Raw genomic sequence first — 115,343 nt, forward strand, 5'->3', positions numbered from 1 at the left:
GCAAAAGGAATCAACAAAAACAGAATTACAGGTAAAGGATATGGAGAATCTCAGCTAGTAAACGATTGTGGATGTGAACCAACAAATCAATCAAACTGCTCAGAAGAACAACACCAAGCCAACAGAAGATCAGAATTTATAATTACGAAATTGTAGATTATTTAATATACAATTGTTTAAACCCTGAGAACCGCTTAAGAAATTAAGCGGTTCTTTTTTTACAATTTGGTTGCCTTAATAGCATAAACCACCGGGATGTCGCTCTTAAAGTATCAGCTTATGAAAAGAATCTAATTGGAACGTAATTAATAACATTTACAAATATTATTATCATTTTTATCAATACCTAGTATTCTAAATTATTATCTGACGAGACAAGAGTTCGTCAAAAAGGAATAATCAATTTCATTTCTTTCCTCACACATAAATTACATAAATCCATTTTGGAGCTTTTAATATTCTAAAGAATTATGAATCTACTTAATAATAAATAAATATTTATGAACTATTAAATTAGTCATTAGTTCAACTACTCTATAATTAAAATGAGACCTTAAATGACAGTTAACTTATACAATATTAAGAAAGGATTTTCTTTCAGCATTCATCAACGAAAGTATGTTGCTCCTTGTTTTCACTTTAACAACTTTTTGAATATCAGTATTTCCAAATAAGACCATTTATTTCAATAAAAAAACCATCTGATAACAGATGGCTTTTTTTTCAAAATCAAACAAAACTATAAATCAATTATTTTTTCATAAACATATTAGTGTAATACTTTTTACCAGTAGCAGGATTAACTGTGATGGAAATTCCAAAATGAGTATAATCTCCTTCTAAATTTGCTTTGTGTCCAGGACTTTGCAACCATGCATACAAAGCAGAATTAGGTGTTGAAAAATTATAAGCAATATTTTCTCCTACTTTTACTGCTCCTAAAACTTGTATAATATTATTAGATCGCTCTTCAAAATAATCGTGATTCACAACATTTTTGTCAATCATATAGTTGTTATGCTCTAATGATTTGTGTGAAATATGATTAATAACTTCTAAGGCATTTAAACCTTGGCTAACTCTATAATTGTTAATTACTTCAACTAATTTTAACTCGTCTTGAGTATAATTGTAGTCAGTTATCAACTTCGCTTCAACTTGTTCTTCTTCTTTAGAATCTGGTGAACAAGAAATTAATGTGAATACCAATGCCATTGGCACAAACAATCTTAGTAGTTTTGCTTTCATAATAGTAGGTTAAGTTTTTTAAAGATAGATGTGGGGCAAAAATCTTTATGTTAATATTGTATGAACGTTTCTCTGATTTCGTTGTACAATATTACTACTATATCGGTTAAACTACAAATAAAATCGATGAACTACATCTTTTTTAATTTTTAATATATATTTTTCTTACAATTAAGATGAAAGTCTTTCCATTTTCCAATTAAAATCTTCTTGAAGTTGGTATCGAATTCGGTCGTGAAGTCGATTCGGACGACCTTGCCAAAATTCAACTTCTTGAGGTCGAATTAAATATCCACCCCAATTGGATGGTCTCGGAATTTCTTTCCCTTCAAAGAACTGTTCTAATTCGTATAACTTATCTTCTAGAACAGCTCTCGAAGCTATAACACTACTCTGTTCAGAAGCAATTGCACCAAGTTTACTACCATTTGGTCGTGAGTCAAAATAGTTATTAGAAGTTATATCAGAAGTTTTTTCGGCAATACCTTTAATAATAACCTGACGTTCTATACTTGGCCAAAAGAAGGAAAGACAAACGTTAGGATTATTAGCAATAGCTTTTCCTTTTTCGGAATCATAATTGGTGTAGAAAACGAAACCTTCTTCATTAAATTTTTTAAGAAGCACTACTCTACTCTTTGGAAATCCGTCTAATCCAATTGTGGAAATGGTCATTGCATTGACTTCATCAACGCCACCAAAATCTTCGGTTTCGTGAAACCATTGATTGAATAAGTTAATTGGATCTTCGGGAATGTTGGTTTCTAAAAGTTCGCTTTTATCGTAGGATTTTCTGTAATCGCCTAAATCTTTCATTGTTTTGTACTTTGTGGAGTTATAAGTACAAAGTTAAAGAGATTTAGCTTTTAAAAAGGAAACAAATGTTAAAATGAATCACTGAATAGCCCTGATTGCAATGGAAATACTTTTTCTTTTTTCTTTAAAAAGAAAAAGATTGGAATGTAAAGCGGGAATAGGGTTTATAGATAAAGACCAAGCCATTCGCTCCTTACTTTAACAAAAACATTAGTCCATTTCGATTTCTTTGCCATCATCGGCTAGAATTACGTTTTGGAAAATAGTTTGTGCTTCTTGTTTAAAGAGGTTTATATCGCCGTAGCGCGTTGAATAATGTCCGAGGATTAAATTACCAACATTAGCTTTAAGTGCAATTGTAGCAGCTTCTTTGGCAGTTGAGTGCATCGTTCTTTCAGAAAGGTGTGCTTCGCTTTCAAGAAAAGTACTTTCGTGGTAGAGATAATCTACGTTTTCTATGATTGGAATGATGTCTTCGTTGTATAAGGTATCACTACAAAAGGCATAAGACTTTGAAGTTTGTGGAGGAAAACTTAATTCGGAATTCGGAATTACAGTTCCATCTTCTAAAGTAATATCGCCACCATATTTTATTTTGTTGTAATAGACTTTATCGATTTCATAATTTTCTACGGCTTCGATGTTGAGTTTTCGTTCTATATTTTTTTCTTCAAATAAAAATCCGTTGGTGTAAACGCGGTGCTTTAATGGAATGGTTTTCACCACTACTCTATCGTCTTCAAAGATTATTTCGGATTCTTTAGATTCTAATTCGTGAAAATATAAATTATAACCAGTAAACGAACCCGAGGCACGAAGTTGAAGCAGAATAATTTCTTTAATTCCTTTTGGTCCATAAACCGTTAAATCACTTTCGCGATTAAGCAACATAAAGGTTGATATCAATCCTACTAATCCATAAAAATGATCGCCGTGAAGATGGGAAATAAAGATGTGATTGATTTTAGAAAACTTGACTTTGCTTTTGCGAAGTTGCACTTGAGTTCCTTCAGCACAATCGATTAAAAATAAACGGTTTTTTATTTCTAAAACTTGAGATGTCGGATTGGAAATAGTTCGTGGCGTTGCGGCATAACAGCCAAGTATGGTTAGCTTCATTTATTTTTAACTTATTCCTTATTTTTTTTCTGATAAATACTAACAAGCATTGCAAAAATCAACAACACGTTAGAAATAATACCAAAATAGTTATCCTCACTTTCCACCGATACTCTATAAATATTTAAACCTAAAAGTATCGTTGAGCAAACTAGGAGAAACCAAGCTAATTTTTTATTTCGCATCGGAATCTATTTTATTATTTTCGATTTTACCCAATTTCACGATTTTGATGATAATGTAAATCAATAGTCCAAGATTTACTGATAATCTTAAATAATCAAACTCTTGGGTTTTAAAACTTGTAATCAATCTACTTGCAAATAAATAGGTTAGTATAAATAATACGCCTACGTAAATATATAATATTGTTGTGTTATTCAATTTCATATCTATTTCTTAAAACTTTTAAACTGTTAAACTTTTAAACTCTTAAACTTATAAACTTTTAAACTTAAAAACTCTTAAACTTAAAAACTCTTAAACTCTTAAACTTATAAACTTTTAAACTTTTCCTAAAATCCCAAATCGCGCTCAATCTCTTCCATTTCAATAATATCGTGCGCTTCTTGTAACGAAGGTACAACGATTAGTTTTGCAGGAACAGCATTAAAATCAATGTCATCAGCAACGATTACCAAAGATTTTTTTCCTTTTTTGTGCGTTTTAGACAAATCAGAAAACAGTTTAATATCTTTTAAGGTTACATTTTTATCGTGACTTATATCGAGTATTAAATTTTGAGATTTAAAACTATGATGTTCTTTGGTTACTTTTTCAAGAAATGAATTTAAATCACCTTGAGTATCTTTTATTGTTGTTGTATGTCCTTTTTGATCTACTTTCATATATTCTGAACTTGTTTCAGAATCTCATCAATGAGAAACTGAAAAAATTTTTTATTGTTTGATTTTACTTGCCAACAAATAAATCACTGCCATTCTAATAGCAACGCCATTTTCAACTTGATCTAAAATTACTGATTGTTGTGAATCGGCAACATCTGATGTGATTTCTACGCCACGATTAATTGGTCCAGGATGCATGATTACGATTTCTTTGTTTAAGGAATCTAATAATGCCTTGTCAACACCATATTGTTGTGCATATTCTCGGGTTGATGGAAAGTAATTTACATCCATTCGTTCGTTTTGAACACGTAACATATTAGCTACATCACACCATTCAAGCGCTTTTCGCAAATTGGGTTCGACTGAAACGCCAAGACTTTCAATATATTTCGGAATTAAAGTTTTTGGTCCGCATACTTTTACTTCAGCACCTTGCATTTGAAGTGCATAAATATTAGAAAGTGCCACACGAGAATGCAAAATATCACCAACAATAACTACTTTTTTTCCAGCAACTTCTCCTAGTCTTTCTCTAATTGAAAAACTATCTAGCAAAGCTTGTGTTGGGTGTTCGTGAGCACCATCACCAGCATTTACAATACTTGCTTTCACATTTTGCGATAAAAAGTAAGCCGCACCAGGATGTGAGTGTCGCATCACAACCATATCGACTTTCATTGCCAAAATATTATTTACTGTGTCAATTAAAGTTTCACCTTTTTTAACAGATGATTGGGCTGCTGAAAAACTAATCACATCAGCTGAAAGACGCTTCTGAGCCAATTCAAATGATAATTTTGTTCTCGTACTGTTTTCGAAAAAAATATTTGCAATAGTAATATCTCGCAAAGAAGGTACTTTTTTTATCGGACGATTGATTACTTCCTTAAAATGATCGGCAGTTTCAAATATCAAATCAATATCTTCTTTAACAAGGTATTTAATTCCTAATAAATGGTTTACACTTAATTCTTTCATTTATTGTTGTGTTGTTGTATGTTGTATTAATGTAAATTGTATTGTTGTATATTGAATTGTTGTATATTGTAATAGTATAATGTATCTTATTTTACATCAGGAATTCTTCTTAAAGTCTTAATATTTAATACCCAAATCTTACTACTTAACTGTAAAACAAAATTAATTCGTAATTAAATAAACTGCATCTTCACCATCGTTTTCAATCCAACAAACTTTTACTTTTTCGTTGTTAATTGCATCTACTTGTCGTCCTCTGTAATCAGGTTGTATTGGTAAATGACGACTGAATCTTCTATCTATTAAAGTAAGAAGTTCTACTTCAGATGGTCGTCCAAAGGACTGAATTGCAGTCAATGCTGCATTGATACTTCTTCCTGTATATAAAACGTCATCAATAAAAACTACTTTCTTATTTTCTACTAAAAAATCAATTTGGGTTTTATTGGCTTCTAATGGTTTTTCGCCACGACGGAAATCATCTCTAAAAAAAGTAATGTCTAAGAAACCTAGCTGAATTGATTTTATAGCATATTCGGATTCCAAAATTTGTTTGATTCGTTCGGCTAGAAATTTTCCTCTTGGCTGTAAACCAATTAAAACAGTAGTAGAAAAATCAAGATGTTTTTCAATTAATTGACAGGCCAAACGATGCAGAATAATATTGACTTCTTTTGCAGTGAGTAATATTTTTTGACTCATAATGAAGTGGTTGTTTGGTGTGTAAAAGTAAATAAAATTATTTGAAGCTACTAATTGAATAGACATAAAAAAATCCCTTAACATAATGAAAAGGGATTTTAGTGTTCTAGTATTTTATTATTTCGAAATCCAATCAACAACTTCTGGATCGGTTGGAAGTACTTGTGGCGAAATAACTTTTTCTAATTCACCATTTTCATTAATTAAATATTTTTGAAAATTCCATTCTACTTCGCTGTCCTTTAATCCGTTTCTAGATTTTTTAGTCAAAAATTGATATAATTCGCACATATCATCACCTTTAACAGAAACCTTGCTCATCATTGGAAAGGACACACCATAATTTTTTTGACAAAAAGCACCTATTTCTTCGTTGGTTCCAGGTTCTTGTTTTCCAAAATTGTTAGCAGGAAAACCTACAATTACAAAGTTTTTATCTTTATATTTTTCATAAATCGCCTCTAAATCTTTGTATTGAGGTGTTAATCCGCACTTAGATGCCGTATTAACTATAAGTATTTTCTTTCCTTTTAAAGAAGAAAAATCAAATTCATCACCACTTAAATCTTTAACCTTAAATTGATAAATGTTTTCTTTTTTCATAATTTCTGTCGTTAGATCAGACTCTAAGTTAGCGCTAGTTTGTGCTTCGTTTTTACAACTCAATAATAGAAATAACGAGACCAATGCTGCAATTCTTATTTTCATAATTTTTAAAATTTTAATAAATATACGCAAATTTAAGAGGTTAAAGTAGTAATCAAGTTAAAAAAAAATGTTAAAAATTTTTTTATTAAAACCATATTCGTTCTCTTTACGTACGTAAAATTACTCTAAATAATTTTACTAACTTTGAACAACCACAAAAAAGAGCTTATGACACAGGAACAATTGATACCGTTAATTTTAAAAAAAGATGATCGAGCATTTACCATAATGTATGATATGTATTCGAAAAGTCTATTTTCAGTAATCTCAAATTTAGTTAAAGAAAGCGAAGAAGCCGAAGATGTGCTTCAAGAAGTATTTGTTAAAATTTGGAAAAACATCGAAAGCTACAATGATTCAAAAGGTCGTTTATATACTTGGATGCTAAACATAGCAAGAAATACCGCTATAGATAAACTACGTTCTAAAGGTTATAACAACAGTCAAAAAAACCTATCGTCTGATAATTTCGTACATCTGTTAGACGACAGCAACAAGTTAGTCAATAGGATCGATACTATTGGGATACAAGAATTTGTTAAGAAGTTAAAACCTAAGTGTATTCAATTAATTGAACTACTATTCTTTCAAGGATACACGCAGCAAGAAGCTTCTGACGAATTGGAAATTCCGCTTGGAACTGTCAAAACACAGAATAGAAATTGCATCAATGATTTAAGAACTTATTTACAAGTATAATGAACACAGAAGAATATATAGAATCGGGAAACTTAGAACTTTACGTTTACGGTTTGTTAAACGAAGAAGAAACTAAGGAAATTAGCGAAATGGCTAAGATCAATCCTGCCATTGGCAAAGAAATTATTTCAATTGAAAAGGCAATTCTTAATTTATCAAGTAGTTTTTCTCCAAATATTTCGGCAGATAACTTTGAAAAAATTAAAGCCCGATTAGAATTGAAGCACGGCAAAGTAATAGATATGAAACCTACATCTAACAGGTCGCAATATCTAGGTTGGGCAGCATCTGTTGCATTGTTGATTGGTGTAGCTTATCAATACAATCAATTAAATACAACATCTAGTCAATTAAATACAATTGAAACTGAAAAGTCAAATCTTCAAAAATCAGTTGTTGAATTAGAATTGAAAAACAAGGAAACAGCTACCGCTTTAAATGTTGTTCGTGATGAGAAAAACACAGTGGTTAGCTTAGCAGGACAAGCTGTTGCTCCTACTTCATCTGCAAAAATCTATTGGAATAAAGAAACTTCAACAGTATATGTAGACGCATCAGGATTACCAGAACCACCAGAAGGAAAAGTATACCAAATTTGGTCACTTAAGTTAAGTCCGACATTAACACCAACAAGTATTGGTTTATTAGAAGATTTCAAAGGAAATGATGAAAAACTATTTGCAGTTAGCGGAACGTCAAACGCCGAAGCATTTGGAATCACTCTTGAACCTGCCGGTGGAAGCAAATCACCTACAATGGAACAGTTATATACTTTAGGAAAAGTATAAAAATATTTAAACCCTAATTAAAAAAAAGGTTCAACATTAATTTGTTGAACCTTTTTTTATGACTACTACTTCTTAACTTTTATTTTTTGAAATAGCGTTTGTATTTGAAGAAAGCAAAAGTTGCTAAGATTGTTATCAGTATCAAAGAATAATAAAACTCTACCGGAGTAACTACTTTATCACCACTTGCATAAGAATGCAATCCTGTAAGATAGAAATTCACTCCAAAATAAGTCATCATTATCGAGTAAAAAGCCAAAACGCTCATCAAGTTATAAATCCAAGTACCACGTAAAGCAGGCACAAATCGAGCGTGAATTACAAAAGCATAAATCATAATACTAATTAAAGCCCAAGTCTCTTTTGGATCCCAACCCCAATATCTTCCCCAAGATTCATTGGCCCATTGTCCGCCAAGGAAATTTCCGATGGTCAACATTACCAAACCTATCGTTAGTGCCATTTCATTGATGTAGGTGATTTCTTTGATGTTTAAATCCATCTTAACTTTGTTCTTCTCATTGGTAAATAACATTAAAATCAAAGCTACTAATCCTAAAATCATTCCTAAAGTAAATGGTCCATAACTAGCTACAATAACGGCTACGTGAATCATTAACCAATAAGAATTCAAAACAGGTTGCAAGTTAGCAATTGCTGGATCCATCCAATTCCAGTGAGCAATCATCAAGATCATTGAAGCTACAAAAGTTCCTGAGGCAACAGTCAACTTCGATTTTCTATCAAATGCTAGCGTAAAAAACATTGTCGCCCAAGCTACATATATCATACTTTCATATGCATCACTCCACGGTGCGTGACCCGAAATGTACCATCGTGCAACCAAACCTAAAGTGTGCAAAGCAAAAAGAACGATAATAAAAATATGAAAACCTGAAACAACGTATCGTATAGATTTTTTCTCAAAAAAGATATTTACTATGGTAAAGACAAGCATCAAAACACCACAAAGCATGTACAAATAATACAAATTCTTGAAAATATCATATTTGTTATATAAGATTTCAGAATTAATTTTATCATCACTTGGTCGTACATCTTTTCCTTCTTTCTTTTGATAATTTTCCATACCAACTAAAAATGTATTGGCCATAGTATAATTATTATCTTGAGAAGCACGCATTAAGGCATCTAAATATATAGGCAATGCGTTTTTTATAGTATCAAGTGAGGTCTTGGTCTCTTGATTAATTTCTAAAAAAGAAGCCCATTTATTATTGACATCATTTGGAATAGGAAATATCTTTAAAATTTGACCACTTAAAGCAGTATTTAATAAATTTACTTTTTTATCCGTTTCAATAAAATCTTTATCAAAATTGTTTGGAATTTGCGATTTATAAGCGGCTTCTAAATAAGGTGATAATTTATAATTTCCTTTAGCATCAAAAAATGATTTTAAAGTGGCATACTTGTCTTCCTTTGCAATTCCGATGATTTTACGAATGCTATCATTTCCTACTTTAATATAAACTAAAGGAACTTCAAACCAAGCCTGCGGAAATTGCGTCATCGAAACAAATACCTGATCAGAATTCATATCTTTATAACTATCACTTTTGCTAACTTTTCGCAATAACTCCGATGAAAAACTATTGATTGGCTTCATTCTTCCACCTTCATCTTGTATGACCAATCTTCCAAACTGTGCTGCGTGCTTTTCTGAAACTTTATATTTCAAAATAGAGTCTACATAGTTGAATTGTACATTTTGTACTGGAACTTGTGCTTTCCCGTGATTATGACCATCGTGATTATCGTGCTTTTGAGAAAATCCAGTCACAGATAACATCAATGCTAGAATGGTAATCAATTTAGATTTTTTATCCTTAATGATTTGTAACTTTCGTTTTAAATCAGCAAAGCGAGAATATTTAGTAAACAAAATGGCCATCATTGCAAAGAATAAAATAAAGTATCCGATGTAAGTAATTAAAGTTCCCCAAAAATCGTGATTAACTGAAAGAACGGTTCCTTTCTCATCAGGATCAAAATTCGCTTGAAAAAATCTAAATCCTTTATAATCAAGAATATTATTCATAAATATTTTGGCATCAAATTGTTCTTTTCCATCTTGTAAAGTCACCATACTCTCAAAGGCAGAATAACGTTTTTCTGTTCCAGGATAGCGTTTAGCAACAAAATCATTCAACTTTAAATTAAACGGTAACGTATAAACCTTGCTTCCAAAGAAAAAAGTAAATTCTAATTTTCCAACTTTAAAACTTTGCGGTGTTCCTTGTTTTCCTTTCGATCCAACCAATGTAATTTCTTTTTCTTGTCCATCAGCTGTAACTTTGATTACGAGGGCATCATCACCACTTTTGGCTTTAAAATCACCGCTTGCTTTATATGACTTCTCACCTTTAATTGGTTGATCTGGAAAAACAAATTGCGCTCCACCTAAGTTATAAAGGGAACGAAACATCAATGGCTGCAATAAATCTTTCTTAATCGTTCCTTGAAATTGATCAGCCATTCGCATAAAATTTCCGTCAAATGGAGCTTCAATGGTAGTGTTTCCGTCTTTAATTGTTATATTAATGGCACCTTTGGTATACGAATTTAGAGCAAACAATACATTGTGAATATTTTGAACCTCACCTTCTTTTAGGTAATGTTCGTGTCGTTGTCCGCCACCAGACTCTACCATTTTAAGATGGTATTTACCATTAGGCGTTGATTTAATAGTTTCTTTAGCGTCTAATATAAAGTCTTTGTATTCTACTTCAAATTTGGTATCTGCAAATTTATCTTTATAATTAAAATGGTTATTGGTAACAGGCGAAAGCAATAACGGTTTTTCAAATGTTCTACGTTTCATTTCACCATTAAATTGCCCATCAACATAATAAATAAGATAGTTTTTATCAGAATAAATTTGATTTGATGCCTCACCTTCTCTAATCGGCATCATTCCTTCATAACTGATGTATCTTGTAATTCCAGCACCAATTAATATGAATATGAATGACAAATGCAAAAGCAAGGTTGCCCATTTTTCTTTTTTAAGCAATTGGTATCTTGAAATGTTTCCGAAGAAATTGATAAGAAAAAAGACGTGAATGGCTTCAAACCACCAAGAATTGTAAATGATAATTCGTGCAGTATCTGAATTGTAAGCATTTTCAATAAAAGTTCCTGCTGCCATTGCTGCTGCATAACCAATAAATAAAACTGCCATTAAACGCGTTGAAAAAAGTATAGATTTAATTTTTTCCATAAGGATTTTTGGAATGATTTTTAATGCCCTAATTAAAGGAGTACAAAAGTAAATTAAAATTGTGGATTTAGTAAAATTTACACCAACGTTTTAAGGGATTTTTAAGAGACGTTGATATTATCATTTTTTACTAGTACAATAAAATATATTTTCAATATTTTTACCGAATGATTTCAATTACAATAATTGGTTCGGGTAACGTTGCTCAGCATTTAATTAAAGCCATTTCTAAATCTACTGTTTTAGAACTGAAACAGGTGCTTGCTCGCACTACTGAATCAGTAGCACATCTTGTTGATTCTAATTTAATTACAACTGATGTTTCGCGGTTAACCGAGGCAGATTTATATATTATTTCTGTATCAGATGACGCTATTTATGAAGTATCGGACTCATTTAAATTTTCAGATAAATTAGTTGCACATACCTCAGGAAGTGTTGCTATTACTGAGTTAGCTGATTCCAATAGAAAAGCTGTTTTTTATCCGTTGCAAACGTTATCTAAAAATAAAGATATTAACTTCAAAGAAGTTCCTCTATGTTTAGAAGCACAAAACGACCAAGATTTAGCTCTTATAATGCAAATTGCTAGTGCTATTTCGGATAAAGCTTTTGAAATAAATTCGGAACAAAGAAAATCATTACACGTTTCAGCTGTTTTTGTGAGTAATTTTGTAAATCATCTCTACAAAATAGGTAGTGATATTTGTATCGAACATCAAGTTCCTTTTGAAATTTTGAAGCCTTTGATTTTAGAGACGGCAAACAAAGTACAAATTATGGAACCTAATGAAGCTCAAACTGGACCAGCAAAGCGAAATGACACCACTACAATAAACAAACATTTAAACCTTTTATCTGATGAAAATCAGAAAGATATATACAAAATTCTAACAAAATCTATTATTGATAATGGCAGAAAGTTATAAAGAAATAATGAACGACATTGACACTTTTATTTTTGATGTCGATGGCGTGCTTACAGACAGTTCGGTTCACGTATCACAAAACGGCGAAATGCTACGAATTATGAACATTCGCGATGGTTTTGCAATGAAAGCTGCGATTGAAAGTGGTTATAACGTATGCATTATTTCAGGAGGAAACAATGAAGGTGTCCGAATTAGACTCCGAAACTTAGGAATTACCGATATCCATTTAGCATCGCCTAACAAAGTAGAAACGTTTAAAGAATACACCGAATTATATAATATAAATCCAGAAAAAGTACTCTATATGGGTGATGATATTCCAGATTACCACGTAATGCAATTGGTAGGTTTGCCCACTTGTCCGCAAGATGCTGTAGCCGAAATCAAAGCTATTTCTAAATATATTTCTCACAAAAACGGTGGAAAAGGTGCCGTGCGCGAAGTCATCGAACAAGTAATGAAAGTACAAGGAAAATGGCATTTGTATTATAACGGAAAACACGACTAATTTAGTAATCAGTGTTCAGTAATCAGTTTGCAGTTTCTTTAGAAGTGTTAATTTAGAATTCAGTTTATTATTTAGTTATGACATTTCAAGATTTATTAACTTATCAAAAATCATTTGCATTGGCAATGAAAGTATTTAGACTTTCAAAATCCTTTCCAAAAGAAGAAACTTATTCTTTAACAGACCAAATACGAAGATCTTCAAGAAGTGTTTCTGCAAATATTGCTGAAGCTTATAGAAAACGGGATTATCCTAAACATTTTCATAGTAAATTAACTGATTCAGATGCTGAAAACTCTGAAACCCAAGTTTGGTTAGAATATTCTTTAGCTTGTGAATACATAACAAATGATATTTATTTAGAATTATTAAAAGAATCGAAAGAAGTAGGGAAATTGATAAATTATATGATTCTGAATCCAAAAAAATTTGGAGTAAAAGAAGATAAATAATAAATTAAGTACTATTACTAATTACTTAATACTTAACACGAAACACTGAACACTAAACACTGAGCACTGAAAACTGAACACTAAACACCGAACACTGAACACTGAACACTGAATACTGAACACTGAATACTAAAAAATGAACTTTCTAAAACTAATACGTTACCAAAACCTACTTTTACTAGCATTAATGCAACTAATCATTCGTTTTGGATACCTTGAACTTATAAACATACCTTTATCTTTGTGGTATTGGCAATACAGTTTACTTATTTTGGCAACCGTTTTAATTGCTGCTGGTGGTTATGTAATCAATGATATTTTTGACCAAGAAACCGATGCAGTAAACAAGCCAAATAGCCGAATTATTGGAACAAAAATCTCCGAAGCTACGGCTTACATTATTTATGCGTCGTTAACTATTTCAGGTGTGGCTTGCGGATTTATTTTAGCCAATACGGTAGAACATCCAAATTTTGCTGTCGTATTTGTTTTGATCGCTACACTACTCTATTTTTATGCTAGTACTTTAAAACAAATGACTCTAATTGGCAATATTGTTGTCGCTGCATTATTAGCTTTTTCCGTTATTATTATCGGAATGTTTGATATTTTTCCGAATACTTTTGACATCAATAGAACACAAATGACTTTGGCTTTTGCCATTTTATTAGATTATGCGAAATTTGCTTTCATAATTAATTTAGTAAGAGAAATAATCAAAGACATTCAAGATGTTACAGGTGATGCTACTCAAGATATGAAGACACTTCCTATTGTATTTGGTGTTGCTAAAACCAGAATTATTGCTTTTGTACTGCTGCTACTTCCGGCACTTTACTTATTGTTTTATACCAAATCTTATTTATTTGAAAATAATTTATTTTACAGTTTAGCCTATCTACTTTTCTTCGTAATTGCCCCAATAATGGTGTGCTTAGTGCACATTTGGAATGCCAAAGAAAACAAAGACTACAAATTCATCAGTCAATTGTTAAAATGGATCATATTCTTCGGAATTTTATCAATTGCGGTAACTACATTAAACATAAAATTCAATGCTTAACGACTATAAAATCATTCTGGCATCTGGTTCACCAAGAAGGCAACAATTTTTCAAAGATTTGGACTTGAAATTTGAAATTCGACTTAAAGAAATCGAAGAAATTTATCCTGATAATCTTAAAGCTGAAGAAATAACCAACTATTTAGCCGAATTAAAAGCCAAAGCATTTGAAGGTGATTTAGCTAATGATGAACTCTTAATAACAAGCGATACTTTGGTCTGGTTAAATGGTAAAGCCTTAGGTAAACCAAAAGATTATAATGATGCTTTTCAAATTTTAAAATCTTTATCCAACCAAACGCACGAAGTAATTACTTCAGTTTGTTTCACAACAACCTCTAAATCAGAGACTATATTTGATATAACAAAAGTGTCTTTTAAAAAACTATCAGACGATTCAATTCGCTTTTATTTAGATAATTACAAACCTTTTGACAAAGCTGGAGCTTATGGAATTCAAGAATGGATTGGACTAGTAGGTATACATAAAATTGAAGGTTCATATACTAATGTTGTGGGTTTACCTACCGAAAAAGTATATACTTATTTAACATCTATTTAAAGATAAAGTGTGTAACTTTACATTTCAAAAATTAGATTAAATAAGGAGCTGAATTATGGAAACTGAAGAAGAAATCAATGCTAAAATTCTTAAAATCACAATGGTCATTCAGGAAAATTATCCCGAATTATCAAAGTATTTAAACGAAATGCCAATCACAATTCCGATTGATAGCCGACCAGAGGTTAACGTAAAAAACCTTCAAAAATATTATGACAATTTGGTAGCTTTGTTTAGAAATTATGTAGCTGAACACCAGTTAAACTATATCAACCAACATAAAGATTTAGGGCATTTATAAAGATTTCAAATGGATGTTTTTAATAACTTTACAGTCGAAATAATTGCAACAGCAATTGTCTTGTTATTGGTATTTGTGCTGCGATTTATAATCGCAAAATTAGTTAGAAAATATGCCAAAACAAGTGAAATAATTGAACAACGAGCTAATCTTGTTACAAAATATATTGATCTTCTAATCAACATTATAGCCATCATTTCGCTTATTGTAATTTGGGGTGTAAAAAAAGATCAAATACTACTAACGGTTTCCTCAATAACAACTGTTGTTGGTGTTGCAATGTTTGCACAATGGTCGATTTTAAGTAACATAACAGCAGGCGTAATTTTGTTCTTTTTCTTTCCGTTCAAAATTGGAGATACAATCAAAATCCACGACAAAGATTTCCCTATTCAAGCTGAAATTGAAGACATTAGCGCATTCCACATCAACTTAAAAACCATTGATGGCGAACGCATTACCTATCCAAATAATTTGCTACTTCAAAAAGGGATTTCGATTATCTCCAACACAATACATAACGATGAGTTTACAGATTGATAAATTCTGTTAAAGAAATTCAAAAAAAACCTTCCTATTTATAATAATTACTACATTTGATGCTATTGCAAAAATTAAAATCAAATGCAGAAAAATTATACTTTTCTATTGCTTTTCTTAGGATTATCGTTGGTTGCACAACGTCCACAAAAACCAAATTCGGTTGAAATTTATCATCAAATTGAGAAACTTAACTTTTTGGGTTCTGTTTTATATGTTGCGGCACATCCAGACGATGAAAACACGCGATTAATTTCTTATTTATCTAACGAAAAAAATGCTCGAACAGGCTATCTTTCTTTAACTCGAGGCGATGGCGGACAAAACTTAATCGGACCTGAATTGCGAGAACTACTTGGTGTAATCAGAACGCAAGAACTTATCGAAGCTAGAAAAATTGATGGCGGTGAGCAACTGTTTTCACGCGCTAATGATTTTGGTTTTTCAAAAAATCCTGACGAAACTTTGCAAATATGGGATAAAGACCAAGTGCTAAGCGATGTTATTTGGGCTATCAGAAAATTCCAACCTGATGTTATTATCAATCGTTTTGACCATCGTTCACCAGGAACAACTCACGGACATCACACCGCTTCGGCAATGTTGAGCCTTGAAGCATTTGATAAAACCAATGACGCATCTGTATTTCCTAATCAACTACAATATGTAACAACTTGGCAACCCAAACGTATTTTCTTCAATACTTCCTGGTGGTTTTATGGTAGCAAAGAAAAATTTGATAAAGCCGATAAATCCAATTTGAGCCAACTTCAAACAGGTGTGTACTACGAACAATTCGGTAAGTCCAATCAAGAGATTGCCGCACTGAGCAGAAGTTGCCACCAATCACAAGGTTTCGGAAGTACCGGCGCTCGTGGTGAAGAAGAGGAATATTTAGAATTTTTAAAAGGCGAATCTTTAAAAGATAAAACCAATTTGTTTGAAGGTATTGACACTTCTTGGAATCGCATTCCAGGTGAAAATCTTATTGGAAGTATTCTAGAAAAAGTACAAAGTAATTTTGATTTCAAAAATCCAGAAGCTAGTATTCCTGAATTAGTAAAAGCCTACGAATTAATCCAAAAATTAGAAGATGACCATTGGAAAACCATTAAATCAGAGGAAATTAAAAAGATAATTGCTGCTTGTGCCGGACTTTACTTAGAATCGGTTGCCGACGTGCAAGAAATTGCTACTGGAAACAAAACTAAAGTCAAACAAGAAGCCATCAACCGTAGTAAAGTAAAAATGTATTGGCTTTCTGGTATAAACAACGCTCAAAAAACAGAACTTCTTTTCAACAAAGTAGTTACTAATTCAATTGAAGTTGAAATTGATGCTACTGATCCTTTCACAAGTCCGTACTATTTAAATGAAAAAGGAACTGTTGGTATGTATACCGTGAACGACCAGAGAAATATTGGTAAACCCGATGTTATTTCAAGAATTCCAGACACGTTTTTAATCGAAATCAACGGCGTTACCATTCCTTTTGAAAGAAATATAGTGTACAAATACAACGATGATGTAAAAGGAGAAGTCTATCAACCGCTTGATGTTGTGCCTGTTGTAACATCTTCTATTCAAGAAAAAGTCACCATTTTTCCTAATAACAAAGAAAAACCTGTTACTGTAAAAATTAAAGCTGGAACAGAAGCAATTGCAGGATCAATAAGTTTAGAAGTACCACAAAATTGGACAGTTTCACCTGCATCAATTCTGTTTTCACTTGCTAAAAAAGGTGAAGAACAACTTGCCATATTTAATGTAACGCCTCCAAAAGAAGCATCTGATGTTACTATTAAAAGTGTAGTAACTATTAATGGTCAAACCTTTGACAAAGAAAAAATCGACATCAATTATCCACACATTTACAAACAAATGGTTTTAAAATCAGCTGAGGCAAAGGCCATTAAATTGAATATCAAAACCAAATCCGAAAAAATTGCCTACATTATGGGTGCAGGTGATGAAGTTCCTAAAAGTCTGACGCAAATGGGTTATGAAGTAACCATCTTAAAACCTGAAGAAATCACAAATGAAAAACTTCAAAATTTTGATGTCGTAATGACCGGAATTCGTGCATATAATGTTGTAAATGCGCTCGGATTCAAACAAAACCTACTTTTTGATTTTGTTAAAAATGGCAAAACAATGATTGTACAATACAACACACTTGACGATTTAGTTACAAAAGAAATCGCTCCTTTTTCTGTAAAATTATCAAGAGATAGAGTCACAGAAGAAAATGCCGAAGTCCGATTTTTAAATCCAAATCATCCGGTTTTAAATTATCCTAACAAAATAACAGCTGATGATTTTAAAGGCTGGAAACAAGAACAAGGTTTGTATTATCCAAGCGAATGGGATGCTAATTTTACGCCAATTATTTCAGCAAATGATAAAGGTGAAAAACCCAAAGATGGCGCCATTTTAGTAGCAAAATACGGTAAAGGAAATTACATTTACACCGGAATAAGTTTCTTCAGAGAATTGCCAGAAGGTGTTCCTGGAGCATTTCGTTTATTAGCAAATATGATCGCAATTGGAAAATAATATGGAGCCAAAAAAACAAAATAAATGGAATAACAACTATACGTGGCTTTTAGTAATGAACGCCGTTTATATCATCATTTTTTTTATGCTAATGCAAATTTTCTACTAATATGCAACAAATAGATTGGATTATTCTCTCGGCAACACTCTTGTTTATTGTTGTATATGGCGTTTACAAAACCAAAGGAAGTAAAAACGTTGAAGATTACATACTTGGAAATAAAGAAACCAATTGGTGGACCGTTGGACTTTCTGTTATGGCTACTCAAGCAAGTGCCATTACATTCTTATCAACGCCAGGTCAAGCCTACCATGACGGAATGGGTTTTGTACAGTTTTATTTTGGATTGCCAATTGCAATGGTTGTCATTTGCTATACATTTATTCCAATCTACAATAAATTAAAAGTATACACTGCTTATGAATATCTAGAACAACGTTTTGACTTGAAAACGCGTTCGTTTGCAGCAATAATTTTTCTCATTCAGCGTGGTTTAGGAACTGGATTTACAATTTATGCACCAGCAATTATTCTTTCAACATTGTTGGGCTGGAATTTAACTTTGTTAAACATAATTATCGGAATATTAGTAATTATATATACTTACACTGGTGGAACAAAAGCGGTTAACGTAACCCAAAAACAGCAAATGTTTGTAATTATGAGCGGAATGTTTATTACATTTTACCTTATCTTACACATGTTACCCAACGAAATGACTTTCAGTAATGCTTTGCATATTGCTGGAGCAAACGACAAAATGAATATTGTTGACTTTTCATTCAATCCCGAAACACGATACACTTTTTGGAGCGGAATAGCTGGTGGTTTCTTTCTTAGCCTAGCTTATTTTGGTACAGATCAGTCGCAAGTAGGTCGCTATTTATCGGGCAAATCTGACAGAGAAAGCCAAAAAGGATTGATAATGAACGGATTTCTGAAAGTTCCGATGCAATTTTTTATCTTGCTGACAGGAGTTATGGTTTTTGTATTTTTCCAATTCAATGATGTTCCGCTGAATTTTAATCCGATAAATAAAGCAACCATTGAAAAATCAATTTATGCCGATCAGTACCATGCTCTTGAAAAACAATTAAATGATTTAACTGAAGAAAAAAAAGAATACAACTTGTTGTATATGGATCATTTAAATCAAAATTATGACAATCCAATACTAAGAAATAAATTGGTAGCCATTTCTGGAAAAGAAAAAGATCTGCGAGATCAAGCCAAAGAACTAATTACCAAAGCCGACCCAAAATCGGAAACCAATGATAAAGACTACGTATTTCTGTATTTTATTTTAAATTATTTACCCAAAGGATTGATTGGATTATTGCTTGCTGTAATACTTTCGGCTGCAATGTCATCTTCGGCATCCGGATTGACAGCATTGGCTTCGACCACAGCAATTGACATTTACAAACGTAATTTAAAATCAGAAAAATCAGAAAAACACTATGTTGATGCTACCAAATATTTCACTTTACTTTGGGGAATAATTGCTATTCTTTTTGCCTGCGTTGGATCATTATTTGAGAATCTTATTCAATTAGTAAATATTGTAGGCTCGATTTTTTATGGAACCGTATTGGGTATTTTCCTTGTTGGTTTTTATATCAAATTTGTGAAAGCAAGAGCTATTTTTTGGAGTGCCGTGGTAAGTCAATTAACTATCTTTTACATCTACTATTTGGATGTGGTAAGTTTCTTATGGTTAAATTTTATTGGTGCTTTACTCACAATTATTCTAGCGTTACTAGGCCAACTCTTCTTAAAAGAAAATAACTCGAAAGAAGTTACCGCATAAAAAAAACGTCCCAATTTCTTGGGACGTTTTTCATTAAAAACAGTGCAAATTATTTTTTGCTCCATTCTTTAATACTATCGTTATTCATTTTTACATAGTCCTGATTACCTTCTTTTTCAGCACCAGCTAATGATAATTTTGCAGTTTCTATTGCACCTTTTTTATCACCTAATTTTCCTTGAATTAAAGATTTTAAACGCAAGTGCCAAAACGGAACATCTTCACCAGCTTTAACCATTGAAACCGCTTTGTTTACATATTCTAAAGCTTTGTTTAAATCACCATTAGATTGATAGAAATACTGCGCTGATGAAAAATAATCACCTGCTGTTGGACCAGCTAATACTTTTGCAATACTCGCCATCGCAGCTTTTTGAGTTGGTACTTCAAATTTTACAGATACCATAGTTTTTTCCCAAGAAATATCTAAAGTTGCGCTATCATTAGTAACATTGTTAATTCCGATTGTAAACGTTTCTACATTATTATTCAAAACTACAGGATCAACATTTAAACTAACAGCCACTTTGTTTACATCATAATTTTCTGGTAAACCCCAATTGTCAGTACTTGTGTAAAGAATAACTTCCCACATATCGGCTTTAGGTAAAGTAAAAATAGCATATTTTCCTTTTTTTACCGTCGTTCCGTTAATAACTACATCATCGCTAAAAGAAATAGTTGAATTGGCATTTGCACCTGTTCTCCATAATTTTCCAAAAGGAACTAAATCACCAAAAACAACTCTTCCTTTAGAGCTTGGTCTTGAATAATCTACAGTAACATCAGTCAAACCAACTACTTGATTTAAAACCGATTTTGGACTTGGTTGAGGCGTTTTTACTTGCGCTTCTACAGCTAAATTAGCAATGGCAATAGCCAATAAAATAAATATTTTTCTCATAAGTATTGTTTTAGAATCCCAAAATTACAAATTGTATCGGCTTCAAATGTTAATATAAACTTAAATGATGTTATTTTTTGTTTAATGATTATTCAATTTTATTAAACATTTATTACTTTTACATCAAAATTAATAATTCATCAAAATGAAAATATACCGATTACATACCAAACAAAATTTACCAATTTCAATTGACGAAGCTTGGGATTTACTAAGTGATCCTAAAAATCTTCAAAAAATAACACCTGATTATATGGATTTTAAAATACTTTCAGGTGCTGATAGACCAATGTTTCCCGGACAAATTATTCAATATATCGTTACACCTGTTTTAGGAATTCCTGCTAAATGGGTAACCGAAATCACACACGTTGTAGACAAAAAATATTTTGTTGACGAGCAACGTTTTGGTCCATACGCTTTATGGCATCACAAACATTTTATCAAAGAAATTCCGGGTGGCGTTGAAATGGAAGATATTGTAGATTATAAAGTGCCTATGGGAATTTTAGGTCAATTGGTACATCCGTTTATAGTGAAACCAAAGTTGAATGAAATTTTTGAATACCGCAGAAAAAAATTAATCGAAATGTTCGGAGAATTTGAAAAATAGCATTCGATACAAATAGATAAAAACAATAAATACCAGACTAAACACCTATCATAAATGAAAAATATATTACTTATTGGCGGTTCTTATGGAATTGGATTAGCCATTGCGAAAGAATTACAATACGACAACAAAATTTACATTGCATCTAGAACAAAGGAAGAAATTGGCGATATGCACGTAACACACATTCCATTTGATGCTACAACTGATACCTTGGATACCTCTTTATTGCCTGCAGTTTTGGACGGATTAGTTTATTGTCCAGGAAGCATTAATCTACGTCCGTTCAAAGGATTGAAAATCGATGCTTTTGAAAATGATTTACAAATCAATTTCTTAAATTTAGTAAAAGTTTTACAGACCGTTTTGCCTAATTTAACAGCGTCTAACCAGTCAAGTGTTGTATTGTTTAGCACGGTTGCAGCAACAATGGGAATGCCATTTCACACCAGCGTATCAGCTTCTAAAGGTGCAATCGAAGGCTTTGCAAAAGCTCTTGCAGCGGAATATGCCCCTAAAATTAGGGTTAACGTAATTGCTCCTTCTTTAACCGATACACCATTAGCAAACAAATTCTTAAACTCAGAGGAGAAAAAAGAAAAATCAGCTGCGAGAAATCCGCTAAAAAAAGTAGGAACTTCAGAAGATGTTGCACAAATGGCTAGCTTTTTATTAAGTGAAAAAAGTAACTGGATTTCAGGTCAAATTTTTCACGTTGACGGAGGAATGTCAACCTTATTAGTTAACGGATAAAAAATAAATTAACTACAAAACGCTATAAATCTTCTGATAAAAGTTGAAATAGATTTTTAAATTTGATTTTTGAAGTTGATTTTTGAAGTTGATTTTTGATTTTGATTTTTGAAAAAAATAATTATGAATATATTCTGGTTCCGCCGCGATTTGCGCCTTGATGATAATGTTGGTTTGTTTCACGCACTAAACGATGCTGAAGAAGTGCTTCCTATTTTTATATTTGATGAATCGATTCTGTCACAACTTTCTAAAGACGATGCACGCGTTACTTTCATTCATCAACAATTAGAACAAATTCAAAACCAACTTCAAAAAATTGGTAAATCATTAGCCGTTTTTTATGGAAAACCTTTAGAAGTTTATCAAAAAATACTATCTGAAAATTCAATTAAATCCGTTTATACTAATAATGATTATGAACCTTATGCGCGCAAACGTGATTTGGATTTATATCATTTATTTAAAGAGCATAATGTCGAATTTAAAACCAGTAAAGACCAAGTTATTTTTGAAAAAAGCGAAGTAGTTAAAGACGACGGAACACCTTATGTTGTTTATACACCGTATTCTAACAAATGGAAAGAAAACTTCAAGAAGATTCAACTTTTAAACTATAACTCAGAAGATTTTTTATCTAAAATAGCACTTCACTCCTACCCATTTTTAAGTTTATCAGATATTGGTTTTGAAGCTTCGTCAATAAAGGTAACTCCATTTGATATCTCAAATAGTTTAATCGATAATTATGAAGCTACTCGTAATTTCCCAGCGTTAAACAAGACTTCTTATCTTGGAATTTACCTCCGATTTGGAGCAGTTTCCATCAGAAAAATGGTTAGTAAAGCACTTGAAAGCAAAAACGAAACGTTTTTAAAGGAATTAATTTGGAGGGAATTTTTTATGCAAATTTTGTGGCATTTTCCGCACACTAATAAATCTAGTTTCCGACCAAAATACGACGAAATTAAATGGGAAAACAACGAAGAACTTTTTAAAAAATGGTGCGCCGGAAAAACAGGTTACCCTTTTGTTGATGCCGGAATGCGCGAATTAAATAAAACCGGCCACATGCACAACCGTGTGCGAATGATTGTAGCAAGTTTTTTATGCAAACATTTACTAATCGACTGGCGTTGGGGCGAAACGTATTTTGCTTCTAGATTATTAGATTATGAACAAGCGAGCAATGTTGGAAATTGGCAATGGGCAGCAGGAAGCGGCGTTGATGCAGCACCTTATTTCAGAATTTTCAATCCAACCGAGCAAATCAAGAAATTTGATAAAGAACTAAAATACATCAAAAAATGGATTCCAGAATTGGAAACACAATACTATCCAGCTCCAATTGTAGATCATAAAGAAGCTAGAGAAAAATGCTTAAAAGTTTATAAAGAAGCTGTTGGGTAAAGATAAAACGTCTTAGTAGGTTTCTAGAATCCTAAACTGAAATCATTCTAATCTTCTCAAAACTAAGCTCATTGAAATGAGTAATTACTTTATCGGCTTTAGCATAATCTTGCATTTTAGAATGAAAACTATCATAACCAATGCAATAAATTCCCGCTGATTTTGCAGCTTGAATACCATTGGTACTATCTTCAATTACAATACAATGTTCTACAGCAGTTTGGGCCAATTCAGCAGCTTTTAGGAATATCGCCGGATGTGGTTTAGACTTCGGAAAATCTTCACCCGAAACTTTAAAAGTAAAGTATTGATGCAAATTAAAGCGATTAAAAATTCGTTCAATAGTTTCATTAGCCGATGATGAAGCCAAAACCAATTGCATTCCGTTACTATGCAAGTCCTTGATTAAGTGTTCAACGCCATCCAACAAAAATAAATCTTCTTTATTGTCAAAAGCTGCATTAAAAAAATCTCGTTTGGCTCTAACGAGTGTTTCGATGCTTTCCTCCAATCCAAAATGTGCTTTGATAATGGTGTAAGTATTCTTAGTAGAACTTCCTGTAAAAGACGCATACATTTCAGGAGAAACATCAATATTTAATTGCTTAAAATGCTGATTATAGGCATAATGATGCACGGGTTCCGTATCAACAATTACACCATCCATATCAAAAATTACGGTTTGTATCATTTTTTTGGTTTTTAAGTTTATGAGGTTAAAAGTTTATAAGGTTTGGAATTTTATTTTAAACTCCTAAACATTTAAACTTCTAAACTTTCTTAATTATTGATCGAATCACAGTTTCAGCCATATGCAAACCAAAAAGTCCTGGCATATAACTATTTGTACCGTAAAATGATTTTTTAAAATTAGAACCATCCGTCATTTTCAAACTGCTTTCGTCCTGAATCTCTGATGAAAAAACTACTTTTAATTTGTCGATTTTGTATTCCTTTAATCGTCTTCTAATGGTTTTTGCAAACATACAGTTTACTGTTGAAGTGATATCAGCAACTTTCACTTTGGAAGCTTCCATTTTTCCGCCTGCGCCCATCGATGAAATTATTTTGACACGTTTGCGCTTGGCACCAACAATCAAATTCAATTTAGGGGTAACACTATCAATGCAATCCAAAACGTAATCGTATTTTTCTTCCACAATTTCGAAAGCACGTTCTGGAGATAAAAATTCTTTAACTTTCGTCAAATTTAACTCTGGATTTATGTCCATTAATCGATCGCCAACAACATCAATTTTTGTCATTCCAACCGTTGAATGCAATGCTGGCAACTGTCGATTTATATTGGTAATATCAACTACATCACCATCAACAATGGTTAAATTTCCAACTCCAGCACGAGCCAAAAATTCGGCCGCAAAAGAGCCAACACCTCCAACGCCAACTACCAAAACATTGGCGTTTTTTAAATTATTTAATCCTTCAGCTTTAAAAAGTAATTCTGCACGTTCTTGCCACTTTGCCATTTTAATATTAAATTTTTGATATTAGATTTTAGATTTGAAAACAGTACTGAAATTTAAATTTACAATTTCAATCAACTCCTCCATTTTTATATTTTTATATTTTGCTGCTATACTATAAACTTGTTCTAATGATTCTTCGATTGTATCGGTTTCTAGAAAAAATCGATCATTTGGAACCGACTTGAAAACTAGTTCTAATTCCGGATTTCTAAGTAAATATTTTCCAAAAGACAAATAAAATCCATTGTCAATTAACTGCTTTGCTACTTGTTGATTTTTAGAAAATCCGTGTATGATTATCGGAACTGTTATTTTTAATCGTTTTTTTATCGCAAGTAATTCATCAAATGCTGCCACTAGATGCAATACCAACGGCTTTTGATATTTTTCTGCCAACGCTATTTGCTGTTCAAAAACTTCTATTTGTAATGCCATCGGAACTTCAATTCGTTTGTCTAATCCGCATTCACCCAAAGCCAAACATGCAGATAGTTGCAACTTCGCTTCAATGATTTTTAAATCACTTTCTAATCGGTTTTCATCTATATACCAAGGATGAATTCCAATAGAATACTGCGGAATCGTCGCGTCAAATTCCCAAGGATATTGATTTACTAATTCGAGAATTTCTGGAGTGTTTGTGAATTTATGGGTATGTAAATTGAAAAATTTCATTAATCGTGAAACTTTTTTACACCAGCCAAAATAGCAACAGTCAAATCGTTTTCCAAAGGTACAATCGGGCAAGAATACTTGTGATTATATGCACAATACGGATTGTAAGCTTTATTGAAATCAATTTTCCAAGTAGTGCCTTTTTGAATTCTTAAATCTACATAACGTCCACCAATATAACTTTCTTTACCCGAAGTTAAATCAGAAAAAGGAAGGAATAAATAATCATCAAATCCTGGTTTTTTTATCAAATCAATATTCTGATAAACATTCAACTTACAAGCAACACCATCGATTGTGAAATGCAATTCGCCATATTTTTTATACTCTGGAAGTCGCGAAGTTGACGTTTTCATTTTAAAAACTTTCTCTTTTTTGGTTCTAATAAATTGCGCTTCAACAATAAATTTGTCATTTATCGGAAAAAAATCTAAGGCCTTGAAAGTTTTTAAATCTTCTTCCATTAACGGACTTTTATCTTTATCGGCATACTCAATATTGAGATTTTCTTGAAACTCAACCGAGGTTTCAAGCGTTTTATCTTGAGCACTCGTTATTAAAAAACTTGAAATAAGCAGCAAAGAGAATAACTTTTTCATCAGAATATTTTTTACAAAAATAGTTCAAAAGTTGTTATGCTACAAAGGACTAAAGCCACAAAGTTTTATACCTTTGCAAAATAAGAAAAGTTGCATGTTAAAAAACGCCATCCGCAAATATTTAGACAATTTTAGAGGTTTTTCAAGGGAAGTTTGGATACTTACTTTGATCACTTTTATCAATCGTGCTGGAACAATGGTGTTGCCGTTTTTATCAAAATACTTGAAAGAAGATTTAGGATTTTCTTACCTGCAAATCGGAAATATTTTGTTTTGGTTTGGCGTTGGTTCAATGGTGGGTTCGTGGCTTGGCGGAAAATTATCTGATAAAATCGGATTTTATAGGATAATGATTTTCAGTCTTTTAGTAAGTGGAATGATGTTTTTCGGATTGCAATTTATTACCAACTACACCGGACTTTGTATCGCTATATTCTTAATTATGGTAGTGGCCGATATGTTTCGTCCTGCAATGTTTGTGTCACTTGGCGCTTATGCCAAACCTGAAAACAGAACAAGAGCATTAACATTGGTAAGACTCGCAATCAATCTCGGATTTGCAGCCGGACCAGCTTTGGGTGGATTAATCATTATGTCTATTGGTTACAAAGGATTATTTTGGGCCGATGGTGCAACGTGCATCGTTGCGATTTTAATTTTTTGGATTTTAGTAAAAGAAAAGAAAAAACCAGCCGAATCTAAAGAATCAAAAGCACTTTTGGAAGCCAACAGGCCATCGGTTTTTAAAGACAAGCCGTTCTGGATTTTCTTATTTATGTGTGTGATTACTGGCGTATTATTTTTTCAATTATTCACCACAATTCCGCTATATCATAAAGAACAATTTAATCTTACAGAACTTCAAACCGGTTTACTTTTAACCTTAAACGGTGTTTTAGTATTCTTTATGGAAATGCCAATCGTTAGTTACATCGAACGTAATAAATTAAATAAAGTTAAAATAGTATCCATAGGTTGTTTCTTTATGGCTATAAGTTTATTTTTAATGTTAGTAAATTTTTGGGCCGGAATTCTAATCATCATGATGCTCTTTATGACTTTTGCCGAAATGTTTGCTTTTCCGTTTTCAAATTCTTTTGCATTAAGTCGCGCACCCAAAGGTCACGAAGGTCGGTATATGGCGATTTTCACAATGAGTTTCAGTGCTGCACACATTCTAAGTGCTAAAATCGGAATGGGAATTGTTGCCGCTTTTGGCTATCAAATGAACTGGCTGTTTATGGGAATTCTCGGACTAATTGGTACGGCAGCTGGTTTCTATGTAATGCGATTGGTAGCGGAAGAAAAAGTTGCGGTTTAACAATTTACTATTGACGTCGAGAGCTTCAGACTACAGTAATTTTGTAGAATATATAAATTAACAATTCAAAATCTACAAAAACTTTCTTCTTATTTCTTGGAAAGATTGATTAGAATGTATCATTTCCTCAATGATTTCTTGTCTTAAATTGTCAATATTACCTTCGTTTAGATATTTTGCCCAAGCGGTTTCTTCAAATAGAGTGCGGATTTGTTTGATTAATTTTGTTGTTTCTGAAGATGATCTTAAAACTTTATCGGAAGAATAATTGGAACTTTGTTTGTGATAAAAGTTGACCGTTGTAGACTCATAATCTGCTTCAAGAAAGTAAATCTTTTCTACATCATTATCGGAATAAAAATCAGACCAATTAGCGTACCCGAGTTTCGTTCTATTGGAATTGGGCACTTCGACTGCGCTCAGTGTGACAGCAGAATTTGAAACTAATCTCCATTTGCAATTAGCTACTCTACTCCAATGGTTGGACAAACGATACACGCCATTTTCAACAAAATAATAACAACTACCTGATTTGCTTTTGTAATGCATTTTCAAATCTTTGATAGCATCCAAATCAACTTCATTGAAAATACAAAAAGTGTATTTGTGAAAATTGGTTTTATTATAGTTCTTGGTAGTCATCACTTTAATTATTGAAACAAAAGTAACTAATTATTTTTTAGAACAAAATCTATTAATAGTTTGATTTTACTGCGTTTGTCTTATCTTTAAAATAAAAACAAAAAAGAGCAAACGTTAAATTTAGTTATATAACTATAAAAATAGTTGTGTAACTAAAAATATAGTTATATGTTTGTCGTATAAAATTATCAAAATGCAAAAGTTAACCAACAAAGAAGAAGAGATTATGCACATTTTATGGAAGCTAAAAAAGGCTTTCGTAAAAGAAGTGATGGCAGAAATAACGGAAGAACAGCCACATTACAACACGCTTTCAACCATCATAAGAAACTTAGAGGATAAAGGATATGTAAGTCACAATGCCTTCGGAAATACGCATCAATATTATCCGATTATTGCCTTAGAGGATTACAGAAAAGAATTTATGAGTACGGCAATTGAGAACTATTTTGACAATTCTTATAAAAATATGGTTTCCTTTTTTGCAGAAGAAGAAAAAATTTCGGCTGAAGAATTACGTGAGATTTTGGCGATCATCGAAAATAAAAAATAATTACAAAATAAAGAAGTAATAGTATGGAAGAACTTGTAACCTACCTTTTAAAATCAAGCGGATTGTTGGCAGCCTTCTTTCTTGCCTATTACTTTTTGTTAAGAAAAGAAACTTTTTTCACTAGCAATCGATGGTTTTTGCTTTCGGGTTTGGCCACTTCCATCCTATTGCCTTTATTTTTTATTACTAAAATCGTTTATGTTGCAAGCCAAAAAGTGACTGTGCCTATGGTTTTAGAAAGTACTAATCAACCAATTATCATCAACGATGGTTCTGCTACTATTCCAGAAAGTATAGATTGGTTTCAAATTATACTTTTAGCCTACGTAATTGTTACTTCGTTCCTACTTCTAAAAATGATTTTGGACATTTTTTCGCTGGCAAAATTGATAAGAAAACAGCCATATACAAAAGAAGATAACCTATCCTACATAAATATCAATCAAAACATTGCACCTTTTTCTTTCTTCAATTACATTGTTTTCAATTCCAATTTATATTCTAAACAAGAGTTAGAAAGTATTTTGTTGCATGAGAAAATCCACAGTCAAGAAAAACATTCGATTGATGTTTTGGTAGCCAAGCTATTTACGATTGTTTTTTGGTTCAATCCATTAATTTGGTTGTATCAAAAAGCCATAATTCAGAATTTAGAATACATTGCTGATAGTAAGGCAATTCAAAATATAGAAGACAAAAAGTGTTATCAAATGGCACTTTTAAAAGTAGTTTCTCATCAAAACTGCTTGCCCATCACCAATCATTTTTATCAATCATTAATCAAAAAACGAATCGTTATGTTAAACAAAAATCAATCCAAAAAAAGAAACATTTGGAAGTACAGCCTCATACTTCCTGTAATTATTGCTTTCGTGTTTTTATTTCAAATAAAAGTCGTAGCGCAAGAGAAAGAACCAAATAGATCCATAATTGATTTAACTTGGACTAAAAATTCATCTGACAAAGAATTAAAAGAAGATGCTAAAAATGCTAGTAACGTAGTAAATTTTGATTTTACAAAAATCGAAAGAAACAGCAAAAATGAAATTACATCGATTACCATTTCTTATAAAGATAATCTTGGTAATGAAGACACGTCAACTTTTAAGAATAAAAACGGAATAAATCCGATACATTTTGTGCGAGATATTGATGAAAATGGAAAAGGTCAGATTGGGTATTATAATGTAGAAACTAATGAAATGTTATCAAAAGAAAATGAAAAATAAGAATCGATCTACAACTCACACTTTGAAAGTGATACAAAAGATAAATTAGATCGTTTGTTTATCATTAATGGCAAATCTTACACAAAAGATGACTTAAAAGGAAAAAATATTGCCATTGTTGATGGAAGTATTATTAAAGTAGATTCGAAAGAGGCGGTACAAAAATACGGTCAAAGAGCTAAAGATGGCGCTGTAATTTTTCAAGGCGAAACAAAAATAATTGACAATGTACTGGATACTAACTATCCACTTCCGCCAACACCTCCAACACCTCCAACATTTGCAATGCCTAAAATGGATTTTCCTAATTTACCAAAAGCACCAAAATCACCATCGGGAACGCCATTAACGAACGAAAAAGAGTGGAAAAAATTTGAAAAAAAAATGGCAGAATTTGAGGAAAAAATGAAAACACTTGAACCAAAAATTGAAGCCTATACGAAGGAAATGATGAATATTGAAGAATTAATGAAACCGTTTGAAGCTGAAATGAAATCTTACGAAGAAAAAATGGAATTATATGAAATTGAAATGAAAAAGCTCCTTGAAAAAAAAGAAATAGAACAGGGTTCAAAAAAATAAAAACGTTAAAAAATTGCAAATCTCTTTCCGTTGAAATAGACATCTTTATAAATTTGTTTGAGAATTATAGCAATCAACAAATCAAATAACAAATTTTATGAAAACACAATTTAGAAACTTTGCTTTGGTCCTTTCTGCATTATTTGCGTTTCTTTTCAATCCGAACGCTACTGTGGCGCAACAAAAACCTTATACTTTGTACGATCAAACCAACAGTGATGATGTTGTAATGACTTGGAACAAAAGTACGCCTGAGAGCGAAATGAAAGACGACGTTAAAGCGCTTGGCGAATTGGGAATCACCATCAAATATTCGGGTGTTAAACGTAACGCTAAAGCTGAAATTACGGCTATCAAAGTAGAATATTCAGATAGAAAAGGAAATAAAGGGAAGTTAGAATTGGATAATGCCAACCCAATTGCAACCATTAAGTTTTTTAAACAAGGTGAAACTATAGGTTTTGGTGAAGCATCTAACGGAAATGACATCTTTGCCGGAAACCCACTGATGGGCGGTTTTGCTGGTGCAGATGATTTAATAAAACGTTTCAACTTTGGTGGAGACAAAAACGGACAATCGTTTAGTTTTTCAGATGACTTAAAGTTCGGTGATGCTGAAACCAGAATTATGATTCAAAAAGACGGTAAAAAACCTCTAGTTTTTAAAAATGGTGAAGTAGTTGAAGGTGGCGATGATTACACGCCGGAAGAAATTGAAGAAATCAGAAAAAGTTCTAAAATAGAATTCTCTGGAAAATCAGAAGATGGTTTATTTGACAAACAATATGATTTTAGAAGTCCTGAAGGTTTACAAAACTTCAAAAAACAAATGGATGAAATGAAATCGTCTTTCGGAACAACTAAAACCGAAGATTTAGACAAAACCAAAGAAGAAATGCTGAAAGCCAAAGAAGAAATGATAAAAGCCAAAGAAGAACTAGAAAAAGCAAGAAAAGAAATTGAAAAGTCGAAAACGACAACAAAAACAAAAAAAACATAATCAAAAGACCGCTCTTAATGAAGCGGTCTTTTTTTTATTCGCTGCCTGAGGCTCTCAAAGGCAACGAATAAAAAAAAAACTATCTTTGCAAAAAAAATAATGTTTAAAGTACTAGCTAAAATCAACAAACTACTTCTACCGAGTTTTACCAAACAGCGAGTAGATTTGGCAAAAGCTAAAAAATGGCAGATGGCACTTATCGCCTACCGTTATTATGTAACTACAAGAGCTTTAAAGTAAAATAGCGCGTTGCATTTAATAAGTTATAGCCGCAAAAACTTCATTGCTACCGAGTTTATCTCTGCCGTTTAAAAAGGATAATTCCATCAAGAAATTGCATTGTACTATGGTTCCACCCAAACGTTCTACAAGTTCACAAACGGCTTTTGCTGTTCCACCAGTAGCCAAAACATCATCGTGGATTAACACGCGATCGCCTTTTTGAATAGCATCTGTGTGAATTTCAAGGGTATCCGTACCATATTCTAAATCATAAGAAGCCGAAATGGTTTCAAATGGTAATTTATTAGGTTTACGTACCGGAATAAAACCTACATTTAGCGCTTCGGCTAAAAGAATTCCGAAAAAGAAACCGCGACTTTCTACACCAATTACCTTATCGATTTTTTTATCTTTTAGAGTTGAAAGCAATAAATCTAGAGTTTCTTTCCTTGCAATTGGGTTATTTAGTAACGGAGTGATGTCTTTAAACAAAATTCCTGGCTTCGGAAAATCCTGAATATCACGTATGTATTTTTTTAGTGGCATATTTTTTAAATTTAATCGTCATTTTGATTTGCAAGTTACACATTTATCTTTATATTTGCACCCACAAAAAAGGCCTCGTGGCGCAACTGAATAGCGCATCTGATTACGGCTCAGAAGGTTACTGGTTTGAATCCAGTCGAGGTCACGAATGAATACTGTTTAAAACAAAAAAATCGCTAAGCTTGCTTAAGCGATTTTTTTGTTTTAAACAGTATTTTCAAAGCGGAGCTTTGAAGGATGTTGCACAGCAAAATCCAGTCGAGGTCACTTAAGAAGAAAAAGCTCTGACGCAAGTCAGGGCTTTTTTTGTATCCAATTTTACTCTTGAGCTCGCTCAAAAAAGTAAAATTGTATACAAAAAAAATAGTTTTTAAATCGCAGATTGAAAAAAGCATTTCATTTCCACTACGGAGCTAAATCTTGAACAACGAAGTTAATCCCTATCGCGCGGATTTGCAATCCGTGCCACAAAATTTTGTCAATATTTTAAACCATTTACGATAACCTAATATTGATATAAGCGTGTAAAAACATCTATTCATCCAACAGTTGTGATTGTGATAAAATAGCATTCTTCAGATGCTGTGGCTTTATATTTTGTTGACTATGGCGTACATTTGAATAACAAATATAAAAAAACTAAAACTTTTTTTGTTGTAGTGTAGTGGTTTAATATTTTATGTGGGCACGGAATTAAATTTCGCGCAATCTAATGTGAAACATATTTAACAGTCGGATGTTCAGCAATACTTACAAGACAATTGTAAAAAATTGTATTTATAAAAATAAAAAATCGTTTCACACACTTCTACGCTACTTTTGAATTTTCAAATTAAAAGCCTTTATCAAATTCATAGTAGAAGTCTCTTCTGAGAATACCGAATTCAAACCTTGTGGTTCTTGCGGCGGATCAGTTGTGAAATCAATACCAACTTTCCATTTTCCGTCGTTAGGATTGTTTTTTGCTAGTCCGGCGTAACCCCAAAAGTTTAAGGCTACAAAAGGTTCGTTGTTTGAAATAGCTTGTACTAATCGTTCGAAAACAGCTTTGTAAAATTGATTTCTAAATTCTACCGAAGCATTTCTATCCAAACTTTCTTGACTTCTTGGGTAACCAAATTCTTCCAAAATAATTGGTTTTTGCAATCTTTTGGCGACTTCAATATGTTCGTCGATGTAGGCAATTGTTTTTTCAATAGCAACAGGTGTTGAACCTTTTTCGTCTTCCATTTTATACCAACCCCAATTTTTTGGCCAAATGTGCATCGTTAAATAATCGATATTTTTATTAACGTGTGTACGTTCAAAAGTAGGCAAATCGTCGTTTGAACCTGCTTTACCTTCCGAACCAGTGGTGATTAAATGGTTTTTATCCAAACGATTAATTTCATCCACAGTTTCGTTAAACCATTTGGTAAAGGCCGCTTCATTTTCTTTAGTGAAAACACGTGGTTCGTTGGCAACTTCCCAAGCCATAATTGCTTTGTCTTCGGTATATTTCTTTTTGGTATATGAATTGGTTCTTCCGATAATGAATTGGATGTGCTTTTTGAAATCGTCTTTGCAAGGTTCACACGAATGAAATTGCGATGTAAAATTCATAAATTGAGGCCAAGTATTAGGCGCAATATTCGGATTAGGAACTTTTCCATAACCGTTCCATTCCAAGTATTTTGCCATTCCGCCAGACCATTCCCAGTTGTTGTTTAAATATAATATGGCGTTTAAATTACGCTTACCCATTTCGGCTAAAACATAATCCAAACCATCCAATAATTCTTGATTGTATTTTCCTTTTTCGGTTTGTAATGCTGGCATAACTGTAAAATCTTGATCGCCACCTTCAGCGCCAACCAAAATTCTCAGATTGGTAATTCCGTTGGCTTTCAACTCATCTAATTCTTTTAACAATCGTGTTCTATCGCCGTTTTTAGCACCAATCATCGCACCATACCAATAATTAGTTCCGATGAAATTATAGGGTTTGCCTTCTTTGATAAACTTAGAATCTTTGACAGAAATAAATTTTTGAGACGAACAAGAGGTTGTAAAAACGAGTATAAAAGCAAGAAGAATATATTTTTTCATATAAATTTAATTAGGCAAAACGTACATACTAGGCAACGTATTTTGTAAAACGGATTTAGGTTTGGTAACAAAACTGTTGAAATCGGCTGCATTGCTATTCGATGGCGTTGGCACATAATAACCGCCATTGCCGTTATTCCAAAACATAACAAAGGCTAATTGCACATTGTTTTTGGTCATTGCATCATAAAGATATAAGGAAAACCAATTAGGAACTGCCGGAGTTGTACTGGTGACACGATAACCGGTTTCGGTCAAAGCAGCAATTTTATTTTTCTCAATAGCTAAATCAGATAAGTATTTTAATTTAGTATTTGCATTATTAGATCCTGCAGTTCCTTGATTATTGAAATCACCATAATTATCCATTCCCAAAACATCTACATAACCATCGCCTGGATAACGCGACAAATAAGAAGTAGCCGTTGTATAAGTATTATCAGGCGAAAACGAATATAATACATTATGAACGTTTTTAGTGTTTTTCAAATAATCTACAGTAAACTGAAATACCGTTTTGTACTCTTGAGGCGAACAATAATTTGCACCCCACCAAAACCAACTGCCATCAAACTCGTGAAAAGGTCGGAAGATTACAGGAATTAATTTATTATTGTTATCTCTCAAGTTAGAAAGTACCGAAGCGACCTTATCTAATTTTAATTTGTACCAATCGTGCTTTGCACCACCAGGCAAAATACTTCTAAAAGCAGTGCTTTTTTGCTCCGCTGTCATATCGGCTGCATAAAAACTATCTTCATTATTTGGTTCACGCAAATGCCAACAAAAGATGTTAATCATTCCTTTAGCATAAGCTTCTTTGGTATCGTCAATAATGATATTTTCTTGTTGATAAAACCAGTTGCTAGCTTGACCATTATTGCTTTTGTCGGTAATAAACATAAAATCAGAACCCAAAAGTGCAGGATCGCTTCCAGTTGTTTTTTTAATATCAGAAGCGCCACTTGCACCGTAAAAAGCATTGAAAGCATCTTGTTGACCGATAGCAAATTTAGTTTGAGATAATTTACGTAAATTGTAAAAAAGTGCAACCGTTTCTTCTGTGGCATTTTGGTCAACCATAAAAGTTCTAACATTTTGCGGTGTAACTGGATCGGCAACTAAAACTGGCGGATTCACTGCTGGTGTTTCGGAAGTTGTGCCGTCGTCTTTAGAACACGAAGTCAGTGTCAAAACTGCTACCGTTATAATAGAAATATAAAATGTTTTCATAGCAATTTTTGTTATTTATTAAATTATTATTGGAAACTCACCTTAACATCGTCAGTATATAATGTGCCTGATGCAAAACCCAAAGCAAGCATAATTCTGTATTTTTTAGTTCCTTTTGGAAGCGGAAATGTTTTAGTGTAAAAAGTCCAATCGGTTGTTCCTGTTACAAAGGTTACACTTTGGTCGTCACTGGTTTTTTGATTATCATTTCCGGTGAATTCTACATTTAATAATCCGTTATTCCAAGTGTCTTTTCCTTGTTGGATGTTATCTGATTTTAACCAACTCGAAATCGTAATAGAAGTTACATTTTGTGCAACATCAGCAATTTGATCAATTCCTGTCCAATCGAAAGTTGCAGAATTCAATACTAAAGACGATTTTCCTTCTTTGAAAATTGTGGTGGAAGTTACTGCAGTTCCGCGCCACGAGTTAATACCGTTTTCAAAAGTTCCGTTAGTTAATTCGATGGGTTTATTTTCGAAAGTACCAGAAATAACCGTTGGCATTCGACTAGCATTTTCTGCTTCAGTAATTTTATTTAATTCTTCTTGCGAGATGGCAATTGCTTTAATTTCGTCAAACAAAATAGTTCCGCTGGTTTGACCTAAAGCCAACATAATTCGAAATTTAGACGCTGAAGTTGGAACCTTAATGGTTTTTTTATAAAACGTCCAAGGTGTTGTTTCTAAAACCGAAGCAACGTTTTCATTCTGAATTCCTTTCTCGCCAGCATTTAAAAACTCGACGTCAAATTTTCCGGTGTTCCAAGCATTTTTGCCTTTTTCAATAGCATCCGATTTTATCCAACCACTGAATTCAATAGCGGCTGTATTTTTCGGAATACTAATAATTTGATCGATGGCTTTCCATTCTGCACCAGTATATTGTGTAATTATTGCGCTTGCTTTTCCAGCTTTTTTATCAAATGTTGATAATTGCGCCACATCACCACGCCAATTGTTGAGCTCCATTTCAAATCCACCATTTACTACTAGATTTTTTTGAGCATAGGAAGTCAGATTTACTACTAAAAGGAATAATACAATTATTTTTCTCATAGGTTTTATGTTGACAAACGTTTAATCAATTCTAAGCAAGCGCGTGAATTGTGATAGGGACATTTCCAGAAACCAGCTTTGTCTTTTTCGATTTTAGAATAATCTCTATTTATTCCCCAAATCCATTCGCCGTTTTCTTTATCAAGAATGTATTTTTGTACAAACTCGAAGTTCTTTTCAGTGATTTTAAGATAGTCGATGTCTTTGGTCAATTGCCAAGCGTTTATCATTCCAATCCACAATTCGGACTGTGGCCACCAGTGCTTTTCGGCAATTAATTCATTTTTTTCGGGATCCAATTCATACCATAATCCGCCATCAACGTCAAGACCTTCTTTGGTAACTTTTGCCATTTCTACGGCGTATTTTTGGTATTTCTCAATCAAATCTTGGTCTTCAATCACTTCGGCGCACCATTGTAATAACCAAGCCGCTTCAATATCGTGACCATACGAAATTACATCTGGTTTTTCTACCCAATTTTCATTGAAAAACAGTTTTAAATGCCAAGAATTTTTATCAATAAAATAAATGCTAATTACGTAAAGCAGTTTTTTTATTTTGTCTTTCAGTTCTAAATAGGGCCAAACTTGATAGAGATTAGCATAAGCTTCCACAATATGCAAATGGGTATTCATTGTTTTCTTTTCGTTCGCATCTTTATCGCTCAAACGCAAATCATCGATGGGTTGCCAATCGCGTGTAAAGGCTTCGAAGTAGCCTTCGTTTTCTTTATCGTAACTGTATTTTTCTATTATATTATACAGATTTATTGCTAGTTGTAAAGCTTCTTGATTTTGAGAAATTTTGTAAAATTCGGTTAATCCATAAATGGTAAAAGCCAACGCATAAATTTGATTTTTGGTGTCTTTTGGAGTTCCATCGTGGTTTACAGACCAGAAGATTCCGGCAAATTCTTTATCATAAAAATAGTTGTTGATGTACTGAAAAGCTCTTTCGGCAATAGCCAAATGATTCGGATTTTTAGTTACAGGATAAGCTGCAGAAAACGACCAAAGAATTCTGGCATTTAATACCGAACCTTTGTCAGCCAATTCATTTTTGACTTCATTAAAATCAATTTCACCAATAAAACCACCAAACTTTTCGTCGATGGCATTGGTTTCCCAATAGTCCAAAATCGAATGCAACTCAGCGCTGATTTTAGCTAAAAAAGTCGTGAAATTTATGGATTCCTTTTCAAAAATCATTTTGCAATTATTTTAATTTGATTTCAATGAACCGTCTTGGTTATAAGCTTTCAAATATTCTCTGGTTTTTGTTCCTGATTCCTTTAAATCAGATGCTTTCCAATTTCCTGTTGCCGATGCACCTTTCTTTAAAACAGAACACGTTTCGTCTTTATCGGAAACCGACCAAGTAACCCAGCTTATTTTGTTTTTATCCATCCAATCGATGAATTTTTGCCATTCTTCATAATCCATTGCGGCATCGCCACTAGCTTCCATTCCTGCACATTCTGACACGAAAGTTGGAAGTCCTTTTTTGATGGCTTCATCAGTTCGATCACGCAACCATTGTTTGTGTGTCCCAGCATAAAAATGCATCGTGTACATTACATTTGTAACGTTCTTTATCGGATTTTCAGCAGGCAAATTCACGTCTTGATCCCAATGCGGCGAACCAACAAGGATAATATTATCTGCATCATTTTTACGAATGGTAGCAATCACTTCTTCAGAATACGCTTTTACTTCTTCCCAAGATTCTTGGTCAGGTTCGTTGACTACTTCGTAAATTACATTGGGAAACTTGCCGTACTTTTTAGACATTCTATCAAAGAAATCTTTGGCTTCTTTTAGGTTCAAATTGTGACTATGCCAATCGATAATTACGTAGATATCATTTGCAATAGCAGCATCAACAACATCGGTAATTAATTTTTCAGATGCTTGTGGGTTTTGCAAATAACCATTGTCGGGTTCAACGCCTAAAGCTGCTCGAACTACAGTACAATTCCAATCCTTTTTCAACCATTTTACGGTTTTTTTATTATAAAATGAAGGATGAAAACAGCTCCAACCATAACTCATTCCGTGAAGCACAATTGGGTTTCCTTTTTGGTTGCACAATTGCGTGCCAATAACTTGAAGGTTACCATTGTTTTTTACTACTTGAGCGTTTACAAAAGCAGTGGTGAGTAGTAAAATTAATAGAAGCCTTTTCATCGTAATATAATTTTATTTGAAAACATAGAGATAAAACACGTTGTTTTGAACCATTAAGAAATTAAGATACATTAAGTTGTTAGATATATCTTGATGAACTTTATTTTCTTACTAGATTTTTAAATCGATTTATTTCTTTCAATTAAATCGAGTATTGTATTTACTGAACCGGCAGAAGTAAATTTATCTTCTGGTGAATTCATAGCGTAATCTACTAATTTTTCAATAGTAGAAGTTGCTACGTGCATTCTCGTATCTGAAGAAGCGTAATACACAAAAACGGTTCCGTTATCGTCGGCAATCCATCCATTTGAAAATAAAACATTGGAAACATCGCCCACACGTTCGTCGTTTTCTGGCGCCATAAAATGTCCGGCTGGCGTGTGAATTACTTTAGAAATATCATTCAAATCGGTCATAAAAACATACAAAGTATAACGCAAACCTGCAGCGGTATTTCGAACACCGTGTGCCAGATGCAACCAACCTTTATCGGTTTTGATTGGCGCTGGACCAAGTCCGTTTTTAAGTTCATAAATAGTATGATACACTTTTCCGAAGATGATTTGTTCGTCTTTTACAATTGGACTTTCCATAGTGTCAATGTAGCCCAAACCAATGCCACCACCATTTCCTACATCAATAAATCCGTCTTGCGGACGCGTGTAAATGGCATATTTCCCGTTAACGAATTCTGGATGAAGCACTACATTTCTTTGCTGACCTGTGTTGGAAACCAAATCAGGCAAACGTTCAAAATTTATTAAATCTTTGGTACGCACTAAACCAGCATTAGCAATTGCTGTACTTGTATCGGATTTTGGAGCGCTTGGATCTTTTCTTTCGGTACAAAAAATGCCGTAAATCCAACCGTCTTCGTGTTGCACCAAACGCATATCGTAGGCATTCGTATCTGGATTTCCTTCAATTTGTGGAATCACACAAGGTTTGTCCCAAAACTGAAAATTGTCAATACCATTCGGGCTTTCAGCCATTGCAAAAAATGATTTTCTGTCATTACCTTCCACACGAAGACATAAAACGTATTTACCATTGAATTTTATTGCTCCAGCGTTGAATGTGGCATTAAAACCAATACGTTCTAAACCAAGCGGATTGGTTTCGGCATTAAAATCATAACGCCAATGTAACGGAACGTGTTTAGCAGTTACAACAGGATTGGTATATCGTGAATAAATGCCATTATTTTCTGAAACTGGACTATTGGGTTGTTGAATAAACTCCAAATGACTAGTTGTTAAAGCGTCAAAATTGTGAATTTTGGTTATGTTTTCCGTGATCATACGCTGCGTATTATATTATAAATTTATTTTAAAAATCAGTTAATCGGTTCCACCAAGTGCGTCGCATTACAAGCGCAATGACTACAAATAATCCGAAGACAATGCCAAGTGCAAACCATCTAGACAGGATTAAATACATCGGAACTAAGGTGAGTAAAATTTGACCCGTAATGCCCAAAAAGACATTGAACATATTGAGTTTGAAATTTTTATTTTTTTCTAAAGTTGGATCTTCTTGCAGTAATTCATCGTGAATTGGTTTCCAAAATCCCCACGGACGCACGTTTTTATAGAACGTATGCAAGACTGCTTTTTCTGTTGGTGGCGCGGCATACGAACCTAAAACGCAAGCAATCAATTGAATTACGATAAAAACTGGAAAGAAATACAACATTCGAGTGCCGTCAAAATAGGTTGTGATTCCAGAAACGGATAAGGCTGGAGGAATGGCACTGGCAATGATTCCGAATAACATTCCGTAGAAATATCCGTTGGCATTGAAACGCCACCAATACCATTTCAAGACATTCGCACAAACGAATCCGCCATACAAACCAGCGGTAATGATATTGAAAATCATATTGACGTCTTTGATTAAAAGTCCTAAACCAACGCCAAGAAGCACCATCACAATTCCAGACAGATAACCCATATTGATGATTTGCTTTCTATCAGCTGTTGGATTGAAATATTTAAGATAAATATCGTTTACAATATAAGCTTGACCCGCATTTAAGGTTCCTGAGAAGTTACTCATAAAGGCTCCAAGAAAACCTGCAAGTACCAATCCAACCAATCCTACTGGAAGGTATTTATTGATTACAGCTGGCATTATGCTTTCAAAATTTATCCCATCAGCATTTTGAGAAAGAGCCAAATCTTTAAAATATAAAATGCCTAAAATACACAATCCCATTACCATAAAATATCGGATTGGAAGCAAAATGATAGAAATAAATCCGCTCATTTTACTAGCTTCTTCTGGCGATTTGGTACTTAAAATTTTCTGACAATCATAGTTTGGTGCTGGTCCAGCTAAAGATTTTAAAACTCCAGAAAAGAACATCATACTTACAATGGCAGAAAATAATTTATATCCGTCAGATTCTAATTTTTTAGTAGCTTCTGGCAAAATGGTGCTCCAATCCAAACCCAATTCTTTTCCAAAGATTGGATTGTCCCAACCTAGTGGCATTCTATCGGTAATGACTATCCCTGAATTGGACAAATGGTGCATCGCAATAGTTCCAACAAAAATCGAACACACAATCATAATCATGTATTTGATAAAATCGGCAAGAACAATTCCGTGCATTCCACCTACAATACTATAAAACGTAGCCACAATACAAATAGAAACACCATAAAATTGTGCCGTGGTATTTTTGGCTTCGATTAAAGCTGATGCGTATTCAGGACTTCCAATAGTAAAGTTTTCCATATGAACATCTAGAAAAGGTACTACTTCTTTAATCGTTTCATAAGGAATAAAAATCTCAAGGAACTCTCCTACTCCAACAAAAGCATAAGCCATATAACCAATGCAAAGCATCAATGCAAAAACAACCACAATAGCGTGACTTTGTTTAACTCCTTTATCTGACAATCCGAAACGGGTTCCGAGCCATTCAGCACCAGTTGTAGCATTACTTCTTCGCAACCATTTACTTAAGAAAACCATCAAAAATACTTGATTAAAAACCGGCCACATCCACGGAATCCAAATACTTTTGAATCCATAAAGAAAAGCCATACTTACCAAAAGCATCGTTCCTGAAATATCAAACATATCACTGGCATCACTCAACCCAAGCATGTACCAAGGTAGTTTTTTTCCACCCATTAAGTAATTGTCTTTGCTTTTCTTGGCTTTGTTTTTCATTACTAAACCAATGACAATCATCATGATAAAGTATAAGGCGATTATAATTAAATCTATATTAGATAGTTTCATTACTGCTGTTTATTGGGGTTTATGGGTTTATTTATAAAGTTGTACTGGTGTAACATCATTCTGAAAAAGGGTTTGCTTTAAATTAAAAAAATCTACAAAATCTTTTTCATTCGGATGTCCTTTGAAAGGTACATAGTAGTGCATTTTCTTTTCATTTTCTTGCCAACCGTGATTTCTCCAAGCTAGAACAAAAGAGATCTTGTAAGTTCCAATGGATTCCATTAAAGTTTTGGTCCAAAATTTATCGTAGGGTATTTGCTCATAACCCGTTTCTGCAAAAGCAATAATCTTATTTTGCTCTTTGGCAATTGTATCCATTATTCCGAATAACTTCAAATTATTTTCTACAAAAGAGTGGTCTTTGGTTGGATCGTTATATTCATAATTATCAAAACTTAAAATATCAGCATAACCTTCACCTGGATAATATTCTAGATAGTCTTCACGTGTCGACACCATTGAGGTATTGTAAACATAAATCAAATTATGAACACCTTTAGATTTGTAATAATCTACCGTAAACTTCCAAACTTCTTTAAACTGCTCTGGTGTAGCATTATTTTTACACCACCAAAACCAGTTGCCTGTTAATTCGTGAAACGGTCGATACAATATCGGAATAGCTTTTCCGTCACTTCCCTTTAGCGACAAAAAGAATTTAACCGAATTATCTAACCAAGATTTATAGAGTTCGTGTTTAGCACCATTTGGTAGTATCGAAGCAAAGGAATTTGGAGTAATATCCCAAGCATTTTTTCCGGTAAGCGGATTGTCCATATGCCAACTTATAGTACTTACACCACCACGATCGTAAATTTCTTTAATCCATTGCTTCATTTTAACAAACGGTACGCCATCTATATCTTTATCCGACTTGTGTTCGGTACCACCTAAATCCCAACCATATACTGCTGGATAAGCACCAGTAACGTCTTTTACATCACTTCGTCCTTCTTCATACTTCCAATTAACTCCATAAGCCAACGCATCTTGATGACCAACCATAAACCCTCTGTCTTTTAAGTTATGCAGATTGGCATACAATTTTTGAGTTTCTTTAGTAGCCGATGCGTCAACCATTTTCAAATTTGTAGTCGATTGCGCCTTACAAGAAACGTTTGCAAAAAGTATTGATAGTGATAGTAATAATGTTAATCTCATCCGTAGGGTTTTGTTTTTATCAATTAGAAATCAAAGTTATACAAAATTTACATTTTGATGTTTTGTTATAAATTATAAGAATTTCGCAATTTTTAATCGATTTTATTTTAGTATCAAAAAAAAATCAACGCTTATTTTTCTTAAAGTTCAAAGATAGTTTTGTTAATTGATCAACAATAGTATTATTTTATCATTTTTATATCATATAATTGCACATTAAATAAAAAAGATATGAAAGATATAACAAAATTTCATCGAGAAATTACTCCTTTAACTAAAGGCGACAGCTTCTTAGTATTTGATCGCGTCAAAGATAATTTTGATTTTCCAATACATTACCATCCAGAATACGAAATTAATTTCATTAAAAACGGAAAAGGTGTTCGCCGTATAGTTGGTGATCATATTGAAGAAATTGACGATATCGAATTGGTTCTTGTCGGGCCTAACTTATACCACGGATGGGAATTAAATACTTGCAAAAGCAAAAAAATACACGAAATAACAATCCAATTCCACAGTGATTTATTCGATGAAGATTTGCTTTCGCGACGCATAATGAGCTCTATTAAAGAAATGTTCAACCGCTCGATTCACGGCATTTTGTTTTCAAAAAAAACGGCCAACGACTTGCAAGAACGCATTTCCAGACTATCGCGTTTAGAAGGTATGGATTACTTTTTAGAAATTGTTTCTATCCTGCAAGATATGGCTAATTCCCGCAATCAAAGGCTTTTATCTACTTATACTATTGATTATGACAAATTTGAAGACGACGACAAAATGAAATTAGTTTATGAATTTGTTCAAAAGAATTTTGCAGAAAAAATATCACTAGATGATGTGTCTGATGTAGCAATGATGAGCGCAGTTTCATTCAACCGATTTATAAAAAAACGCACCGGAAAGACTTTTGTGAATTACTTAAACGACATCAGAGTGGGTTATGCTGCAAGATGGTTGGTCGAGAAGGATTTAAGTATTTCTGAAATAGCATTCAAATCGGGTTTCAACAATATTGCCAATTTCAATCGCATTTTTAAGAGCATCAAAAAAACAACACCTAGTCAATACCGTGAAGATTTTTATGGAATGAAACGCTTCCTTTAATAGTGGCATATCATACAACCTCTAAAAGAACCACTAGCAATAATACAATTTTATCAATTTTTATTAAAAAAGTTACGAAAACGATAGCGGAAATAGTAGAATGAAATGATAAAATAATATTAACTTTAAATTAACAACTCTTCTAAATTTGTTTTTCATAATAATTATACTATAAAATTATACAAAGTGAAATTTTATTCAGTATTTATTATGAATTTACTAATCTTAACAAAACTAATTAATTATGAGGGATTTACTTTATTATCTCACTCAATGGACACACAAAAAGAATAAGATGCTGCTATTACTTTTTTTGGGTGCCATTTCATTATCAAATGCACAAAATGTTACCGTTACTGGAACGGTTGCTGACAACAAAGGAACAACTTTGCCTGGTGTAAACGTTAAAGTAAAAGGCGCAGCAACATCGACATCAACTACAATGGATGGTAACTACTCCATTCAAGTAGAAAAAAATGCAGTATTACAATTTAGTTTTATCGGCTTTGAAACCAAAGAAGTTAGTGTAAACGGCAAAAAACAAATCAATGTAGTGCTTTCTGAAAATGCAGAAACACTTAAAGAAGTGGTGTTAATTGGGTACGGTTCGCAAAAAAGAAACGACCTGAACTCTTCTATTTCTTCAATCAAAACGAAAGATATTGAAAATTTAAAACAAGTTTCTGTAGACCAAATGCTTCAAGGTAAAGTATCTGGTGTATCGGTAACCAATAACAGTGGTCAACCTGGCGGTGCAGTTTCTATAAGAGTAAGAGGAACTACTTCTATAAATGGAACCAACGAACCGCTTTATATTATAGATGGTGTTCCTGTTTCTGGTGATGCTACTGGTAGAGCAACAAGTGGCCGACCTGTTGCGGGTAACGACTTCTCTGCTAACGGAAACAGCGGTAACAATGCCGTGAGTCCGCTTTCAATGATTAACCCCAATGATATTCAGTCTATAGATATTCTTAAAGATGCTTCTGCAACTGCTATCTACGGTTCTAGAGGTGCTAACGGAGTAATCATCATCACAACCAAATCTGGTAAAAAAGGAACTGGAAAAATTGCTTATGAAGGCTTTACCTCAGTACAATCCATCTTCAAAACATTGGATGTATTTAACTTGCAACAATATGCACAACATCAAAATCAATTAGCAGCTTTATTTGGTGCTGTACCGCGTCCGGAATTCGCTCACCCAGAATTATTAGGTTCTGGAACCGATTGGCAAGACGAAGTATACAGAATTGCAATGGCTAAAAGTCATCAAATTTCATTTTCTGGTGCTAAAGATGGCACGAACTACTATTTATCTACTGGATTCTTAGACCAAGAAGGAACACTCCTAGGTTCGGGTTACAAAAGATATACCATGCGTTTGAACTTAGATTCTAAAGTAAAGGATTGGCTTAAAGTGGGTACCAACGTCAATACTGGAGTTACCAATGAAAAAATAACTATTAATCAAAGTTATGGTGGATTAATTAGCAATACATTATTGCAAGCGCCAGATATCCCGATTCGAAACAGCGATGGTTCGTTTGCAGCGCCTCTTGATGGTCAAACAGGTGGTGTGTACTTCAACCCAGTTGCAGAAGCTTTGACTAAAAAGAACAAACTTGTGAGAAAAAACTTTTTAGGGAATCTATATGCTGAAGCAAGTATTCTTAAAGGATTAAAATACAGACTGGAAGTAAGTGCAAATACCGAATTCAATGAAAATACCGAATTTGCTCCTTCTTATAATTTTGGTTCGCAGTTTAACCTTACGGCTGACTTAAACGAACGCAGACAAAATTGGTATTCAACCAACTTAAAAAACTTGTTGACTTATGACTTTGCTATCAAAAACCATAAGTTCACTTTATTGGCCGGACAAGAGTCAAATGATGCGCACTGGGAAGGAATCTTGGTCAGCGCACAAGGATTTCAAACCAATGACATTTATACTTTAAATCTTGCAACTCCAGCCAATACAACGGCAACAGGATACAAAGGAAGTCAATCTTTATCGTCGTTATTTGGTCGTTTGCTTTATGATTTTAATGACCGTTACAGTTTCTCTGCCTCGATTCGTGAAGATATTTCTTCTAAATTTGATCCAGCTACTAACAACCAAAAAGGAGTGTTTTCATCATTTGCAGCTTCATGGAAACTGTCTAATGAAGCGTTTATGGCAAACACTAAAAAATACATTGATAACATCAAATTCAGAGTCGGATACGGTACCACAGGTAACCAACAAATTGGAAACAATTTATATACGGCTTTGTTAAACCAGCAAAACTCGGGCTTGGGTTCAGGATTCCTCGTGTCTAACATTCCAAATCCTGATTTGACTTGGGAATCATTGGTACAAACTAACTTAGGATTGGATTTTACTTTATTCGATTCAAGATTGTCAGTAAATGTGGATTTGTATAATAAAAAATCTAAGGACTTCTTATTCCAAGTTCCGCTTCCGTTGTACCTTACAGGTGGTGGTTCTCAATATGGTGGAATTTCAGCGCCTTACTCTAATTTAGGAGAAATGCAAAACAGAGGTTACGACATTACTGTAGGATACAATACTAAAGGAACAGGTAACTTTTCTTATAATTCGTCGCTTGTATTCTCGCACTACAAAAATGAGTTGCTTTCAATCAAAGACGGACTTCCATTAACACAAGAAGTAAACACTAATGGTTTTCAACCTGTAGTAGTTACGAACACTGTCGTTGGAAATCCAATCGGAATGTTTTATGGTTATGTTACAGAAGGTATTTTCAACGATTTAACTACTTTAAATAATGCGCCTTTACAATTCGGACAATCAGTCGGACCATTGGCAGGGCAAACCTATTTGGGTGATATCAAATATAAAGATGTTAATGGCGATGGAAAAATCGACCAAAATGACAAAACATTCATTGGTAACCCACATCCTAAATTTACTTTTGGTTTTACCAATAATTTCAAATACAAATACTTTGATTTATCAGTATTCTGTCAAGGTTCTTACGGAAATGATATCTTGAATTTAACTAGAAGAAATGGTACTCTAAACGGAAGTTTATTCCAAAACCAATTGGTGGAAGCTTTAAATTATTGGACGCCAACGAATACCAATACCGACATTCCAAGACCTATCGGAAATACAAGTAACACCAACATCCTTATTTCTGACCGCTACGTTGAAGATGGTTCTTACCTTAGAATTCAAAACATAACTTTCGGATTTACTTTACCTCAAGAGGTGGTGTCTAAAGTTAAAATGTCAAGAGTTAGATTATACGGAAGTGTTCAAAACTTATACACGTTTACAAAATACACAGGATATGACCCTGAAATTGGTTCGTTCAATCAAAACCCACTTCTTACCGGAATTGATAACGGTAGATATCCTTCGCCTAGAACATATTCAGTAGGAGTTAACATAGAATTTTAAATATAAAAAAAATGAAAATGAAAAATTTATTTACCAAATACAAATTGCTAACTGTTGCATTTGTAGTGTTAGTATTTAGTTCTTGTCAAGAAGAATTTACCGATAGACCACCAGAGGATGCTATCAGTTTAGACGCTTACTATAGCTCTAACGAACAAGTGATGTCGGCAACCAACGGATTGTATAGCAGAACTTGGTTTCAATTTAATAACAAATTCTTTTATGCTATTGCCGAAGTAGGTTCTGGAAACATGTATACCAACTCAAGCGACGTAAACGCAATGAGAACTTTTTCGCTAACAGGCAGTGATCCCGAACTTGTTAATGGTTGGAGTGCACTATGGGCAAATGTCGCACAAGCAAACTCGATCATCAATTTCCTTCCGGACAGAGTTGGTCCTGCTGTAAGTGCAGATGTTTTAAACAATACGGTTGGGGAAGCTTATTTTATGAGAGCAACGGCTTACTTCTATTTAGTAAGATTATGGGGTGCTGTGCCAATCATCGAAAACAACCTTGACTATGCAAGTAGTCCAATAATCAATACCAACAGAGTACAAGACATTTATACTTTAATAGAAAACGATTATTTAAAAGCGGCGGATTTACTTGCTGCTAAAGTAAGAACAGCTAATTATACGGCTAATGGTCGTGTGTCTAAAGGTTCTGCTAAGTCTATGTTGGCTAAAGTATACTTATACCAACAAAAATACTTGTTGGCTAAAACTATGGCTGAAGAGGTTATTAGCAGTGGTGAATTCAAACTTTTAGGTGGTCCAATGTTGCCAACAAAATCTTTTGGTGACTTGTTTTCTTATACGAACAACAACAACGAAGAATCAATCTTTGCACTACAATGGAAAGGCGACGGAAACTATGGCTCGGCCAACAACTGTAACACGCAGTTTGGTATTAGCAACGGAACCATTTCTACTTCAAATGCTTCTTATGGTGGTGTTTTTGCTCCTTCGCAGGACATTATGAATGCTTACAGTGCTGGTGATTTGAGAAGAAAACAAACGATCATGCTACCTGGTGATACATATCCTGAAATCAAAGTGGCTCCAAGTGGTGGTACGTTGGTCGTACCTGCAGCAGGTCTTATTGGCGGACAAGGTGCTGGATCTGCTATCAAAAAATATTGTATTGGTGTGGTAAATGGTGCAGCAACCGGACCAGCAGACAACTGGGCAATGATGGACAACAACACTTACATTATGCGCTATGCTGATTTACTTTTAATTCACGCGGAGGCGACATTGGCAGGAGCAGCAAGTACTTCTGATGCATCGGCTTTAGCTTCTATCAATGCTGTTAGAAACAGAGCAGGTCTTAGTAACCTAACCTCTTTCACATTCAATGATATCTTAAGAGAAAGACGTTTAGAACTTTGCTTTGAAGGTGACTATTGGTTTGATTTAGGTAGAATTCCAAGAGCACAAGCCATCGCAATTATGTCGGCACAAAACAGAGGAAATCAATTTGGAGCAGAATATTACACGCCAGAAGAAGGCGACTTCTTAATTGACTATCCAGACAATGAGGTGGCTAAAAATCCACTTTTACTACAACCTCCTGTTCCTTATAATTTTTAATTAAAACCTATTAAAATATGAAAAATTTTAAATTCAAAAGCATACTAAAATTATTGGTTGTTTCGCTGGCTACATCTTTATTTTTAGCATGTAGTAATAACGATGACGAAAGCGGCAGCACGGCGCCACCAGTCATCAACAGCGTTGCAGCCTCGGTTAATCCCGATGGTTCTCCTTCTGATTTAACACCAATTACACAAGGTTTTGCGAATAACCTTTACATCATTAGAGGTTCGGGCTTTAAAACCACTAAAAAAATCTACTTCAACGAAAAAGACACGTATTTCAATCCTAATTTGGTGACCGATACAGAAATTTTCGTAACAGTTGATATTAATACGCCTTATGCGAATGCTACAGACCAACTAAAAGTAGTAACGGAATACGGAACGGCTACTTTCGGATTTGTAATTGCGCCACCAGCTCCAGTTTTAGGTAGCTATAATCCAATCAATGCAGCAGCAGGAAGCACAGTGACGATTTATGGTAACTTCTTTTTGAACCCAACGGTACGATTTGGAACAACAAATGCTACAGTGCTTTCAAGTTCTTTGACGCAAATTCAAGTGCAAGTACCTGCAGGCGCTACTAATCAATACGTGACAGTAACAACTATTTCGGGTTCTAGCACAAGTACGCAAGCTGTAGGAACCGCTATTTATGATGATACCGCTGCTCCTTTTGTTGAAAATTATTTAGGTCCTTGGGACGGAAGTGGTTTTGTAGTAGATACCGATGTGAAAATTCAAGGAGAAAGTTCTATCAGAGCACAATTTACTGGATATACAGGCTTCAAATTTCCAATGTATGGAACGCCTGTAGCAACAGCTGGGTATTCTGGAATCAGAGTGTCTTTTAAAAGTACCAAAGAAACGGGTAAATTCAAAGTGGTTATCAACAATAATTATGGTGCTGGAAAAGAAATTACTTTTGACAGCAACTGGAAATCATTCGTTATTCCGTTCTCGGAGTTAGGTGGTGCGCCAGCTTTTATTAACGAAATTGTTTTTCAAGAATTCAACAACGATGGCGGTGATAAATTATACATCGACGATGTTGGTTTTGTATTAAATTAAATTTGAGTTTAGGTTTAAATATTTTTTTGCGTTAGGCCCTGAATTTTGTCAATTCGGGGTCTTTTTTTAACTAATCAATATGAATAAAATAAAAATCACAATCCTTACAGTTGCTATTTCACTAGCAGCTTTTGGTCAAGGAAATACCACCAAACAAGAAACGGTAAAATACGAAGGTCTAGCCAAAACGCCTCCAATGGGATGGAATTCTTGGAACACGTTTGAAACGCAAATTGATGAAAAGTTAGTCAAAGAAACAGCCGACTATATGGTAACATCAGGTATGAAAGACGCTGGCTTTAGCTATATTGTATTAGACGATGGCTGGATGGCTAAAGAACGTGATGGCAACGGTGACCTTGTAGCGGATCCAATAAAATTTCCATCTGGAATGAAGGCTTTGGTGGATTATGTACACGCCAAAGGGTTAAAGTTTGGATTGTACAATTGTGCGGGAATAAAAACTTGTGCAGGTTATCCCGGAACTCGTGGGTATGAATACCAAGATGCCCGATTTTATGCTAGTTTAGACATCGATTTTCTAAAATACGATTGGTGCAATACCGAAGGAATTACCGCAAAAGAAGCTTATACAACAATGAGCAATGCTTTGAAAAGTGCTAAAAAACCAATCTTGTTCAACATGTGCGAATGGGGTGACAACCAACCTTGGACTTTCGGTAAAGCAATTGCCAACTCTTGGCGTATTTCAGGCGATATCTATCCTTGTTATGATTGTGAATTTAGTCACGGAAGCTGGTCGTCGTGGGGCTTTTTCAAAATTGCTGAAATGCGAAAAGACATTCGTCAATATTCCGGTCCTGACCACTGGAACGATTTTGACATGCTAGAAGTGGGCAACGGAATGACTTACCAAGAAGATAAATCGCATTTTGCTCTTTGGTGTCTTCTGTCCTCACCTTTAATTGCAGGAAATGATTTGAGAAAAATGACGCCACAGACCAAGGAAATTTTAACAAACAAAGAACTTATCGCCATAAATCAAGATGTTTTAGGTATTCAAGGGTTCAAATACAGTGAAACTGATGGCTTGGCTATTTGGGTCAAACCACTTCAAAATGGAGATTGGGCGGTATCGTTTTTTAATAAAAGTACTTCCGAAAAAGAAATCAACTTTGATTGGAGCAAGAACCCCATAACCGATACTGTTTTTAATCTGAATACTTCATTTGAAACTACAAATTATGCCATCAGGGATTTGTGGAATAAAAAGGATTTAAAAACTACCAAAACGGTTTTTAAAGCAAAAGTTAGCGCACACGATGTGGTAACGCTAAGATTAACGAAAATAAAATAAAGCTATTTCAGTTGCATTAGGTTGTTTCCAAAATAGTAGTTATCATGGCCAACTCATCGGCAGAAAAAGATAAATTTTGCTGGCATTGTAAGGAGTCATTCAGTTGCGCAACCGAACTGGCTCCTATCGCTACTGAGGTTACGCGAGAATCTTTTAGTAACCACGCCAAAGCCATCTGGGCCAACGATTGGTCCCGCTTTTTGGCAAGTTCGTTTAAAGCCTTAATTTTATGCAGCTTTTCAGCAGTAATATGCTCGGTTTGTAAATGTCCGTTCGGATTAACTGCTCTAGAATTTTCAGGAATGCCGTTCAAATATTTATCGGTTAAAAGTCCTTGTTCTAGTGGTGTAAAGGCAACAAAACCAACACCTTCTTCTTCAAGTACATCAAGCAAACCGTTTTCAGGTTCACGATGCAGCATCGAATATTTGCCTTGATGAATCAAACAAGGTGTTCCTAAATGTTTTAGAATAGCAGTAGCACGTTTTGTTTGTTCTGGATTGTAATTCGAAATTCCAGCGTATAAAGCTTTACCGCTTTTTACTGCGTAATCCAAAGCCATCATTGTTTCTTCTAAAGGTGTTTCTGGATCAAACCTGTGAGAATAAAAAATATCCACATAATCCAATTGCAGGCGCTTCAAACTCTGATCCAAACTCGATAATAAATATTTTCTCGAACCCCAATCACCATAAGGTCCATCCCACATTTTATAACCAGCTTTGGTTGTAACAATTAATTCGTCACGAAGAGCACCTTGGAAATTATTTTTCAAAATAGTACCAAAATTAGTTTCTGCCGAACCCGGAATTGGTCCATAATTATTAGCCAAATCAAAGTGCGTAATACCTTGATCAAAAGCCGCTTTTACAATAGCTTCACCATTCGAAAAATCATCCACCGAACCAAAATTATGCCACAAACCCAAAGACAATTTAGGCAACAACAAACCACTCTTCCCACTCCTATTATATTCCATAAATTACAAACAATTAAAGTATAACTAGTAAATACAGCAATCTGAAAAATAAACACTAATCGCCAAAAACTGACAACCCACAACCCACAACCTACAACTGAAAACTGAACACTGAAAACTGAACACTGATCACTGATCACTGAACACTGATCACTGATCACTAAAACCCCAACTCAAACCTACCCTCCAATCCTTTATCCGAACTTCCTCCTACTCTTACTTTGAACGTTCCTGCTTCTACTAAATAACGACCTTCGTTATCATAAAATCCTAATTCTTTATCGGTCAATTGAAAGCTAATGGTTTTGGTTTCGCCTTTTTTAAGAGCTACCAATTCAAATCCTTTTAGTTCTAAAACCGGTCGCGCCAAACTCGCTACCTCATCGTGGATATACAATTGCACGACTTCTTTTCCGTCATAGGCGCCTATATTGCTTACCTCAACTGTAACTTGCACCACACCACCTTTCACACTAGCCGTTGGTGTGACTTTTAAATTCTTATAGTCAAAAGTGGTATAACTTAAACCAAAACCAAACGGATATAAAGGCGTTTTTTCTACATCAGAATAATGCGACCAAAACACATTTTTCTCTGCATTAATAGGTCTTCCGGTATTGTAATTATTGTAGTAAATCGGACACTGACCAACGTTTCTCGGAAAACTCATCGGTAATTTACCACTCGGATTGTAATCGCCATAAAGCACTTGCGCTACAGCAGCTCCGGTTTGCGTACCCAATTGCCAAGCTTCTACAATAGCTGGCACGTGCTCACTAGCCCAAGGTAAGGCTAACGGACGACCATTATTTAATACTAAAACAATATTCGGATTGACTTTATAAACTGCTTCCAGTAATTCTTGTTGCACACCTGGTAAATCTAAATTGGTGCGACTGCGTGCCTCACCCGATTGAAAACCGTGCTCACCCAAAACCATAACCACAACATCAGCGTTCTTAGCAGCATTCTGAGCGGCTTCAAAACCACTTTTGTCTGTGGTATTGAATACTAATTCATCAATGAAAGTAGTTTTACCAACCGTAAGAGCAGCGCCTTTTTCATAAGTTAAGGTATTGCCTTTGTAAGCTTGCATTCCTTCCAATACGGATATTGCGGTTTCGTCATCGGAGGCAATTCTCCAACTGCCTAACGGACTAGTTTTATCACTAGCCAAAGCACCAATCAATACAATTTTTTGTCCGCTCTTTTTTAATGGCAACAGCGACTTTTCGTTTTTCAATAAGACAATCGATTTTTTAGCCATATCCAAAACGGCCTCATTATTGGCTTTGCTACCAATAACTTGCTGCTCTCTTACCTCATCACAATATTTATACGGATTATCAAACAAACCTAATTCGAATTTTACACGCAAGATGCGGCGTACAGCGTCGTCAATCAAAGCTTCTTTTACCTGACCGGATTGTACTAATTTTACCAATTCGGCTACATAATAATGAGATTCCATATCCATATCTGCTCCTGCAAGTACGGCTTTAGCACTAGCATCAGCAGCATCTTTAGCAAAACCGTGGCTTTTCATTTCTCTAATCGACGCCCAATCGGTTACTATAAAACCATCAAACTTCCAGTCGCCTTTCAAAATAGTACGTTGCAAAAAGCTATTGCCTGTGGCTGGAATGCCATTCAAAATATTAAACGAATTCATATAAGTACGTACACCGGCTTCCTTAGCCGCTTTGAATGGCGGAAGTACTACATTATAAAGTGTCGACGTACTAATGTCTACCGTGTTGTAATCTCTTCCTGCTTCTGCAAAACCGTAGGCTGCAAAATGTTTGGCACAAGACGCAAGAGTATTGACCTTAGCCAAATCGGCTGTAGTTTCGCCTTGAAAACCTTTTACTCGCGCAACCGCAATTTTACTTCCTAAATAAGGATCTTCACCCGAACCTTCCATAACTCTACCCCATCTTGCATCGCGAGCTACATCCATCATCGGACCGAACGTCCAATTGATTCCTGCGGCAGATGCTTCGTCGGCAGCTACTTGTGCCGACTTTTTAATGGCTTCTAAATCCCAACTAGCGGCCTCGGCTAACGGAATCGGACTAAGAGTTTTATACCCGTGAATGACATCAAAACCAATGATTAAGGGAATACCCAAACGCGATTCTTCTACCGCTATTTTCTGAACTGCTTTTACATTTTTTACACCGCGCACAGAAAGCATCGAACCTACCCAACCTTTACGAAGGTGTTCGTACTTCACTTCGGCATCTCCTCCTTTGGGTGACGGACCCGTTACTTCCCAAAAGCCGTTGTACTGATTCATTTGTCCGACTTTTTCTTCTAAAGTCATTTGCTTTAGTAACAAACTAATGCGTTCTTCAATAGGCTTTTTTGGGTCTAAATGGTCTTTATTTTGTGCGTTCATAGTGGTAGTCGCTAGGGAAATAATTCCTATGATAAGTAGTCTTTTATGTTTCATAATTTATTCGGTGATGAAAGAGGATGCTGGTAAATGGGCCGCATTGAACAAGTCAGATTGGGCGTCATTCTTCCAAGCAAACCTCACTCTGGTTGGATTTTTAACTTTGTTAGAACGCACTACAATAATACTATTTTTTATAATAGCATCTGCAGGATAAAAAACGTTATCCGCTCCAGCGATTTCAAATTGGGAAGTGGTTTTATTTTTAAAATACATTCCGGTAGCGTAATCAAACTCTAAAAGTAGCCGATCTTTTTGTATGCGATAATTTTTGTAAAGTGGTCCATCTACCAACCCAGTACTAATTTTATAGTGTTTCGCTAAAGCTAAATTAGCCAATCGAATTCCTACCGATTTTTTGTCTTTAGGATGGATGTCATCCGTGGTGGAAATATCAGATGTTACGACCATTCCGGTGTTGGGTAACTGTAACGTTCTACGCTGAAAATCTCTAATCGCTACACTACCAAAATGCTGATAACCGTCATTATAAGGTGCGATTTGTACAAAATAAAACGGAAAATCGTTAGCCCAAAGCTGACGCCAAGATTTTATCAGCGCCGCAAAGGTTTTGTCATAGGCATTCGATCCCACATTACTCTCGCCTTGATACCAAAGGGTTCCTGCGATCGTGTAGCCAACTAACGGATGAATCATCGTATTAAAAGTAGTCCCTGGCAAATGGGGACAATACTCATTAGGATTTAGTTTACTTGCAGCAGTTTTTAAGAGTTCATCTTTATTTATAATGGTTTCTGGTATCCAAACCTCAGCAGCAGTGCCACCCCAAGCGGATACTATAATGCCAATTGGAACGTCTTTTAAGGAAGTTTGCAATTGTCTTGCAAAAAAATAAGCCACAGCACTCGAATTTTTCATAGTTTCAGGCGTGCAAGTTTTCCAAGAACCAGTTAAATTAAGTTGTGGTGCTGATGCGGAAGCTTTCGCAACGGTAAAAATACGTAGGTTAGGATGCGAGGCTTGTGCCACATCTTCATCGCCATTTAAGATGCCCCAACTGGCCGTCATTTCCATATTAGATTGTCCGGAACACAACCAGACTTCTCCTATCATAATGTTCTTCAAAACGACTTCATTATATCCTTTTAGGGTAATCGTATAAGGTCCGCCTTCTTTGGGTGTGGCTATGCTAGTACTCCATTCGGCTAAATTCGTTGCAGTTACTTTATAGGTAGCACCATCCCAAGACGTGGTGATAGTAAGCGCTTCTTTCGGATTGGCCCAACCCCATAATCGGACTTGCGAATGGCGTTGCAAGACCATATTATCAGCAAAAAAACTTGGCAAAGTAACATCGGCTACTGCCCAATTAGTAAAAAGCAGTATTATAAAAAAAAAGCGGTTATTTTTCATTAAGTAAAGTTTTAAAAGTAGCTTCCAATTGGGCAGCCATTAGCTTGTGATCTTCAATATCTGGATGATAACCGCAGCCTTTTGGTTCCATAGGTTGGTATTCAAATAAAGCAATGGGTTGGTGCAACGTATCGCTTTGGAAAGCTTCCTGTACTTTTTTGAGGCATCGCACTAAAGTACTATTGCGTGTTCCTGAAACCATCGGACTGGTTAACAAAACGATTCTTGTTTTAGGTGCGTGCTGGTATACGGTTTTGATAAAGTCAATGTAATTAGCTACGTACTTTTCTTCATTGAAAGGCAAACGTGGTTTTTTACCATCACCATCAGACAAATCATTGGTTCCTAAACAAATGCTAACCAAATCGGGTTGGAACTCAAAATTATAAGGTTTACTGGTGTCTTTGTTCAAATATAAGTTCTCGTAAACATCGGGCATAATCGCTTCTTTCTCGTGCTCGTCATTCCAATTGCGGTACATTCCTATTCCTGAAACAGAACTCAATACGTAGTCAGCATTCAAAGATCGGGATACTATCGGACCATAAGCCCAATAAGCATTGTGTTGGTCGTACCAAACACCAGTGTCACACGGAACTTCTTTGGTATCGTTACCCATTCCGCAAGTAATAGAGTTGCCAATGAATTCGATTTTCTTTTTCGTTATGTGCTTTTGAGTAGTTAAGCTCGCTGTGGTGCCTTCAAACAAAACGCTGCCATTAGCGGCTTCCGTGGCTTTATAAACGGTAAGTTTATGAGTTTTAGCTTTGGTGCTTACCTCAATCGGATAAGATTTTGCAGCACCTGCGTCCACTTTCAATCGGCCTATATAGTGGCCATCAAGTTCGAGTGACACATAATTATGATGCTCATACGAATCCACACTTTTTAAGTTGATCGCACATTGGGTTCCTGTAAACGCAAAAGATACTGAGGACGCCGAACCTATTAAAAGAGCTTTGTTTTGATCCTGCCGCTCTACTCGTCCGGAATAGTGATAAATTGCAGCGGTATCCGTAAGTTTTTGGGAACAAGTGGTTAGCGAAGAAAGCAGTAAAAAAAAAAAAAAAAATGCTGGTAGTTTATTCATAATATCGAAAGAGTAGCGTTTATTTTCGTAAAAATACATTTTTCTACGAACTTCCTATTGTACAAATCTGTCAAAAGTTAATGAAATATTCGCTTTTTAAACGCCACATCTAAAAAGTTAAAGCATCGAAAAGAAATAGAAACACGAATAAAACGTTCTACTACCAAGGGATTTTCGTAAGAATAGTTTTAATTAGGAAATCATATTTGTAATATAATACATATTTACTTACAAAAATAAGTTAATTTATACTTTTATCGATAAAAAAATACACTTTATCTATATTCTTAGAAATACATTTCCTATTTTTGCTCGTATATTTCGGTTATGAAAAGGTACCAACAATTGATCCAAGTGGCTTTATTGCTACTCATTACTTCTAGTTTTGGGTTCAACCTTGTAGTAACACCTACTAACGAAACTTGCTCGGGTAACGGCAGTCTAACTTTTACCGTAACAAACACCGCTCCGGGTGGAAGTATTTTATACATAATCTACAAACTACCTGATACCACTACGCCATTGGCTACGACCACTAGCAGCTCGCTTAACGGCTTAGTAGCCGGAAATTACAGAGTCATTGCAAGAGAAACGGTAGGCACTACTACTACCGAACAACAACAAGACGCCACCATCGCCAATGCAGTGGTTCCTTTGTCGTTTTCGGTGCAAAGTTTGAATCAGGCTTGTTCGAATACTAGTAGCATAACCGTTAATACGATTTCAGGAACACCAGTTTCTTATGAAATTTTTAGTGGTCCAGTGCTTTTTCCTTTGCAGAATTCTAATACGTTCACGGGTTTGCCTGTGGGTGTATACAGAATACGAGTTTTTGATGCGTGTGGCATCGGAATGGTAACTACTTTTACCGTAACGCAAAATGCAACGGGCATTACCATCGGGCAACCGCAAACCGCACAAGTGAGTCCTCCCAATTGCAACTTGGTTTCTGTAACCAACACCTTAACGGCTGCACCGGGAACAGTAATTGGTTATCCTATTGCGATTACTTATACCATCACGCCGCCTTCTGGTGGTACGCCAACGGTTTTAAACAGCACGCTTAATTCAGGCAATCCTACTTCGCAAAACTTGGTGCAAACGATGACGAATTACATCAATCAAAGTTTTAGTTATTCACTTTCTATTTTAGATGCTTGCGGCGCTACTTACACCTCCAATTTTGTAATTAATAATGGGATAAATGTTACCAATACCATCACCACTTTAGATTGCAATAAAAACTACTTTACTTTGGCGGTTTCTAATTTTTTTCCGCCTTACAACCTAACGTTCAATTCGTTTCCTAGCGGTTTTAATCCTGCGGTTTTCAATGCGAATTATCCCGGACCTTATACTCAAAACACAGTGGCTTTCGGAAACGACACCTTGCCAACACCAATTGGAGCGTATGATGCCACCATTACCGATGCTTGTGGAAACATCAGAAACATCACCTTCACTATTGTCGACCGTCCACCAATGCCTACCGCAACAGGTACGCACAACGGTTGTTTGACTACCACTGGAACTATCAACATTACCATACCTGGCTATGTAATTTCTAGCGGAATGGTTACGGTTGCACCATCGGACTATCCGTTTGCTTTGCCACACAACATTACTTCGTTAATCGATGGTAACGGCAACATCACCTTAACACCTGTACCGTTAGGAAATTATACGATTGAAATAACCAATACGTGCAACGATGTCTTAGCGCCATTAATGGTTGTAGTTCCTGCCTATGTTGATCAAGGTTTTGCCAGTACTATTCGCAATGGTTGTGCTACCAACACAAGTGCTGTCAAAATTGAGAGTTTGAATTCTAAACTAACTTCGATAAGTATTACTGCTGCACCAACACCGGCTGGATTTACATTGCCATACAATGTTTCGTTCAATATTGCATCCGATGGAGCGCTTTATATGAACAATTTACCAGCTGGGAATTATACGTTTGCTGGTGTAGACGAATGCAATTACAACAACACCATTTCGGCAACAGTACAAGGATATAGTGTAACAACTTCTAATTTTTCATTGATTCCGAATTGTGGCTCTTTTAATATTGCCTTGAATTTTGTTAGTAACGGAACAACAAGCCAATCGTTTTGGTTACAAAAATTATTGGATCCTGTTACCGATACTTGGGGCAATCCTAGTACGAATGCGGTTTATCCTAACGGAACTGTTCCTACAGCTACCAACTCTATTGCTTTGGTTAATAATGCTACCAATTTCAATTATGATTTCAATGGTACTTTTCGTATCGTTCGAGCCTTCTTATCTTACCAAAATGGTAGCGAAATCAATGCAGGAACGGCTGCCAATGCTAATAAAGAATGTATCGAAATTCTAGCACCTACTTTAAGCTATAACGAAGCATTAGAATTCATTGATGCCTATCGCCTACCGTGTTCCTCAAGTGGTGCCTTAGATGTTTTTGTGGAAGCCAATGGAACTAATCCGTTGCGCTACACTTTAGTAGAAAAAGACGGAATGCCGTTTTTCTTAGATAATGGGACTTCAAATACCTTCCCTAACCTTCCGCCTGCTATTTATTTGTTTCAAATAGAAGACGTTTGTGGTAATATTGTCAACCGATTGTTTGATGTAAGTACCTTAGCTTCTATCATCAAAGTTGCAGCACCACCAGTAGATATCTTAGATTGTCAAACGGTTATTACCAACAATGAAACATTTGATTTAACCCCACAAACGGCCTTAATTTTAGGAACGCAATCGCCAAGCGATTATACGATAACTTACCATACGACGCTAAGTGACGCACAGAATGGTACTAATGCGATTACGAATCTAACAGCTTTTAATCCTACTGCCAATCCTCAAGTGATTCATGCGCGTGTTGTACTGAATTCGTTAGCCAATTGTTATGAAACGAGAAGCTTTAGTTTAACCGTGGGACAAATACCTAGTTTAAATCTGAATGCCAACTATTTGAATTGCACTACTGCTCCAACTGTCATTGATGCTTCACCAAATAATTTACCCTCAACTACCTACTTATGGTCTAACGGTGCTACGACGCCAACCGTGAGCATTAGTGCCATCGGTGTAACCAATTTGGCGGTAACGGCTACTAATACCTACAACGGACAAACGTGCAGCTTCAGTCAAAACATCACCGTAGTCAATTCGGGACTTCCGGTTATTGACGGATTTGAAACCTCTGATTGGACCTTAGACGAAAACAGCATTACAGTACTTACTTCAGGCAATGGTTCGTATGAGTATTCCCTAGATGGCACCAACTTTCAAGACGAGAATTACTTCAACAACCTTACACCGGGATTATACACCGTTTATGTTAAAGACAAAGCTGGTTGTGGCATTACTTTAAAGGTCATTTGGTTGTTGTACTACACCAAATACTTTACACCCAATGGTGACGGCTACAACGACTATTGGAGAATCAAAGATTCAGAAAAAGAACCTGACTTTAAAGTAGTAATCTATGACCGCTACGGTAAAATCATCACGACTTTCAATTCCAAAAGCGCCGGTTGGAATGGCACCTATAATGGTAATTTGATGGTATCCGATGATTATTGGTTCGTTGCCTACAGAGCCGATGGCAGAACGCACAAAGGGCATTTTAGTTTGAAGCGATAGTGTTGTACTTTAAACCACCGTCACTTCGAGTGATTTTGTGGAACGAAGTGGAGCAAAATTGTATCGAGAACCTATGAAAAAATGATCCGATGATTATTGGTTTGTAGCTTATCGTGCTGATGGCAGAACGCATAAAGGGCATTTTAGTTTGAAGCGATAATCTTTTATTTATTGGAGTACAAAGCTACAGAATGTTTTTTTAAACACAGATTGGAGTAATTTGAGAAATCTTTGAAATGTTTTGTGTTTATAATGCAGCGCTTAGTAAATAGCTTTAACTATGATTTTATTATTGTTAGAAGCACAAAAAACTTTACTTTCCTCTGCCGTCACTTCGAGTGATTTTGTGGAACGAAGTGGAGCAAAATTGTATCGAGAACCTATGAAATAATGACTTCTGTAGTTTAAAGTTCTCGATACATTTTTTTAAAATAGCTCAGTCGCGATTTTAAAAAAACACTCGAAGTGACGTTTGCTGTAAATAGGCGAATTTTCTCTTTTACAATTATGATTTTACAAGTCCTAAAGGTACTAAAACTTTACTTTCCTCTGCCGTCACTTCGACTGATATTATGTTTTAAAAACGCTAGTTTTTGAAATATAAAATTATATCGAGAACCTATGAAAAAATGACATCGCCTCACATATAATAATTTGCGAATTTGCGGTAAACTTTAATCATTTGTTTTTAAGAATTCTCCTCCTTTGGAGGAGTGGCCGAAGGACGAGGTGGCTCTTCGTTGGTTAGTTACTAGTGGGATGTTTCCTTCGTCAACATGACAAAGTTGGAGTGGAGTTTCTATGGTTAGTTTCTTGTGGGATGTTTCCTTCGTCAATATGACAAAGTTGGAGTGGAGTTTTTGGTTGATTTTGTGGAATGAAATGGAGCAAAAACTGCTGCGCAAACGTCACCTGACTTTGCGCATTATTTATAGTGATAAAGTTTATATTCTATTGTACTAAATGGAACGCGGATGAAACGGATACTGTCGCAAACGCGGATTTACGCGGATTTCTTTTTTAAGTTTAGTTGCTGCGCAAACGTCTCCTGACTTCGCGCATTATTTGTAGTAGTAACGGTTATGGCTAATTGTTATAAATGCATTGCTGATGTTATGATGTTCACTAATTTTTTTAAACACAGATTGGAGTAATTTGAGAAATCTTTGAAATGTTTAATTGTGGAATTTATGCAGAGGTGAAACGAATGTGATGATGTTCGCTAATTTTTTTTTAACACCGATTGGAGTACTTTGAGGGAAATGAGCAATCTTTTGAAGTTTGCACCATGATAAAATGATTTTTATGCCACTGCATAGCTTGGGATTAGACGGTACGGTTCTAAGTCGTCTAGTGGTATGCGCGCGTATTCTGCATATTCTTTGAATGTAATTTTGAAACGCTTCTCGGTTTTATTAAAAAAGACGCGCATATCGTTCATCTTTTGGGATGCGGTTCGAGGCGAGCATTCTTCTATTTTTGCAATATCATTAGTTGTAATGCAAATTCTTAGTATTCTTTTCTGCATGGTTTCTACTCTTACTGTTGCTGCTGTTTAGTCTCATTTTTTTCATTTATTTTGTTTTAATTAATAGTGGTTTTTGACGTGTTCCATCTTTGAAAATCGAACAACACAAATCTAACAAGAAAATGATGTTGATGCAATTGAAGTTTTTAACAATCAAAGATATTAATTCGTTTTTTTTGTGTTTTTTACCTCTTTTTACGTCAAAATACCTCTTTTTTGTTCGATTTTCGTCTATTTGTATGTTAATAAAAAATAGTTGTTTTTTTAGAAAATAGCTTTTTTTCTTAAATTTCATTAGTACCTCTTGGTAACCTCATCTATACCTTTGGTATACTTCTAGCATACACTCGCCATACACTATTGATACACTCCTCATACATTAGTCATACACTCTGCCCTATTTTTCAATGATTTTTCTTTGCTTTATTGTGCAATGTAATTTATATATTATCAATGATTTAGCTTCTTATTTTGGCAAAAATGGCAGATTTGGCCTTTTTATGACTTTTTGCTTCCTTTAAGACTATTTGCCTCTATTTAGGTAAGTTGTGTTTGAGTTCGGCAATTTTGACAAGTGCTCCTTATCTAGCGCTATACCTTTGTTTCATAATAATTTTAAATATTTAAATCATGGCAAAGTTAAAAAGCTTGATTAAGGTTGAAGGGACATTAGATGACCTTACCTTCTACAAAGGAACTGATGGTTTCTTTGTGCGCGCCAAAGGTGGTGTTAGTAGAAATCGAATTTTGAACGACCCAGCGTTTGCTCGTACGAGAGAAAACGGGACGGAGTTTGGCAGTATTGCGAATTCGGGAAAATTGTTGCGTTCTGCATTAGGACCAATGTTGTTTAAAGCGAAAGACAGTAAACTGACGAGTAGGCTTGTGAAGGTTATGGGACAGATTAAGAATCTGGACAGTGTTAGTGTGCGTGGTGCACGAAATGTTGCTGTTGGTTTGTCAAACAGTATGGCTGTACCAATGTTGGAGGGCTTTGATTTTAATGCTCGTGCCACTATGGGAAGTGTATTGAATGCTGCCATCGCTGTAGATGTTGTGACCGGTGTTTTAAGTCTATCTAGTTTTGATCCTTTGCAACAAGTGCGTTCGGCTGATGGTGCTACGCATTTTAGTTTGCAGGCAGGCTTTTTAAAGTTAGATTTTGCAACGGAAGCATTTGAGTTGACTCAAAGTGAGGAAGTCATTTATCCGCTTGTGCCTGGTGTTATTACTCCTGTATTGACTCCAAGTGCGGTGCCAACCCTTTCGGGAACCGGTTTTCACGTCTTGCTTATTGAGTTTTTTCAAGAGATCAATGGCGTGAAGTATTTGTTGAACAATGGTGCTTTTAATGTCTTAAACTTAGTTAAAATGAGTTAGATTTGATTATTAGTGTTCGTAATCACAGTACCGCTTGGTGGTTGGTATTTCTCTTCTGATGTACCAATCCACCCAATTTAAAACGCTCGGCCTGAAAAGGTTGGGCGTTTTATTTTTGAAAAATCCCCATTTGTAGGGATGTTTATTTTTGAAAATACTATTTGATTTGTAGTATTAACCAACAAATTAAAATTATGAAAACAAAATTATTATTAATACTACTATGGAGCCCTTTTCTATATTCTCAAATCAATATAAATAATCCAGTCAGCAATAATGCATTTAATAAATCCATCATCAATGATATAAACTTTATGATTTTGGGAGATAACAACATTAAACAAGGGGTTTCTTATGAATTAAAAGATAAAGACACGCAATTATCTTTAAACGGAAAACTTTATAGTAATTCAAATTTTATAATGACTCTGGATGGGCAATTCACTGTCACTGATGGAGTTTATCTTTTTGATGCAAAAGATGGAAGTAGAAAAGGTACTTTGAGTTTAAATTTTTTTGTGCCTGGTTTCAAAAAGTTCAATCCAAAAGGTTACCCATCAAAAACGTATCCGACAACTCAAAGAACAATGATGAAAAATTATGAATACTTGAATAAAGTTAATGATAGTGTTTTTAAAAATGTTATTGATTTGCATATTATTATGCAATTATTTCAAATACCAACTTCTATTATTGAATTTACAAATTCTACTACTATAAATGGTGTTACATTTCCATTAGATATTTCATCTTCTGCAATTTTAACAAGCTATGAAGCTAGCAATAGTATATCGATTCAAAAAATGATTGCTAAATATTTACCTTCAACATCAACATTAATTGGAGCCAATTTAATAGCAACCAAATCTAATATCTCAACAGATTTAGGCAATGTTACAAAAACCAAAACATTTAATTTTGCTAACACTAATCCTATTGTTTCTGTTACAACCCTTAGCGAACTAAATATTGATGCATTAATAAAAGATTACGAAAAAGCCTATAACCGCCTCACTAATTTTTCAGAAGAAAGAAATGATATTGAGATTAAATACTTTAAAGAGAATTGGACCTACATTAGTACGAATTATTTTGGTTTTTCACCTTACTATGAAAGACAAGGATTTGATATATATTCAAATCCCTCAATTTCAACAACGAGTTTTAGTGACAATTTTAAAGAAACTCGTGGTGATTTATTTGGAGTAAAAGCAAGCTATAATTATGTTTACTTAACTAAAAAGAAATCATACTTTATAGGAAGAGGCATTGCTACATTTGGAAGAGACTCAAACTTTAATGACTATAGTAAAAAAGATTATGAATACACTAATAACATTGGTACTGTAAATGGCAATACAATTGTTAGTACCGATAAAAAAACCGCCTATCAAAATAAAAATAATGAAGAGTATTCCTATGGATTACTTCAAAAATATGGAATTGAATTATATGCTTCGTTGAACACATTAGGGGTTTATACTAAAATTGGTTATACTAAAAATGATATTTTAAATGTTTCTGAATCTTATCCTTTTGAAACTGGTTTATTATTTAATTTGAAATCTGAAAAGAAGAATATAGTATCAATTTTATTATTTGTTAATAGAAATAATTTAAAAATTCATCCTGATGATGATATGAATTTCGGTTTAAAAATTGGATTACCAATAAATTTACCTAGAAGCTAACTAATTAATAAAGAATAATTTATTGTTAAAAAGAATATTTATTTCCAAATTACAGAAAACCGTAAAATAGATCATTTTGCGGTTTTTATATTTGAAGACTATTCTTAGCCATCAGGGAACCAAAGTATTCTTGCTCAAATAAATTATTTTTGAGACGTTTGACAAATCCAAACGAACAAAGCTTCTTGGTTTACAAACTACTTCTAACATTGTGCGTTATTAACAAAAATAACAGCTATAGTTTTTTTTAGTAGAAATGGAACAGATGCTGAAAACTGAATACTGGCTCTACTGAAAACTAACCACTGGCTCTACCGCATCAAAGTTCTCGATACATTTTTTTAAAATAGCTCAGTCGCGATTTTAAAAAAACACTCGAAGTGACGTTTGCTGTAAATAGACGAATTTTCTCTTTTACAATTATGATTTTACAAGTCCTAAAGGCACTAAAACTCTACTTTCCTCTGCCGTCACTTCGAGTGATTTTGTGGAACGAAGTGGAGCAAAATTGTATCGAGAACCGATGAAATAATGACTTCTGTAGTTCTAAGTTCTCGATAATTTTTTTTAAATTAGCTCAGTCGCGATTTTAAAAAAACACTCGAAGTGACGTTTGCTGTAAATAGACGAATTTTCTCTTTTACAATTATGATTTTACAAGTCCTAAAGGCACTAAAACTCTACTATCCTCTACCGTCACTTTGAGTGATTTTCTGGAACGAAGTGGAGCAAAATTGTATCGAGAAGCTATACAATAATGACATCGCCACACATATAATAATTTGCGAATTTGTAGTTAACTTTCAAAATATGTTTTTAAGGATTCTTCTTTTTTGGTGCAGTGGCCGAAGGATGAGGTGGAGTTTCTTTGGTTAGTTACTTGTGGGATGTTTCCTTCGTCAACATGACAAAGTTGGGGTGAAGTTTCGTGGGTTAGCTTCTAGTGGGATGTTTCCTTCGTCAACATGACAAAGACTGAACACTGACAACTAGCTCCACTGCTCCAAAGTTCTCGATACATTTTTTTAAAATAGCTCAGTCGTTATTCTAAAAAAACACTCGAAGTGACGTTGGCTGTAGATTGACGAATTTTCTATTTTACAACTATGATTTTACAAGTCCTAATTGCATTAAAACTTTACTTTCCTCTGCCGTCACTTCGATTGATTTTGTGGAACGAAGTGGAGTAAAATTGTATCGAGAAGCTATACAATAATGACTTCTGTAGTTCTAAGTTCTCGATAATTTTTTTTAAAATAGCTCAGTCGCGATTTTAAAAAAACACTCGAAGTGACGTTTGCTGTAAATAGACGAATTTTCTCTTTTACAATTATGATTTTACAAGTCCTAAAGGCACTAAAACTTTACTTTCCTCTACCGTTACTTTGAGTGATTAAGTAGAACGAAGTGGAGCAAAATTGTTTCGAGAAGCTATGGAAAAATGACATCGCTTCACTTATAATAATTTGCGAATTTGCGGTAAACTTTCAAAATATGTTTTTAAGAATTCTTCTTCTTTGGTGGAGTAGCCGAAGGATGAGGACGAGTTTCTTTGGTTAGTTTCTAGTGGGATGTTTCCTTCGTCAACATGACAAAGTTGGGGTGGAGTTTCTTTGGTTAGTTTCTGGTGGGATGTTTCCTTCGTCAACATGACAAAAAAATGTTGTTTCTGGTGGGATGTTTCCTTCGTAAACATGATAAAGACTGTATACTGACTTCACCGAAAAATGAAAACCAACCACTACCACCACTAAAAACCAAACTATTTAAAAACCAAGTAAAAATCCCCATTCATAGGGATGCACATTTGAAAAAATACTTGTTAATTTGTAATACAAACCAGTAAGCCGAAAAGGGAGTATAGAGTAGGCAAATCCAAAAATAATAATCATGAGAGTACGTTTAGAACTAAATCAGCTAAAAATTGACCGTCCTAAAAAAAGATGGAAAGTATATTTTGTTGTGGTGGCGGAACACCCAAATGACCCAGAAAAAATGGTTTTATCAACGGTGCCTGTCGATACAGTCAAGATAGTACCTAGCCAAAATAACGAGGTGAACTTTGATGATGAAACACCAAATAGCGAAGGACTCTTACTTTTGAGAAGAACCCTACCAGCAACCAAAGAATTAAATGTACATTTCTATGTACGCCACTCTAGATCCAGCGTTCGAAGCGTGGGTGAAGTACTAAGAGACATTCAAGAGGAAATCGGCGAAGATGCAATGGGAACCATTTCAGATATTCTAGGTACCACTAACCCTTGGCTAATCATTGCCAAAGCGGCACTGCCATTAATTGGTAAAGTTTTAACCAAAGTACCCGACCGCGATATGGGTTTCATTTCAATGTTTGAACGATTTGGAAAAGAATTTGAAGAAGATGGTAATATCGACCGACAAAAAACAGGAGGTTTCTCAACAGTAGTGTATACTTGGGCCATTGATGAAGATTAAAACAAACTTTTCAAATGTCAACTATGATGCAATCTTTCAATTGTAAATGGTACTACAAGAAAACGATTGCTAGAAACCATAGTAGAAAAAGCATCTTCGATTTAAACTATTAATTATATAGCAAAAGGAATCGGAAACGATAAAAAGGAAAAACAAAGTATCATTAAAAATAATCTTTACCAAAATGACCTCACCCAACACCCACACCAATCCTGGAAACCAAAACCGTGTTATCTCCTACCACAAAATACGCCGTGCCGTGGGACTCATCGGAATGCTCCTACCCTTTAGCCTTTGGTTGTTGAATACCATCATCAACGAATCGGGTATTTTATATAATACATTTTGGATTACTTTTACTAAAACCTACCAACCCAATGGCAACTTAAAAGATTCCATTAGTCATTTTTATTATGCTACTGTTGGCGAACTGTTTACTGGTGCTTTGTGTGCTGTGGCCTTGTTTTTGTTTTGCTACCGTGGGTACAGCAAACCCACATCGGGCAAGTACCATTACGTTCCAGGTGATAATTTTATGTGCAATTTTGCCGCTATTATGGCACTTTTGGTTGTGATATTCCCAACGAGCTCTGAGCCTATTAGTGATAACTTTCGGGCTTTTGTTAGCAGTAAAAACACAGGTTATATTCACTATGTTGCGGCAGTTTTGTTCTTTCTAACGTTGGCCATCATCTCCTTTGTGAACTTCCGACGTACTAAAGACCCTAAAAAGTTTGGTAAAATGCAATCGCATCCCATCTATAAAACTTGTGCCTTGATTATGGTCGCTTGTATGGTGCTGTTGCTAGTGATTTTTGTCATTAGCTCTAAAGACAAAAGCATCACTTGGCCCGACGATTACAATGTTACCTATTGGCTAGAAACGGTAATGCTACTAGCTTTCGGTGTTTCGTGGGTGGTGAAAGGCGAAATAGACCAACAGGTAATGGACAAAAACTATTTTGGCAATGGTATTGAAGAAAAAGCCTAATACGTTAAATGAATTACTTTAGTGTGCTAAGCATAGCAAACGAAGTACTTTAAGAGGATTATAAACTTTTTTTACCCAAATGTGGAAAACCGTAATATACATCATTTTGCGGTTTTTATATTTGAAGGCGATTAGTAACCAAAATGGAATCTAAGTATTCTTGCTCAAACAAATAATTTTTGATACGTTTGACAAAACCAAACCAATAGACTTTATGACCAACGAACAACTAGAACAATGCAAGACTTGTTTGCATAGAAAAAAAGGAACTTTCGAGGCCGATGAAATATGCTCCATTACTGACTTTACTCCTACTGACGGTGAGGCTTGTCCGAAATATGTATTGAAGCCTGTACCTGCTTTACTTAGTACAAACAAACTGGAAGCTTTAAAACCCAACGCCAACAGAGCCAAATATGTTATGATTGCTATTCTAGTAGTAATGTTTTTAGACCTGATTACGGCGATTTCAGAATATTTTCAATACAACCTTTTGCTGGACTTAAAAGACGGTATTTATGTTTCCGACGAAATGATTACAAACAACGATTTGCGGAAACAAGTTATAGCTATTTTCTACACCATAGCTTTTATAACGAGTGCGGTATTTTTTATTATGTGGTTTCGCAGAGCCTATTACAACCTAAGTATTCGTACTGAAAACACGTATTACGGAGAAGGTTGGGCTGCCGGAAGTTGGTTTTTACCTATCATCAGTTTGTTTCGACCGTACCAAATAATGAAGGAACTCGATGAAGACACCAGCGAATTGCTTAGCAAAGCTACCAAACAAGAAGTGGACACCAACTCGTTCATCATTGGCACGTGGTGGACGCTCTGGATTCTAATCAATTATTTTGGGCAAACCCTTATTAAAAGACTATTGCAAGGCGAAAGCATCAACGACTTTATCAATCTAACCGTACTCGACATGGTAAACAGTTGTTTGGGAATTCCTTTAGCCTTGATTACGTATTTTATGATTAAAAACTACGCCAACAAAGAAGCGGCACTAGTTACCGAAGAAAACCGAAAACCAGAAACGCCTACCGAAACCGCTTTTTAAATAGGTTTCAAAAACTATTTTTATCAAAATGCGGAAAACCGTAAAATAGATCGTTTGGCGGTTTTTATATTTGTACGAAATCACGTAAAACTACCTGTAAATTAATTGGGAAATTGGTTTATTTTTGGTAGATTTGAATTTTACATTAAAATTTAAGATGAAAAAAATTGGCTTTCAAAATTTCCGACGATTTCAAAACCTTCCAACGCTAGAATTAGGAAAGGTTTCAATTATGGATGGTAGAAACAATTCTGGAAAATCTTCTTTGGTTAAAGCACTGCTTTTACAAGTAGATTATCTACAAAATCAACAGTTTGATGAGTTTTTATTTCTATTACATCATTAGAATATACAAACATTCTTATATTTTGGAGAAAATTAAACAATAAGCTAAATGGAATTGAAAGACATAAAATCGTTTTTGAATTAGAAGTAGATACATTTATGTTTTCAATCTTATTCTCAATTTAATAAAATAGTGAATATACCAACTCTAGCGTTTAAAAATTATTTATAACTGATAATCTTTCTAATATAATTTTTGACAGTAAATATTTGAAAGAAACCATTAGTGTTTCAAAATTTAATCAATCATTAGTTACTAAATCAGATGCTTTAGTTAATGTGATGAATGAATCTAAGGAACTAGGACAAGAAATTCAAAAGCCTGATTTTTTAAAAAATCTACTCGTGAAAGTTTAACATTGTCAGGAACTTTCGAAATGTTTTGATAAAAATTTAAAAACAAATAATAAGTTTGGAGAATTACAATAAAAAATATATGAACAACAATCCAATTCTAAATAGTCCCTACGACGAACCAAAATTACATTACAACACCAATTCGAAAGGAGAATTGGACTATGAAGATGTTAAGGAAGGAAGAAGAATATTTGTACCAGATATGGGTGGTGCAATTCCAACAAAACAAGGTCCTCAGAAAGATATTTTTGAAGTCAACGATTTTAAAGAGGATTATGGAACTCATTTAGTTAATTTGATTAGAAATAATGTGGCTAAATGGAGAGAAGAAAATTATCCTAATACAACTCGTGTTACAAGAGAATTATTACTTTTTTGGTTTAATAATTCTGAAAGGCATGCTGTGAAGAAATTGTTTTTTGCTCAACGCGAAGCAATAGAAACAGCTATTTGGCTTAATGAAGTAGCTGAAAAATCAAATGCTGGACAAAATATAATAAATAAAATAAAGAATACTCAAAAAGACATTAGTAATGATGTTTACCAACAATTACCTCGAATAGCTTTTAAAATGGCTACAGGTTCAGGTAAAACAGTTGTCATGGGAGCTTTAATTTTGTATCATTACTTTAATCGACAAGAATACCGACAAGATACTCGATTTGCAGATTATTTTCTGATTGTAGCGCCAGGAGTTACTATTAAAGACCGTTTAGGTGTTTTATTTGTTGACAAAAAATCAACCAATAAAAATGAACGTTCCGATTATTATGCAGCGAGAGATTTAGTACCTAAAAATCTTGAACCTCAACTAGCAAATTTAAATTCTAAACTAATTATTACTAATTACCATGCCTTTGAACAAAGACAATTACAAGGTAATAAGAAAAGTATTTATGATGGAAAAGTTAAAAGTGAAGATGAGAAGATTGCAGAAATACAAAGCCAATCTAAAGAAGATTACAATCAAGTTGTACGACGGGTTTTAGGTAAGTTTAAAACTGGAAGCCGATTATTGATACTTAATGATGAAGCGCATCACTGTTATTTACCTAAACAAAAAGGAAAAACAAAAGATACTGAAGGTGATGAGAATGCGAAAGCTGCTGTTTGGTTTACTGGTTTGACAGAATTCGCAAAGAAATTTAAAATAACAGCCGTTTATGATTTATCGGCAACACCTTATTATTTACAAGGTTCGGGTTATGATGCGTACAGCTTATTTGGTTGGGTAGTTTCTGATTTTGGATTGATTGAAGCTATTGAATCTGGATTAGTAAAAATCCCTTTTTTGCCTGAAAGTGATAATACACAGGAATTAACAATGCCTATTTTGCGTAATCTTTACGAACATGTTAAAGATGATTTACCTAAAAAAGGGCAACGAACCGCTAAAAAAGAAGCCAAAGAAGAAGGTAAAAAGCTAACTGAAGAACCTCCTAAATTGCCTCCTCTAGTTAAAGGAGCTTTAGACCAATTCTATAATCATTACAAAGAGTATTCAGATAATATGAGAGCTAAAGGTGAAGAAAAATCAAATCTTTTCTCTCGTCCTCCTGTATTTATTGCAGTTTGTAACAATACTTCGGTTTCCAAAGAATTGTATAAATTCATTGCAGGTTATGAAACCGAAGATGAAAAAGGAACTACTCAAACCGTAACTGGTCATTATGATTTGTTTTCGAATTATGATGAAATGGGTAGATTAAAAAAGAAATCTCCTACCTTAATCATAGATTCAGAAGCTTTAGATGATGGTGGACAAATAAGTGATGATTTTAAGAAAATATTTGATTCTGAAATTGAAGAATTCAAAAGAGATTATGCTCGTTTACACGGACAAGGTGCTGCTTCTAAAATAACTGATGCAGAAATTCTTCGTGAAGTGGTAAACACCGTTGGTGAACCCGGCAAATTGGGCGGGCATATTCGTTGTGTTGTTTCTGTTTCTATGTTAACTGAAGGATGGGATGCTAATACAGTAACTCACATTATGGGATTACGTGCTTTTGGTTCACAATTACTTTGTGAGCAAGTGGCTGGTCGTGCCTTACGTAGAATGAATTATTTTCTACAAGGCTATGACAAAGAAGGTAATCCAACAGACGATAAACGTAAAATTGTTATCGAAAAATTCCCGCCTGAATATGCGCATATTATCGGAGTGCCATTTAAATTTTTTAAAGGCGGTGTGGCATCACCTGTTGACCCACCAGAATATACTCACGTAAAAGCAATTCCAGAGAGACAAAAAGCACACGAAATTGAATTCCCAAATATAGAGGGTTATAGAGTAGAATATGATGAAGACAATATTCAATATGATTTTACCGATATAGAAAACTATGAAATAGACGGTTCAAAATTTCCAACAATTACTAAGATGGCAACTGCCTTTTCTGGTGATGAAGAATTTTTAGAAATTAGCCAAGTACTAGAAAAAAGAGAAAATGAAATTATCTTTTTACTAACAAAAGAATTATTAAAATATCATTTTTCAAATGATGAGCACGAACCTCAATTTCAAAAGTTTAACAGGCTTAAAGAAATTGTCACCTATTGGTATAAAAACAAAGTTTTATTGCTAAATATGCAAGATGACAATTATAAAAAACTGTTGTACTTTCAATCGCCAAAAACTATTGTAGACCATATAAGACGAGGTATTAACACACATATAAATACCTCAGAGTATATCAAACCCGTATTTAATTATTACAACAAATTTGGTAGTACTAAATATGTTGGTGGCAATACATCTAAAGACGTTTACCCAACCCATAAAAGTCATGTCAATTTTGTTGTGATGGATTCTGATTGGGAAGGTGTTTGTGCCAAAACCTTAGAAGAATTAGACGAAGTAGATACTTATGTAAAAAACCAATTTTTAGGCTTTGTCATTCCCTATGTTAAAGATGGCAAAGACAGAATGTACTATACTGATTTTATCGCTCGTGTAAAACGTAAAGATGGTTCTATGGCAAACCTAATGATTGAAATAACAGGAATGAACAAAGATAAAGAGGAGAAAAAATGGTTTGTTGAAAACCGCTGGCTTCCGGCTGTAAATGCCGTAAGAGAAAAATATGATTATGACGAATGGTTTTTTATTGAAATTGCCAATGACGTTAGAAATATTAAAAATCAATTAATCGATAAAATAAAATCAATATAATATGGGATTTACACCAAGTATACCGCAAACATTAAGAAGCCTTTTTCACGGAAACAGATTTGTTATTCCAGATTATCAAAGAAAATACAGTTGGGGATTTGAAGAACGAAAAGATTTATGGGATGATGTAATCGAAAATCTTGAGCTAAAACATTTTATCGGAACACTATGTTTCATGAAAGACGATGAGGCTGGTGATATTGAAAATGAAGTATATCAAATTATAGATGGACAACAAAGAGTTACAACCTTATTCATTTTAATGAACTGTCTTATAGAAGCATTAGATGATGAAACAAAAAGAAAACCATATACAAGAATGTTTATTGGTAATGAAGAAACTCCAAAATTGATACCTTTGGGAGAGGATGCTGATTTTATCAATAAACTAATATTTAAATTCGATACCATTTTTGTAGATGAGATTTCAGTTAGAAGTCAACGTCATCTTTACAACGCTAAAATAGAATTCAAAAATAAAATTGAAGGAAAATCACAAGAGTTTATTGTACAAGTGATTGAATACATTACCAATAAAATTGATGTACTTATTTTTGATGTTGAAGACCATTCACAAGCAGTAAAAATGTTTACAGTAATAAATGACAGAGGTTTACAATTAAACAATCTTGATAAAACAAAAAGTTCATTAATGTTTTATTCAACATTATATCTTGAAGAAAAATTAAATGATGACATCAACAAAAAATTTGGTAAAATATTTGATTATTTAGATAATGTAATCATCAAAAAAGATGATTTGGGTATTCTTTCTACAATTGATGTAACAGATTTTGAAAATACATTTTATACCCATCATTATTACTCGTCAAAAATGTTGTATGATAATTGGGATTACCAATTAGGAGCAAACAGTATTTACAAAAGAATTAAAGATGGATGTGAAAGTTTTAAACATGATACAGAAAAACTATATCAATTTATAGATAACTACATTACCGATTTTGAAAGCTTTGCAAAAAGTTATTCTGAATTATTCAATAAAATTGAACAAGATGTTACCTATCAACAATATTTTCGATACTTGCAATTTACAGCTACAATGTTTCCTCTTTTGATTAGATTATTTGAACAAGAAAAACTAGAACCATTATTCAAAATACTCGAAACAGTTGAAGTAAGAATCTATAAACTAAAAAATACCAACCCTAGGTCTAACATCTATAGAATGGCTTCAGATGTAAATCAGTATAAATTTTCAGTTGATGAAATCAAAGGATTTTTAATTGGATTTACAGAAACTTTTTTAAATGATTATTTATTAGAAGAATATTTAGCATACGGTGTTGATAATAAACAAGCGTTGGTGAAATATATATTATGTGAATACAACAAAACCAAAAACAATCAACAATTAACTATTGAAAAATATTCCGATTTACAAATTGAACATATTTTTAGTAGAGGATTAGAAACAGGTATTAAATTGTATGGTTTTGGCAGAAAAGAAACTTATGATTTAGAAATTTCATTGTTAGGAAATTTAACTATTTTAGAAAGCAAAGTAAATGTAAGTGCAAGAAATGCTCATCCTAGAGATAAGGAAGAACACTACAATAAGTCATCTGTTAAAATTAATCATTTATTAGCAGGTAGTATGAACGATTTTGACAGGGAAAAAATGAAAGAACGAAACTCTAATTTAATTGAGTTTGTAAAAACAAGATTTTCAATTGAGTAAATATGTTTACACATAGTAGTTTAAAATGGTCACAATGGAAACCAATGCCACAACCAGAAAGTTGCAGAGCAATTGATGCACCTATTGGCCCTGGAATATATCAAATTAAAACTTCAAATACGAATCAGTTTATACTTTTTGGTATTGGGGTTCAATGTCAAAAAAGAATGAAATCATTATATCCTAAACCTTATGGTGTAGGTACAAGAAACAATAGTGACAAAAGAGATTTTATATTAAAACATTGGAAAAGTCTTGAATATAGAACATTGTCAACGGCTACACGTGAAGAAGCAAAATAAATTGAAAATCAATTAAAAGCATTAAAAATACACCTATTTAATACATGAAAATATGTCCAAAAAAATAGACTCAATAAAACACAATTCCACACGAGCTCATATCCCTTCTAAAGAAGAAGCCGGATATGAAAACGCCAATGAAAAAGTTAGCCAAGGCAAAGACGTTTTAGAATTACCTAAAAACCCTGTCATTCACCGTGGACAAGACCCTGAACTGTTTTGGATGAACAAATACGGCAATGATGACCGTGAAAATGTGTTAAAAGTAGACATACGTTCACTTTATCGCCACGAACACATTGCTCCTGAGCAATTAATTAAAGGACTCTACAAAACCGTTGTAGAAAAAAGAGACGAAAACCAATTGGACATGTTCTCTACTAACGAACTGTTTGGCAATGCTTTGGAACGCGACGAACTAGACAAGGTAAGCGAATACTACAAACACTCTGATGGTTGGAGTAACCGTTTGATACAAGGCGACAGCCATTTAGTAATGGCAAGTTTATTGGAACGTGAAGGAATGGCAGGACAAGTACAGACTATTTATATGGATCCTCCTTATGGGATTAATTATGGTTCAAATTGGCAAATAAAATTAAATAATAGAACGGTAAAAGATAATGATGAAAATTTATCGGGTGAGCCAGAAATGGTTAAGGCTTTTAGAGACACTTGGGAATTAGGTATTCATTCGTATCTTTCTTATTTAAGAGATCGTTTATTAATAGCAAAAGAATTATTAAACGAAAACGGCTCTTGTTTTGTGCAAATTTCAACACAGAATTCTCATTTGGTTAGGAATCTAATGGATGAAGTTTTTGGAAGTGAAAACTTTATGAACCAAATTTCTTATCAAACTAAAATTCCACTTGGTTCCAAATATCTTTCTTCTTTAGGAGATGTGATAATTTGGTATTCAAAAAATAAGGAAACTGTAAAATATCGACAATTATACAACGAACGAAAATTAGAAGAGGAATTTTACAATTTAATTGAAATGCCGGATGGAACAATTGAACGATTTAATCCTCTAAAAGATTTTGATAAATTGAAATTAGGGAAGCCATTTAGAATATTAGATTTAGTAAGTTCGGGAAGCACTGCAACTTGCATTTATGAGTTTGAGTTTCAAGGAGAATTAATTCCAAAACCAAAGAAAGGGAAAAGTTGGAAGACCACCAGAAATGGAATGGAAATGTTGATAAAAAAAAATCGCCTTATTAAGTATGGTAAAGCTTTTGGGTATAAATTATATTTAGATGATTATCCTGTTAGGGTTCTTGATGATGTTTGGAAAGACACTGTAAATTCTTTTATAGAAAGAAAATATGTTGTTCAAACAAATCCATTACCTGTTCAACGTTGTATTGTAATGACATCAGATCCAGGTGATTTAGTCATTGATCCAACGTGTGGTAGCGGAACGACAGCATTAGTTTGTGAACAATGGGGTCGTCGATGGATAACTATTGATACATCGAGGATAGCTCTAAATATTGCTAAACAGAATTTAATGACAAGACTCTATCCATACTATAAAATGTATGACGAGAATGGTAAAGACATAAGACAAGGTTTAATTTACAAAACTGTTCCCCATATCACATTGGGATCAATTGCTAATAATGAACCAAGTGAACAAGAAATCTTGTATGATCAACCATTGGAAGAAAAAGATAAACTTAGAGTTTCAGGTCCATTTACTGTTGAAACACTTCAAAACTTTGAGCCAGTTAGTCCTGAAAGTTTAGATGATGGCAGTCAAAAAACAGAAGACAATGGTAGTTTTGAAGAGCGCATTTTTGAGCATTTAAAATCGGCTGGTGTTCGTAATGGTATTAAAGATGAGCAGGCAGTTTTTATACGTGTAGAACGTTTAGCCGATTCGTATTTGCATGCTGAAGGGTTTTACTTAGATGCACAAGGTAATGAGAAAAAAGCTTATTTCCATATTGGTCCAAAATTTGGAACGGTAGCCAAGCAATCGGTAAACGAAGCAGTAAAATCATGTCGTCAACGTGGCGATGCCGATTGGTTAATTGTATTAGGATTTAGTTTTGAAAGCGATATTGCTAACCAAAACGTAACAATGTCAGTAGGTTCGTTTGAGGTTTCAAAAGTACGTATGCACGATGATTTAATGCAAGACGGCTTATTGAAAAAAGATAAAAAAGCTGCATCATTCGTAACTATCGGAGAACCAGATGTACAATTAAACAAAAAAGGAAACCAAGCCACAGTTGAAATATGTGGTTTGGATATTTACGACCCAATCAAAGATGTTGTAAAAGCTCGTAACGTGGAAGACATTGCCTACTGGATGGTAGATGATGATTATGATGGCAGTAACTTCGTGGTAAAACAAGTGTATTTCTGCGGCGGTAACAAAGACGAATTCAAAAAATGGCGTAAAGGTTTAGACGATTTGGCTAAAGAAAAAACCAAGAAAAACGTTGAACGCACTTTAAAAATAGAAATCGATGACGAAGCTTTCGATAGATTATATGGCTTCGAAAGTCATCCATTTGAAGTAAAACAAGGTCAAAAGATTGCGGTTAGAGTTATCAGTCAATTTGGAGAAGAGAGTACAAAAGTTTTGAGTATTTAAATTTATTATTTATGGAATTAGAACATATTTTACAAGCTATACAAGATATTGAAAATGGTTTGGTAAATTATAATAATGGACAAACATATTGTTTTTTGTTTGATAACAAATGGTATCCTATTCATGCAACAATAAATAGAGCAAAGCTTGTAGCTAATATTAATGCTGAGTATAATCTTCATCGTTGTGTATCTGAATTACATAACCTATTGGATGTTGTTATTATAAATCAAATTGAAATTGATAATAATAATTTAGTTCATATAGGAACTGAGCAAAAATTTGAATTAATTACAAATTTAGCAGATAAAATAAAAGAGTTATCAAAATAATTAATTTGTAAATTAGTCATCTAAAAAGATAGAAATGAAAGTAGATAGAATAGAAATAAGAAATTATAAAGGTTTTGAAAGTTGTGATGTTGATTTTCATCCTAATATGAATGTATTCATTGGAAGTAATGCTTCAGGTAAGACTACTTTGTTATCAGCAATTTTGAAATCAGTAAGTCAATTTAGTTTTAGAGTTACTAATGTTTATAATGAAAACTTACAACTTGGAAATAACGATGTAAATTATAATGAAAATTACGCATCCATAAACTCATTTATTTCCAACTTCAAAGATGTTGGAGTTAATTTTAATTCATTTGTTAACATTGGTGCAGGTAATGAACTTAAAAAACCTCAAACTATTGAAATGCATTTTAATAAAATCATCCACGATTTCAAAAATAAAATTGGAATATCTCCAATAACAATTCCAATTATAAAATTCTATCCAGCAAACAGAGGTTCAATAACATATACTGAAGTACATAATTTTAATAATTTTAAAATATCTCAATTAGAAGCATGGTCAAATATTTATCAAGATACTCTTTCCTACAGCAAATTTTTCCACTGGTTTTTTGAAAATGAAACTGCAGAATTAAGATTGCAAAGAGATTCTAATGATTTTAAAATTCAAAGTCCAGATTTAAGAGATATTCGAAAAGCATTGGAACTTGCTTTTGAAGAATTAGGTTATGGTAGTTATTCTTTATTATCAAAACAAATAAAAAGAGCTGGTAATGCTAAGCTATTGCCTGCGCTTTTTTTAAAAAATAAAAAAACTAATAAGGAAGAAAGTTTAGATAATAAATCAGATGGTGAAAAAGCAATTATTACATTAATTGCTGATATTGCATATAATTTATCAATTGCAAAAGATTTTGTAAGCGATGATGATTTTCTAAAGTCACCAGGTATTGTAATGATTGATGAAATAGAAACTCATTTACATCCAAAATGGCAGAGAGAAATTCTACCAATATTGATTAAAATATTTCCCAATATTCAATTTTTTGTAGCTACTCATTCTCCTCAAGTTGTTGCTTCAGTTTCAAGTGAATGTGTATTTATTTGTGATAATTTTAAAGTGGACGGAGTTCATTTAAAAACATTAGGAGAAGATACTAATTCCCTATTAAAATATATTTTTGAAGCTACTGATAGACCAAAGGAATATGTAAAATTAATTGAACAAATTGACATCTTTATAGAACAGAATAAATCACCTGAGGAGATAAAAAAAGTAATTCATGCAATTGAATTAAAATATAATCAAGAAGACAAAGCTTCTGGATTAAGTAATTTGATTGATGATCTAAACATAAGATTAGCGGCTTACGAATTTGATAGAGATTATGAGAAGAATAATTAAATTAGCACCACCTACAAGCCTATTAACTTATATTGGTAAACGAAATCCAGAAGACCCTGCATATCTTCCTACTTATGATGGTTTAGATACAAAGGAAATAGATGATTTAAAAACTGCCTTATTAAATGAGCAAGGTTGGGTTTGTGGATATTGTATGCAAAAAATCAATAAAGATAATATGTCTATTGAACATCATTGTGAACAAACCATCTGCAATGGAGAAAATGGAACAACCGACAGAACTTTAGATTATACAAATATGCTAGCTGTTTGCTCTGGAAAAAGAGCGAAAGAGTTACATTGTGATACTAAAAAATCTCAATTTAATGAAGCTTCTGGTTTACCTATGAGAATTTCTCCATTGATTGAAGCACACATGTCAACAATATCATATACGACGACAGGTTATGTGAAATCTTCGAATACTGCGGTTTATGATAATGAAATAAATAGATTCTTAAATTTAAACACTCCTTATTTGAGAGAATTAAGAGGTCGTAAGTTTAGAGAAATATTTAAAATTTCAAAATCCTCAACCGGTACAACTAATTTTGATAAAATGAGAAGGATTTTAGAAAAAGATTTACAAATCGGAAATAATAAATTTTCAAATAATTTTCCTGGTTTATCAGAATACTTGTTAAATAGATATTGTTAATTCATGAAAGTACCGAAACACTTATCTCATAAGCCAATTATTTCAGTAAATGATTATGATAAAATTGACGCACAATATGCTAACAAGTCCGATGCAAAAGCATTATCCATTGGTCAAGCACAATATGATAAGGATGAAATATCTTTAAAAATTTGGAGACATACAGGTGAAAAATGGAGTCGAGAAAGTGAAGAAATGCCTTTGCATAGAAGTATTGATTTGAATATTCTCTTGATAGGTGCTTTATTAACAGATGTTGATGCTAATTATGCAATGACAAGTTTTAGAGAAGAAATAATAGAGCCAAGTAGAGTTAAAGAAATTCAAGATTATTACAAAAGCCATGAAAAGTTTTTAAGACCAAGATTAGCTGAGTTAAAAAGTATGTTGGATAATTTCTTTGATAAGGAGAAAATTTAAATTATTATAATATGAATATTGATTTGGTTTTATCTGATTCCTCCTTAGTCGGAATAACAAAACTGAAAATAAAAAAGTAGAATTATAAAAAAGTTCTTTGGAGTACTACTGCTCTTTATTAGTCTGGTTATTGTTGTTTTGGGTATGTACGGAATGGGCAACACTAACAATGAATGCAAAAGTCAAAAAACTTTATGTGATTATCTAAATGCATTTAGTAAAGTAAATGTAATATAAAAGTTATCTGAATAAAGCACCTCACCTTACTCCTATGTAGAAGGTACGTATAAAATACTGTTTATGCATAGAACGAAAAAAAAGGCCACTACCTATACTTTTTTAATTCCTGTGAAAACTAACTGACAACATTACAATGTAAAAATCGAACAATCTAAAAATCCAACTATGAAACACCTCACTTTACTCCTATTTTTACTAATTACGCCTTTGGTAAAAGCGCAAGACGTTACGCTTGACAATATCGCAACGTTTGAAGACAAGACCGTTACCCTATGCGAAACCGTTACGGGCACGTATCAAACCAAGAGCGAAAACAAAGTACTTTATTTGAATTTTGGCGCAGCTTTTCCTAACAATGCCTTTACGGTGGTGGTCTTTCAAAAAGATTTCAAAAACTTTAGTTACGACCTATTGACTTTGAAAAATAAAAAAATATGCGTTACTGGTAAAGTGGTGATTTATAAAGGAAAACCGCAGATTATTATTAGTAAAGAAGCTGATGTTGTGATTCCATAATTTCGATCGAATATAAAATCAAGGATAAAGCCAAAAGGTAAATTGTCGAGTATCGCAATTCAAATAGTAGCACAAGTAAAACGCATTGATCGTGATACCAAAACCAATAGATCAAAGCATAAAACTAAATCCAAAACAGCACAATAATGGATAAACTCCCTAATCTAAAGTTAGGGAGTTTATTATTATAAAAAGTGTAAATTTGTTTTAAACATAATCTGAAACTATGGCACTAGACAAAAGTAGAGCAATACCCATTTATCAAAAAGCAGAATTGATTTTTAAATTGGTTCAAAGCTTAGTAGCATCTTTACCAGAAGAGGACGACTATATACAAGACACTAAGCATTTAATGTTGGAAGATGCTATGATAATCACAGCAAAAATAGCAGGTGCTGAAGGAGGTAACCTGTATTCTATCAGAATGCAAAATGCTGCAATCATTCGCGATCACGCAATGCATTTGTATGTGCAAGTAGGCAGTTTGCGTTTCCACAAAAAGTACAAAGATTTAGAATATGTAACCCTAATCCGCAGTGAAATTGACGCCTTTAGACTATTATTTATCGAATGGGTTAAAAGTTTTGATACCACCAATTATTATTGGGACGAATGGGAGTTATTTAATCCACCAGGTGCAGTGCGTCCCGAAGAAAATTTATTTAATGACTCCGATAATGATTTTGACATCAATGATTATCTAGATTTTGACGAAGACGAATAAATTTAATTCGCGGATTATTAACTTCGAGAGCATTACATAACGTTGGCTTCGAGAGGCATTGCTTAAGGTTGACTTGGAGTAACCTCAGCCAACGGAGATGTTTAAATTAAGGAAGGTTTCACGCGGTGGCTGAAATTTTACATTGAGGTTTTACATTGAGGCTCTCGAAATGCTCTCGAAATGCTCTCGCGGTGGCTGAGGCTCTCGAAGCCCTGCGTGTTATATTAAAATATATTTTTATGAAAGGTTATATGTACATTCTACTTTGTTCTGATGGTAGTTATTATACTGGAAGTACAAATGATTTAAAACGAAGATTGGAGGAACATCAAAATGGTCAAGGTGCCAATCACACAAAGAAGCGTAGGCCGGTATCGCTGTTGTATTATGAGGAATTCCAGCGTATTGATGAGGCTTTTTATCGTGAGAAACAAGTCCAAGGTTGGACTCGAAAAAAGAAAGAAGCTTTAATCGAGGGTAATCTTGATTTGTTACCTGAATTAGCAAAGGCCTACAGGGATTTGCCTTAGAGTGTTGCCAATTATACTTGTCGTTGGTTTTTTGCGGTATTGGTTAACGTTGATTTCTAGTGGCATTACGTAACGTTGGCTTCGAGAGCATTTCGAGAACCTCAATGTAAAACCTCAGTCAACGGAGAATTTCAAGTTTTAAAAAACCCCAAGCGAAGCGCCATCCCACAAAACAAATAAATCCGTGCCAATCAGTTCAATCTGCTCAATCTGTGTCCCAAAACCCCAAGCGAAGCGTCTTTGCGCCTTTGCGTTAAAAAACCCCAAGCGAAGCGCCTAACCCACAAAACAAATAAAAAACCAAGCGAAGCGCCATCCCACAAAACAAATAAATCCGTGCCAATCAGTTCAATCTGCTCAATCTGTGTTCCAAAACCCCAAGCGAAGCGCCTTACCCACAAAACAAATAAAACCCCCAAGCGAAGCGCCATCTCACAAAACAAATAAATCCGTGCCAATCAGTTCAATCTGCTCAATCTGTGTCCCAAAACCCCAAGCGAAGCGCCTTAGCGCCTTAGCGTTAAAAACCCCCAAGCGAAGCGCCATCCCACAAAACAAGTAAAACCCCCAAGCGAAGCGCTTTTACATTAAAACCCCAAGCGAAGCCCCAACCCACATTTAACGCCATTTAACACTTTCCAAATCCATATTCCCGTACTTTTGTAAAAAATAAACCTCAACAATTGCAAAAATGAAAAAATACCTCATTACATTATGGATTACCACTGCCCTATTCACCTCTACAAAAAGCCTCGCTTGGAGCGAAAAAGGACACGCACTCGTGGCCGAAGTAGCCTTCAACTACCTTGATCCAACCACACGCAAAGTACTTATAGAATACTTAGACGGAATGACAATACAAGATGCTGCCAACTGGATGGACAAAATAAAAAGCGATAAAAGCTACGACCACCTCAAAAAACTACACTACATCAACGCCGAAAGAGGACAAAAAATAACAGCTAACAATGACGACAACATCATCGGTGCACTCACAAAAACCATCGAGGAACTCAAAAACTACAAAACCCTTACCAAAGAAGAAATCAAAATCAAACTTTGCATTCTCTTTCATTTAGTAGGCGATTTACACCAACCCTTACACGTAGGCTACGGCGATGATAAAGGCGGAAACGACTACCAAATAAACTTTTACGGTCGCGGTACCAACCTACACTCCTTTTTTGACTCCGGAATTATTGAGTACAAAAACCTAACGTTACCGCAATGCTTAAAAGCCAAAACCTACACCAAAGAAGAACAAGCACAAATCGCACAAATTGACGTCGTAGAATGGGCCAACCAATCACGCAGCTTCCTACCAGCAATCTACAAAACCAACGGCGCCAAAATAAATGACTCTTATGTCGACCAAAACTTCATCGTAATCAAAGAACAAATCCAAACAGCAGGAATCCGCCTGGCAGCAGTCCTAAAAGAAGTTTTTAAATAAAACCACATAGCACGGATTTGCAATCCGCACATTACGAGATAGCACGGATTTGCAATCCGTGCTTTACCTTCAATCCGTGCTTTACCTCCAATCCGTGCTTTACCGACAAAAACCTGTAAAAAATGAAATCAAAAGCCACCAAATCAACTAACAAAAACAGCAGCGTAAAAGAAAAAAGTGCATTGGATGAAAGTAATAGTGGCTCGTTCCCACAAGTAGCACAACTACAAACTAAAAAAAACTCCAAAGAACAGACCAACAAGAACGGTTTACCAGATCAATTACAATCAGGCGTAGCAAACCTTTCAGGAATGGATATGAAAGACGTAAAAGTACACTACAACGCCGACCAACCAGCACAACTGCAAGCCCAAGCCTACGCACAAGGAACCGACATAACCAGCCAACCAGAGCAAAAGAAACACCTACCAAACGAAGAATGGCACATCGTACAACAAAAACAAGGAAAAATAAAGCCAACCAAGTAGAAAAAAACAATCCTAGTAACTTACCTAAAATCCTCTCAACCCCGAGAGTCGTGCCTTTGTGGTTAATCCTTCAGCGAAGTACTATTGCACAATACAAATAAATCCGTAAAATTCCGTGTTGCGAAGCCTTTGTTAAATCTGCGTTCCAAAACCGCACTTGAAGTTGCTTTTTATACAACAACTAATAAAACTGCTTTGGGAGTATTTGTAGAACATTTCTTGAGCATAACGTATCGTTGACTTCGAGTGCATTTCTGGAGCATTTCTGGAACATTTCGAGGATCTCAATTTAAAAACCTCAATTAACTAATACCTGTTACCAGCAAAAAACCTCAACCATCAGAGACAATGCCCTCGAAAGGAGGCTACTGATGGTTGAGGTTCTTGAAACCAATGCTTTCAGAACTGTTATTCTGGTTTTACAGAAGGCTGTTTGGCATTCGCTCTAGCTTGTTTTCTCGCCATACGCTTAGCTCTTTTTTTAGCCACCTTCTCGTCGTGAAGTTTCTTCGCTTCAATTCTCGCAGTGCGTTCAACATAAACTTGAGTTTCTGGTTGTGGCTCCTGCTCTAGTCTATCTTGAATGCTTTCTTGAAAATCATTTAATTGTTCCTCTTGTGCCGTAGATGCTGTGATTCCTGCTAAAAGTAACACAGCTAAAAGTGCTTTTTTCATATATATAAAATTTGATTTGTAAGCGGTCATATACCTGTCTGCCGACAGGCAGGTGGTATCGCCTTTTTATTTATTGGTGTTTATCTCACAATCGATTTTATTTTTCATCGGAGTTCGATGATTTTTCAATTGCTTGCGCAAAATTGTTGTTAATGGCGATTTCATAATCGTAAGTTTTAATGAATTATTGCTTTTAACAAAGTTACCTCCTAATCCTGTTAAAGAATTATAAGATTATCCCAAATGTTTGCAAAATTTAAAGATTTGGAGGGTTATTAAGATGTTTATTATAAAATTAAGTTCTCGCGATGGCTGAGGTTACTCGAAGCCCTGCTTGTGGAGAGTTTTTTTTGAAAGAAATTTGCATAACATTGACTTCGAGAGCATTGCATAACGTTGACTTCGAGAACCTCAGTCAACGAAAAACATTTTAAAACGACCTTAGAAAACAAAAACGTTATTAGTAAAGCAGAACACAATTAGCTCCACGAATGTCACATTGAGCCTGTCGAAATGCTCTCGAAGCCACCATTTAAAATGTTTGCTAAAAAAAGACCCCACTGCAACTTGAGCAATGAGGTCTTCTTTACTAGCGTTAAAATTTAAAGCTTACAGTGTAGCGATATCAATCACAAATCGGTAACGCACATCACCCTTTACCATTCGTTCGAAGGCAGCATCTATATCTTTTATATCTATAAGTTCAATATCAGATACAATATTGTGTTCCGCACAATAATCCAACATTTCTTGAGTTTCTGGCAAACCGCCGATCAAGGAACCAGCCAAACTTCTTCTTCCGCCTATCAAACTAAAAGCGTGCAATTGGTATGGTGTTGGTGGTACGCCTACGCAAATATGTACGCCATTAACACGCAACAATGAAAGGTAAGCATTCAAATCGTGCGGCGCTGAAACGGTATCTAATATGAAATCAAAATAACCAGCCACTGCTTTCATTTGTTCGGCGTCTTTAGTAACCACAAACTTATGAGCTCCTAATTTCTTAGCATCAGCTTCTTTTTCTGGAGACGTACTCAATACGGTTACTTCAGCTCCAAAAGAAACACCGAACTTAACTGCCATGTGGCCTAATCCACCCAAACCTAATACAGCCAATTTGTGGCCTTTACCCACTTTCCAGTGACGTAATGGTGAATAGGTTGTGATTCCGGCACACAATAAAGGTGCAACGGCATCCAAAGGCAACTTATCAGAAATGTGCAATACAAAGTCTTCGTGTACTACTATCGTTTTAGAATAACCTCCATAAGTAGGCGTTTTTCCGTCTTGCTCCAAACTGTTGTACGTACCTGTCATCCCATTCGAACAAAATTGCTCCAGACCTTCTTGGCAATTCTCACAAGTTCTGCAAGAATCCACCAAACAACCAGTTCCGGCAAGATCACCCACTTTAAATTTCTTAACGTGACTACCTACTTTTACTACCTTACCTACTATCTCGTGACCAGGTACCATTGGAAAAATCCCTTCGCCCCAATCATTTTTTATTTGATGTAAATCACTGTGGCACACACCACAATAGTGAATATCAAATTGCACATCGTGTGGTCCTACTTCGCGTCGTTCAAAATCCCAAGGCGCTAAATCAGATTTAGAATCTTGTGCCGCATATCCTTTAGTTGCTGTCATAATTTATTTTTTGTTAAAAATAGTCATAAATGATTGGGTTTCTAACCTAAGTGATTGTTAAATAAAAGCTAATTTACAAAATGGTAAAGTGGTAAATTAAACTTCACTTATTCCTCCTCTATATTAAAATAACTATCTTTGTAAAAAACCAAAAGGAGATGGAAATCAAGATAGAAGCCCTTCAACTAGCCGAATCATTTAATATCAAAAAATTTCGCGCCGATTTTCAAACCGAAGCCCATTCGGGTTCCACCACCGAATTATTTTACTCTTTTAGCGAAAACAACAGGTTCTTGTATGTGTTTGATTATGGTGTTATCGTATTCGCCAATTATGACGCGGTAAGTAAAAGTGAATTTGTGAATTTTATCAAAAACTATGCAACTTCACTAGTAAACTTAAACCTTTCGGAAGAATATCGCATTGAAATAAACAGCTCGATTGAAAAGCCTATTGTAAAAAACAATTACGTAAGTGTTCCCAATATCGAAGCGTCGCTAATGCGAATCATTATGCTTAACATAGGGCAATCAGTAGCCTTAGATTATTACGAAAACCTAACGGATGACCTTATAGCGTCCTCTAAAATCTATATTCTACAGTTAGAAAAAAGTGGTAAATTGAGTATTTCCAAAACCAATTTGCTAAAATACATTGGTAAAGTTTTGAACGTTAAAAACAGCATCATCGATAATTTGTATATTCTAGATGATCCCAATTTGGTTTGGGACAACGAAGAGCTAAACTTATTAAACCGCAACCTAAAAGCCAATTTCGACATCAATACGAGGTTCAAAGACTTAGATTACCGCCTGCAAATTGTAGAAGACAACCTCACCCTGTTTACCGATGTGCTAAATGTAAGAGAAAGTTCCAAACTAGAATGGCTGATTGTAATTCTGATCTTTATTGAGATTATAATTAGTTTGACATTGCATTAGAAGAATTACTTTAGTGCATCTTGTAGTCGTGAGGTGCTTGCGTAACATTGGCTTCGAGTAGCATTTCGAGAGCCTCAATGTAAAACCTCAGCCAACAGAGAATATCCCTAAATTAAAACCTCAGCCAACGGAGAACAACACTTCAAAACGTCATAAAGAAAACAAAATCGTTGTAATTAGAACAAAACACAATTAGTTAAAGTAATGTCACATTGAGCTTGTCGAAATGCTCCTAAAACAAAAGCTCAAATCGTAAAACTCTTAACTACTCCTCTTTCTTATCCTCAAAAGTAAAGTTGCGCAATTGTGGTACTTTGAAAAAAGTGAAGGCAACTACACCTAAGGTCAAACAACCTCCAACGACTACCGCTCTAACGGTTCCAAGCCAATTGGCCATTACACCGCTTTCAAAGTCACCAAACTCGTTGGACGAACTCACAAAAATAGTGTTGACAGCAGAAACACGGCCGCGCATTGCATCCGGAGTAACTAATTGCAAGATGGTACTGCGAATGACCACACTAACCGCATCAAACATACCCGATAACAATAGCATTGCAAAAGAAAGGTAGAAATTCGTTGAAATACCGAATATTATTATAGAGATAGCAAATCCTGCTACGCAAAGGAAAAGTTTTCTTCCGGGTTTGTTTTTTAATGGCAAAAAGGCCAGTAAACCTAAGGTTAAAATTGCACCAAGTCCGGGTGCTGAACGCAACAAACCAAATCCGACTTCATCAACGTGCAAGATTTCTTTTTGATATACAGGCAATAAAGCCACCGCACCACCAAATAGTACCGAAAACATATCTAATAACTGAGCAGCCAAAAGCGTTGGTGTTCGCAATACAAACTTCAGTCCTTCAGAAATACTTGTCAGTATCGGTTCTTTTTCTTTTTTTAATATAGGTTTTACGGCAATCGAACTAACAGGAATAAACATCAAAATCAAAACTAACGCTACCGCTAATAATCCAATCTTAATTCCGAAAAACGCTATAAAGATACCCGCGATTAGTGGACCAATCACAGCGCCTAATTGCCAAGCCATACTGCTCCAACTAGTAGCGTTAGCATATTGCTCTCTTGGAACAATCATTCCGAATAAAGAAAACATTGAAGGTGCGTAAAACGAGCGAAACATTCCGCCAATAAATACCATAACATAAATAGCACCTACCAAAAGTGAAAGCGACAGTTGTGATTGCACCGCTGGTAACGCCAAAGCAAAAAGACATAAAGCCGTAAAAATATAGCCCACAAGACAAATCATAACCATTTTACGCTTCTCATTTTGATCGACATAATGTCCAGCAATCAGCGAACAACCTACAGCAGGAATGACTTCTGCCAAACCAACAAGTCCTAACGAAAGCTTGCTATTAGTTAATTGGTACACCCAATAAAACAAAATGGTAGCTTGCATGTTCAAAGCCAAAATGATTCCGAAACGAGACAGTAAAAACGACTGAAACTCTTTTATCTTTAATGAAGGATGTTTTCCTGAAAATCCTGAGGTTGCTGTTGTCATACTAAATTTACTTTTTGTAATACTGACCAATTACATCGCGAATGGAAACAAATCCAATGGCATTCAAATCAATTTCGGAACGCTTGATCCATTGCAAGGCTTTAATTTCGTCTGCTGCATTGATACTAATTACATCAGAAGCAACTTTACATTCATAGAAAATATCCATCGTTCGATAAGCAACATTTTTGTATAAGTAATTATTTGGTGCTGTGGTGACATAAGTCAAATCATCGGAAGTAATACTTAAACCCAATTCTTCTTGAATTTCACGACAAGCAGCAGCTTCTGCATTCTCATTTGGATCAATAAATCCGCCAGGTAAATCTAGCCTTCCTTTGTCTGGATCGACATTTCGTACAGTGAACAGAATCTTATCCTCAAAGGTAAAAACCACCGCCACTGCAGCAGCAATATTGTGGTATAAAACAAAATCACATTCCGGACAATGCAGTTTAAAATTGTTGTGAAAGGTCAGATTTTGCGAACTGCAATTCGGACAATATTTAAAAAAAGAAGTTGCGCTATCGGTCATTTTATTGGTACTAAATGGTTTTCAAAACTCCTGTGAGCAATGGTTTTGGTTGGTCAAATGTATTACTTTAACCAAAAAGTAATCCGATTTTAAGAGAATAATATCGGTAGTATTTATCAACAATTGTTAGTAAAAGAAATGCGTTTTATCTATCAAAACCACTACAAAAAACCATAAAAAAATCCCTTAAACTAGTACTTTTACTTATAAAGTACTAGTTTAAAAGAAAGTGTTTAAAATATAATATAATAGATAATTACAAATAAAAATTAGTATTTACAATTTATTAATATAACTACTGTATAAGTCTTTGAATTGATAACCAACTTCTACTCTATCTTTGCTCAATTTGTTGAACTCTACCAATCCCCATAAAACGAATTCTTTAAAGAAATAACGATCCTGTAAAGGAAGTTCGGGTTGGTATTTTTGAATCAAATCTTCTAAAGGCGTTACTGCATCTAATTGCTTTTTGTATTCTTCATCTGTTGCGTCATCTAAAAGTTCGAAACCAGTTTCTGCAAAGAACCACTCTAGAATTTTAGCATAAGGACTAGCATCAGCATCGCGCTCTAATTTCTCAATCTTAGGAAAATAAGCTGGAAAAAAGGTTTTGATAGCATCGCTGATTAAATATTGTGCTACCATTGCTGCACCTTCTTGCTCGCCTTCATAAACCAACTCCACTTTACCAGTAATAGCTGGAATTATACCCATAAAATCAGATAATCTAACCGACGTAGTATCGGCACCCGACAATAAAGCTCTTCTTTCGGCAGTGCTTAATAAGTTTTCAAAAGCCGTGATACTCATACGAGCACTTACACCACTTTTAGCATCTATAAATTCGCTTTCGCGTGCTTCAAAACTGATTTGCTCTAATAAATCCTTAGCCAAACTTGGTACGTAAACCGTACTAGATTGGTGTTGGTCTAATTTAGCTTCTTGCTGGGTAATGGTTCGAGCAATTGCAACGGTTTCAGGATAATGCGTAAGAATCTGAGAACCAATGCGGTCTTTCAATGGTGTTACAATACTACCACGATTGGTATAATCTTCAGGATTGGCAGTAAACACAAACTGGATGTCTAAAGGCATACGCAATTTGTAACCACGTATTTGCACATCACCTTCTTGCAAAATATTGAATAAAGCTACTTGAATTCTCGCTTGTAAATCGGGCAACTCATTGATAACAAAAATGCAACGGTTGGCACGCGGAATCATTCCGAAGTGGATTACGCGGTCATCAGCGTAAGATAATTTTAAATTAGCAGCTTTTATCGGGTCAACGTCACCTATCAAATCGGCTACCGTCACATCTGGCGTAGCTAACTTTTCTGAAAAGCGTTCGCTTCTGTGAATCCATTTGATTGGCGTAGCATCACCTTTTTCAGCAATTAAATCCTTAGCAAATCTTGAGATCGGATTTAAGGGATCATCATTGATTTCCGAACCATCGACAATCGGCATGTATTCGTCAAGTAGTTCAATCATTTTACGAGCCAAACGTGTTTTTGCTTGTCCACGAAGTCCAAGTAAATTGATATTGTGACGCGATAAGATAGCACGTTCAAGCTCTGGAATTACGGTATTTTCAAATCCGTGAACGCCTTCAAAAACGGGTTTGCCAGATTTTATTTTAGTACGCAAATTATCACGCAATTCGTCTTTAATACTTTTAGAAACGTATCCTGATTGTTTTAATTCTGCTAATGTTTTTATGTTTTCTATTTTCATTTTTATTTGTTTAACCGCAAAGAGCGCTAGGTTTAACGCAAAGTTCGCTAAGTATTTTTAAGATATTTATTATATTGTTTTTAGTAATCTTGTGATTTGTAATTTTTTTGAAAACTAGTTATTTGATTTTCTTCTTTCTATTAGTCTCATAATCCTCAAAAATCATTTCCCCTAAACCTTTAAGGCCAGTGTAAAAGGCTTTTCCTTGATTGGCTTCGGTGAAACGGTTGACAAATTTTTGCAAATATGGATCGTTAGCAATCATAAAAGTCGTAATAGGAATGTGCAATTTTCTTGCTTGTGCGGCTTGATTGTAACATTGTTCAACTATGTACTCATCCAAACCATTGGAGTTCATATAATACGTTCCATCCTTTTCACGAACACAACTTGGCTTACCGTCTGTAATCATAAAGATTTGCTTGTTGGTGTTACGTTTTCTTCGCAGCATGTCCATAGCCAATTGCAATCCGGCCACTGTGTTTGTGTGATAAGGTCCGACTTTAAGATAAGGCAATTCCTTGATTGCAATAGGCCAAGCATCGTTTCCGAACACTAAAATATCGATAGTATCCTTTGGATAACGTGTTGTGATTAATTCCGCTAAAGCCATTGCTACCTTTTTGGCTGGTGTGATTCGGTCTTCGCCATACAGAATCATACTGTGGCTGATGTCAATCATCAAGACTGTGCTCATTTGTGATTTGAACTGTGCATCTTCTACCACCAAATCGTTTTCCGTCAAACGAAACTCGTCCACTCCATTATTGATTTGTGCATTTCTAAGGCTTTCGGTTAATGAGATATTTTCTAAACCGTCACCGAAATGATAGTCTCTGAATTCGCCTGTTTTTTCATCACCATTTCCTGAATATTTGGTTTTATGGTTTCCGTTGCCTGTTTTTTTGAGGTTTCCAAAAATCTGGTCAAGTGCCGCTTGACGAATGGCTCTTTCGGTTTTTGCCGTGATTCCGGTTCCAGACGTACCGTCTTCTTTGAGTTCGTCTCGGATGTATCCTTTTTTCTTTAAATCTTCAATAAAATCGTCGATAGTGTAGTTTTCATCGGTCAGCTTATATTCTACATCCAACTGACGTAGCCAATCGATAGCTTCCTCAAAATCGCCTGAAGTGTGTGTGATTAACTCCTTAAAAATCTCAAAAAGTTTATCAAATGGCGACAGATTGGGCGCTTCGTATTGCTTGAAGAAAAATCCTTTTTTTGTGTTCTTTTCCATAGGATATAAAATTACTATATAAAGTCAAGTTCCCAACAAAACGAATACTAATTTTTAGTTAAAGATTACGTCAACCGCAATTCAAACCTAGAAAATAGCACTTTAAAACTCCGATAACTTGCAGCTGTATCTGAAACCTTTTTAGTAGTTTTACAGCTTTAAAACAAAGCAAAATGCACTCAGACTATATAGTAGACCAAGAATTTCACAACGAAACCTTTGACGATACCACTATCAAATTCAAAGAATATGAAAATTGTACTTTTTACAACTGCGATTTCAGAGCTTGTACGTTCCAAACCGTGACTTTTATGGATTGTAATTTCTTAGATTGTAATTTTCAGGAAACCAAAATCAACTATGTTTCGTTGAGAGGCGTGTTTTTTACTAGATGCAATTTTACTGCGGTAAATTTTGCAATGACCGACCAAGTTATTTATGAATTTCATTTTAGAGATTGCTTGTTAGACTACGCTCAATTCTATGCTTTGAAGTTAAAAAAGATGCAATTCATCAATTGCAGTATGATAGCTACCGATTTTATGGGCTGTGATTTAACCGAAGTATTGTTTGACAACTGCAACCTAAGAAGAGCAGTTTTTATTGATACTATTGCCATTAAAGCTGATTTTTCTACTAGCTACGATTACGCTTTCGACCCAGATAAAAACAAAATTAAAAAAGCTATTTTCTCTCAAGATGGTTTGAAAGGATTGTTGGAGAAGTATGATATTGTGGTGAAATAGAAGAACAAAATTTTATATTGAATTTTATATTATTTTTCCGTCTTCCATTGTGATGATTCTATTGGTTCTTGCTGCAAAATCGTTGTCGTGAGTTACTATTAAAAGTGTTTGCTTCTCTTCTAACGTAAGTTTTTTAAAAATATCAAAAACTAAGTCGCTGTTTTTTTTGTCAAGATTACCCGTTGGTTCGTCGCCCATAATGATTAACGGATTGTTGATTAATGCTCTTGCGATAGCTACACGTTGCTTTTGTCCACCACTTAATTGATTTGGCATTTTGAGTGCTTGATCTTGCATGTCGAGCGTTTTTAAATGTTCCATCGCATTGTGTTCGATTTCAGAATTGGATAGTTCTGCTAGTTTCATTCCAGGCAACATCACATTTTTCAACACGTTATATTCAGAAAGCAAATAATGAAACTGAAATACAAACCCAATTTTTTCATTGCGAATTGCAGCTAATTCTTTATCTGATTTTCCCGTTATAAGTTCTTCGTTCATAAACAATTGTCCTTCATAATCGGTATCCATAGTGGAAAGCAAATACAGTAATGTAGATTTTCCGCAACCTGATTTTCCGACGATAGAAACAAATTCGCCGTGATTTATGGTCATGTCAATCCCTTTCAACACTTGAAATTTAACTGGATCGTAAAAATATTTGGTCAACCCTTTTGTTTCTAATACTTTACTCATTTTATTTTCCTCTAATAATTTCAACAGGATCAATTTTACTGGCTTTGAGTGCTGGAAAAAGTCCGGCGATTATGGTAGTCAGCAATGCAAAAACAATTCCGATTACATAAAATAATGGATTGTAATTGATAGGATAAGTCTTTATGGTTGGCAATGAAGCCGTTTCAAACGGAATAATATCGATTATTGAAGAAAATACAAATCCGAAAATCAAACCAAATACACCACCAACCAAACCTATGATTAGCGCTAGGAAAATAAAAATCCATTTTACGTCTTTACCAGAAAAACCAGTTGCTTTTAATATGGCAATACTGTCCATCTTTTCAAAAATCATCATGTTTAGAATATTATAAATTCCAAATCCGGCTACTATAAGCAACACAATACCAACAGCATAAGAAATAATACTTCTAACAGTACTTCCGGTTTCAAATTGTGCGTTTGCCGTTTGATAATCAATGGCATCTATATCAAATTTGTTTTGAAACTCTTTAGCAACATTTGGAGCAATGGTCATATCAAACAACTTTACTTGTATATCAGTAACATAATTAGTAGACTCACCAAGTAATTTCTGAGCTGTTGCCAAAGAGGTGTAGCTCATAGTATTATCAATGTCTGCAATACCCGATTGTGAAATTCCAACAATTTTTAATGATGCGAGGTTGCCTTTTGCGGAGGTCACCTTTATCACATCACCAAGCGTAAGTAACATTTTATCTGCCAATCCTTTACCAATAATAATGCTGTTGTTTTGCATCAAATTAGCTACTTTACCTTCGATAATGTAATCGCTTATTTTGAATAATTTTTCTTCTGGCAAAACAGCAATTCCGTTAATAACTCCGGAGATTTCAATAGTTCCAGAATTAAAAAAAACAGGTACATTAATTTTGGGCGCCACATCAATAATTCGGTTATCTTGCTTTAAGTAATTGATGATAGCTTGACTATTATAAATAGCTTTTCCTCTGTCTTTAGGTTTTACTGAACTTATAAAATTGGTACTATTTTTGTAATTTTCTGATAATAAAATAGGCTGATTTAAAGTAGGTTTTATTTCGTTGTAAAGTCTGACATGCGCGGTCCGATTTAGCATTAATCCATCTAATAAATCGTTTAAACCATTCATAAAACTCACTAAAGCGATAAACATTGCTATTCCGAAAGTAACTCCAACTGCAGCCACAATCGTTTGCTTGAGTCGCGCTTTAAGTAAATGAAGGGCAATATTAAAAATTAGTTTGAAATTCATTATTGCGGTAAATAAATGGTTTCGTCAACCGTTAGTCCTGATAGTATTTCAGCATTTTGATAATCGCTTAATCCCACTTTTACTTTTCGTTTCTCGTCTTTGTTTACCAAAACATATTCGCCATCAATAAGATAACTTTTCGGAATCGTAATTACGTCTTTTCTAACCCTTATCACAATGTTAGCTTCGGTAGTTAAATTTGGATATAATTGCAGTGGTGACTTTATAAAATGAGCTTCTACCTTGAAAGTTCTAGAACGTTCGTCCATAATTGGGTAAATTTTATCAACCGTTGCTTCAAAAACTTTACCCTTATAACTGTCCATACTTACCAGCATCGTTTGACCCAGTTTTACTCGAACCATATCGTTTTCATCTACCTCCAATTCAAGTAAATACGAATCTTTTTTTCCGATAATGGCTAGTGGTGTTTGTGTAGTAACCATAGCGCCTTTTTTGACTAAAACATCAAATAACTCGCCGTAGAAAGCACTTTTGATGATATAATCCGCTTTGGTTTTTTGGCTAATTTTTAAATTAATACTGTTACGAGATTGGTCATTTTGCACTTGTGATTTAAGCTGCGCCAATTGTTTTACCGACGCTTCATAACTGGATTTCGAATTTTTATAAGCCAATTCAATCCGTTCATAATCGACTTCAGAAATTATATTGTATTTCTTGATGTTTTTATTTCGATTATAGATAGATAAATCCAATGCCAATTTATCCTTAGCAGCTTGAACCTTAGTTTCCATTTCGGAAATTTTATCTTGAATGTACTTATTGTCTTGTTTGCTTAATTGATAGGCAAGTTGCGCATTTTCTGTAGTAAGATTTGCCTTATCACTCTCAATTTGAAACAAAGCTTGCCCTTCGGAAATTGTTTGTCCTACCTCAGCATTGACCGATTGTAAAACACCATTGACCGTCGAGAAAACAATATATTGATTTTCGGCTTTTACAATACCCGATGCATAAACACTTTCAGTAACATTACCTTTTTTGGGCTGTGTTTTGGTAACCTCCTTTTTGGAACAAGAAACAAATAGAAAACAGATGGCAAGTGATGAAATGAGAGAATTTCGCATTTGATAGGATTTTAAACGAGTGTACTCGCCTATCTAAGATACGAAAAATTAATGACATTCGGAAGTATTACTTATATTAATTTACAGTCCCAAATTAAAGATGAATTGTATGCAATTTGTCCCTTAACAACTTCCAACGGACAATCAAAATTGTTGGTATAAAGTCCGCCTGTACCCAATCCTTGAGGCATCGGATTTTGTTGTAAAAACGTCCATTGTGCGATAGCATTCAAACCAATATTACTCTCTAAAGCAGAGGTAATCCACCAACCAATGTTGTACTTTTTAGCAAGCGTAATCCATTCGGATGTGCCTTTAAATCCACCCACAAAACTAGGTTTCAAAATGATGTATTGCGGTTGAATTTTTAGCAAAAGTTGCTCCTTATCTTCATACGAAAACACTCCAATAAGCTCTTCATCTAAAGCGATGGGGAATGGAGTAGTTTTACACAGCTCTGCCATAGTGTCAGTATGATTTTTAGCAATAGGTTGCTCGATACTATGTAATTTATAACCAGCTAATTGATTTAATTTATTTAAAGCTTCAGATTCACTAAAAGCACCGTTGGCATCTACTCTGATTTCGATAGTATTTTCATCAAAATTTTGACGAATAAAGTGTAATAAATCGAGTTCTTTTTGAAAATCGATTGCCCCAATTTTTAATTTTACGCAATGGAATCCTTGTGCTAATTTTTCTTCAATTTGCTCCTTCATAAAAACCTCATCACCCATCCAAACCAAACCATTAATATCCATATTTTTTTTGCCATCAGTAAACTCCGATGGAAACAATAAAAAAGGGTTTTCAGATGCTAAAGATTGGAATGCCATTTCTACTCCAAATTGAATCGAAGGAAACTCCAAAAGCGCTTCCCAAAGTTGGTCTTTACCTAAGTGAATGTTTTGGCAAGTCCATTGTAATTGTTCTTCATAATCAGGTCGATCATCAGCACTTAATCCGCGTAGTATTCCGCACTCACCTATTCCTTTTTTTCCGTTCTCTTCTAGAATGATGAACCACGTTTCTTTTTCGTTCATAACGCCTCTAGAAGTTCCAGAAGGTCGTTTGAAGTCTAGGATGTATTTTTGGTAAGTAGCTTTCATTTTGGATCGTTAGATTTTTGGATTTTTGGATTGTTACATTATCCCATTTCATCAATAATTTATTCGATAATACGCGAAATCTTCTCGAAGTTCTCTAAGGGTAAACCGAACTTCTGGAATTCTTTGAAATCGATCGCTACTTGATTGGCCCAAGTTGTGTTCGCATCAATATTCTGCTTTGCAAACTTTTTGTGAATTTCTTTGGCTTGCGACACACGGTTGGTAAACATATAAACGTGTGCCAACTTCATTTGTATAAGAACATCTGTTGGATTAAGTTTTGCTGCTTTGTTATAAGACTCTTCGGCTTTAACAAATTGTTTGGTTACCAAATAATAACCACCTAACAAAGCGTAATCGGCTTCTGTAGCTTTGTTTTTATTAATAATATCAGTCGTAATGACTTCTATTGCTTCTTTGATTTTTCCTTTGTTAAATAATGCCGACGATTTAGCTCTAATGGCATCGTAAAACTTATTGATTTCGCCTGTTTGCTTCAAACTCTCTTCGGTAGCTAGATTTATAGCACGTGTTTTTTCGATAGCAAGCAATTGGTTGAATTCACTGGCTTTGTATTTTTTTGAAATAGTTTCTATGAATAAGGCATAAAACTCTTCTTTTTTGGAAAGTGTTTTAACCAAATCAATAGCTTGAGCTGTTTTTAGTAAGTCTTTTTTGGTTTCACTGTTCCATCCACGACTGGCTTTGTTGTCAATCCAAGGCACTACTTCAAATACCACTTTTTCTTTCATTACCCAATTATCGCTTTCGAAAACAAAGTACAAGTTTTGAGTTTTAGCCGTGAAACAATCAGAATCTTTGGCTTTAAGCAAACGAGCTTCTTTATTTACCGGTGTTTCTTGATACAAACAAGCTTTGCTAGGTTTATCTGCTGTTAAAAACTCCTCTGCCTCTTTTAATTGCGAGAAAATAGCATATTTAGATTTGTCGTCACCTGAAATAGTAGAGGCCAAAAAAATCACTCCAGCGGTTCCTTGACTAATTCCTGTAGGATCCGGAATGGCTTTTAAAACCGATACTAAACTCGAAGAAACTTTTTGATTATCATCGAGAAGCGTGATTCTGTAAACAATTTCTGTTGTTCCTTCAGGGAAATCGGCAGTTTTTACAATTTTCTTTTCGCCTGCTTTTAGTATGATGGTTTCGTTGGTCGTACGAATATTATCCCAATAACCGTCTTTAGATTGCGCAGCAACAATGGTTGTAATTAAAAGGAAGGTAACAATTTTGATTTTTCTAAGTATTACTTGATAGGATTTGATCATCAATTGGAGTTTAGTGAATGTCATTTAAGAACTTTATTTTCGAAAAAATGAGTTTGATTTTACCTCAGTAAATCACTTTTTAGTTTAAAAATTTATACCTATCGAGTTTAAAAAAAACCTGACAGGTATAAAATAATTAAACTATCAAGAATTGGTTCTAGAGCAATTACCATACCAATCCTTTTGAGCATTATAGTTGGATGCTTTGTCCGATTTCAAGAAGCATTAAATCTTTTCCGGCATTAAAGAATTTCTTTTTGGCATCGTCGTGGTTGATTTCGATATATCCAAAAGTATCAAAGTGAACTCCAAGTATTTTATCACATTCCACAAAATCTGCTGCGATTATAGCATCTTCCACATCCATAGTAAAATTGTTACCTATAGAAAGAATTGCTAAATCTAATTTAGTACGCATCGGAATAAGTTTCATATCCATAGTAAGCGCTGTATCTCCAGAAATGTAGATGTTTTTGTGTTCGCCTTCGATAACAAAACCACAAGGATTACCACCATAACTACCATCAGGAAACGAGCTTGAATGCACTGCGTTTACCAATTTAACTTTACCAAAATCAAATTGCCAGCTACCGCCATGGTTCATTGGATGAAACTTAAAGCCTTTTGCACCATAATGGGTTGCTACTTCATAAGTCGAGATGATTGTAGCTTCGGTTTGCTTTGCAATAGCTTCTACATCTAAAATATGGTCTTGATGCGCGTGCGTTAATAAAATATAATCCGCTTTAAGCGTAGCAATATCAATGTGACTTGCTTTTGGATTTCCGGTGATGAATGGGTCAACAATAATGGTTTTTCCGCTAACTTCAATCGATAGACTTGCGTGTCCGTAAAATGTAATTTTCATAGTAGTAATATTTATTTGTTTGCAATTTTAATTTCTGGTACTCTAGTTGGTATTTGAATGAACTATCTACTAATTAGTGTAAAAAATCAAAAAGTCAGATAGTAAATAGATTAGCGATAAAGACAATAAAATAGATAATAAAAACGTACTTAATGCTAATTTTTTTAATTCAGGATCTAATAATTTAGGCTCTTTATTCTTTGCAACTCTTGTTAAATGTGCAATAATCGGAACATAAGCAATTAAGAAAAAATACAAATCAAAATTAAAACGATTCGGATTTGGATCGCGGTAGCTAAAATCGAAAATCAACACAAAAGCCAACATCAACACCATTGCCGTAATGATTAGGAAAAAGTGGTATTTTTTGGCCCAAGCGCCACCATTTTTTACAACAATGGTATTTTTACCAGATTTTCTATCTGATTCTTCGTCGCGCATGTTGTTCAGGTTTAAAACTCCAACACTTAGCAGACCAATGGCCGTTGCCGGAAGGAACAGCAGCCAATCTATTTGTTTAGCAAACATAAAATATACACCAAAAGTACTCACAATTCCGAAAAAGGTAAAGACAAAAACATCGCCTAATCCTCGATATCCGTATGGATTTTTTCCCACAGTATAACGAATAGCCGACGCTATAGCTAATATCCCTAAAACAAAGAAAATAATTGAATACAGAAAGTATTTCCCTTTAAACGAAACATAAATCAACAGCATAGCCGAAACTAACGTTAGAAATGCCGTAATGAAAATAGCATATCTCATTTCGCCTGGCGTAATCAATCCGCTTTGAATAGCACGTTTCGGACCAATTCTATCTTCATTGTCGGTGCCTTTGACACCATCGCCATAGTCATTGGCAAAATTGGATAGTATTTGTAGTCCTAAAGTAGTAGAAAGTGCCAAAATCACAATTTTCCAGTTGAAAATTCCTTGTGACATTGCATAGAAACTTCCGACCAATATTCCAGATACAGAAAGTGGTAAGGTTCTAACTCGAGCGGCTTCAATCCAGTGTTTCATTTTATTTTTTATTTTGTTATTAGTTGTCAGTTTTCGTTTTCAGTTGCTTGACTAATCACTCCTCACTGCTTACTTTTTTACTAAAATTTACATCCAATTGCTGTCGGACGTTTCAATTTCGTAAAGCCAAAGGTTTACGTATTCTTTTATTTTATCGTATTTTCCTAAATAAAAAGTCAGGTTACCACCAGCGGTATGCAAGGTAATCGAACCAATATTTAAATTTTTATGCCAAAACAATTGTGATGTTGTAATGGCTTGTATTTTCTTGATTTCTATGATTTCGTTGTCGATATCCCACGGACCGCTTTGCTTTATTATATGGTTATTACTTACGAATAACTTATAATTTCTGAATCCAAAAATAGCAATCAATAACAAGAATACCGTATAAAAAATTGCAAAATGCGAATAATTAAAAACGGTCGCGTCAACTTTTAAACCAATGATAAAAAATCCTGTTAAAGGTACGATAATCGACAAGAAGATTGAAAATACTAATTTTCTAAAATTAGGACGCATCATTACGCCTTTTTCTGGCAACTCATTGAATAATAAATTTAATATTTTATCGCGCTCAAAGGCATTGCAACCAGGAACTTCAATTAAACTTTTCTTTTGTTTCTTCTCATCGCTAAAGGCCTGCTTTATTTTGATTTCTAAAACATCAAGTTTTCTTTGAAAATAATTACTCGAAACGGTTACAATTTGCACTTTTTCAGGTTTTAGAATTGTGCTTTCTGTATTAATTAATCCATATGAAATTAATAAAGAACCTTTTTGTTTAGTAATGGCATAATTAAAATACTTCACAACGGTTCGGAAAATATTAATTACAAATACTATAGTAAATAAAACCACTACAAAAATAAGAAAAGAATAAATTACAGGATAGCCGCTTAGCGCACTTTCAATTTTATCTTCATCGATGAAGTCATCCTTTCCTATTTGATGTAAATTTTCAATAATGGTAAAAAAGAAGGTCAGAATTAATCCGATGCTTTTAACATAGTTTGAAGTAATTCCGACTTTAAAAAGGCTTACTAAATTGATTTTTAGAAAAGGATGGCTAGTAGTTAGTTCTACTTGCTGCTCGATTTCGACGGTATCAATTTCGGAAGCAACTTTTGTTTCGTTATCCAACAATTTAGCTTTTAGAGCCAAGGCTAAAGAATGGGAAATGGCTTTGATATTACCTTCTTTTTTGTCGCTTCCAGCGGTATCTACATTTAATTCGTAAACGCCGATAAGTCGTTGTATAAGATTTTGGTGAATATTTACTTGTTGGATTTTATTTAACTGAATGGCTGTTTTAGTTTTATTGATAATTCCATCATTCACAATAAATTCATCATTAACTTCATCAATATAAAAAGTGAAGTTCAAATATTTCAAATAAGCTACCACGCCAACAATTGCGATCATTGCCAGAATTCCAAGGATGACATAAAGCTTACTTACACCATTTGATTTAATAAACCAAATAAAAATAATTGGAAGAAATGCCCTTGCAAAATGCTGCAACGAATCAACAAACATCACTAAGATTCCGATAGATGATTGACGTTGTGGTTGATTGAAATTGACTTCCATTAGAGTTGTTTTTGAATTTTACCCATTAGAAGTTGTTTGATGTTTTCGGCTTCTTCTTTGGTAATTCCTGGTATTTCTAGATCACTTGCATTTCCGCCAGCTGTAAAAATTTCTACTTTTGCTAAACCAAATAGCCTTGATACAAATCCTTCGTGAAGTGCTACGTGCTGTACTCTATTGTAAGGAATCACCATTGTATTGGTAGCAATAATACCGCTTCTAAAAATTACATCGTGGGTTCTAAAAGCATACGCTTTCTTTTTGAAACCGAGTACGGATAAAAACAAGATGAAAAAAGACACTACTACAACAACACTTCCTAATTGCATAGAAAACTTTGGAGAGATATTCTCCTTATCAAAAGACAATAATAAGAAAAAGCCAACGACTAAAACTGCAATAATTATGAATGAATTGATTAAAACAACCCACAAATACTTTGGATGCAATGGTGTTAATGGCACTTCTTCATATCGAGGAAGTTGTTTGGTGTTGATGACTTCGTTAGTAAAATCTTCCATATTTAAAAGTTTAATCCAATTCCTAAAGCAATAAGGTGCGCAGTAGTATTAGTTTCTATTGGTAAAAGTTTATAATCAGCTTGAAAATAAAATTCCTCTGAAAACATTAATCTACAACCCGGATTAATGGAAAAGCTGTTATAAGAATCGGTTTTAGTAAAAGTACCCGATTGAAACGCTGGATCCATTGGGTCAAAAAGCGTTGGATTAGAGGTTTTGATGCTGTATTTGCTCGAAAAAAAGGAATAACCTAAATTTAAAAAAGGTTTGAACGATTTGCTCGCATTTACTTCCAAACCAAAATTAGGATTAAGCATCAGTCGGTTTTTAAAATCAATTTGACTATTGCTTAAACGCGCTTGAAAATAATCCAATCCGATACCACCTAAAATACTGATGGATTCGTTTTGGTAAAGTTTATAATGTGCATTCAATCCAACTAATCCGTTATAATTATCGCTAACTATGTTATTGTTTCTTATGTTTCCTGTGTAATGCAAAGAAATCAAAAACTTATCCTCTTTAGCACTACTTTTATCTTGCGAATTAACGTTGAAAGTTAGTAAAATTAGAACACTTAAAATTAGTTTCTTTTTCATAATCAAAAATTAAATCATTTCTAGATAAAAACAGATTAACAATAAAATTAAACCTTGTATGAGATTACAACGGATTGACAAACTATATATGTAAACTGACAACCGGCAACTGATAACTAACAACTAAATAACGTAAACTGACAACTGAACCCTAAATTAAGGCAACCATTTTTTATCAAAGTTAGGCTTGCGTTTTTCTAAAAAAGCATCGCGACCTTCTTTAGCTTCGTCAGTCATATAAGCCAATCTTGTAGCTTCACCAGCGAAAACTTGCTGACCTACCATTCCGTCGTCGGTTAAATTCATTGCGAATTTTAGCATTTTTATCGACGTTGGTGACTTGGCTAATATTTCTTGTGCCCATTCGTACGCTGTCGCCTCTAACTCATCGTGCGGAATTACGGCATTAACCATTCCCATTTCGAATGCTTCTTGAGCGGAATAATTTCGTCCTAAAAAGAAAATCTCTCTAGCTTTCTTTTGTCCGACCATTTTCGCTAAGTATGCCGAACCATATCCGCCATCAAAACTTGTTACATCGGCATCCGTCTGTTTAAAAATTGCGTGTTCTTTACTAGCCAAAGTTAAGTCGCATACCACATGAAGACTGTGTCCGCCACCAACTGCCCAACCTGGAACTACACAAATCACCGCTTTGGGCATAAAACGAATCAATCGTTGCACATCTAAAATATTTAGTCGGTGGTAGCCATCATCGCCCACGTAGCCTTGATGTCCTCTAGCTTTTTGATCGCCACCACTACAAAACGACCAAATTCCATCTTTAGAACTCGGACCTTCAGCAGAAAGCAATACAACACCAATGGACGTATCTTCTTGTGCATCGTGAAACGCTTGTAATAATTCGGCTGTAGTTTTCGGACGAAACGCATTGCGCACATCTGGACGATTGAATGCAATTCGCGCTACTCCGTTGCATTTTTTATAGGTTATATCTTCAAATTCTTTAGCGATTACCCAATTAATTTCTGACATATTCTTTTTTTATTACAAAAATATGGAAATAAAATATAGAAAAATATTTAATTTACAATTTGACGCAACCTTTGTCAGATTTTTACATCTTAAGGAAAGTAGTACACATTTAAATAAAGAAATATGAAAACAGCTTTACTTTTTATTTGCTCAATTTTATCCTCGTTTAGTTATGCTCAAATTTTAGACACAAATTTTGGTATTAATGGAATTGCTAATAATCATTTTTCTACCTCTAGAAGCTCTGATGTAATTTTAGCAGCAGCTATTCAACCTGATGGAAAAATTATTTATGTTGGAAAAGGTATCAATGAAAATTACTCTTTCATAGCACGGCACAATAATGACGGTAGTTACGACACATCATTTAATACTTTTGGTTTCAGAACTAGCGTTGGAAAAGGATTTAATTCTGTATTAATTCAAAATGATGGTAAAATATTGGTAGGTATTGTATATGATGGATACTCAGATTTTGATAATGTTAGAAGATTTAATTCAGATGGTAGTTTGGATACTACTTTTGGAATAAATGGTTCAGTAAAAATAGTTGAAAGCAATTCTTTGTTTAATACCAAATCATTTTCGCTACAAGATGATGGTAAAATTGTACTGAATGGTATTAATTATAGTCCATATTCTGGTGGAAATACTGCTGGAAACAAAATTGAAGTGGTGCGATTAAATTCAAATGGTTCCTTAGATGCAACCTTTGATACCGATGGAAAAAAAATCATACCAATAGCTACATTTAATGATGAAAGTTATGCGTCGATAATTCAAAATGACGGAAAGATTTTAGTTACAGGAAGATCAAAATATTCTAGTAATCAAAATAGTTATGATATAATTACTATTCGATTAAATGAAAACGGTGCACTCGATAATACTTTTGGAAATAATGGCATATCGAGATTTCATAGCAGTACAAATTCGAATGGTATAGCAAGATCAATAACAATTCAATCGGATAATAAAATTTTAATCGCAGGATTACAAAATTCCTATCTTACCATTTTAAGATATAATGTTGATGGCTCTTTAGATACTACTTTTAACACTACTGGTGTTTATCAATGTTCGTTACCTATAAATAATCCTAGTGTCTCAACCACTAATTATTCGTGCATACCAATAATAAAAAGTTTATCTAATGGAAAAATTTTAGCCTCAGCGACAATAAATTCTGATTATGCATTAGTTGAATTAAATTCGGATGGAAGTTCTAATCTAAATTTTGGAACAAATGGAATTTTAATGTCCAATGCAAATGATTTTGATTATTCTAGTTTTTTATTAATCAGACCAAATGAAAATATTATTACCGGAGGCGGAAGCAATGATATAGCAAATATAAATTATACTTTAGAAAAAAAAGAGTTTAATTCGAATGGAGTTTTTATAACTAGCACTACTTTCAGCTTGACCGAAGGCACTGATAAAGTACTTAAATCAGTAGTGCAAAATGATGGAAAAATTATAAGTATCTGTGAATTTCACAAAGACACATCTATTTTTAATGTGATTAGAAGACAGCATACTGATGGAACTATTGATACTACTTTTGGAGCTAATGGGCAAATACAATTAAATACTACCTTATCTAAATTAATTGTTGATACCACCGGCAAAATTATTGCTATAGATAAAGTTGCACCCATACTTTATAAATTTAATTCCGATGGAACTCCTGATGTAACTTTTGGAATCAATGGTTTGAAAAATTATAATTTAGATAGTGCAAATAGAATCCTTTATATTGATGAACTTTTTGTTTCAACCACTAATGAAATCTTTATCGGTTTTGATTACAAAACTAATGTTCCCAATTATATTTTTGATTTATCAAGTTTTGGTTTAGCCAAACTAAATGTAGATGGCACAATCACTACTAGTTTTGGAATAAATGGAATTGCAACGCTAAGATTTGATTATTTTGGAATTTATTCAAATGAATGGCCTACAAATATTTGTATACAATCTGACAATAAAATAGTTGTAGCTGGTAAATTAAATTATGAGTATTATACAGGTAATCCAGAAAATTCAGTTGTTGGCATTACAAGATTCAATAGTGATGGTGTTCTTGATACTACCTTTGGAAATTCTGGTAAAATCATCACACAAGTAAATACTAAAAATTATGGGACCGATATGATTTGCTTAAATAATGATCAATTTTTAATTAATATAGTTGATGTAAACAATTCAGTTACTAATACCTTTACAGTGAAATACAATTCTGATGGAAATTTAGACCTTAATTTTGGTGTTAATGGCATACTTAACGACGGCTATAAAAGTAATAGTATGATTGTTCAACCTGACGGAAAAATTATAAAATCTGTAAGCTCATCAAATCAATTTTCTATAAAAAGATACCTATCAAATGGAACTATTGATTTGGGATTTGGAAATGCTGGTACGCTATCAACCGCTGTAAATTATTTAGGAGATTGTAATACACTTCTTTTAACAAACGACAATAAGCTCTTGGCTGGTGGTTCTTCGTTCAATGGAACTAATGTTGAAATGACACAAGCAAAATATACTGATTTAAACTTGGATGTTGTATCACCTAACAATCAAAATTCTTTTCTATTTTATCCAAATCCAATACAAACAGAAGCTACATTTAGTTATAACTTAATAAATAATGAAACCGTATCTATAGATATTATAGATTTTCAAGGTAAAATTGTTCAATCAGTTCTACAAAATAAACCTCAAACAAAAGGTTATCATATTCAAACCATTAATCTGTCTAATAGACTAGCAGCAGGAAATTATATTTTAAAGTTCTATTCTTCATTTGGTAGTAAAAACATAAAGATTATTAAAAAAGATTGATTTTAAGACTTACACCTTTAAAAAAGACATTAGTAATCTAATGTCTTTTTTTATGCTAATTATTTAAAATTTATACTATTTTAGCAATGTAAATTTGTAATAACAATGAAAAAACTACTTTTCTCCATCGGATTGCTTTCTGTAACTATGGCAAGTTATTCGCAAGCTTATGAATTTCAAACCGTAAAAGACATTGAAGCCAATCCAGTGATTTCGCAAGATATTACTGGTACTTGCTGGAGTTTTTCGACTACCTCTTTTTTGGAAGCCGAAATAATTCGTCTTACTGGAAAGAAAATTGATTTATCGGAAATGTATAATGTGCGTAATACTTATCCTAAAAAAGCTTGGAATTATGTTATGCGTCAGGGAAAAGCTCAATTTGGTGAAGGTGGTTTAGCGCACGATGTCATTAATAGTGCAGAAGATTTTGGATTGGTACCACAAAGCGCTTATACCGGGAAGTTAAATCCGGAAGATAAATACAATCACGCCGAACTAACAGCCGTTTTGGAAGCAATGTTAAAAACCTATGTTTCTAATCCGGGACAAAAGTTATCTCCACAATGGAAAGAAGCTATTAATGCTGTTTTGGATGTGTATATGGGTAAAAATGTAACCGAATTTACTTTTGAAGGTAAAAAATATACACCAAAAACCTTTTTGGAACTGACAAAAATCAATCCGAAAGATTATGTAACGATTTCGTCATTTACACACGAAACTTATAACAAACCGTTTTTGTTAGACATTCCAGATAATTTTTCAAATGGTATGTTTTATAATGTAACTCTTGACGAATATATTCAAAATATTGATAATGCCATTGATAACGGCTACACGCTTGCTTTAGATTGCGATGTTTCTGAAGCTACTTTTTCTGGTAAATATGGTGTTGCGGTAATAGCTGAAAATGAAGTCGATGCCAAAGTAATTGCTTCAGAAATCAAACCAGAGAAAAACATTACAGCAGCATACCGTCAAGCGGAATTTGAAAATCTTTCTACTCAAGACGATCATTTAATGCATATTGTTGGAAAAGTAAAAGATCAAACGGGCAAAATATATTATAAGGTAAAAAATTCTTGGGGTTCAAAATCAGGGAAAGATGGTTTTGTATATATGAGTGTTTCTTATTTGAAATTGAAAAGTATCTCCGTACTTTTGCATAAAGAGGGTTTGATTAAATCTACCAAAACTAAATTAGGATTATAACAAATGAAACGATTTCTATCTACTAAAAACACCTTTACTATTTTCATTCTTTGGGGATTAGTTGTATTTTTAATTTCGATACTAGCGCTAAATTTAAATGAAGGAAATACTCCATTAATTCCGCTAATAGTGATTAGTTTAGTTACTGCATTTGTCCTTTGGGTATTATTAGACACAAGATATGTTATTAAAAATAATTTTCTTTTGTATCGTTCTGGTCCAATTCGTGGTCGTATTGATATAACCAAAATCAAATCTATAAAACGTCATTCGGGTTTGAATGTGCCTGTAATGCTCAAACCGTCACTTGATACGAAAGGATTTATTGTAACCTATAATACATTTGACGACTTATTTATTTCACCCATAAAAAGTGACATATTCCTTGAAGAAATCAAGAAAATCAATCCACAAATTGAGTTGATTTAGTAAATATAAGGTAAGCCAATAGATAGCTTACCTTTTTTCTTATCCAATTTTTACTGAAGTCATGTTCAAGGAACCACCAACTAGTTTATCATTAAAGAAACTAATTTCGTCTTTGTTGTCTTGCAAAGCAATACTGTAAAGCAAAGGATAATAATGATCTGGCGTTGGAATCGCGTTTTTGGCGGCACTACTCAACTTTTCATAATCTATTAGCGATTTAAAATCATTATTTGCGATTTTATCTTTAAAAATAGTATTCATTTCGATGGCCCAATCAAAACCATAGTTGGGTACTTGCATTTTATCCCAAGCTACCATTCGGAGGTTGTGTACCATATTTCCGCTTCCTATAATAAGTACGCCTTTTTTTCGCAAGGATGCCAATTGTTTGGCTAAATCATAATGGTATTGTGGCGGTTTGTTATAATCTATACTTAGTTGCAACACTGGAATATCTGCGTTAGGATACATATGTCGCACGACAGTCCAAGTTCCGTGATCTAAACCCCAATCGTGGTCTAAACCAACATTGGTTGAGGTAATTAAGTCGGATGTTGCTTTTGCCAATTCAGGACTTCCTTTCGCAGGATATTGCACGTCAAACAACTCTTGTGGAAAACCACCAAAATCGTGAATTGTTTTCGGATTATCCATCGCTGTAATATTTGTTCCGTTAGTTAACCAATGAGCAGAAATTACTAAAACCGCTTTGGGTTTTGTTATTTCTTTACCAAATCTAGACCAAGTTCTTGAAAATTCGTTGTCTTCAATTCCGTTCATCGGCGAACCGTGACCAATGAACAACGCTGGAAGTTTTTCATCGACTTCGTTTAGTTCGTTAGTCCAATTATAAAATGGTTGTAATGATGCCATAGCTATACCTCCTACTACTGTTTTTATGAATGATTTTCTTTCCAATGCTTAATACTTGTATATACAAATATACACATTTAAGTATCATAATAAATATAAATTAACAACGTTTTAAATATCAAAGACTGCTTATGAAAATCAAAACACTGACTATACTTACATTTTTCATCTTCTCTATTGTTAATCAGAATGCAAAAAGTGATTATTCCGTTGCTAAGAGCAAAATAGAAGCCCAACGAAAGGCAATAAAAATTATCTATTTAAATGCCTCTGCACAAGAAAGAAAAGCCATCCTACAATCGACTAAACAAGTAATTACTAAAAATTTGACTGCTTCAATAATTCCGTTTTGGTACGGTACAAAATGGTCTTTTGAAGGATATACTGCCACTCCGAAAGAAGGCAAAATTGCTTGTGGCTATTTTGTTTCCACCACATTAAGTCACGCAGGTTTTAAATTAAACCGTTACAAATTGGCTCAAAAAGAACCCAAAAAAGAAGCGGAACTGCTTCAAATGAGTCAAGACATTGAAGTTTTAGAAAAAACCCCGATAGAATTAAAAAAACATTTTATTTCCACCAAAAAAGATGGACTCTATTTTGTTGGTTTAGATTTTCACGTAGGTTATTTGTTGAAGGAAAATAACGAATTATTTTTTATCCATTCAAGTTATGTTAATCTCGAAGGAGTAAAAAAAGAAACTGCTATAACATCAAAAGCTTTTGCGAGTAAGAAATACTATATCGTACCTATTACTGAAAACGAAAAATTAGTAAAAAAATGGATTTTGAATGAAACCGTTTTAACTAATTAGATTCCTAATTTCAAAATAAATTACTATTAAATAAAAAAACTCTATATTTCGACGCAACCTTTTGGTTTTTCTGCATCTATAAATAAAACTTTATTTATGAGAAAAACTTTACTCCTCCTATTTTGTTTACAATCTCTTATAATATCTTCTCAAATATTAGACCCTACTTTTGGTACGAACGGAATTGTAAATAATCAGTTTACTAATTTTTCTAGCTTTGATAATTGTCTTAAAGCAACTATACAAAGTGATGATAAATTAGTTTATATCGGTCAATGTGATTTAGGCTACTACATTGCTAGAACAAATGTTAATGGAACTTTAGATACTTCTTTTAACGACATTGGATATAAACTTACTGATAGAGTGACTTCAATAGCCATTCTAGCTAATGGACAAATAATGTATGGAGGAGGTACTGGAATATTTTTACTGAATAGTGATGGAAGTAGTGATACGACTTTTGGAAATCAGGGTTGGGTAAGACTTGATTATAATTCAAATAATATTAACATTGTTTCAATTAAAATTCAAAACGATGGCAAAATTTTAGTTTTGGGAAGTTACTTAGATGATTTTTGTACAATAAGGCTAAATCCAAATGGGACTTATGACACTACATTTGATAATGACGGAAAAGCAATTTTAAGTGTAGGCGTCAGTACAGATGAACCTTCGGAAATAGAAATACAAACAGACGGAAAAATAATTATTACAGGACGTTCATTAAATTATGATGCAAATCCTGACACAAATGAAATAGTAACCTTTAGGTATTTATCCAATGGAACTTTAGATACAACTTTTGCTATTAATGGCATTTCAAAAATAGATTTTGGTTCTAATAGTATGGATTTACCTCAAGATTTAAAAATACAACCAAACGGAAAAATTGTATTGGTATGTCACACACAAAATTACAATATAACACTTCTTCGTTTTAATAGTAATGGAACTTATGATCCTACTTTTGATAATGATGGTATATTAAATACTAGCTATACCAACAGCCAAAGTCAAAACTCCAAAACAAAATTAATCATAAAACCTAACGGTAAAATTTTATGCTCATTTTCAAGAAATTCACTTTTCAACTTAATACAAATCAATCCTAATGGGACTTCCGACACTTCATTTGGCATAAATGGTTTAGCTGTCCTTAATAATGGTAGTAGTTCTTCTTCAAAATATCTTTTTATAAACACACAAGGAAACATTGTTACAGGAGGAAGAAGTAGAACTGGCACTACTTTGACAGGTTATTTATTCAAAAATGCAAATGTAACATTTGATAGTAATGGAGTTTATCAAAACTCAACTAATTTTAATATATATAGCAGTTATGATGACATAAAAAATATCTGCGAATTAAGCACCGGCAAAACAATTGCATTGACTTCAAACAAAAATAGTACTGCACTTGAAATTACTTCTTCAATAGTTCGTTATAATATTGACGGCAGCGTAGATTTTACCTATGGAACAAACGGTTTAATACCATTCACTTTTAAAATTGGAGAATTAAAGAAATGCTCCAATGATAAAGTTGTTTTAAATGCATTTTCAAGTCTTCACAAACTTAATGAAGATGGTACTTACGACACCAGTTTTGGAACTAACGGAATTGTCGATTTTAGTAGCTCAAGCTCTATTGGAAGATCAATTAGAGCTATTGAAGTTACAGATAATGATCAAATTTATGCATTACTTGTTAATGTTAATTCAAGTATAGGTGAAGGATTGTTTTCAATGGAATTACTTCGATTAAATGCAAATGGAACAGTTGATACTACATTTGGAACCAATGGATATGCACTTTATCGCTTCAATAGTAATAGTAATGTTGATAACGAGATTCCTTATTGTTTAACTATTTTATCTAACGGACAAATTGTTGTTTCTGGAGCAGTTTATTTAAGTCCCCATTATATAAATTATTTTGATTTTGGTATTGGATGTATAAAATTCAATACCAATGGTACTTTAGACACTTCCTTTGGAACTAATGGTAAAGTTTTAAGCACTTTTAATAATGTCTATGTTCCTAAACAAATTGTTTGTACTACTAATGATGAAATTATAATAAATGCTCTTGATTTTCAGGATGGTAGTACTGGTGCTATAATTAAATATAATACAAATGGTTCATTAGATTCCTCTTATGGAACGAATGGAGTTGTGGAAGATTTATTTCTTAATAATGATATGATTATCCAACCCGATAATAAAATTTTAAAAACTGGTCAACTTAATAATGACATTACTACAGTTCGATACAATACCAATGGAACACTAGATACCACATTTGGAAATCAAGGTTTTTTGACTACAATAATTAATCAACATTCGAGTCCAAACGATTTATTGTTACTTTCTAATGGGAGTTTATTAATTGCAGGAAATTCAAGTAATACTGGTATTTATGCTTCTCAAGCAAGATATACCGATTTGAATTTTGTAACTAATAATAACACTCAAAGCAATAAAACTGTTTTCTATCCAAATCCAATTAGAAATACCGCTAATTTTGATTTTTTATTAGAAAAAGATGGCATAATTAGTATTGAAATAGTTGACTTACAAGGAAGAGTGGTTAAAAGCATTATTAAAGAAAAATTTACAAAAAAAGGAAAATATAGTAAAATAATTACAATGGAAAGTGATATTGTTGCAGGAAACTATTTTATCAGACTTTCAACACCTTTAAAAAATCAATCTTTAAAAATTATAAAAATCGATTAATTAATTCAAAATGAAGTTTCAAAAAAAGCACTGAATTCAGTGCTTTTTTCTATTGTATTAGGTAAATCCCATCATCTTTAATTTCAATCAATTTCTCTTTGTATAAAAGTCCGATTGCTTTTTTGAAGGTTTTTTTGCTCATTTTTAAAACCGTCTTAATATCTTCCGGATTAGAATTGTCATTCAATCGCAAGAAACCTCTACTTGCTCTCAACTCGTTCATTATAATTTCTGCATTAGGTTCGATGTTTTCAAAACCTTGTTTGTGTAACGAAACATCAATTTTTCCGTCAGGACGCACTAGTTTTATATAACCTTTCATTTTGTCACCAGTACGAATGGTATCGTCATAAACTTCATCTTTATACACTAAACCTTTATGTTTTTGATTGATGATTACATTGATTCCGATTTCGGTAATGTGTGAAATGATTAAATCTACTTCTTCTCCTTTTTCAACTGTGATGTTTTCGTTGTCCAAAAACTGATTGGTTTTGCTAGACGCCA

The 115,343-nt window shown here is 34.0% G+C and carries 100 protein-coding genes and 1 tRNA gene (1 of these 101 running past the window's edge); 54 read left to right on the forward strand and 47 right to left on the reverse strand.

Going from position 1 to position 115,343, the window contains the following annotated elements; translation table 11 throughout:
* A partial coding sequence (locus tag Q0050_RS15295; RefSeq protein ID WP_367277130.1) for an OmpA family protein occupies nucleotides 1-156 on the forward strand: 156 nt, incomplete at its 5' end.
* A 594-nt stretch (nucleotides 157-750) separates the two neighbouring features.
* Here the strand turns inward: Q0050_RS15295 and Q0050_RS01875 are convergent.
* The 8 genes from Q0050_RS01875 to Q0050_RS01910 all read right to left on the reverse strand — a co-directional run bounded on the left by Q0050_RS01875 (nucleotide 751) and on the right by Q0050_RS01910 (nucleotide 6,422).
* Complete coding sequence (locus Q0050_RS01875) at nucleotides 751-1,248, reverse strand: CAP domain-containing protein (protein ID WP_298392108.1); 498 nt, start codon at nucleotides 1,246-1,248, stop codon at nucleotides 751-753.
* Nucleotides 1,249-1,419: 171 nt separating this feature from the next.
* Complete coding sequence (gene pdxH / locus Q0050_RS01880; protein WP_298392110.1) at nucleotides 1,420-2,064, reverse strand: pyridoxamine 5'-phosphate oxidase; 645 nt, start codon at nucleotides 2,062-2,064, stop codon at nucleotides 1,420-1,422.
* 210 nt (nucleotides 2,065-2,274) lie between these two features.
* Entirely contained in the window at nucleotides 2,275-3,183 is a 909-nt protein-coding gene (locus Q0050_RS01885; protein WP_298392112.1) for a ribonuclease Z, read from the reverse strand.
* Between the two features lie 174 nt (nucleotides 3,184-3,357).
* Nucleotides 3,358-3,573: a hypothetical protein gene (locus tag Q0050_RS01890; RefSeq protein ID WP_298392114.1), complete on the reverse strand. Its 216-nt coding sequence runs from the start codon at nucleotides 3,571-3,573 to the stop codon at nucleotides 3,358-3,360.
* A gap of 125 nt (nucleotides 3,574-3,698) precedes the next feature.
* Nucleotides 3,699-4,031 carry a ribonuclease Z gene (locus Q0050_RS01895; protein WP_298392116.1) on the reverse strand — a complete coding sequence of 111 codons (333 nt, stop codon included), beginning with the start codon at nucleotides 4,029-4,031 and terminating at the stop codon, nucleotides 3,699-3,701.
* Nucleotides 4,032-4,082: 51 nt separating this feature from the next.
* Nucleotides 4,083-5,012 (reverse strand): aspartate carbamoyltransferase catalytic subunit, encoded by a 930-nt coding sequence (locus tag Q0050_RS01900; RefSeq protein ID WP_298392118.1) that lies wholly within the window; start codon nucleotides 5,010-5,012, stop codon nucleotides 4,083-4,085.
* 162 nt (nucleotides 5,013-5,174) lie between these two features.
* Nucleotides 5,175-5,714 carry a bifunctional pyr operon transcriptional regulator/uracil phosphoribosyltransferase PyrR gene (pyrR, locus tag Q0050_RS01905; RefSeq protein ID WP_298392120.1) on the reverse strand — a complete coding sequence of 180 codons (540 nt, stop codon included), beginning with the start codon at nucleotides 5,712-5,714 and terminating at the stop codon, nucleotides 5,175-5,177.
* A gap of 117 nt (nucleotides 5,715-5,831) precedes the next feature.
* On the reverse strand, nucleotides 5,832-6,422 hold the full coding sequence (locus Q0050_RS01910; RefSeq protein WP_298392122.1) for a glutathione peroxidase: 591 nt from the start codon (nucleotides 6,420-6,422) through the stop codon (nucleotides 5,832-5,834).
* 168 nt (nucleotides 6,423-6,590) lie between these two features.
* Here Q0050_RS01910 and Q0050_RS01915 point away from each other — a divergent pair, with 168 nt between their 5' ends.
* Both Q0050_RS01915 and Q0050_RS01920 read left to right on the forward strand, forming a co-directional pair.
* Nucleotides 6,591-7,121: a sigma-70 family RNA polymerase sigma factor gene (locus Q0050_RS01915; protein ID WP_298392124.1), complete on the forward strand. Its 531-nt coding sequence runs from the start codon at nucleotides 6,591-6,593 to the stop codon at nucleotides 7,119-7,121.
* Nucleotides 7,121-7,909, forward strand: coding sequence for an anti-sigma factor (locus Q0050_RS01920; protein ID WP_298392126.1), 789 nt, complete (start codon nucleotides 7,121-7,123; stop codon nucleotides 7,907-7,909). The genes Q0050_RS01915 and Q0050_RS01920 overlap by 1 nt, the downstream gene beginning before the upstream one ends.
* A gap of 79 nt (nucleotides 7,910-7,988) precedes the next feature.
* Here the strand turns inward: Q0050_RS01920 and ccsA are convergent, their stop codons facing one another.
* Complete coding sequence (gene ccsA / locus Q0050_RS01925) at nucleotides 7,989-11,153, reverse strand: cytochrome c biogenesis protein (RefSeq protein WP_298392128.1); 3,165 nt, start codon at nucleotides 11,151-11,153, stop codon at nucleotides 7,989-7,991.
* 167 nt (nucleotides 11,154-11,320) lie between these two features.
* Here ccsA and Q0050_RS01930 point away from each other — a divergent pair, with 167 nt between their 5' ends.
* The 9 genes from Q0050_RS01930 to Q0050_RS01970 all read left to right on the forward strand — a co-directional run bounded on the left by Q0050_RS01930 (nucleotide 11,321) and on the right by Q0050_RS01970 (nucleotide 19,878).
* On the forward strand, nucleotides 11,321-12,082 hold the full coding sequence (locus Q0050_RS01930) for a Rossmann-like and DUF2520 domain-containing protein (protein ID WP_298392130.1): 762 nt from the start codon (nucleotides 11,321-11,323) through the stop codon (nucleotides 12,080-12,082).
* Nucleotides 12,066-12,593 (forward strand): HAD family hydrolase, encoded by a 528-nt coding sequence (locus Q0050_RS01935; RefSeq protein ID WP_298392132.1) that lies wholly within the window; start codon nucleotides 12,066-12,068, stop codon nucleotides 12,591-12,593. Before Q0050_RS01930 ends, Q0050_RS01935 begins: the two co-directional genes overlap by 17 nt.
* A 77-nt stretch (nucleotides 12,594-12,670) precedes the next feature.
* On the forward strand, nucleotides 12,671-13,045 hold the full coding sequence (locus Q0050_RS01940) for a four helix bundle protein (protein WP_298392134.1): 375 nt from the start codon (nucleotides 12,671-12,673) through the stop codon (nucleotides 13,043-13,045).
* A gap of 136 nt (nucleotides 13,046-13,181) precedes the next feature.
* Entirely contained in the window at nucleotides 13,182-14,108 is a 927-nt protein-coding gene (locus tag Q0050_RS01945; RefSeq protein ID WP_298392136.1) for a geranylgeranylglycerol-phosphate geranylgeranyltransferase, read from the forward strand.
* The gene (locus tag Q0050_RS01950; RefSeq protein ID WP_298392138.1) at nucleotides 14,101-14,670 is read left to right on the forward strand and encodes a Maf-like protein; all 570 of its coding nucleotides are present in this window, start codon (nucleotides 14,101-14,103) and stop codon (nucleotides 14,668-14,670) included. Before Q0050_RS01945 ends, Q0050_RS01950 begins: the two co-directional genes overlap by 8 nt.
* A gap of 55 nt (nucleotides 14,671-14,725) precedes the next feature.
* Nucleotides 14,726-14,971 (forward strand): hypothetical protein, encoded by a 246-nt coding sequence (locus tag Q0050_RS01955; RefSeq protein ID WP_298392139.1) that lies wholly within the window; start codon nucleotides 14,726-14,728, stop codon nucleotides 14,969-14,971.
* 9 nt (nucleotides 14,972-14,980) lie between these two features.
* Complete coding sequence (locus Q0050_RS01960) at nucleotides 14,981-15,511, forward strand: mechanosensitive ion channel domain-containing protein (RefSeq protein ID WP_298392142.1); 531 nt, start codon at nucleotides 14,981-14,983, stop codon at nucleotides 15,509-15,511.
* 84 nt (nucleotides 15,512-15,595) lie between these two features.
* Nucleotides 15,596-18,067 carry a PIG-L family deacetylase gene (locus Q0050_RS01965; RefSeq protein WP_298392144.1) on the forward strand — a complete coding sequence of 824 codons (2,472 nt, stop codon included), beginning with the start codon at nucleotides 15,596-15,598 and terminating at the stop codon, nucleotides 18,065-18,067.
* Between the two features lie 110 nt (nucleotides 18,068-18,177).
* On the forward strand, nucleotides 18,178-19,878 hold the full coding sequence (locus tag Q0050_RS01970) for a sodium:solute symporter (protein ID WP_298392146.1): 1,701 nt from the start codon (nucleotides 18,178-18,180) through the stop codon (nucleotides 19,876-19,878).
* 49 nt (nucleotides 19,879-19,927) lie between these two features.
* Here the strand turns inward: Q0050_RS01970 and Q0050_RS01975 are convergent, their stop codons facing one another.
* The gene (locus Q0050_RS01975) at nucleotides 19,928-20,782 is read right to left on the reverse strand and encodes a DUF2911 domain-containing protein (RefSeq protein ID WP_298392147.1); all 855 of its coding nucleotides are present in this window, start codon (nucleotides 20,780-20,782) and stop codon (nucleotides 19,928-19,930) included.
* A 145-nt stretch (nucleotides 20,783-20,927) separates the two neighbouring features.
* Here Q0050_RS01975 and Q0050_RS01980 point away from each other — a divergent pair, with 145 nt between their 5' ends.
* The 3 genes from Q0050_RS01980 (at nucleotide 20,928) to Q0050_RS01990 (ending at nucleotide 23,558) form a co-directional block, all read left to right on the forward strand.
* Entirely contained in the window at nucleotides 20,928-21,395 is a 468-nt protein-coding gene (locus Q0050_RS01980) for an SRPBCC family protein (RefSeq protein ID WP_298392149.1), read from the forward strand.
* A 54-nt stretch (nucleotides 21,396-21,449) separates the two neighbouring features.
* Complete coding sequence (locus Q0050_RS01985; RefSeq protein ID WP_298392151.1) at nucleotides 21,450-22,148, forward strand: SDR family NAD(P)-dependent oxidoreductase; 699 nt, start codon at nucleotides 21,450-21,452, stop codon at nucleotides 22,146-22,148.
* Between the two features lie 123 nt (nucleotides 22,149-22,271).
* Entirely contained in the window at nucleotides 22,272-23,558 is a 1,287-nt protein-coding gene (locus Q0050_RS01990) for a deoxyribodipyrimidine photo-lyase (protein WP_298392153.1), read from the forward strand.
* A 31-nt stretch (nucleotides 23,559-23,589) separates the two neighbouring features.
* On the opposite strand, the gene Q0050_RS01995 is transcribed toward Q0050_RS01990, so the two are convergent.
* The 4 genes from Q0050_RS01995 to Q0050_RS02010 form a co-directional block, all read right to left on the reverse strand.
* Nucleotides 23,590-24,249 carry an HAD family phosphatase gene (locus Q0050_RS01995; RefSeq protein ID WP_298392155.1) on the reverse strand — a complete coding sequence of 220 codons (660 nt, stop codon included), beginning with the start codon at nucleotides 24,247-24,249 and terminating at the stop codon, nucleotides 23,590-23,592.
* A gap of 79 nt (nucleotides 24,250-24,328) precedes the next feature.
* Nucleotides 24,329-25,045 carry a tRNA threonylcarbamoyladenosine dehydratase gene (locus Q0050_RS02000; protein WP_298392157.1) on the reverse strand — a complete coding sequence of 239 codons (717 nt, stop codon included), beginning with the start codon at nucleotides 25,043-25,045 and terminating at the stop codon, nucleotides 24,329-24,331.
* Between the two features lie 21 nt (nucleotides 25,046-25,066).
* Nucleotides 25,067-25,720, reverse strand: a complete 654-nt coding sequence (locus Q0050_RS02005) for a TatD family hydrolase (protein WP_298392159.1) — start codon at nucleotides 25,718-25,720, stop codon at nucleotides 25,067-25,069.
* Complete coding sequence (locus Q0050_RS02010) at nucleotides 25,720-26,319, reverse strand: DUF1684 domain-containing protein (protein ID WP_298392161.1); 600 nt, start codon at nucleotides 26,317-26,319, stop codon at nucleotides 25,720-25,722. The genes Q0050_RS02005 and Q0050_RS02010 overlap by 1 nt, the downstream gene beginning before the upstream one ends.
* A 94-nt stretch (nucleotides 26,320-26,413) precedes the next feature.
* Here Q0050_RS02010 and Q0050_RS02015 point away from each other — a divergent pair, with 94 nt between their 5' ends.
* Nucleotides 26,414-27,640, forward strand: a complete 1,227-nt coding sequence (locus tag Q0050_RS02015) for an MFS transporter (RefSeq protein WP_298392162.1) — start codon at nucleotides 26,414-26,416, stop codon at nucleotides 27,638-27,640.
* 72 nt (nucleotides 27,641-27,712) lie between these two features.
* Here Q0050_RS02015 and Q0050_RS02020 read toward each other — a convergent pair whose 3' ends face one another.
* Complete coding sequence (locus Q0050_RS02020; RefSeq protein WP_298392164.1) at nucleotides 27,713-28,282, reverse strand: hypothetical protein; 570 nt, start codon at nucleotides 28,280-28,282, stop codon at nucleotides 27,713-27,715.
* Between the two features lie 193 nt (nucleotides 28,283-28,475).
* Between Q0050_RS02020 and Q0050_RS02025 the strand changes: the two genes are divergently transcribed.
* The 5 genes from Q0050_RS02025 (at nucleotide 28,476) to Q0050_RS02045 (ending at nucleotide 31,886) form a co-directional block, all read left to right on the forward strand.
* Nucleotides 28,476-28,835, forward strand: a complete 360-nt coding sequence (locus tag Q0050_RS02025; RefSeq protein ID WP_298392166.1) for a BlaI/MecI/CopY family transcriptional regulator — start codon at nucleotides 28,476-28,478, stop codon at nucleotides 28,833-28,835.
* Nucleotides 28,836-28,858: 23 nt separating this feature from the next.
* A complete protein-coding gene (locus Q0050_RS02030; protein WP_298392168.1) occupies nucleotides 28,859-30,064 on the forward strand; it encodes a M56 family metallopeptidase in 1,206 nt (401 codons plus the stop codon).
* Between the two features lie 54 nt (nucleotides 30,065-30,118).
* The gene (locus Q0050_RS02035) at nucleotides 30,119-30,646 is read left to right on the forward strand and encodes a hypothetical protein (RefSeq protein ID WP_298392170.1); all 528 of its coding nucleotides are present in this window, start codon (nucleotides 30,119-30,121) and stop codon (nucleotides 30,644-30,646) included.
* 97 nt (nucleotides 30,647-30,743) lie between these two features.
* A complete protein-coding gene (locus Q0050_RS02040; RefSeq protein ID WP_298392172.1) occupies nucleotides 30,744-31,646 on the forward strand; it encodes a hypothetical protein in 903 nt (300 codons plus the stop codon).
* A gap of 99 nt (nucleotides 31,647-31,745) precedes the next feature.
* Nucleotides 31,746-31,886, forward strand: a complete 141-nt coding sequence (locus Q0050_RS02045) for an SsrA-binding protein (protein WP_298392174.1) — start codon at nucleotides 31,746-31,748, stop codon at nucleotides 31,884-31,886.
* 15 nt (nucleotides 31,887-31,901) lie between these two features.
* On the opposite strand, the gene Q0050_RS02050 is transcribed toward Q0050_RS02045, so the two are convergent.
* Complete coding sequence (locus tag Q0050_RS02050) at nucleotides 31,902-32,414, reverse strand: adenine phosphoribosyltransferase (protein WP_298392176.1); 513 nt, start codon at nucleotides 32,412-32,414, stop codon at nucleotides 31,902-31,904.
* Nucleotides 32,415-32,485: 71 nt separating this feature from the next.
* On the opposite strand from Q0050_RS02050, the gene Q0050_RS02055 reads away from it, so the two are divergent.
* A tRNA-Arg gene (locus Q0050_RS02055) sits at nucleotides 32,486-32,559 on the forward strand.
* Nucleotides 32,560-33,227: 668 nt separating this feature from the next.
* Here the strand turns inward: Q0050_RS02055 and Q0050_RS02060 are convergent.
* The 8 genes from Q0050_RS02060 to Q0050_RS02095 all read right to left on the reverse strand — a co-directional run bounded on the left by Q0050_RS02060 (nucleotide 33,228) and on the right by Q0050_RS02095 (nucleotide 43,404).
* The gene (locus Q0050_RS02060; RefSeq protein ID WP_298392178.1) at nucleotides 33,228-34,502 is read right to left on the reverse strand and encodes a cellulase family glycosylhydrolase; all 1,275 of its coding nucleotides are present in this window, start codon (nucleotides 34,500-34,502) and stop codon (nucleotides 33,228-33,230) included.
* 6 nt (nucleotides 34,503-34,508) lie between these two features.
* Nucleotides 34,509-35,735 (reverse strand): glycoside hydrolase family 26 protein, encoded by a 1,227-nt coding sequence (locus tag Q0050_RS02065; RefSeq protein WP_298392180.1) that lies wholly within the window; start codon nucleotides 35,733-35,735, stop codon nucleotides 34,509-34,511.
* Between the two features lie 26 nt (nucleotides 35,736-35,761).
* Nucleotides 35,762-36,796 carry a hypothetical protein gene (locus Q0050_RS02070; protein WP_298392182.1) on the reverse strand — a complete coding sequence of 345 codons (1,035 nt, stop codon included), beginning with the start codon at nucleotides 36,794-36,796 and terminating at the stop codon, nucleotides 35,762-35,764.
* A 5-nt stretch (nucleotides 36,797-36,801) separates the two neighbouring features.
* Nucleotides 36,802-38,007: an AGE family epimerase/isomerase gene (locus tag Q0050_RS02075; RefSeq protein ID WP_298392184.1), complete on the reverse strand. Its 1,206-nt coding sequence runs from the start codon at nucleotides 38,005-38,007 to the stop codon at nucleotides 36,802-36,804.
* A 12-nt stretch (nucleotides 38,008-38,019) separates the two neighbouring features.
* On the reverse strand, nucleotides 38,020-38,985 hold the full coding sequence (locus Q0050_RS02080) for a glycoside hydrolase family 5 protein (protein WP_298392186.1): 966 nt from the start codon (nucleotides 38,983-38,985) through the stop codon (nucleotides 38,020-38,022).
* 119 nt (nucleotides 38,986-39,104) lie between these two features.
* A complete protein-coding gene (locus Q0050_RS02085) occupies nucleotides 39,105-40,289 on the reverse strand; it encodes a glycosidase (RefSeq protein WP_298392188.1) in 1,185 nt (394 codons plus the stop codon).
* Between the two features lie 28 nt (nucleotides 40,290-40,317).
* Complete coding sequence (locus Q0050_RS02090; RefSeq protein ID WP_298392190.1) at nucleotides 40,318-42,243, reverse strand: sodium:solute symporter family protein; 1,926 nt, start codon at nucleotides 42,241-42,243, stop codon at nucleotides 40,318-40,320.
* Nucleotides 42,244-42,270: 27 nt separating this feature from the next.
* Nucleotides 42,271-43,404 carry a glycoside hydrolase family 26 protein gene (locus Q0050_RS02095; RefSeq protein ID WP_298392192.1) on the reverse strand — a complete coding sequence of 378 codons (1,134 nt, stop codon included), beginning with the start codon at nucleotides 43,402-43,404 and terminating at the stop codon, nucleotides 42,271-42,273.
* A gap of 231 nt (nucleotides 43,405-43,635) precedes the next feature.
* Between Q0050_RS02095 and Q0050_RS02100 the strand changes: the two genes are divergently transcribed.
* The 5 genes from Q0050_RS02100 to Q0050_RS02120 all read left to right on the forward strand — a co-directional run bounded on the left by Q0050_RS02100 (nucleotide 43,636) and on the right by Q0050_RS02120 (nucleotide 51,936).
* Entirely contained in the window at nucleotides 43,636-44,514 is an 879-nt protein-coding gene (locus tag Q0050_RS02100) for an AraC family transcriptional regulator (RefSeq protein WP_298392194.1), read from the forward strand.
* Between the two features lie 244 nt (nucleotides 44,515-44,758).
* Entirely contained in the window at nucleotides 44,759-47,947 is a 3,189-nt protein-coding gene (locus tag Q0050_RS02105; RefSeq protein ID WP_298392195.1) for a TonB-dependent receptor, read from the forward strand.
* 17 nt (nucleotides 47,948-47,964) lie between these two features.
* Nucleotides 47,965-49,542 carry a RagB/SusD family nutrient uptake outer membrane protein gene (locus Q0050_RS02110; protein ID WP_298392197.1) on the forward strand — a complete coding sequence of 526 codons (1,578 nt, stop codon included), beginning with the start codon at nucleotides 47,965-47,967 and terminating at the stop codon, nucleotides 49,540-49,542.
* 17 nt (nucleotides 49,543-49,559) lie between these two features.
* Entirely contained in the window at nucleotides 49,560-50,618 is a 1,059-nt protein-coding gene (locus Q0050_RS02115) for an IPT/TIG domain-containing protein (RefSeq protein ID WP_298392199.1), read from the forward strand.
* Between the two features lie 79 nt (nucleotides 50,619-50,697).
* Nucleotides 50,698-51,936, forward strand: a complete 1,239-nt coding sequence (locus Q0050_RS02120; RefSeq protein ID WP_298392201.1) for a glycoside hydrolase family 27 protein — start codon at nucleotides 50,698-50,700, stop codon at nucleotides 51,934-51,936.
* A gap of 16 nt (nucleotides 51,937-51,952) precedes the next feature.
* Here the strand turns inward: Q0050_RS02120 and Q0050_RS02125 are convergent, their stop codons facing one another.
* From Q0050_RS02125 to Q0050_RS02140, 4 genes are all read right to left on the reverse strand, one after another.
* Complete coding sequence (locus Q0050_RS02125; RefSeq protein ID WP_298392203.1) at nucleotides 51,953-52,915, reverse strand: aldo/keto reductase; 963 nt, start codon at nucleotides 52,913-52,915, stop codon at nucleotides 51,953-51,955.
* A gap of 160 nt (nucleotides 52,916-53,075) precedes the next feature.
* Complete coding sequence (gene bglX, locus Q0050_RS02130; RefSeq protein WP_298392205.1) at nucleotides 53,076-55,370, reverse strand: beta-glucosidase BglX; 2,295 nt, start codon at nucleotides 55,368-55,370, stop codon at nucleotides 53,076-53,078.
* Between the two features lie 3 nt (nucleotides 55,371-55,373).
* On the reverse strand, nucleotides 55,374-56,747 hold the full coding sequence (locus Q0050_RS02135; protein WP_298392207.1) for a sialate O-acetylesterase: 1,374 nt from the start codon (nucleotides 56,745-56,747) through the stop codon (nucleotides 55,374-55,376).
* A complete protein-coding gene (locus Q0050_RS02140) occupies nucleotides 56,737-57,876 on the reverse strand; it encodes an SGNH/GDSL hydrolase family protein (RefSeq protein ID WP_298392209.1) in 1,140 nt (379 codons plus the stop codon). Before Q0050_RS02140 ends, Q0050_RS02135 begins: the two co-directional genes overlap by 11 nt.
* Nucleotides 57,877-58,164: 288 nt before the next feature.
* On the opposite strand from Q0050_RS02140, the gene Q0050_RS02145 reads away from it, so the two are divergent.
* The 20 genes from Q0050_RS02145 (at nucleotide 58,165) to Q0050_RS02240 (ending at nucleotide 85,811) form a co-directional block, all read left to right on the forward strand.
* Entirely contained in the window at nucleotides 58,165-61,473 is a 3,309-nt protein-coding gene (locus tag Q0050_RS02145; RefSeq protein ID WP_298392211.1) for a T9SS type B sorting domain-containing protein, read from the forward strand.
* A 2,275-nt stretch (nucleotides 61,474-63,748) separates the two neighbouring features.
* A complete protein-coding gene (locus Q0050_RS02150) occupies nucleotides 63,749-64,381 on the forward strand; it encodes a hypothetical protein (protein ID WP_298392213.1) in 633 nt (210 codons plus the stop codon).
* 194 nt (nucleotides 64,382-64,575) lie between these two features.
* Nucleotides 64,576-66,072, forward strand: a complete 1,497-nt coding sequence (locus Q0050_RS02155) for a hypothetical protein (RefSeq protein WP_298392215.1) — start codon at nucleotides 64,576-64,578, stop codon at nucleotides 66,070-66,072.
* Nucleotides 66,073-67,962: 1,890 nt separating this feature from the next.
* The gene (locus Q0050_RS02160) at nucleotides 67,963-68,529 is read left to right on the forward strand and encodes a hypothetical protein (protein WP_298392217.1); all 567 of its coding nucleotides are present in this window, start codon (nucleotides 67,963-67,965) and stop codon (nucleotides 68,527-68,529) included.
* Between the two features lie 184 nt (nucleotides 68,530-68,713).
* Nucleotides 68,714-69,520 carry a hypothetical protein gene (locus Q0050_RS02165; protein ID WP_298392219.1) on the forward strand — a complete coding sequence of 269 codons (807 nt, stop codon included), beginning with the start codon at nucleotides 68,714-68,716 and terminating at the stop codon, nucleotides 69,518-69,520.
* 214 nt (nucleotides 69,521-69,734) lie between these two features.
* Nucleotides 69,735-70,586, forward strand: a complete 852-nt coding sequence (locus Q0050_RS02170; RefSeq protein WP_298392220.1) for a DUF4328 domain-containing protein — start codon at nucleotides 69,735-69,737, stop codon at nucleotides 70,584-70,586.
* Nucleotides 70,587-70,743: 157 nt separating this feature from the next.
* Nucleotides 70,744-70,932 (forward strand): AAA family ATPase, encoded by a 189-nt coding sequence (locus tag Q0050_RS02175; RefSeq protein WP_298392222.1) that lies wholly within the window; start codon nucleotides 70,744-70,746, stop codon nucleotides 70,930-70,932.
* Nucleotides 70,933-71,367: 435 nt separating this feature from the next.
* Nucleotides 71,368-74,463, forward strand: a complete 3,096-nt coding sequence (locus Q0050_RS02180) for a BPTD_3080 family restriction endonuclease (RefSeq protein ID WP_298392223.1) — start codon at nucleotides 71,368-71,370, stop codon at nucleotides 74,461-74,463.
* Between the two features lies 1 nt (nucleotide 74,464).
* Nucleotides 74,465-76,165 carry a DUF262 domain-containing HNH endonuclease family protein gene (locus tag Q0050_RS02185; protein ID WP_298392225.1) on the forward strand — a complete coding sequence of 567 codons (1,701 nt, stop codon included), beginning with the start codon at nucleotides 74,465-74,467 and terminating at the stop codon, nucleotides 76,163-76,165.
* Between the two features lie 2 nt (nucleotides 76,166-76,167).
* Entirely contained in the window at nucleotides 76,168-76,467 is a 300-nt protein-coding gene (locus Q0050_RS02190) for a hypothetical protein (RefSeq protein WP_298392226.1), read from the forward strand.
* A gap of 52 nt (nucleotides 76,468-76,519) precedes the next feature.
* The gene (locus Q0050_RS02195) at nucleotides 76,520-79,078 is read left to right on the forward strand and encodes a DNA methyltransferase (RefSeq protein ID WP_298392229.1); all 2,559 of its coding nucleotides are present in this window, start codon (nucleotides 76,520-76,522) and stop codon (nucleotides 79,076-79,078) included.
* A gap of 11 nt (nucleotides 79,079-79,089) precedes the next feature.
* Nucleotides 79,090-79,410: a hypothetical protein gene (locus tag Q0050_RS02200; protein ID WP_298392230.1), complete on the forward strand. Its 321-nt coding sequence runs from the start codon at nucleotides 79,090-79,092 to the stop codon at nucleotides 79,408-79,410.
* Between the two features lie 34 nt (nucleotides 79,411-79,444).
* The gene (locus Q0050_RS02205; protein WP_298392232.1) at nucleotides 79,445-80,782 is read left to right on the forward strand and encodes an AAA family ATPase; all 1,338 of its coding nucleotides are present in this window, start codon (nucleotides 79,445-79,447) and stop codon (nucleotides 80,780-80,782) included.
* Nucleotides 80,766-81,440, forward strand: coding sequence for a hypothetical protein (locus Q0050_RS02210; RefSeq protein WP_298392234.1), 675 nt, complete (start codon nucleotides 80,766-80,768; stop codon nucleotides 81,438-81,440). The genes Q0050_RS02205 and Q0050_RS02210 overlap by 17 nt, the downstream gene beginning before the upstream one ends.
* Nucleotides 81,441-81,443: 3 nt before the next feature.
* Nucleotides 81,444-81,860 (forward strand): DUF6530 family protein, encoded by a 417-nt coding sequence (locus Q0050_RS02215; RefSeq protein WP_298392236.1) that lies wholly within the window; start codon nucleotides 81,444-81,446, stop codon nucleotides 81,858-81,860.
* 405 nt (nucleotides 81,861-82,265) lie between these two features.
* Nucleotides 82,266-82,616: a hypothetical protein gene (locus tag Q0050_RS02220; protein WP_298392238.1), complete on the forward strand. Its 351-nt coding sequence runs from the start codon at nucleotides 82,266-82,268 to the stop codon at nucleotides 82,614-82,616.
* Between the two features lie 226 nt (nucleotides 82,617-82,842).
* Nucleotides 82,843-83,340, forward strand: coding sequence for a hypothetical protein (locus tag Q0050_RS02225; RefSeq protein ID WP_298392240.1), 498 nt, complete (start codon nucleotides 82,843-82,845; stop codon nucleotides 83,338-83,340).
* Between the two features lie 239 nt (nucleotides 83,341-83,579).
* Nucleotides 83,580-83,870, forward strand: a complete 291-nt coding sequence (locus Q0050_RS02230; RefSeq protein ID WP_298392242.1) for a GIY-YIG nuclease family protein — start codon at nucleotides 83,580-83,582, stop codon at nucleotides 83,868-83,870.
* Nucleotides 83,871-84,561: 691 nt separating this feature from the next.
* On the forward strand, nucleotides 84,562-85,323 hold the full coding sequence (locus tag Q0050_RS02235) for a S1/P1 nuclease (RefSeq protein WP_298392244.1): 762 nt from the start codon (nucleotides 84,562-84,564) through the stop codon (nucleotides 85,321-85,323).
* Between the two features lie 122 nt (nucleotides 85,324-85,445).
* On the forward strand, nucleotides 85,446-85,811 hold the full coding sequence (locus Q0050_RS02240) for a DUF4157 domain-containing protein (protein ID WP_298392247.1): 366 nt from the start codon (nucleotides 85,446-85,448) through the stop codon (nucleotides 85,809-85,811).
* 408 nt (nucleotides 85,812-86,219) lie between these two features.
* Here the strand turns inward: Q0050_RS02240 and Q0050_RS02245 are convergent, their stop codons facing one another.
* Nucleotides 86,220-86,516 (reverse strand): hypothetical protein, encoded by a 297-nt coding sequence (locus Q0050_RS02245; protein WP_298392249.1) that lies wholly within the window; start codon nucleotides 86,514-86,516, stop codon nucleotides 86,220-86,222.
* 579 nt (nucleotides 86,517-87,095) lie between these two features.
* Nucleotides 87,096-88,139, reverse strand: coding sequence for an NAD(P)-dependent alcohol dehydrogenase (locus Q0050_RS02250; protein ID WP_298392251.1), 1,044 nt, complete (start codon nucleotides 88,137-88,139; stop codon nucleotides 87,096-87,098).
* Nucleotides 88,140-88,297: 158 nt separating this feature from the next.
* On the opposite strand from Q0050_RS02250, the gene Q0050_RS02255 reads away from it, so the two are divergent.
* The gene (locus tag Q0050_RS02255; protein WP_298392253.1) at nucleotides 88,298-89,080 is read left to right on the forward strand and encodes an RMD1 family protein; all 783 of its coding nucleotides are present in this window, start codon (nucleotides 88,298-88,300) and stop codon (nucleotides 89,078-89,080) included.
* 265 nt (nucleotides 89,081-89,345) lie between these two features.
* Here the strand turns inward: Q0050_RS02255 and Q0050_RS02260 are convergent, their stop codons facing one another.
* The 4 genes from Q0050_RS02260 to Q0050_RS02275 all read right to left on the reverse strand — a co-directional run bounded on the left by Q0050_RS02260 (nucleotide 89,346) and on the right by Q0050_RS02275 (nucleotide 94,123).
* Nucleotides 89,346-90,611: an MFS transporter gene (locus Q0050_RS02260; RefSeq protein ID WP_298392255.1), complete on the reverse strand. Its 1,266-nt coding sequence runs from the start codon at nucleotides 90,609-90,611 to the stop codon at nucleotides 89,346-89,348.
* Nucleotides 90,612-90,618: 7 nt separating this feature from the next.
* Nucleotides 90,619-91,146: an NUDIX domain-containing protein gene (locus Q0050_RS02265; RefSeq protein ID WP_298392257.1), complete on the reverse strand. Its 528-nt coding sequence runs from the start codon at nucleotides 91,144-91,146 to the stop codon at nucleotides 90,619-90,621.
* A 276-nt stretch (nucleotides 91,147-91,422) separates the two neighbouring features.
* Nucleotides 91,423-92,886, reverse strand: a complete 1,464-nt coding sequence (locus Q0050_RS02270; RefSeq protein ID WP_298392259.1) for a sigma 54-interacting transcriptional regulator — start codon at nucleotides 92,884-92,886, stop codon at nucleotides 91,423-91,425.
* A 118-nt stretch (nucleotides 92,887-93,004) separates the two neighbouring features.
* Complete coding sequence (locus Q0050_RS02275) at nucleotides 93,005-94,123, reverse strand: VWA domain-containing protein (protein WP_298392261.1); 1,119 nt, start codon at nucleotides 94,121-94,123, stop codon at nucleotides 93,005-93,007.
* A 173-nt stretch (nucleotides 94,124-94,296) separates the two neighbouring features.
* On the opposite strand from Q0050_RS02275, the gene Q0050_RS02280 reads away from it, so the two are divergent.
* Nucleotides 94,297-94,869: a pentapeptide repeat-containing protein gene (locus Q0050_RS02280; RefSeq protein WP_298392263.1), complete on the forward strand. Its 573-nt coding sequence runs from the start codon at nucleotides 94,297-94,299 to the stop codon at nucleotides 94,867-94,869.
* 24 nt (nucleotides 94,870-94,893) lie between these two features.
* Here the strand turns inward: Q0050_RS02280 and Q0050_RS02285 are convergent, their stop codons facing one another.
* The 11 genes from Q0050_RS02285 to Q0050_RS02335 all read right to left on the reverse strand — a co-directional run bounded on the left by Q0050_RS02285 (nucleotide 94,894) and on the right by Q0050_RS02335 (nucleotide 105,912).
* Nucleotides 94,894-95,565, reverse strand: coding sequence for an ABC transporter ATP-binding protein (locus Q0050_RS02285; protein ID WP_298392265.1), 672 nt, complete (start codon nucleotides 95,563-95,565; stop codon nucleotides 94,894-94,896).
* Between the two features lies 1 nt (nucleotide 95,566).
* The gene (locus tag Q0050_RS02290) at nucleotides 95,567-96,823 is read right to left on the reverse strand and encodes an FtsX-like permease family protein (protein WP_298392266.1); all 1,257 of its coding nucleotides are present in this window, start codon (nucleotides 96,821-96,823) and stop codon (nucleotides 95,567-95,569) included.
* Nucleotides 96,823-97,914: an efflux RND transporter periplasmic adaptor subunit gene (locus Q0050_RS02295; protein WP_298392268.1), complete on the reverse strand. Its 1,092-nt coding sequence runs from the start codon at nucleotides 97,912-97,914 to the stop codon at nucleotides 96,823-96,825. Before Q0050_RS02295 ends, Q0050_RS02290 begins: the two co-directional genes overlap by 1 nt.
* Before the next feature lie 71 nt (nucleotides 97,915-97,985).
* Nucleotides 97,986-99,023: an o-succinylbenzoate synthase gene (locus Q0050_RS02300; RefSeq protein WP_298392270.1), complete on the reverse strand. Its 1,038-nt coding sequence runs from the start codon at nucleotides 99,021-99,023 to the stop codon at nucleotides 97,986-97,988.
* 59 nt (nucleotides 99,024-99,082) lie between these two features.
* Entirely contained in the window at nucleotides 99,083-100,333 is a 1,251-nt protein-coding gene (locus Q0050_RS02305) for a tetratricopeptide repeat protein (protein WP_298392272.1), read from the reverse strand.
* 166 nt (nucleotides 100,334-100,499) lie between these two features.
* Nucleotides 100,500-101,177, reverse strand: a complete 678-nt coding sequence (locus Q0050_RS02310; protein WP_298392274.1) for a metal-dependent hydrolase — start codon at nucleotides 101,175-101,177, stop codon at nucleotides 100,500-100,502.
* A 69-nt stretch (nucleotides 101,178-101,246) separates the two neighbouring features.
* Complete coding sequence (menA, locus tag Q0050_RS02315) at nucleotides 101,247-102,203, reverse strand: 1,4-dihydroxy-2-naphthoate octaprenyltransferase (RefSeq protein ID WP_298392276.1); 957 nt, start codon at nucleotides 102,201-102,203, stop codon at nucleotides 101,247-101,249.
* 87 nt (nucleotides 102,204-102,290) lie between these two features.
* Nucleotides 102,291-103,796, reverse strand: a complete 1,506-nt coding sequence (locus Q0050_RS02320) for a PH domain-containing protein (RefSeq protein WP_298392278.1) — start codon at nucleotides 103,794-103,796, stop codon at nucleotides 102,291-102,293.
* On the reverse strand, nucleotides 103,796-104,317 hold the full coding sequence (locus Q0050_RS02325; protein ID WP_298392280.1) for a PH domain-containing protein: 522 nt from the start codon (nucleotides 104,315-104,317) through the stop codon (nucleotides 103,796-103,798). Before Q0050_RS02325 ends, Q0050_RS02320 begins: the two co-directional genes overlap by 1 nt.
* A gap of 2 nt (nucleotides 104,318-104,319) precedes the next feature.
* Nucleotides 104,320-104,916 carry an outer membrane beta-barrel protein gene (locus tag Q0050_RS02330; protein ID WP_298392282.1) on the reverse strand — a complete coding sequence of 199 codons (597 nt, stop codon included), beginning with the start codon at nucleotides 104,914-104,916 and terminating at the stop codon, nucleotides 104,320-104,322.
* Nucleotides 104,917-105,072: 156 nt separating this feature from the next.
* On the reverse strand, nucleotides 105,073-105,912 hold the full coding sequence (locus tag Q0050_RS02335) for a 1,4-dihydroxy-2-naphthoyl-CoA synthase (RefSeq protein ID WP_298392284.1): 840 nt from the start codon (nucleotides 105,910-105,912) through the stop codon (nucleotides 105,073-105,075).
* A gap of 123 nt (nucleotides 105,913-106,035) precedes the next feature.
* On the opposite strand from Q0050_RS02335, the gene Q0050_RS02340 reads away from it, so the two are divergent.
* From Q0050_RS02340 to Q0050_RS02350, 3 genes are all read left to right on the forward strand, one after another.
* On the forward strand, nucleotides 106,036-108,762 hold the full coding sequence (locus Q0050_RS02340) for a T9SS type A sorting domain-containing protein (protein ID WP_298392286.1): 2,727 nt from the start codon (nucleotides 106,036-106,038) through the stop codon (nucleotides 108,760-108,762).
* A gap of 105 nt (nucleotides 108,763-108,867) precedes the next feature.
* Complete coding sequence (locus Q0050_RS02345) at nucleotides 108,868-109,977, forward strand: C1 family peptidase (protein ID WP_298392288.1); 1,110 nt, start codon at nucleotides 108,868-108,870, stop codon at nucleotides 109,975-109,977.
* 3 nt (nucleotides 109,978-109,980) lie between these two features.
* Nucleotides 109,981-110,406: a PH domain-containing protein gene (locus Q0050_RS02350; RefSeq protein WP_298392290.1), complete on the forward strand. Its 426-nt coding sequence runs from the start codon at nucleotides 109,981-109,983 to the stop codon at nucleotides 110,404-110,406.
* Nucleotides 110,407-110,445: 39 nt separating this feature from the next.
* On the opposite strand, the gene ygiD is transcribed toward Q0050_RS02350, so the two are convergent.
* Complete coding sequence (gene ygiD / locus Q0050_RS02355) at nucleotides 110,446-111,279, reverse strand: 4,5-DOPA dioxygenase extradiol (protein ID WP_298392358.1); 834 nt, start codon at nucleotides 111,277-111,279, stop codon at nucleotides 110,446-110,448.
* Between the two features lie 131 nt (nucleotides 111,280-111,410).
* Between ygiD and Q0050_RS02360 the strand changes: the two genes are divergently transcribed.
* Both Q0050_RS02360 and Q0050_RS02365 read left to right on the forward strand, forming a co-directional pair.
* Nucleotides 111,411-112,094: a hypothetical protein gene (locus tag Q0050_RS02360; RefSeq protein WP_298392292.1), complete on the forward strand. Its 684-nt coding sequence runs from the start codon at nucleotides 111,411-111,413 to the stop codon at nucleotides 112,092-112,094.
* A gap of 96 nt (nucleotides 112,095-112,190) precedes the next feature.
* Entirely contained in the window at nucleotides 112,191-114,836 is a 2,646-nt protein-coding gene (locus Q0050_RS02365) for a T9SS type A sorting domain-containing protein (protein WP_298392294.1), read from the forward strand.
* Nucleotides 114,837-114,885: 49 nt separating this feature from the next.
* Here Q0050_RS02365 and Q0050_RS02370 read toward each other — a convergent pair whose 3' ends face one another.
* Nucleotides 114,886-115,343 carry the 3' portion of a S1-like domain-containing RNA-binding protein gene (locus Q0050_RS02370; RefSeq protein ID WP_298392296.1) on the reverse strand. It continues 382 nt past the right edge of the window, so the window shows 458 of its 840 coding nt (coding positions 383-840); the start codon falls outside the window, past its right edge — the gene reads right to left on this strand; it ends in the stop codon at nucleotides 114,886-114,888.

The organism is Flavobacterium sp., from assembly GCF_027483985.1.
Classification (GTDB): Bacteria; Bacteroidota; Bacteroidia; order Flavobacteriales; family Flavobacteriaceae; genus Flavobacterium.

Excerpts from the sequence above, each read along its gene's own strand:
- Q0050_RS01955 (WP_298392139.1), top strand. The coding sequence starts at position 14,726 with ATGGAAACTGAAGAAGAAATCAATGCTAAAATTCTTAAAATCACAATG.
- menA (WP_298392276.1), bottom strand. The coding sequence starts at position 102,203 with ATGAAACACTGGATTGAAGCCGCTCGAGTTAGAACCTTACCACTTTCT.
- Q0050_RS02360 (WP_298392292.1), top strand. The coding sequence starts at position 111,411 with ATGAAAATCAAAACACTGACTATACTTACATTTTTCATCTTCTCTATT.
- Q0050_RS02310 (WP_298392274.1), bottom strand. The coding sequence starts at position 101,177 with ATGAAAATTACATTTTACGGACACGCAAGTCTATCGATTGAAGTTAGC.
- Q0050_RS02155 (WP_298392215.1), top strand. The coding sequence starts at position 64,576 with ATGAAAACAAAATTATTATTAATACTACTATGGAGCCCTTTTCTATAT.
- Q0050_RS02065 (WP_298392180.1), bottom strand. The coding sequence starts at position 35,735 with ATGAAAACATTTTATATTTCTATTATAACGGTAGCAGTTTTGACACTG.
- Q0050_RS01940 (WP_298392134.1), top strand. The coding sequence starts at position 12,671 with ATGACATTTCAAGATTTATTAACTTATCAAAAATCATTTGCATTGGCA.
- pdxH (WP_298392110.1), bottom strand. The coding sequence starts at position 2,064 with ATGAAAGATTTAGGCGATTACAGAAAATCCTACGATAAAAGCGAACTT.
- Q0050_RS02325 (WP_298392280.1), bottom strand. The coding sequence starts at position 104,317 with ATGGAAGATTTTACTAACGAAGTCATCAACACCAAACAACTTCCTCGA.
- pyrR (WP_298392120.1), bottom strand. The coding sequence starts at position 5,714 with ATGAGTCAAAAAATATTACTCACTGCAAAAGAAGTCAATATTATTCTG.
- Q0050_RS02240 (WP_298392247.1), top strand. The coding sequence starts at position 85,446 with ATGAAATCAAAAGCCACCAAATCAACTAACAAAAACAGCAGCGTAAAA.
- Q0050_RS02005 (WP_298392159.1), bottom strand. The coding sequence starts at position 25,720 with ATGAAATTTTTCAATTTACATACCCATAAATTCACAAACACTCCAGAA.
- Q0050_RS02090 (WP_298392190.1), bottom strand. The coding sequence starts at position 42,243 with ATGAAACTATCTAATATAGATTTAATTATAATCGCCTTATACTTTATC.
- Q0050_RS02365 (WP_298392294.1), top strand. The coding sequence starts at position 112,191 with ATGAGAAAAACTTTACTCCTCCTATTTTGTTTACAATCTCTTATAATA.
- Q0050_RS01875 (WP_298392108.1), bottom strand. The coding sequence starts at position 1,248 with ATGAAAGCAAAACTACTAAGATTGTTTGTGCCAATGGCATTGGTATTC.
- Q0050_RS02175 (WP_298392222.1), top strand. The coding sequence starts at position 70,744 with ATGAAAAAAATTGGCTTTCAAAATTTCCGACGATTTCAAAACCTTCCA.
- Q0050_RS02265 (WP_298392257.1), bottom strand. The coding sequence starts at position 91,146 with ATGACCGATAGCGCAACTTCTTTTTTTAAATATTGTCCGAATTGCAGT.
- Q0050_RS01950 (WP_298392138.1), top strand. The coding sequence starts at position 14,101 with ATGCTTAACGACTATAAAATCATTCTGGCATCTGGTTCACCAAGAAGG.
- Q0050_RS02030 (WP_298392168.1), top strand. The coding sequence starts at position 28,859 with ATGGAAGAACTTGTAACCTACCTTTTAAAATCAAGCGGATTGTTGGCA.
- Q0050_RS01980 (WP_298392149.1), top strand. The coding sequence starts at position 20,928 with ATGAAAATATACCGATTACATACCAAACAAAATTTACCAATTTCAATT.
- Q0050_RS02120 (WP_298392201.1), top strand. The coding sequence starts at position 50,698 with ATGAATAAAATAAAAATCACAATCCTTACAGTTGCTATTTCACTAGCA.
- Q0050_RS02075 (WP_298392184.1), bottom strand. The coding sequence starts at position 38,007 with ATGATTTTTGAAAAGGAATCCATAAATTTCACGACTTTTTTAGCTAAA.
- Q0050_RS02335 (WP_298392284.1), bottom strand. The coding sequence starts at position 105,912 with ATGTCAGAAATTAATTGGGTAATCGCTAAAGAATTTGAAGATATAACC.
- Q0050_RS01945 (WP_298392136.1), top strand. The coding sequence starts at position 13,182 with ATGAACTTTCTAAAACTAATACGTTACCAAAACCTACTTTTACTAGCA.
- Q0050_RS02210 (WP_298392234.1), top strand. The coding sequence starts at position 80,766 with ATGAGAAGAATAATTAAATTAGCACCACCTACAAGCCTATTAACTTAT.
- ccsA (WP_298392128.1), bottom strand. The coding sequence starts at position 11,153 with ATGGAAAAAATTAAATCTATACTTTTTTCAACGCGTTTAATGGCAGTT.
- Q0050_RS02135 (WP_298392207.1), bottom strand. The coding sequence starts at position 56,747 with ATGAAAAATAACCGCTTTTTTTTTATAATACTGCTTTTTACTAATTGG.
- Q0050_RS02255 (WP_298392253.1), top strand. The coding sequence starts at position 88,298 with ATGGAAATCAAGATAGAAGCCCTTCAACTAGCCGAATCATTTAATATC.
- Q0050_RS02105 (WP_298392195.1), top strand. The coding sequence starts at position 44,759 with ATGAGGGATTTACTTTATTATCTCACTCAATGGACACACAAAAAGAAT.
- Q0050_RS02305 (WP_298392272.1), bottom strand. The coding sequence starts at position 100,333 with ATGACATTCACTAAACTCCAATTGATGATCAAATCCTATCAAGTAATA.
- ygiD (WP_298392358.1), bottom strand. The coding sequence starts at position 111,279 with ATGGCATCATTACAACCATTTTATAATTGGACTAACGAACTAAACGAA.
- Q0050_RS02250 (WP_298392251.1), bottom strand. The coding sequence starts at position 88,139 with ATGACAGCAACTAAAGGATATGCGGCACAAGATTCTAAATCTGATTTA.
- Q0050_RS01895 (WP_298392116.1), bottom strand. The coding sequence starts at position 4,031 with ATGAAAGTAGATCAAAAAGGACATACAACAACAATAAAAGATACTCAA.
- Q0050_RS02145 (WP_298392211.1), top strand. The coding sequence starts at position 58,165 with ATGAAAAGGTACCAACAATTGATCCAAGTGGCTTTATTGCTACTCATT.
- Q0050_RS02160 (WP_298392217.1), top strand. The coding sequence starts at position 67,963 with ATGAGAGTACGTTTAGAACTAAATCAGCTAAAAATTGACCGTCCTAAA.
- Q0050_RS01995 (WP_298392155.1), bottom strand. The coding sequence starts at position 24,249 with ATGATACAAACCGTAATTTTTGATATGGATGGTGTAATTGTTGATACG.
- Q0050_RS02180 (WP_298392223.1), top strand. The coding sequence starts at position 71,368 with ATGAACAACAATCCAATTCTAAATAGTCCCTACGACGAACCAAAATTA.
- Q0050_RS01885 (WP_298392112.1), bottom strand. The coding sequence starts at position 3,183 with ATGAAGCTAACCATACTTGGCTGTTATGCCGCAACGCCACGAACTATT.
- Q0050_RS02015 (WP_298392162.1), top strand. The coding sequence starts at position 26,414 with ATGTTAAAAAACGCCATCCGCAAATATTTAGACAATTTTAGAGGTTTT.
- Q0050_RS02230 (WP_298392242.1), top strand. The coding sequence starts at position 83,580 with ATGAAAGGTTATATGTACATTCTACTTTGTTCTGATGGTAGTTATTAT.
- Q0050_RS01935 (WP_298392132.1), top strand. The coding sequence starts at position 12,066 with ATGGCAGAAAGTTATAAAGAAATAATGAACGACATTGACACTTTTATT.
- Q0050_RS02260 (WP_298392255.1), bottom strand. The coding sequence starts at position 90,611 with ATGACAACAGCAACCTCAGGATTTTCAGGAAAACATCCTTCATTAAAG.
- Q0050_RS02280 (WP_298392263.1), top strand. The coding sequence starts at position 94,297 with ATGCACTCAGACTATATAGTAGACCAAGAATTTCACAACGAAACCTTT.
- Q0050_RS02185 (WP_298392225.1), top strand. The coding sequence starts at position 74,465 with ATGGGATTTACACCAAGTATACCGCAAACATTAAGAAGCCTTTTTCAC.
- Q0050_RS01985 (WP_298392151.1), top strand. The coding sequence starts at position 21,450 with ATGAAAAATATATTACTTATTGGCGGTTCTTATGGAATTGGATTAGCC.
- Q0050_RS02140 (WP_298392209.1), bottom strand. The coding sequence starts at position 57,876 with ATGTATTTTTACGAAAATAAACGCTACTCTTTCGATATTATGAATAAA.
- Q0050_RS02200 (WP_298392230.1), top strand. The coding sequence starts at position 79,090 with ATGGAATTAGAACATATTTTACAAGCTATACAAGATATTGAAAATGGT.
- Q0050_RS02070 (WP_298392182.1), bottom strand. The coding sequence starts at position 36,796 with ATGAGAAAAATAATTGTATTATTCCTTTTAGTAGTAAATCTGACTTCC.
- Q0050_RS02110 (WP_298392197.1), top strand. The coding sequence starts at position 47,965 with ATGAAAAATTTATTTACCAAATACAAATTGCTAACTGTTGCATTTGTA.
- Q0050_RS02220 (WP_298392238.1), top strand. The coding sequence starts at position 82,266 with ATGAAACACCTCACTTTACTCCTATTTTTACTAATTACGCCTTTGGTA.
- Q0050_RS02195 (WP_298392229.1), top strand. The coding sequence starts at position 76,520 with ATGTCCAAAAAAATAGACTCAATAAAACACAATTCCACACGAGCTCAT.
- Q0050_RS02125 (WP_298392203.1), bottom strand. The coding sequence starts at position 52,915 with ATGGAATATAATAGGAGTGGGAAGAGTGGTTTGTTGTTGCCTAAATTG.
- Q0050_RS02085 (WP_298392188.1), bottom strand. The coding sequence starts at position 40,289 with ATGATCACGGAAAACATAACCAAAATTCACAATTTTGACGCTTTAACA.
- Q0050_RS02215 (WP_298392236.1), top strand. The coding sequence starts at position 81,444 with ATGAAAGTACCGAAACACTTATCTCATAAGCCAATTATTTCAGTAAAT.
- Q0050_RS02290 (WP_298392266.1), bottom strand. The coding sequence starts at position 96,823 with ATGAATTTCAAACTAATTTTTAATATTGCCCTTCATTTACTTAAAGCG.
- Q0050_RS02235 (WP_298392244.1), top strand. The coding sequence starts at position 84,562 with ATGAAAAAATACCTCATTACATTATGGATTACCACTGCCCTATTCACC.
- Q0050_RS01970 (WP_298392146.1), top strand. The coding sequence starts at position 18,178 with ATGCAACAAATAGATTGGATTATTCTCTCGGCAACACTCTTGTTTATT.
- Q0050_RS01965 (WP_298392144.1), top strand. The coding sequence starts at position 15,596 with ATGCAGAAAAATTATACTTTTCTATTGCTTTTCTTAGGATTATCGTTG.
- Q0050_RS01930 (WP_298392130.1), top strand. The coding sequence starts at position 11,321 with ATGATTTCAATTACAATAATTGGTTCGGGTAACGTTGCTCAGCATTTA.
- Q0050_RS02190 (WP_298392226.1), top strand. The coding sequence starts at position 76,168 with ATGTTTACACATAGTAGTTTAAAATGGTCACAATGGAAACCAATGCCA.
- Q0050_RS02010 (WP_298392161.1), bottom strand. The coding sequence starts at position 26,319 with ATGAAAAAGTTATTCTCTTTGCTGCTTATTTCAAGTTTTTTAATAACG.
- Q0050_RS02100 (WP_298392194.1), top strand. The coding sequence starts at position 43,636 with ATGAAAGATATAACAAAATTTCATCGAGAAATTACTCCTTTAACTAAA.
- Q0050_RS02165 (WP_298392219.1), top strand. The coding sequence starts at position 68,714 with ATGACCTCACCCAACACCCACACCAATCCTGGAAACCAAAACCGTGTT.
- Q0050_RS02245 (WP_298392249.1), bottom strand. The coding sequence starts at position 86,516 with ATGACCGCTTACAAATCAAATTTTATATATATGAAAAAAGCACTTTTA.
- Q0050_RS02300 (WP_298392270.1), bottom strand. The coding sequence starts at position 99,023 with ATGAAAGCTACTTACCAAAAATACATCCTAGACTTCAAACGACCTTCT.
- Q0050_RS01910 (WP_298392122.1), bottom strand. The coding sequence starts at position 6,422 with ATGAAAATAAGAATTGCAGCATTGGTCTCGTTATTTCTATTATTGAGT.
- Q0050_RS01915 (WP_298392124.1), top strand. The coding sequence starts at position 6,591 with ATGACACAGGAACAATTGATACCGTTAATTTTAAAAAAAGATGATCGA.
- Q0050_RS02045 (WP_298392174.1), top strand. The coding sequence starts at position 31,746 with ATGTTTAAAGTACTAGCTAAAATCAACAAACTACTTCTACCGAGTTTT.
- Q0050_RS01920 (WP_298392126.1), top strand. The coding sequence starts at position 7,121 with ATGAACACAGAAGAATATATAGAATCGGGAAACTTAGAACTTTACGTT.
- Q0050_RS02115 (WP_298392199.1), top strand. The coding sequence starts at position 49,560 with ATGAAAAATTTTAAATTCAAAAGCATACTAAAATTATTGGTTGTTTCG.
- Q0050_RS02350 (WP_298392290.1), top strand. The coding sequence starts at position 109,981 with ATGAAACGATTTCTATCTACTAAAAACACCTTTACTATTTTCATTCTT.
- Q0050_RS02275 (WP_298392261.1), bottom strand. The coding sequence starts at position 94,123 with ATGGAAAAGAACACAAAAAAAGGATTTTTCTTCAAGCAATACGAAGCG.
- Q0050_RS01990 (WP_298392153.1), top strand. The coding sequence starts at position 22,272 with ATGAATATATTCTGGTTCCGCCGCGATTTGCGCCTTGATGATAATGTT.
- Q0050_RS02285 (WP_298392265.1), bottom strand. The coding sequence starts at position 95,565 with ATGAGTAAAGTATTAGAAACAAAAGGGTTGACCAAATATTTTTACGAT.
- Q0050_RS02295 (WP_298392268.1), bottom strand. The coding sequence starts at position 97,914 with ATGCGAAATTCTCTCATTTCATCACTTGCCATCTGTTTTCTATTTGTT.
- Q0050_RS02080 (WP_298392186.1), bottom strand. The coding sequence starts at position 38,985 with ATGAAAAGGCTTCTATTAATTTTACTACTCACCACTGCTTTTGTAAAC.
- Q0050_RS02270 (WP_298392259.1), bottom strand. The coding sequence starts at position 92,886 with ATGAAAATAGAAAACATAAAAACATTAGCAGAATTAAAACAATCAGGA.
- Q0050_RS02345 (WP_298392288.1), top strand. The coding sequence starts at position 108,868 with ATGAAAAAACTACTTTTCTCCATCGGATTGCTTTCTGTAACTATGGCA.
- Q0050_RS02025 (WP_298392166.1), top strand. The coding sequence starts at position 28,476 with ATGCAAAAGTTAACCAACAAAGAAGAAGAGATTATGCACATTTTATGG.
- Q0050_RS02330 (WP_298392282.1), bottom strand. The coding sequence starts at position 104,916 with ATGAAAAAGAAACTAATTTTAAGTGTTCTAATTTTACTAACTTTCAAC.
- Q0050_RS02340 (WP_298392286.1), top strand. The coding sequence starts at position 106,036 with ATGAAAACAGCTTTACTTTTTATTTGCTCAATTTTATCCTCGTTTAGT.
- bglX (WP_298392205.1), bottom strand. The coding sequence starts at position 55,370 with ATGAAACATAAAAGACTACTTATCATAGGAATTATTTCCCTAGCGACT.
- Q0050_RS01960 (WP_298392142.1), top strand. The coding sequence starts at position 14,981 with ATGGATGTTTTTAATAACTTTACAGTCGAAATAATTGCAACAGCAATT.
- Q0050_RS02060 (WP_298392178.1), bottom strand. The coding sequence starts at position 34,502 with ATGAAAAAATATATTCTTCTTGCTTTTATACTCGTTTTTACAACCTCT.
- Q0050_RS02050 (WP_298392176.1), bottom strand. The coding sequence starts at position 32,414 with ATGCCACTAAAAAAATACATACGTGATATTCAGGATTTTCCGAAGCCA.
- Q0050_RS02225 (WP_298392240.1), top strand. The coding sequence starts at position 82,843 with ATGGCACTAGACAAAAGTAGAGCAATACCCATTTATCAAAAAGCAGAA.
- Q0050_RS02020 (WP_298392164.1), bottom strand. The coding sequence starts at position 28,282 with ATGACTACCAAGAACTATAATAAAACCAATTTTCACAAATACACTTTT.
- Q0050_RS02095 (WP_298392192.1), bottom strand. The coding sequence starts at position 43,404 with ATGAGATTAACATTATTACTATCACTATCAATACTTTTTGCAAACGTT.
- Q0050_RS02320 (WP_298392278.1), bottom strand. The coding sequence starts at position 103,796 with ATGGAAGTCAATTTCAATCAACCACAACGTCAATCATCTATCGGAATC.
- Q0050_RS02170 (WP_298392220.1), top strand. The coding sequence starts at position 69,735 with ATGACCAACGAACAACTAGAACAATGCAAGACTTGTTTGCATAGAAAA.
- Q0050_RS01975 (WP_298392147.1), bottom strand. The coding sequence starts at position 20,782 with ATGAGAAAAATATTTATTTTATTGGCTATTGCCATTGCTAATTTAGCT.
- Q0050_RS01890 (WP_298392114.1), bottom strand. The coding sequence starts at position 3,573 with ATGAAATTGAATAACACAACAATATTATATATTTACGTAGGCGTATTA.
- Q0050_RS01900 (WP_298392118.1), bottom strand. The coding sequence starts at position 5,012 with ATGAAAGAATTAAGTGTAAACCATTTATTAGGAATTAAATACCTTGTT.
- Q0050_RS02205 (WP_298392232.1), top strand. The coding sequence starts at position 79,445 with ATGAAAGTAGATAGAATAGAAATAAGAAATTATAAAGGTTTTGAAAGT.
- Q0050_RS02040 (WP_298392172.1), top strand. The coding sequence starts at position 30,744 with ATGAAAACACAATTTAGAAACTTTGCTTTGGTCCTTTCTGCATTATTT.
- Q0050_RS02000 (WP_298392157.1), bottom strand. The coding sequence starts at position 25,045 with ATGGCAAAGTGGCAAGAACGTGCAGAATTACTTTTTAAAGCTGAAGGA.